We start from the raw sequence: 110498 nt of genomic DNA, 5'->3' as shown, positions 1-110498 counted from the left end.
CATCCGCAGCGCCCATGATGTCGGCTGGATCCGCAATCTGACGGTCGACAAGCTGATGCGCTCGGACGTCAAAACGGCCAAGGCCAGCATCACGATTGATGAATTCAAGAAGGCCTTCCCGATCGGATCGAGGCAGCGCGTCATACTCGTCGACGACTCCGACAAATATGCCGGCATCGTGCTCGTTCCGGAAATCTACGCGAGCCCGGTCGACACCGACGACGAGGGCAAGGATCTGAAGGACTTCATTCGCTACCGGAACGACTTCCTGCAGCCGCAGATGAACGCAAAGCAGGCGGCGGCGATCTTCGACAAGACGAAGAGCGAAGCACTCGCCGTACTCAACAATCTGATCGAGCGCCGCGTCGTCGGCCAGCTCAGCGAAAGCTATACGCTTCGCCGCTACAGCGAAGAGCTCGACCGCAGACGCCGCGAGGTCTCCGGCGAAATCTAGCCAAGAAATCCGGCCAGCCAGCCTTTGTCGAGATGGGTTTCGAGTTCGTCCGCGACCTCGTCGAGCGCCTGATCGACGCTTTGACGGTAGCTCCGCCGTTCGCCGGATAGGCCGAAGCTCTCGAGGAGCTTGCCGCGATAGGCATCGCTGCCGAAAAGGCCGTGCAGATAGGTGCCCATGATCCGGCCGCCAGCAGATACCGCGCCATCGGCCACACCGTCGATCACCGCTGATGGCCTAGCGCAGTCCGGCCCGGTCGTGACACCCAGATGGATCTGGTAGCCGGCAAGCGGAACGCCGTGTTCGGCCGAGACCGCCAGGCTGTTCCGCACGGTCTTTTCCGGCGCCATTTCGGTCTCGACATCAAGCAATCCGAGACCCGGTGTCGCAGTGCTCGTCCCCTCGATGCCGAGCGGATCGCGAACCGTGCGCCCGAGCATCTGATACCCGCCGCAGATGCCTATGACCCGCCCGCCACGCCGAACGTGCGTCTCCAGATCGCGATCCCAGCCGGCAGCGCGCAGATCACGCAGGTCGGAAATCGTCGATTTCGACCCGGGCAGGATCACCAACGCTGCATCGCCCGGCAGCCGGTCTCCCGGCTTCACGAAGACGAGCTCGACATCCGGCTCGGCACGCAGAGGATCGAGGTCGTCGAAATTGGCAATGCGCGGCAGAACCGGAACGGCGATCTTCAACGCACCGGGGGCGCCCCGGGCGAGTCGCTCCAGCACAACGGCATCCTCCGCCGGCAAGCGGGCGGCCGCCTTCAGCCAGGGCACCACGCCGAAACACGGCCATCCGGTGAAACGATTGATAGCTGCATTGCCGTCATCGAAGAGCGAAACATCGCCGCGGAACTTGTTGATGATATAGCCGGAAATCATCGCGCGGTCGTCATCTGAAAGGATCGCGTGCGTGCCGGCAAGAGAGGCGATCACGCCGCCACGATCGATATCGCCGACAAGCACGACAGGCACCTTGGCGCGGGTGGCAAAGCCCATATTGGCGATATCGCCGAGACGCAGGTTGATTTCGGCCGGCGAGCCCGCACCCTCGACGATGACGACATCGGCGCCTTCCGAGACGATCGCAAAGCTCTGCAGCACATGCTCAAGAAGCAGCGGCTTTAACCTCTGGTAGTCACGGGCTTTCGCCTGCCCGAAGACCTTGCCCTGTACGATGACCTGGCTGCCGTTTTCAGATTGCGGCTTGAGGAGAACCGGATTCATGTGTATCGACGAGGACGTGCGCGCCGCAAGCGACTGCAGCCACTGCGCCCGGCCGATCTCCCCGCCGTCATCGGCGACAGCCGCGTTGTTCGACATATTTTGAGGCTTGAAAGGCTTCACCTTGAGGCCGCGATTGGCCGCAAGCCGGCAAAGCCCTGCAACGAGTACCGTCTTGCCGACATCCGAGCCGGTTCCCTGCAACATGATCGACTTGGTCATGCGATGAGGCCTACAACGCGGCATGATCCGCGGTCAATCGTCTGTCCGAAATGCGAAAACCGCGCGGGCTGGCGGGCGCGCGCGGTTTGCCGAAAACTCTGGCGTATTCGCCAATACACGGCGAAACTCGTATTCTCCGGGACGCACTACCTGATCCGGAGAAAGCGGCGGTTGTCCCCCGCCGTGATTCAACTGATAACGTGACATTCTTACCGGAGTGTTATTGCGGAACTCGGCAATCGCGGATTTCGACTTTTTTTGACATTTTGCCGGTTCTCGATCTGCATGCAGTTCATTGAGGGCGTTTTGCCTCAAGCTCGGATGCAAGTTTTCGCTTGCGGATCAGCGGGAATATTAGATCATTGAAATCAGTCATTTAGCTCAAAAATTTTCGGCCACAAGCGGATTTCAATTGCCGTGTCAAGGGCGTAGGCTGGGAAGTAATCGGAATGTTCCAGGCCGCGGTCGCGATGGACAAAAAAGCATTGCACCTGAAATTGCGACGGCAAAACGACTGCATTTCATTCATTGAACGAACGCATTGCGCGGTTAGTATTACATCCAAAAGCTGCATGTCAGCATCAAAAACTGGGGAACAAGCGAATGAAGATCATCCTGGCTTCGCTGTTTATTGCCGTAGGTTTCGTGGCCGGCGGCCGCGCCGCGCGGGCTGATTGCGGTAATGTTGCGATCGCGGAGATGAGTTGGGCCTCGGCGGCGATTGCCGCCAACTTCGACAGCTTCATTCTTAAAAACGGCTATGGATGCAATGTCAGGACCGTGGCGGGCGATACAGTACCCACTTTTGCTTCGATGGATCAGAGCGGCGAACCCGATATCGCACCGGAACTCTGGACCGCGTCTGTCAGGACTCAACTCGAGACGGCAGTGAAGAGCGGGCGCCTGATCCAGGCCTCCGAGATTTTGTCGGATGGCGCAATCGAAGGCTGGTGGATCCCGAAATTCATCGCCGATGCAAATCCCGACATCCGCTCCGTGCAGGATGCCCTGAAAAGACCAGACCTCTTTCCCGCGCCGAAGAATGCCTCCAAGGGCGCCGTCCACAATTGTCCGCCGGGCTGGAGCTGCCGGATTTCGACAGCCAATCTCTTCAGAGCCTTAAACGGCGAGAAGGCCGGTTTCGAGCTGATCGACAGCGAAAGCCCGCAAAGCCTGGACGATTCGATCGGTGCGGCCTTCGACGCCAAAGTCGGCTGGCTCGGCTATTACTGGGCACCAACAGCGATCCTCGGCAAATACGACATGACACTGCTCAGTATGGGTGTCAGCCACGACAAGGCGGAATGGCTGGCCTGCACCTCGGTCGAAGGCTGCGCGCGTCCGCAGCTTAACGCCTATCCCGTCTCCCAGGCCTTTACCGTCGTCACCAAGGCCTTTGCCGACCGTGCCGGTCCGGAAGTCGACTACTTGCGTTCCCGCACCTGGGACAACAACACCATAAACGACATTCTGGCGTGGCAGGACGAAAACCGGGAAAGCAGCGAGAACGCCGCGCTCTATTTTCTGCGTAACTACCCCGAACTCTGGACGCGGTGGATGCCGGCTGCCGTGGCTGAAAAAGTGAAGGCCGCTCTTTGAGCAATTCAGCCTCGCGTAGGCTATCGCTCCTAGGCTGATGGCTCTTCAAACGACTGCCGGGCCATGGCAGCAACGCAATGGATGACCGATGACGCCAGCCGCTTCCTTTCCCGATCGCGAGACTGTTGCCAGCAAATTTGCAGGCGCTTCCGAAGCGGACAGGTTGTATCTTGCGCTGCTCATGGAAAATGCAGCGCAAGACGACAGCCTGGTCGACGGCTTGCATCGGTATCTGGATCTTGCCGCGGCTGCGCCTTTTCTTAATTCTCTGAAACTGGAAAATACCGGAATGTGGATTGGTGAAGCCGCACCGGCGCGGCTTCAGATCCGTTTGACGGAAGCGGCGAAATCAAGCCAGCATCCTGCCTATCTTGCTTTCCGCACTGGCCTTAACCGATCGGGCGGCCTCGAACGCGCCTACCCTGCCGCAACGATCTGAAAAGATTTTAGCGGCGTGCGGCGCGGTTGACCGAATGGCCGGCATCCTGTGTCGCATTGACGGCGTTTGCCGTATCACGGCCCATGCCACGGATGGTATTGCCGCAGGAAGAAAGCGCCAGAAGCAGCATCAGCGCTGCGCCGATTTTGACCGTTATCGTCATTTTGGAAATCCTCTTTCGCAAACTAGAAATCGCGCGACCTAAGCAGCCTGCGCTGCTCCGGCCGTTCAACGCGCCAAAATCCAATAAAGTTCCTCGCCGTCCGGATCAAGCAGCGGCGGCCTTTGCCTTTTCCGCGAAAGCAAAGCGGATGCTGTCGGCAACCGCCTCCATTGGGCCCGAGAGCTGCGAGGCCGTCAGCAGCCGGATGTCGAACGAGCCGAGTTCAGGCAGGCCTTCCTGCGCACCGAGCATCACCATGCCATCCGCCACATAGGAGCGCGGCAGGGGCGCGATCGCAAGGTCGGAAAGCACGGCGGCGCGCTGCGCCATCGTATGGCCGCTGAGATAGGCGACGCGGTAAGGCCGCTTGTTACGCTCAAGCTGCGCCAGTGCCTCCTGGCGCCAGATGCAGCCATCCTCCCAGATCGAGATCGGCAGGGGATCGCGCCTGTGGGCAGTACCGCATTTGGCGCCTGCCCAGACAAGGCGCTCACGAAACACGATCTCCCCGCCGGTCGGGAATGGCCGCGTGGCGCAATTGATCAGCGCCAGATCCAACCTCTGCTCTTCCATGCGCTTCTTGAGGCCGAGGCTCATGTCGATCGTCACGTCGACCATGATGCCCGGATAGCTCTCCGCGAAGCTCTTCAGGATACTTGGCAGCAGCCGCTCGCCGATATCCTCCGGCGCACCGAGCCGCACGACGCCGCTGAGTTCGGGCATGATGAAGCGAGAGACCGCCTCGTTGGAGAGCGCCAAGATATTGCGAGCGTAGGTCAGCAAGAGCTCGCCGTGCTGCGTCAGCGTCACCGAACGCGCATCACGCATGAAGAGCGTCGCGCCGAGCTGTTCCTCGAGCTTCTTGATCTGCATGGAAACCGCCGACGGCGTGCGGAACACAGCTTCGGCTGCAGTTGAAAAATTACCTGTTTCCGCAATGGCGACAAAGGTTCTTAGAACATCATTGTCGAGCAAGGGGATCGGGCGGCGAAAGGGCATAGTCATCGTCGCATCTTTCAATTTTTCTGATATTAAGCACCATATCATTTCGTTTGTTTGAAAGTCAACGCAAAGCTATTTTAGCATCATGGCTCGATAAACAAAGGAGGCTATAATGACCGAGGCTGCACACAGCATTCTGGACATCTTCTTTGCGTTCAGGGCAAGGCAACTGCAGCGCACCACCTGGGAAAACACTATGCGGCAGATGACCGCGCTACCCAGCCACTTGATCGCTGATGTCGACCCATATGCGCTCAACAATACCCGAGAAGGGGTCACGCACCCTTCCGCTTCTCAACAGAGTTCTGCACGCTTGGCGATACAAACGCTGCATGAAATGCGGTTCACGCCCGGCTCGTCCGCCGCCAGCTATCATCGCAAAGTTTAGCTGGCTCCCAGGTGGCAAGTGTGGATTTTGCCTCCCACCGAACCATTGTGCCGCCAGACTTTCAACGCTGAAATCAGGAGGATCATTTTAAGCGTTGGACGTACTGACTTGGTCGGGCTTCCATGGCAAACGAGCGATTGCGTCACGGCCGCCCAGTCCGAAATGAAACTGACCTCAAAAGACCTCACGGCCGGCAAGCCCCAGGCCGACGCCAGGTCTTCAAAGGATTTGGCTGCGGGTGGCAACGTCTCCCAGACCCTTCCTGGTCCGGAGCGGCGGCCCGCACCAAGAGCTTCGCCATCATGGCTTATGATCTGGATGCTCCGACCGGTTCCGGCTGGTGGCACTGGACGATGTCCACCCTGCCCTCCACCGCCTCCGAACTCCACCGGGCGGGCAGCGATAGCAAGCTTCCTGAAGGCGCTGTACATCCCCTCGATGAAAAAGCCCCGCCGCCACGGTCGGCCTCTTCGTCCGTGCCGGTACGCTGGATCAGGCGAGTATCGAGGTCACGTACCAGCCCTGATCCCACCGTCGCGGGGCAAATGATCGTGACAAAGCCGCAGCTTTCGCGCCACTTGCGGCATCCTTTGAACAATCAGCCAGTTTCCGCGTTCATTTGAAGGGCGGAGGAGCTCGTGATGTCATACGGATCGCCGAGTGCTTTTGGTGACACCTGGTGCCGGTACAGCCCGGACACCGAGACCCTGGAGGCCGCTCATGACCTGGTGGACCAGTACCTCGTGTTCGCCGAGGAAGCCCAAGTGGGAAATGACATCATCGACGAGATCGAGCTGCCAGTCCCAAAGCCTGTCTTGATCAAGTCGTTTGGCCTCGTCATCGCTGCCGAGCACCGTCCGCAGATAAGAACTCTGCTGATCAAGGCCGGCATGACGCTTGCCCAGTATCGCGACGACGTCGGACCACGGATTCGGTTAAAGCCTACGACACCGCATGGCAGGCCGCGGACGGCCCGATCGCGGGAATGCGAGCGCCGTCTGGAAAAGAAGCTTGTGGCGGTCGCTGCAGAACGGATCAACCTCGGCGCGTTCTATCGCCGTGCTTTTATGGAGGCCATACATTGACGCCAAGTGCGGTCGCATCTTGCCTTGGCCGCGGCGTTCAGATCGCCGCCTGCATCAGGTAGAGGGATCGTTCCGGAGGAAGCTGTGCAACCATCTTCATCATGATCTTGGGATCGACATGGGGAACCGATCGCAATTGGCCGTCCCGGTAGATGATCGTCAAGACGCGCGTCTCTTCGTCATAATCGAGTTCAGCGATCGTTTTCGTGTACACCAGGAACCGCATGCCGTTACACCTCGCCGGTCAATAGAACATCACCAAGGTGATAGTGCCAACCATGACCCACCCGGAGACGATAATCAGGGACATTCTCAACAACGCCGTCTTGATCGTCATGGAATACTCCAAATCGCTTCAACCAAATAGCTGTAGCCTGGGACGAGCGTGGCCTATCGGGCCCGACGCCTCATCCCGGCTTGGATTATATGGGTGACGCCCTTAGGCGAGCATGGCAGCCGAAGGCGAATCACCTCCAGCGCGACTAAGCACACCCTAATATAGGCAGTCGCGTGAAATCGACGTGACACACGCATTGCGAGAACACAGTATCGCGCACCTCAATCTGCGCGCACAGCGATGGGATAGGATCGGAACCTGATCCAGATCAGAAGTCGCCCAGTGCGTAGCCGGCGCCACGCACCGTCCGGATCACCTTGTCGGTCTTGCCGAAACTGATGCCCTTCCGGAGACGCCCTATGTGCACGTCGACAGCGCGCTCATCGACACTGGCATCGTTACCCCACAGCGATGCCCTCAATTCCGATCGGGAGTGGACGCGGCCGGGGGACTTCATCAGAAACTCGAGCAGCCTGAACTCGGTGGGACCGAGCTTGACCTCTTTCTTCTGCCTGTGAACCCGGCGAGCGTTCTTATCGAGCGTCAGATCCCCGACCTTCAGCGTGCTCTCCAGCAGCGCTGGATTGAGACGCCGCAGGAGGTTCCGCAAGCGGATGAGGAGTTCCACGGGAGAGACTGCCTTAATGAGGCAGTCGTCGGCTCCGGCGGACAGGACGGCCAACCGGTCCTGCTCGAAGGCCGAGTCCAGGAGCACTACGATCGGAAGGCGGGCGGTCGCTTCAGTCGTCCGGAACTGGCGGCATGTCGAGATTGCCATCGAGCCAGGAGCCGGCGCACCGAATATTACCGCATCAGGCAGCCGCAACGCCACGAGCTCGACCAACGACGCATGCGGTTGAAGACAGTTCACCGAATATCCTTCTGTCTCCAGAGCATGCTTCAGTGTCGTGAGCAGATCTTCGTCCTGCTCGACAACAAGTATCCGCACCGACATTTCTCTGGTCTCCCTGCTATGCTTCCATCGAATATCCTGCGCCGCGGACGGTGCGGATGACGTCCTGCATGTTGGAGAAGTTCAGCGCCTTGCGCAGGCGGCCGACATGGACGTCCACGGTGCGCTCGTCGACATAAATGTCGTGGCCCCAGACACCGTCCAGAAGCTGCGAACGCGAGAAGACGCGGCCGGGCGACGACATCAGGAATTCCAGGAGACGGAATTCGGTCGGGCCGAGACGAACTTCGCGGCTCTTGCGGTGAACACGATGCGTTTCGCGGTCGAGTTCGATATCGCCGCATTTCAGCACCGTAGAGAGCACCTCGGGCTTGGCGCGGCGCAGCATCGCCTTGACGCGGGCAACGAGCTCGGGCGTAGAGAACGGCTTGACCACGTAGTCGTCGGCGCCGGTGGAAAGGCCGCGCACACGCTCGCTTTCCTCGCCGCGCGCCGTCAGCATGATGATCGGCAGGCGCTCCGTTTCCGGACGCATGCGCAGGCGGCGGCAAAGCTCTATGCCCGACACACCCGGCAGCATCCAATCGAGGATCAGAATGTCCGGCGTTCGCTCCTGAAGCCTTATTTCGGCCTCGTCGCCGCGCAGGATGGTGTCGACCTCGAAACCTTCGGCCTCAAGGTTATAGCGAAGAAGCACGCTCAGTGCTTCTTCGTCTTCAACGACTGCAACTCTCGGGATCATTCGGTTCTGTCTCCTGAGGGCCGGTTCGGAATTGTCATTCCGTGACCGCGCCGACGGTGTTGGCAGTGTCGTCCTTCGGACGTTCGCCTTCCGGCTGTGCGCCGGTCGCCATGTAATAGATCGTTTCGGCAATGTTGGTTGCGTGATCGCCGATGCGCTCGATGTTCTTCGCGCAGAAGAGAAGATGCGTGCAGCTCGTGATGTTGCGCGGATCTTCCATCATGTAGGTCAGCATCTCGCGGAACAGCGAGGTGTACATCGCGTCGATCTCCTCGTCGCGCTCGCGGATCGACTTCGCCTTGTCGGCTGAACGCGATGCATAGACGTCGAGTACTTCCTTGAGCTGGACCAGCGCCAGTTCGGAAAGATGCTCGAGACCGCGGGCGAGCTTGCGCGGAACGCCGGTGCTCTGCACCGCGATGACACGCTTGGCGGTGTTCTTGCCGAGATCGCCGACGCGCTCGAGATCGGCCGCGATGCGGATCGAACCCATGATCTCGCGAAGGTCGGAGGCCACCGGCTGGCGGCGGGCGATCGTGACGACCGCCTTGTCGCCGATCTCGCGCTCCGCATGATCCATGATCACGTCGTCGGAGATGACCTTCTGAGCCAGGCCCGCATCGCCGTGGACCAGCGCGCGGACGGCGTCCGACACCATCTGCTCGGCAAGCCCGCCCATTTCCGAGATGCGGCGGGACAAGAACTTCAGATCGTCGTCGTAGGCGGAATAGATATGGGTCGATGCCATGAGGAACGTCCTTGATTGTCTCTACGGTTTCCGACGCCAAAGATCAGCCGAAGCGGCCCATGATGTAATCCTGAGTGCGCGGGTCGTCCGGATTGGTGAACATCTTGTCGGTGTCATTCTCCTCGACGAGATTGCCGAGGTGGAACATGGCGGTGCGTTGCGAAACGCGGGCCGCCTGCTGCATCGAGTGCGTCACGATCACGATGCTGAAGTTCTCGCGCAACTCATGGATCAGCTCCTCGACCTTGGCGGTCGCGATCGGATCGAGCGCCGAGCACGGTTCGTCCATCAGGATGACTTCCGGGCTGACGGCGACTGCGCGTGCGATGCACAGGCGCTGCTGCTGGCCGCCCGACAGACCGGTGCCGGATTCTTGCAGGCGGTCCTTGACCTCGTTCCAGAGGCCGGCCTTGTGAAGGCTGCTTTCGACGATCTGATCAAGGTCAGCCTTCGACCTCGCAATTCCATGGATGCGGGGTCCGTAAGAAACGTTCTCGTAGATAGACTTCGGGAACGGGTTCGGCTTCTGGAAGACCATGCCGACGCGAGCGCGCAGTTCCACGACGTCGATGTCCGGATCGTAGATATCCGCGTCGTCCAGCTTGATTTCGCCCGTGACGCGGCAATTGTCGATCGTATCGTTCATACGGTTCAAGCACCGCAGGAAGGTAGACTTGCCGCAGCCCGACGGACCGATGAGTGCGGTAACGGTGTTTTCGCGGACGTTCAGGTTCACGTCGAAAAGCGCACGCTTCTCGCCGTAGTAAACAGACACCGTCTTGCCGACCATCTTGTAGGCGGTCGCGTTCATTTTCTGCTCCAGAGCCTTCTCAACTGCTGTCTCGGTCAACATGTTCATAATCCTTACTCCGTTACCAGCGGCGCTCAAAGCGCTGTCTGAGGAAGATGGCGATTGCATTCATCAATATGAGGAAGCCCAGAAGCACGAGGATTGCGGCGGAGGTTCTCGAGACGAAACCGCGCTCCGGGCTGTCCGCCCACATGTAGATCTGGCTCGGAAGGGCCGTCGAGGCGGCGAAGATACCATCTGGCGGGCTCGTGATGAAGGCATTCATGCCGATGAGCAGCAGCGGTGCCGTTTCGCCAAGAGCTCGCGCGAGCGAGATGATCGCGCCGGTCATGACGGTCGGCATGGCGAGCGACAGCACGTGGTGGAAGATCATCTCGTGCTTGGAGGCGCCGACCCCGAGGGCCGCCTCGCGGATCGAGGAAGGCACCGCCTTCAGCGAGACGCGTGTGACGATAATGAGCGTCGGCAGCGTCATCAGCGAGAGAACAAGGCCGCCGACGAGCGGAGACGACCGCGGCAGGCCGAAGCCGTTCAGGAAGACGGCGAGCCCGAGGAGACCGAAGACCACCGAAGGGACCGCCGCAAGGTTGTTGATGTTGATCTCGATGAGGTCGGTGAAACGGTTCTTGGGAGCGAACTCTTCCAGGTAGATCGCCGCCGCGATGCCGATCGGGAAGCTGATCGCGAAGCAGACCAGCAGCGACCAGAACGATCCGGAAATTGCGCCGGCCAGACCGGCCAGTTCCGGGAAGCGGCTGTCGGCATTGAGGAAGAGCGCCCAGTTGAACGGGCTGGAGATCACGCCCTTGGATACGAGCTGGTCCAGCATGCCGATCTGCTCGTCGCTGATGCGCCGCTGGCTCTCGGGCGTGTCCCGGCTGATCTCGCCTTTGACGAACTGGTCGGCCTGGTCGGACAGCGGAATGACGATGGTGCTCGGACCCTTGAGGCGCGCGGGATCCTTGATGACTGCATCGCGGACGAGGAACGGTGCCGACGATGTGAACAGATCGAAGTAGGCCTTCTCCTGTCTGCGAGGCAGGTCCCCAATCTGGGTGCGCAACGCGTCGCGCACGGCGCCGCGCCAGTCGGCCTTCATCAGGTCGCTCGTATCGAGTTCCGCCTTGCTGAGGTCGATGCTGACGGTGGCGACGGTCTGGGTGAACGCCTTGTACCCGGTGAATGTCAGCGAGCCAACGAGGAAGGCGAGGAAGCCGAGCGCGAAGACGATGGCGATCAGCCCATAGGCCCGGAGACGGCGTTCGGCTGCATAGCGGGCCTTTCGGCGCGCCTTCATTTCATCCGAATGCCAGTTGAAGCGCGTTCCGGCGACTGCGGTCGTGGACATCAGTATTTCTCCCGGTACTTGCGCACGGTGCGCAGCGCAATGAGGTTGAGACCGAGCGTGATTAGGAAGAGAACGAGGCCAAGGGCGAAGGCTGCCAACGTCTTCGGGTTGTCGAACTCGGAGTCGCCGATCAGCAGCGTGACGATCTGGACGGTCACGGTGGTGACCGCGTCGAATGGGTTGAGAGTGATCTTCGCGATCAGACCGGCCGCCATGACGACGATCATCGTTTCGCCGACCGCGCGGCTAAGCGCAAGAAGAACGCCGCCGATAATGCCCGGCAAAGCAGCCGGCAGCAGGACCTTGCGGATCGTTTCTCCCTTCGTTGCGCCAAGGGCCAGCGAACCGTCGCGCATGGCACGGGGCACTGCGGCGAAGGCGTCGTCCGAAAGTGAGGAGATGAACGGGATGATCATCACGCCCATGACAAGGCCGGTGGCAAGCGCGCTGTTCGGCGACGAGGGTATCCCGACGGACGCGCCCAGAGCCCTGATAGCGGGGGCGACCGTCAGCACGGCGAAGAAGCCATAGACGACCGTCGGTACGCCTGCGAGAATTTCGAGAAGCGGCTTCACGACCGCGCGGAAGCGCGGATGGGCGTATTCCGTCAGATAGATAGCCGACAAGATGCCCGTCGGAACCGCAACCAGCATGGCAATCGCCGAGATGACGAACGTCCCGAAGATGACTGGAAGGACGCCAAACGCGCCCTGCCCCGCCACCTGGTCCGCGCGCATCGCGATCTGAGGCTCCCAACGCAGGCCGAAGAGGAATTCGGTCACGGGAACCTTGGCGAAGAAGTGCAGTGCTTCGAAGACGAGCGAGCCGACGATGCCAAGCGTAATGATGATCGCCATGAGCGAGGAGAACATCATGAACCCCGTCACCGCCGTTTCGACACTGTGGCGGGCGCGATACCGTGGGCTGATCACCTTCATGCCAAGGAACGCACCCACGGCGACGATGCACAGGCTGATGGCCGTCATCAGAGAGGTGGAATAGGTCTGGAGCGACCGAAGATGTTCGGCCGCGGCAGCGACTTCAGGCGACGGCTGGCGGAACAGATTTCCGGCGGCAACCTGGCGGATTTCCCCGATCAGCAGCGACTGTGCGGCACCGTCCATAGCTTCGGAGCCCGGATACGACGCGAGCACAAGCTGATTGATGACGCTGGACTGGAAGGCGAGCCAGAGAAGAAGAAAGATGAAAGCGGGGACAGCGGTCCAAATCGCGGCATTGAGACCGTGGTAAATCGGCCGGGAATGCGCCTTGATGCGGCTCGTTCCTGCCGTCGTCGCGACGGCGAGGGCGCGCGAGCCTCCGAAGTAGGCCGCGATCACGGCCGCGGCAACCAATACGAGGAAGAGATAACCGGACATGTTGCCCCCATGTGAGAAGAAGCCGCCCGCGGGGTTCGCGGGCGGCCGGTGAAGTTCGATATTACGAGCCGATCTTCTTGGCTTCCATGACAGCCTTCTCGACTTCCGCACGCTTGGATTCGTCGAGAGGCGTCAGGCCGCGTTCGGCAAGGTAGCCGTCCTCGCCCATCGAAGACTTGGAAGTATATTCTTCCAGGAACTCCTTCAGGCCAGGAATGACGTCGCGATGCGCATTCTTGACGTAGATGAAGAGCGGGCGGGATACCGGATAGGAGCCGTCCTTGATGGTCTCGAAGCTTGCCTCGACGCCTTCGATCTTGATGTCCTTGAGCTTGTCTTCGTTCTCATAGAGGAACGAATAGCCGAAGATGCCAACGGAATTCGGATCGGATTCAAGACGCTGAACGATGAGGTTGTCGTTTTCGCCGGCTTCGATGAACGGACCGTCCTGGCGCATGCGCGAGCAGGCTTCCGTGTATTTCTTCTCGTCGGCCTTCTTGAGGTCAGCCATGCCTGCGGTCTTCTCGCAGCCCGGATGCATGACCAGTTCGACGAAGGCGTCGCGGGTGCCGGATGTCGGCGGCGGGCCGAAGGCTACGATATTGACGTCCGGAAGGGACTTGTCGATGTCGGACCACTTCTTGTTCGGGTTGGCGACGAGGCCGCCCTTGCCGTCGGGAAGCTGGGCAGCGAGTGCCTGGAAGATCTGAGCTTTGGTCAAGTTCCAGTCACCCGTGTTGGAGCGGGAGACGGCGACCGAGAGGCCGTCATAGCCGATCAGCGCTTCGGTGATGTCGGTCACGCCGTTGCCGGCGCAGAGCTTGACTTCCGATTCCTTGATCGCGCGGGAAGCACCCGTGATATCAGCGAAGTCTTCGCCGACGCCGCCGCAGAAGGCCTTGAAGCCGCCGCCGGTGCCGGTGGACTCAACGACGGGAGCGGGCTTGCCCGTCTTGTTGGCAAACTCTTCAGCGACGGCCTGTGTGTAAGGAAACACGGTGGAGGAGCCGACGATCTTGATTTGATCGCGAGCCGATGCGACGCCTGCGGTTGCCAGCAAAATAGCGGCGACTGCGCAGCTTCCGAGATATTTCTTCATGGATACTCTCCCGTAGAATTTAACGATGACGCTTCGGCGTCGGCTCCCGTCTATAGGCACCACGTAACAGTTTTGTGACAGTTTTGTTTCAATTCATTGTCCGGGAAAGAAGGCATCAGCGATGCGCGCCGGCTGCCTCAGAGGGGCCGGCTTTTAGGTATCGGACCAAAATCAAATTAGACAAACAGAGTCAATGCCTTCCCGACACTTGCCCAGTCTGATTTTAAGCTTAGCCAGCAGGTTCTGGCGTCCGGGCAGAAAAGGGCTGGCCAACACATCCATTGTCCGTCGCACAGCAAAGGGAAAATCGGCAACATTATAAAAGTGACATAAAACCGACATTACACCGTTAAGAACGCGGAATATGTCCCCTCAGACGCAATGACGAGGGACGCGCGATGCTGGAAATAACGGATTTGACCCGGCGGTTCGGTGGCAAGACAGCGGTCGACCAGACGACCTTGAGAATACCGCAGGGTCAAATGGTCGGCATCATCGGCCGCTCGGGCGCCGGCAAATCCACGTTTCTTCGCATGATCAACCGCCTGCAGGAGCCGACTTCCGGCTCCATCCGATTCAGCGGCGTCGAAGTCTCTGCTCTACGCGGCGAAGCCCTGCGCAACTGGCAGCGCGATTGCGCGATGATCTTCCAGCAGTTCAATCTCGTCCCTCGCCTCGACGTTTTGACCAATGTCATGCTCGGCCGCCTCAATCATCGCCCAACCATGCTGAGCCTCCTCAACATCTTCAGCCGCGACGAGCGCATTCATGCAATTGCGGCTCTGGAGCGCCTCGGCATCGAACAGACGGCGCTGCAGACCGCCGGCACGCTGTCCGGCGGCCAACAGCAGCGCGTGGCGATCGCGCGCGCCCTGATGCAGAACCCGAAGATGGTGCTCGCCGACGAGCCGATCGCCTCGCTCGACCCGCTGAACGCCAAAATCGTCATGGATGCGCTGCGCGACATCAACGAGCGCGAGGGCATCACCGTCATCACCAACCTGCATACGCTCGATACGGCGCGCAACTATTGCGAACGCATCGTCGGCATGGCTGCAGGCCGCGTCGTTTTCGACGGCAAGCCTTCGGAGCTGACCGCGGCTGCGGTCAAGGAAATCTACGGCACTGACAGGGATGGCGCCGGCATCGACGAGACCATGACGTCTACCTCGATCAACGTGCCTGCGCCAGCCACGGCTCAAGCGTCCGCCGGCCTGCAACCGGTTGCCCTGGCAGGCCTCTGAGGGGGGCCGCGATCGACCGCCCGCGTCAAGGGCACACTTCTTCTAACAGCAAGACCACCGGGGAACCGGTCAATCAGGAGAGAACCATGTTGAAGAAAGCACTCTTCGCCGCGACAGCGCTTCTAGCGCTTGCCGGCGCTGCCGCAGCCGAAGATCTCAAGGAATTCCGCGTCGGCATTCTCGGCGGCGAAAACGAGGCTGACCGCCTGCGCAATTTCCAATGCCTGTCGGAAAAGCTTCCCGCCGCGATCGGCGTCGAGAAGGTCTCCTTCTTCCCGGCAGCCGACTACGACGGCGTCGTCCAGGGCCTGCTCGGCGGCACGCTCGACTACGCAGAACTTGGCGCCTCCGCCTATGCCAAGGTCTATCTCGCCAATTCCAAGGCCGTCGAACCGATCCTCACGACCGTCCAGACCGACGGCGCAACCGGCTACTACTCAGTCATGGTCGCCCGCAAGGACAGCGGCATCAAGAAGCTTGAAGACATGAAGGGCAAGAAGCTCGGCTTTGCCGATCCTGACTCAACCTCCGGCTACCTCGTTCCCCTCGTCACGCTGCCTGAAGCCATTGGCGCTCCGGTCAAGGAATACTTCTCTTCCACCAGCTTTGGCGGCGGCCACGAGAACCTCGTCTTGGAAGTCGTAAAGGGCAACTTCGACGCGGGCACCACCTTTGCGTCGGGCGTGGGCGAGTTCAAGGATGGCTACAGCTCCGGTAACCTTCGCAAGATGGTCGACAAGGGCATTTTGAACATGGACGACCTCGTCGAACTGTGGAAGTCGCCGCTCATCCCGAATGGTCCGGTCGTCGTGCGTTCCTCGCTGAACGACGACATGAAGGCCAAGTTCAAGGCATTCATGATGGACCTGCCGAAGTCCGATCCGGCCTGCTTCTCGGCAATCCAGGGGGGCGACTTCAAGGGCTTTACCGAAGTCAACGTAGACTTCTACAAGCCGATCATCGACGTCCGCAAGGCAGCCATTGGCGGCTGATGCCGTTTCCTCTCGCAAAGCCGCCGGATCCTCCGGCGGCTTTGCCATACCCCACACGACAGGCTGAAGATGAGCGACACTGCGCTGCGCCACCCCCCGAGTGAAACCACAAGCTTGATCGAACGGCATTGGCACGAGCTTGCCTCCCGGCGCCGCGGCCAGACGTTCCTTGCCCTCGTTCTCGTCGCTACCTTCACGGCCGGCTCACTGTGGTTCGCCAACGAGACCAACGCGGGCAAGTTCTGGGACCGCCTACCCTACCTTGCCGACTTCGTCGGCGACCTCGTCCCCCGCGACGCGTGGGAGCCGGTGCGCGCCCTGTTCGATCTCCCCTCCCCCTATTACGACGGCAGCCAGAAGTACGACTACCCCGAGGGCCGGTTCTACGTCACGCAAACCCTCTACGTTCCGCAATATGTCGAAAAGATCGTCGAGACGGTGAACATCGCCATCTTCTCCACGGGCGTCGGCTTCTGCCTGGGATTTGCACTCTGCTTCTTCGCGGCGAGGAACATGATGCCGAATACCTATGTCCGGGGGGCGGTGCGCCGTTTCATGGAGATCCTGCGAGCGTTTCCCGAGGTCGTCATCGCGGGATTTTGCCTCGCGATCCTCTCGCTCGGACCGGTCCCGGCGATCATCGCACTATCCGTCCACACCACCGGAGCGCTGGGAAAGATGTTCTTCGAGGTGGTGGAGAATGCCGACATGCGCCCTGACGAAGGCCTGCGGGCCGTCGGCGCGACCTGGCTCGAACGGGTCTGGTTCGGAATGGTGCCGCAGGTCATGCCCAACTTCGTGAGCTATTTCCTCCTGAGGCTCGAGATCAACGTGCGGGCGTCCACGATCATCGGTGCGGTCGGCGGCGGCGGCATCGGCGAACTTCTCAGGCTTTCGATCGGACAGGGTCATCCGGCAAAGACTCTTGCAATCGTATTCCTCCTTTTCTGCACCATCATTGCCGTCGACCAGTTCTCCGCATGGCTGCGCAGAAAGCTGGTCGGCGAGCAGTCGTTCCGCGCCGTCGCATGAGGTTGCATCGATGAACACGCTTTCGCCCGTCCAAAAGGCCGACATCGCCGCGCGCCACCCTCAGCTCGTCGACACGACCTCGCTGCGCCGCTACCGCGCACCTCTTCTCGTCATTCTCGCTGCCGGCTATGTGGCGTTCTCGTTCTGGTTCTTTGCGTTCGCAAAGGTTTTCTCCCAGGCCGACTACTCGATCGCCGGCACCTATCTTGCCGACTGGATCTCCTTCGAGGTCCGTCCCGAGATCGACATGGCAGCCGACGGGACCATGAAGATTTCCTATTCGCGGTTCGATCCGCTCGGCGAACATCCAAGCCCCGAGTGGGTGCAGACCGAAAAATCCGTCGTCACCCATCAGACCGGTAGGGCCACACCGACGGCCAGCCCGTCCGAGCTGCAGACGAAGCCGAAAAGCAGCATATCACTGATGGCTCCCGGTGCGGCTATGGGATCGTCCACATCTAATGGGTCCGGCTCGTCCGCGCAGGCCCCGGCGGCGACCGCTCCGGCAACCGTCACCGAGGAGGTTGTCACACGGGCGCAGATCGCCATGAGCAGCAGTTCCTCAATCGAAATGACTGCCAATAAGGCGGTGTTGACGAGAGGCGAAGAAACGGTCGTCGTGCCGATGGGCAGACCCGACATCCGCGTTGACGCTCCCCTTCCGGACTGGGCGTCGCAGAGGCGGCCGGGCGAGAAGATCATCGCCAGCTTCGGATTCGCCGGCTGGGCGGAAGTCACGACCAACGACGTCAAGGTCCACAAGCGGTTTCTCGGGTGGGCGAATTTCCTGTTCGACACGCGGTCTCCCTTCTTCGGGAAGTCATATTCCGAGATTGCGAGCCTCATCCTCAGCGGTCCACGCATCGACCCGGAGCGAAGCAACCTCGCTCTCGCCTGGGACAACATCCTCTACAACAGCGAATGGCAGCACCTCGACGTCTGGACCAAGCTCCTGCAGACCATCGTGATGGCGTTCGTCGGCACGCTGTTCGCCTCGCTCGTCGCTTTCCCCCTGGCATTCGTGGCGGCACGCAACATCACGCGCAACCGCCCTGCGAACCAGGTGACGAAACGGTTCTTCGATTTCCTTCGATCCGTCGACATGCTGATCTGGGCGCTTTTCTTCACACGCGGCTTCGGGCCTGGGCCTTTGGCCGGCATCTCGGCGATCTTCTTCACGGACACCGGGACGCTGGGCAAACTGTATTCGGAATCGCTTGAGAACATCGACGAGAAGCAGCGCGAAGGCGTCCGCTCCGTCGGAGCGTCGCCGATTGCGGTGCAGCGGTTCGGTGTCCTGCCGCAGGTGCTTCCTGTCTTCGCGTCCCAGGCCCTCTACTTCTGGGAGTCCAACACGCGCTCCGCGACGATCATCGGCGCCGTCGGCGCGGGAGGAATCGGCCTCAAACTCTGGGAGGCGATGCGCACCAACCAGGACTGGGAGAACGTCGGCTACATGGTGCTCCTGATTCTGATTGTCGTGTTTGCCTTCGATGCCATCTCGAATGCGATCCGGTCACGTCTGATGGGGCGCCGCTGAACGCTTGGCAGCAGGCGTTTGGTTCTTGTGTCAGCTCGCTGAATGACCATCTACGATAAGTGCTCTTAAAGAGAATGATCGAGGTTTTCTCCTCGAATGCGTCTTTTGCTCATCGCTCAATATGAGTGAAATTGACCATCGCGGAATTCAACCTCCTGATCGCATTCCTCAAAGCGCCGCAAAAGCGGCTAAGGCTCGTCGGCGATCGGTCCCAAGCAGCCAGCGGCTAGTCATCGCGAAATGCAGCGTTTTATCGTAGCCGGCCCGCCGACGCTGGAGGTCGTCCTCGCGCAATAGGCGGAGTGCCGCCGCCTTCATCTGTGCAGCGCACGGGAACTGTGGCATAACTTGGCCATGGCGAAACATGTCTTGGCGGTCCATCGCGACACGGTCGGGACGGAAAAGGCGGCGGGCGGTTCGCTTGCAGCCGCCTATTCCGTGGGGGTTTTCTGCTGGCTGCTGTCGGCCGGCGTCTATATCGCCGCGAAATGGGTCTCTTCGGAAATGCCGCCCTGGGCGCTTTGCTTCTGGCGCGTGCTGATCGCCTGGGCGATCCTGATGCCGATCGTGTACCAGCATTTCGGCGCCATGGTCGCGCTCGTGCGGGCTCGCGGCCTCGAGTTGCTCGCCATCGGCGGTATGGGACTTGCGATCTGCCAGGGACTGATTTTTGTCGGCCTCGAACATGCCGATGCCACTACCGCCGGCATCATCATCGCCCTGATCCCGATCATCACCATGATTCTTGCCCGTCTCGTTCTGGCTGAGCCGATGGGACGCTGGCAGGTGATCGGATCGATCCTCGCCTTTCTCGGGATCGTGGTCATCATCGTCAAGGGCAGCCCGGCTGCGCTCTTACGTCTCGACCTCAATCCCGGAGAGCTGTGGATCGTCGTTGGCGCGTTCTGTTTCAGCCTCTATACCGTCCTGCTCCGCCGAGCGAAATTCGATGTGAATCGCCTCGCGCTCCTGGTACTCCTTCTCGGTGCGGCGGTGCTGACGGCCCTGCCTTTCTACTTGTTTGAGCTTGTCTCCGACGAGCGCTCGACGCTGAATACTAGCGGCCTTATCGCGCTCGGCTATGTCGCGATCCCGGGCGGCGCGGTTATGTATTATCTCTTCAATCGCAGCATCGAGGCCCTGGGGGCGGCGCGGGCGGGCGTGCTGCTTTACATCCAGACGATCTTTATCGCCGTGCTCGCCTACCTGTTCCTCGGCGAACAGTTGCAACGCTATCATCTCGAAGGCGCGGCACTTATAGTCGCCGGCTTGCTTCTCATCATCCTGCTGAAGCCAACGACCAGAGCGGAGGCGACCAAAGCCTGAGGACGAACGCAATGGCTTTCCTAGTGACCGCTTCTGGATAAAATCAACTGCGGAGATGTCGAGATGGGCTCGATTTTAATCGGCGGGACCGTGTTCGTGTGCCTTGTCGGGGCGGCGCTGCTTGCTATGTTTCTTCGCGAACGCATACCGAGTCATCATCTCGATTCCGACTCCAAGGACGTGATTCGGCTGGCGACGGCTATCGTCGGAACGCTGTCGGCGCTCGCCCTCGGTCTTCTCATCGCGTCGGCGAAGAACGACTACGACACCACGGACGCCGAACTTCGAAGCTCGGTCGCGCAAGTGTTACTGCTTGACCGCGTCATGGCCCAGTACGGAACCGAGACCGCGATGGCTCGCGCCCGACTACGCGATCTCATCGAGGCCAGACTGAGGCATGGGTGGGGCGATGCAAACCCGGACGAGCCCGTCGTCGATCCCTACGACGTGTCGCAGACCATCGAGCCCATTCAGGCCGAACTTCGCGCGCTGGTTCCAAAGGACGACGCTCATCGCATGATCCAGACGCGCGCCCTCGAGGTGAGTGGCAATCTTGCAGAAGCGCACTGGATGGCGGTCGAGACCGACGCCGAGGGACTGCCGACCGCGTTTCTCGTAATCCTGGTGTTCTGGCTCGCATGGCTGTTCGCGACGTTTGGACTTCAGGCCCCCGCAAATCCCACCGTGGTAGGCGTGATCCTGGTATGCTCGTTGTCGGTGGCCGCGGCAGTTTTTCTTGTGGTCGACATGGCGCACCCGTACATCGGGGTTATCCACGTCTCAGACGCGCCGTTGAGGTCCGCCCTCGCCCATGTCGGTAATCGGTAGCGTGGCTTTTCGGGGTCGCCCGCCGACGATGGCGAACCCAAACCAGATCGATTTCAAACGTGGCATAAAGAGATCGTCGTCTTCAAGCTGTCCGCGCGCCTCGTGCAACAGCGGCCGTTAGTCGCACAACCACCCGCCAGCGGCCAGGCCTGAGCGTCGCGCCAGCCCAGTCGATGTTCCAGTCGGCTCGTCGCAGCCGCAGTCGTAGATTTCGGTCCGGTTCGTGCCCTCTAGCGCGGTGTTGAACATCGTCATGCTGGCCCAGACGTCGGGGCGCGCCCTGTTCAGGTAGAGCATGGGGTTCGTCGCCAGGCGGCCCAGGTGCCACAGGCTGGCGCTCGCCGCGAGGTCGCGGTCTCGAATCGCCCCCGGCCACGTCGAAGCCTTCGGGAACGATGAACGAGAACGAGCTGCCGAAACGCCGCTCCGAGGTCGACCGCATCAAATGCGGATGCAGAGTACCGATTGATTGGTGCCGACACATCAGTGGCTGCGTCGGCAAACGGGAACAGCCCCGATAGGTTCAACAAATCTGATCGTATCCATAAAATCTATTCGTTTGTTTGATGAATGGCGAGGGAGCATATTAGGCACCAAGCGCAAACCCCATGAGAAAGGAAACGATGATGACTACGATCGGTTACAGGGATGGCAAGAGCTCATCCTCCGACGCGCACTTTGATGTAGCAAGCCTCGCCCGCAGGCTCGCACATTCCTGGCACCAGTGGCAGAACGCGCGGGAAATCGAATCCATGCCTTTCGACATTCGCAAGGATATTGGTTGGCCGTCTGCAGACGACGCGGATGAACGCAAGGTTATGTAATGAATGCGACATACCTCCCCGCTTGAAGGCGGCGCCAGCCCACCGGCAGCGCCGCCTTCATCGTTTCAGCGCGCCGCAGATTTAATCTTGAATTCTAGAGGCATATATTTTCAGACAGGCCGACGCGGCGACTTTTGCCGACTATCTTCGTCATTTGACGACGATCAAATTCGCCAATGTCGCAAAATAGCTCTTCACGGCCGCATTTTTCCATGCGAATGTCGCTTTCGAGACATCGGAACGACGCATTCCACGCAACGAATAGGCAATCGCCCCTCGAGCATGGATTTTTCTCATGAACAAGATGCTGACCAAGAAGCGTTCTCTCGTCTTCTTTATGGTTCCCCAGTTCACCATGCTGCCCTTTTCGGCGGCGATCGACACGCTGCGCATCGCCAACCGCATGCTCGGCTATCAGGCTTATACCTGGCGGCTGACCTCGGTCGACGGCAACAAGGTCTATTCCTCCTGCGGCATCGGCGTCGAGGCAAATTCGTCGCTTGCCGAAGAGCGCCGGCATCTCGGCGGTGAAAACCGCCCGAACATGGTGCTGGTCTGTTCGGGCATCGATGTCGAGGATTTCAACAACAAGTCCGTCAATGCCTGGCTTCGCGAATCCTACAATCGCGGCGTGGCCGTCGGCAGTCTCTGTACGGGCGCGCACGTGCTTGCTCAGGCCGGGCTCTTGAACGGCAAGCGCTGCGCGATCCACTGGGAAAACCTGCCGGGCTTCTCCGAAGCCTTTCCGCAGGCGGAGGTCTATGCCGACCTCTACGAAGTGGACAGCAATCTCTACACCTGCGCCGGCGGCACCGCTTCGCTCGACATGATGCTGAATCTCATCGGCCAGGATTTCGGCGAAGCGCTCGTCAACCGTGTCTGCGAGCAGCATCTGACCGATCGCGTCCGCAGTCCGCACGACCGTCAGCGCCTGCCGCTGCGCGCCCGCCTCGGCGTCCAGAATTCCAAGGTTCTGTCTATCATCGAACTTATGGAAGGCAATCTCGCCGAACCCCTGTCGTTGCTTGAGATCGCCGATGGCGCCGGCCTGTCCCGCCGTCAGATCGAGCGGCTTTTCCGGCAGGAAATGGGTCGGTCTCCCGCCCGCTACTATCTGGAGATCCGGCTCGATCGCGCCCGCCACCTGCTGGTGCAGTCTTCGATGCCGGTCGTCGAAGTCGCCGTCGCTTGCGGCTTCGTCTCCGCATCGCATTTCTCGAAGTGTTATCGCGAACTTTACAACCGTTCACCGCAGCAGGAGCGCGCGGAGCGGAAGCTGACGATGGCAACGGCTCGCCAAGCGATCGCAGCATAACAAACGATGGCGGCGCACTACTGCGCCGCTTCCTCCGTCATCCTGGCGTCGGAATAGACCTGGTTGCGGCCCTTGTGTTTGGCCATGTAGAGAAACTGGTCAGCGGCGTTGAGGTAATTCTCGAAGGTTTCGTAGCCCGAGATTTCCGCAACGCCGATCGAGATGGTGACCGACAGCTCCTCGTCGTCGGCAGCCACCTTCAGCCGTGAAATATCCGAGCGGATTTCGTCGCAGAGCTTCGTTGCTGCAGCCGAATCCACCATCGGGAAGAGGATCGCGAACTCCTCGCCGCCGAGGCGCGAGAGCAGATTGTCGCTGCCTTCGAAGATTGCAGCAAGCCGGCTTGCAACCGCCTTCAGCACCTCGTCGCCGATCTCGTGGCCATAGGTGTCGTTGAGCCGTTTAAAATGATCGATGTCGAGGATAGCGACTGAACTCGGCGATTTCTGCCTCAGGCACTCGTTCACGACCTTCGGCCCGTAATCGTAGAAATAGCGGCGGTTATAAAGGCCGGTCAGATAATCGCACGCGGCGGCGGATCGCAATTGCGTCATCTGCGTCAGCGTCTCGACATTGTTGGCAATGCGGCACTGAAGCTCCTCGGCCACGAAGGGCCTGTAAACGAAGTCGCTGGCGCCGGCCTTCAGGAAGCTTGCCGACAGCATCCGGTCGTTGGACGAGGAGATGCCAATGACCCGCATCCTGTCGGAACCGAAGCGATGACGGATGCGCCGCGTCAGCTGATAGCCCGTCATGTCCGGCATGTGATGGTCGGTCACCACGAGTTCAATGTCGCTATAGGCCTCAAGCGCGGCCAGAGCTTCGAGCCCCGATGTTGCCTCGACGACCATGTACTGCTGCGCCTTCAAGAGATCGACGAGAACTTGGCGAGCAGACGGAACGTCATCGACAACGAGGACGCGCGTCTTGCGGTTCAGCATTGCGCGGCGCACGGTCGCGACCAGATTGTCGAGCGCGAATTCATTGTCCTTGAGGACGTAATCGATGACGTTGCGTTCCAGTATCCGGTTGCGCGTCGCGGTATCGAAGGTCGCGGTAAAAACGATCGTCGGTACGTTGTGCTCGATCGTGCAATCAAGCGCCTCGCCATAGGGCGAATCCGGCAGGTTCAGATCGACGACGGCCATCGTGAAGCCCTGACCGTCCTGCGCCAGAGCCTCTTGCAGCGCCCTCAGCGAAGAACAGGCTCTGACATTGAGGCCGAGTTCAGCCTGAAACCGATGGCAGAGCACGGCGGAAAACATCCGAGAATCTTCAACCAGAAGTAACTTCTGGGTTCCGAAGCGTGGGCCTGAGCCCTCCCGACTGAAATCCGCCTGAAATGCCATGCCGCTTACTCTCCCAAGTGCAATGAAAACCCGATTCGGCCTTCATTGCGGCGGCAGGGACGATAGCCGAGAGGCCGAAAGGGTTGAAGGGGTAGAACGGCTACAAAGTAACCTGTAATTGCAAACGTTGGAGATATTTTAACAACGGCAGGGGTCTCCTTATTCATCCGGGGCCCCTCCTGATACCGCGTTCGATCCTCGAATCAGGCAACGGCCCTCTCCTTTTTCATCGTCTGGATCTGCAGCAGCGTGTCGAGGTTCTGGTTGACGCGGCAATAGAACTCCTCGTCGATGAACGGGCGCAGCATGAAATCGTTGCCACCCGCCTTGAGAAAGCGCGCCGAAAGCAGCCGGTTGGAGGAAGATGAGACGCCGATGATGCGCAGTTGATGCGAGCCGATATTGGCGCGGATGCGACGCGTAAGCTCGAAGCCGTCGATATCGGGCATGTTGTAGTCGGTGACCATGAGGCCAATGTCGCGATTGGCCTTCAGGATCTCGAGTGCCTTGGCGCCACTCTCGGCGACGCTGACGCGGAAGTTATAGCGCCTCAGGCGGCTGGAGAGCAGCGCGCGCGCTGTGGCGCTGTCGTCGACGATCAGCACGTGATGGCGCTTGTTGGTCAGGAAGCGGCAGATCGCTTCTGCGAGCAGATCGACCGCGAAGATGTTGTCCTTGAGGATGTAGTCGACGATATCCTTCGACATCAATTCGTCACGCAGGCCTTCGTTGAAGGTCCCGGTAAAGACGATGGTCGGAATGCTGAGATCGACTAGATATTCCAGCGCCTCGCCTTTCTCAGCGCCGGGAAGGTTGATGTTGGAGATCGCGAGCATGATCGGCTCGGATGACTTGTCGTAAGCAAGCTGCAACTCCTCGAAATTGCGGCAGATCTCGACATCGATATCGAAAAGCTCTTTGAGCCGTTTGCTGATCATCGACGTAAAGACATTGGAATCTTCAGCGAGAATAATACGCGCACCAGCAAACATCTCTCCGGAATACTGCATTCCCGAAATGCCTAAAAATGACATAGCAAACCTTTTGATGGAAATTCTGTCTCCGGCCGAACCGATACATCATTTCGTTTGAGTATTTGTTAATCGACGTAGCGCGAAGCCAAGGCAGTCCGCAAGACCGGCGTCTATTTCTCGACTTATGCTTAAGAGACTATGCGCGAAGGGCTGTGCGGCGAACGTTTACTTGATGATCGCCGAGCCTTTGACGATCTCGATGGTTTCGCCGCCGCCGAGGCCGATTCGGTCGCCGTCCGGCGTCGTCATGAAGCAGCCTGCGGCGCAGAGCGTCTCTGATGCGCCGGCATCGACGACGACCTCGACGCGGTTGCCGCCTTCGGTGACGACAACGACGACCGGTGCCGGATCAGTGTTGGTGATTGTCGCCGCTTCAGCGCCCCCGGCGATAAGAAGCGAAAGAAACATGACCGTGGCAAACCTTGCCATTCAGCGCGGCGCAGCGATGCGCCCTCCCCTGGAGCGTCTCGGCGCTGCTGCCCCAGCAGCGAAATCCCGATTGCCCAGGCTTTATAAGCGAAAGCCTCTGAACGATCCCTGAATAAAATCCTTAGCCTTTGCGATTGCCGTCGGCCGCTTTGCTGCGCAGCTGGCGCACGGCTCCACTGTCCATGTCGCCCGTATCGTCGACCGGCTGATCGTCTGCTGGTGTCGAGGAAGGTTCCAGCGCAGGAGCAGGCACGTGGTCGCGGTGAAAAATGACATCGCTCTGCGGCAGCGGGATTTCGATCCCTTCTTCCTTGAAGCGTTTGAGGATGGCGATACGCAGGTTGTTCCTGACGTTCATGCCCTCGCCCATGTCTGCCAACATGAAGCGCAACTCGAAGTCCAGCGAATAGGCGCCGAAACGCAGGAACTCGACATGCGGCTCCGGATTGCGCAGCACGAATGGGGCCTCGTTGACCAGCTCGAGAAGGATATCCATGACCTTCTGCGGATCGGTGTCGTAGCTGACGGAAATGGGGATCTCCGAGCGGCCGACCTTGTTGCGGTGTGTCCAGTTTCCGACCGCAGCATTGATGAGTTCAGAGTTCGGCACGATGATCGACTGCTTGCGGAAAGTCTCGATCTCCGTCGCACGCACGGAAATGCGGGTCACGATGCCTTCTGCTGTGCCCGAGACGACATGGTCACCAACCTTGAAGGGCCGTTCCACAAGTAGGATCAGGCCCGAAACGAAATTCGAGACAATGTTCTGCAGGCCGAAACCGATACCAACCGAAAGCGCCGAAGCAACAAGTGCCAGATTCGAAAGGTCGATACCTGCCGCCGAAACGCCGATGATCGCTGCAACGGCGACGCCAAGATAGCCGATGCCGGTCTTGACGGAATTGCGCACGCCGAGATCGACATGGCTTCGCGCCATGACGTTGCTATCGAGCCATCGCTGAACCCAGCGGGTCAAGAAATAACCGCCGGCGAAAAGCAGAATACCGGTAAAGATGCCGAGCAGCGAAATGCTGATCCCGCCGAGGCGGACCTCTGTGAAAAGACGGTAGGCGATCAGCTGAAGATCTTGGATATGGAAGCCCCAGAGCAGTAGGATCAGCGGAATGCCGGTCATGAGCGCAACGGCATAGATCGCAAGTCCCACGCCAAGGCCGACCTGATCGATCGCCACCGGCCCCATATTGAAGCGACTCTTCAGGAAGCGGCCGATGAAGGTGTCGCCGAAGCTCTCCTGCTTGGAAATCGCCTTGCCCGAGAGCAGGCCGATATAGGTGGTCACGATGATCGCGCCGGTGATGATGAACTGCGTGGCGACGAAGCGGGCAAGGCCGACATAGCCGGTAAGCGCGGTCACGATGAGACCTAGGCCGAGCAGGCGAAGTATGATCGCCATTCCGCGCGGCCAGTGGCGGCCTGGTGCATCGGGATCGCCGTCGTGCGCCAGCATCGGACGCCCGAAGGAGGCCGCGATCAGGATGAGACCTATAATCAGCGCCGCAATCAGGCTTCTGACGACGGTCAGAACTAGCGGTGAGCCCATCGCTTCGCTGACGCTGCCGAACAGGTAGTCGAGCGCATTGACGATCGCCATCGCCAGCAGGCAGGCGCCGATCGATTGCGCGCCGCGGTTGGAAAGGCGCACGAGGCGCCACTGCGGCTCCCGGGGAGCAAAGACGGCATTGCTGAAGCGGCCGACGAAATAGATTAGCCCGATCGCAGCGAAAAGAGCGGCGACAACAGGCGCAATATCGGGCCTCAATACGTTGAAACCGTTGAGGAAGATATATGAGGTCACCAGCACTGCGGCAAGCGCGAAGGTACGTATCAGGGTCGACCAAAAAGCAATCGAGAGCCGGCTGATATAGGAGGGATTCTCGACGCCATCGTCCCGCGTCAGGTAGCGGCCGAACATACGATAGCCGCCTGAAAGCATGACCAGGCCTGTCGCGAGCGACATGAAGATCGCGGCGAACATCGCGAATCGCTTGAACTTCCACACGAAACTCAGCCAGCTTGAAAGTGCCTGCCGGAACTCGCCAACCTCCTCGACAAAGGCCTTGGCCGCATCGTCGAGCACCGAAACCGAAACCTCGGTGCGCCTCAGCAAAGTTGCAGCAAAAAGCCGCCGGCGCGTTTCAACCACTTCGTTCATCAGCTTGTTGATGGCAAGCGAGAGGTTTTCGGCATCGCCGGTCACGGCATTGATCTGCGCGCGCTCTGCCGTCAGCGCGTTTCGCTCGTCGGTAACGATCTGCGCTTCCGGCGGCTGTCCCTCCTTCGGCGGATCGCCGAGTTCGGTGAGACGACTCTTGATCTGATCGAAACGCGGGCGGAGATTGACGGAGGTCGTGAGAATGTGGCGTCCCAGTTCATCCACCTGCGTGGACAGGCTGACGAGGGCGTCGTCATTGTCGGCGCTCTGCTTGACGCCGTCCTGCAGGGACGCGAGCTTTGCCTTGGCCTTTTCAATCTCCTTGACTGCTTGATCGAGCCCCGCATCGGCAAGGGGAGCCGGTGCCTCCGACTGCGCCTGCGGTTGCGGCGGCTCCTGCGCAGCCGCAAAGCTGCCAGGCAGGCCGGCAGCCGATACTGCAAGCATCAAGCAAAGAAACGTCCGGAGCAGAATGATTGTCAGCCGCAAAATGTCCCCGCAAGAATTGTCTTCATCAGTGAGGCCTGCTTCTTATAGCAAAGAAAGGCGACAGAAAGGCGGAAGTTGTTTTCGCCGCTCAGAAACCGGCGCCGGGCCTGGCAAGATAGTCCAGTTCGGCCGCCGTCGAAACTCGTCCGATGATGGCGTTGCGGTGCGGAAACCGGCCGTAGGCAGCGATCACGTCGCGATGGCGAATGGCATAATCGAGATATTCCGCATCGCCAAGAGCCTGAAACAGCATCACCGACCGCTCCTGCTCGGCCATGTCCTCGGCATGCTCGAAAGGCAGGTAAAAGAATGTCCTGCATTCTTTTTCGACGATCTGATCGGCACCGGCTTCGAGCGCCAGTTTCGCCTCGCGAAGCGCCAATCCGTCCGTCGCAAACGCAAGCGGCGTGTTCCGATAGATATTCCGCGGAAACTGATCGAGCACGATGACCGCGGCGAGCCGGTTCTGCGGGCTCGCATGCCAGGCACCGATCACGCCGCCCGCCAGTGCCAGGTGCGTATCCCCGAAACGGTGCCGAATTTCCTCATCGAGTGAGAGCGTCCTTTCGAACCACTGCTCGCGGCTGCATTCCTCGAACCAGAAGGAATACACCTCCTCCGGCGTGCAAATCTCGGCCACCGCGCTCCCCTCCTGCGCCAGTCAGTCGATGGAAAAGACCAGTACGGCCCGGGTGCCGCGATGGGCCGGGTCGTAGGTCAGCTCCGATTTGAGGCTTGCCGCCATCGCGGTCAATATCTTCGTGCCGAGACCCGTGCCCTTTGCGGGGCGGGAATGGTCGAAACCGGCGCCATCGTCCTCCACGACGAGACGCAACTGCTCGCCCGCTTGCTCGACGATGACCCTGATCTCACCTTCAACACCTTCGTTATAGGCGTATTTGAAAGCGTTGGTGACGAGTTCGCTGACGATGAGGCCAAGCGTGACGACCTTGTCCGTCGGAACATCCATCGGTTGGGCGGTCAGAACGATCCGGTGCGGCCGCTTGTCGTCGCGAATGGAAGCCTCGAGTTCGCTCAAAAGGTTCTCGACATATTCGTCAAGCTGCACGGTGCCGATCTGGCGGCTGTTGTAGAGGCGGCGGTGGACGCTCGCGATGGCGTTGATGCGCATCTGCGTTTCGTGCAGCGCGTCGATCGCCACCTGGTCCGTCGTCATCGACGACTGCATGCGAATCAGCGCTCCGACAAGGCCGAGGCTGTTTGCGATACGATGATTGACTTCGGCAAGCAGCATCTCGGCGCGGTCCCTTTGCTGGCAAATCACTTCTTGTGCATCAGCCGTCTCGCGCCGGAAGCTCGCACGTTCCAGCGCTTGCTCCAGCGTCGCCGCAAGCAGATCGAAATAGTCGGGGGAACTACCTTTGAGAACGTAGTCGTCGGCGCCCGCCTTCAATGCCGCAACGGCAATGCCAGTGTCGTCGGAAGCAGTCGCATAGATCACCGGCGGATGATCCGGCAGCGCCATCAATTGCGGCAGGACATCGAGTCCGGTTTCCGATTGCAGGAGATGGTCGATCACGACAGCATCGATGCCGCCTTCGGCAACCCGCTTCAATCCAGCCGCGCCGTCTCGCGCCCATTCCACCGCGAAACCATGGCGGGCGAGGTTCTCCTTCAGCCTAAGCGCGAGCGTCTCTTCGTCATTCATGCAAAGGATGCGGATTTCGAGATCCGCATCATCAGCGGATTCAAGCATTGGGCCTCCGGACTTTGCCAAGCAGCAACGCAACTGCCCAGCGGCCGGGTCGCCTGCATTCGAATGTCTTATTGTATCGGCCATTGCGCGTAAACAGCGGCAAAGCCTCTGCCCCCCTACAGACCTTCAATCGAAGGAAGTTCGCATTTGAAAACATGCCGACAATATGACCCCGCCCGCTGAAGACTCCGCGGGATAAAAAGATACTGCGAACGCAGAAAGATGCGCAAACCCGAAACTAAACGCAGCCGGAGCGAAATGGTTCCATCGCCTTCACTTTTCTTGAAAGCGCTTGTGCTTGGAGACTTCCGCGCCTGCATCTACAGGTAAACTGAAAAAGCGTAAGGACGACACGATCCCCACAAGGCCGACCGCCAAAAAGGCCCAGCGGAAATCGACAAGCGCAGGCTCTGGCGCCGCGCGGAGCGCGGTCGAGATATTAAGCAGGGCCGCTGCAACAGCGACGCCGAGCAGCATGGCGGCCTGCTGGAGCATGCTCGATAATGTCGAGGCAGAGCTGCGCTGTGCCGGGCTGATATCGGCGAAGGCAAGCGTGTTCAGCGCGGTGAATTCCATCGAGCGTGAAAGACCGGCCGCAAGCAGTATCGCGTAGATCACCGCCAGCGGGGTGTCCGGCGCGAAAAAGCCGCAGGCAATGATGCATAAAGCCGCAATCAGCCCATTGACGCAAAGAACATTGCGGAATCCGAACTGCGCAAGCAGCGGCGTCGTCACTGCTTTCATGCCGAGATTGCCGAGAAAATAAACCAGCAGGTATGTGCCCGCGGCAATCGAGTTCAAACCGAAACCGAGCTGAAACAACAGCGGCAGCAGGAAGGGCGTGGCGTTGATTGCTACCCGGCATGCCGTGCCCGCAGAGAGCGTCGAAATCGAAAAGGTCTGGATCTTGAACGCAGAGAGGTCGAGGAGCGGATTTTCGACCTTCAGGAAATGCCGCGCAGCCATGAAGGAAAGCACGATGCCGGTAGCAAGCATGGCAAGGACCAGAAGCAGGCTGCCTTCCCGCTTTACGGAGAGTTCGAGCGCGGCTAGCACGAATGTCATTCCGGCACCGCTCAGAATGAAGCCCAGCACATCGAGACGGCCCGGGTTCTCTTCGCGCCGCTCCGGCACGAACCGCAGCACGAGCGCCATGCCGAGAAGGCCGATTGGAATATTGATCAGGAAGTTCCAGTGCCAGCTTGCATAGGTTGTGATGAAGCCGCCGAGCACCGGTCCGATGACAGGCGCCGTCAGCGCCGGCCAGGTGATGAGCGCGATCGCATTCACCAATTCAGACTTCGGCGCACTCTTTAGAACGATGATGCGCCCGACCGGCGTCATCAGCGCACTTCCGGCACCCTGGATCGCACGCGCGACGATGAATTCCGTAAGACTGCCGGAAAGGCCGCAGAAGAGCGAGGCTCCGGTGAAGACTCCAATCGACGCCAGGAATATCCGCCGCGCACCGAAACGGTCGCCAAGCCAGCCGGAAAGCGGGATGAAAGCCGACATCGTCAGCATATAGACGGTGATGCCGATGCTCATCGAGACCGGCTGCACGCCGAAGCTCGCCGCCATCTGCGGCAGCGAGGTCGCGACGATCGTGCCGTCGAGGATTTGCATGAAGAACGATACGGCGACGACCAGCGCCACGATCTTCGCCTGCCCTGCGCTCGGCGCTTCGTCCGTTTTTTCACTCGTCTGTACTGTTGTCATCGATATGCCATTGCGCATTGCGGGGAGACGTGCGTAACGCCGGTGGGAACCGGGAGGCAGGAATTCGGCACCCTGAATACGCTCCTTGCGCGGCCGGGAAAAGTCAAAACGGTCCATGCCGCTTACAATTTCCGGTTTCCTACCCGATCCTTGACGCATCAACGGCACAAATTGGCTTCACAAACGTTTGATGATGACCGGGGTGGCAGATTTCGCCGCGCCGGAATTCAACCGAGGATATTTCGATGACGCCGGAAGACCGCCGCGCCGTTTTCAGCCATCGCAAGATTGCAGCCATCGTCAAGGGAATGACACAGGAAGACGGAACTGACCTACCCATCACCGGCAAGTCGCTTGGCGAGGCGATCCTCTTCGTCTCCGAACAAGCGGCAACCGATGCGTCGAACGTGCATATCATCTACGGTGAGCACGGTTCGCTGAGCTACACGGATTGCCTGAGCATCTACCGTGAATACGGAGCAGAGCTCCGCAGCGAATTGACGTAGACGGAAAGAACAGTGCCCGTACGCATGGCAGCTATTCGCAACCGCACCTGCTCTCCGCAAGGTTTTTTTCGTATTTGGGAGACAACCTCCTCAAGTTCGATTCGAGAACATGTCCCGCACCCATTCACCGCTCCGCGGTGTCCTTGTCGCGTTCGCTGCCTATGCAGTCTTCGCTTTCAGCGATGCCTCTATCAAGATCCTTCACGGTGCCATCCCGTCTTACCAGGTGGCCTTCATCGGCTCGATCTTCGGCCTGGTCGTTTTGCCGGTGATCAAAGCGCACGATGATTCGTGGCTCGATATCGTCCAGACATCAAACCGCATACTGTGGGCCCTCCGCTTCGTTTGCGGAGCGATCGGCGCGATCGCCTCGATCATCTCCTTCACGAAGCTGCCGATGGCGGAGGCCTTTTCTCTCCTCTTCCTGCTGCCCTCCTTCGTGACGATTCTCTCGGTCGTCTTTCTTAAGGAGGACGTGCGCTGGCAGCGCTGGACGGCCGTCGCCGTCGGTTTCCTCGGCGTGCTGATCGTGTTAAGGCCCGGCTTTCGTGAATTGTCGGCGGGCCATCTGGCGGCCGCAATCGGCGGCTTGAGCGCAGCCATTTCGATCGTCATCCTCCGGGCAATGGGGCCTGCCGAAAAGCGCATTTCGCTCTATGGCGCCGGGCTTGTCGGAACGCTGATCGTCAGCGGCCTTCTGATGCTCTCGGATATTGCCGTTCCAACGCCACGCGAGTGGCTCTTCATGGCGAGCTATGGCATTCTTGGGGCGATCGGCAACGTGCTTCTCATGACGGCGGCCCGCTTCGCCCCCGCAAACCTGGTCGCCCCACCTCAGTACAGCCAGATGATCTGGGCAATCGTCTTCGGCTATCTCATCTTTGATGATACCATCGATCTCCCGATGGCCGCCGGCATCGTTTTGATCATCTGCTCGGGCCTGCTCACGCTCGCCCGCGAACGCACGCGCGGCACGCCGCTTCCGGCCGCCGTAGTCTCGGTGGACAATCAGGCCCCCGTCTCTGCAACGGCGGAGCTCGCCCAAGCCAGCTTCGACGGCGTGGAACATCCTGCCGAATAGGCCCGCGGTGGCCATAGTCCGGCCCTCGCTCGCTGCTATTCGAAAGCCGGGACAGTCTCTAGCTCCTTCGGCAACGGAACAATCCGGAGAGGCGCTTGTTCCAGATAAAAGAGGGAGTTTTCATGACTGATGAACGCAAGGAACGCGGTGTGCCCGTCCCGCCGTCGCCCGCCGAAGAAGAAACGCGCCTGCTGGCGGAGGAGCGCCGGAGCTGGCTGATCTGGACCTTCGGGATCGGCGGAGCGATCGCCGTTGTCATCATCATTGGCAGCATTGCCATTTCACCCGGTCCTGATCAGGCAACGACCGGCTCTACACGACCCCCGCCCCAGGTCGAAGCACCGGCACCTTGAATGGGCTGGTGCCGCTGTATGAAAGCATTCTGGCTTTCATGTGCAGCCTTTCAGCTGTATGACGCGACGAAAGAATGAAAAGGAAGCCGATGGCCGCACGAGACCGTTTTTCGAAAAAGCTGACCTGCCCGCAATGCGGCAATACCGGTTTCGCCGAGGCCTCGGAGGACGACCACCCTTCGCGCAAGCACCCCGCATTTCGTATCGATCAACTGCCCAAAGGCTTCTTCGAGCAAAAATCCTCGAACTTCCAGGAAACCTACATTATCCGCTGCGAATGCAGCCGCAAGTTTCCATTCCGCGCACTGACGGAAAAGATCGCCTGAACCGGCTCAGGCAAGACCCAGCGGGATTACCGCAACCTTGCGGCTCGGACTATAATCACGTTCATGCGACGAAGGATAGCGGTCATTACGGCGAGCGCTGAAATCGATGCGGTTCGATTCGAAGATACCGTCAGGATAGGTGCCGGTGTCGTCGGTTTCGACTTCGGATTTGGCGGTGACAATTTTAAAGATCATGGGCTCCTCCAGTTCGCCGCCTTAACGGCCGGCGGCACACTTCCGTTCCGTCATATCCCGAGATAGTTAAAAAATTAACCATACTTCACGGACAGAAGACGAAATCAGGGGCCGCCTTTGCTAAGCAAAGAGCCGCTGCTGCGAGGAGAGCAGCGCGTCTCTCTCTGCAAGAGGTGTGGATTTACTTTCACCTTCTGCATTTTCCCACCCGCAAGGAAATGGTATTCTTTACACGCTTGGAACACAGGGGGAACAAATGCCGCGCGTTGCAGAACTTTACTTTAAGACGGCAATCGTCTTCTTCATTATCGGGATCGCCATCGGTTTGAACATGGCCATTTCTCACGATCATACAGTCATCGGCGCCCATGCCCACTGTAATCTCTTGGGCTGGGTCAGCATGGCGATATTCGGAGGGTATCATGCACTGAACCCTAAGAAAGCGGAACGCCGCATCGCTATGGTCCAGTATTACATCTACACGGCGGGCCTTACGGTATTGGTCCCGGCGCTCTACATGATGCTCCGGGGGAATGCGGCCATGGAGCCGGTCGTCGCTGTTTCGTCACTGATCATCTTCGCCGGCGCTCTGCTCTTCGCCTTCATCATCTTCTCGCCGAAGGAACCGGCAATCACTCCGTCAGCAGCATCGCTGCGGTAGAATCAAGAGTGAAACGCGAAAGCGAGGGACAGGCAGATGCTGTCCTCTCGCTTAGCCCAACATCTACCTCTTTTTCGACCCAGCGGACAGCACGCGATGCGACGCGTCATCCATCGCGCGGCTCGCTTCCTGGCCGTCACGCTTCAGGCCCCAGGCCGTATTTCCGCAAGACGAAAGCAGCAGTGCCGCGAGGCAGGCGAAGGCAAGCATGGATTTCGGCATCGATTTCCCCTGATAGGAATTGGCAATGCCGTGAACATGTTACACAAAACGGCAAAATCAATGGCGTGAGTCGAACAACTCCGGTCTTCATCATGAAGACGAAGATTACCGTACGACGCGAAGACCTCACCGGCGCAGCCACTTGAATGATGAATATCAGAAATTACTTATATTAATAGGCGTGCAGTGCACGCGGGAATGATGCTTTGTTAGGCATCATGCTGGGAGGTTGTTATGCCATACACACTGATGGAAGGAAGAAGGATACAGGATTGGGTCAACCTGGTCCTGGCGGTATGCTTGTTCATCTCGCCATGGGTTGTCGGCTTTGCGGCTGAAGCCGCGCCGACCTGGAACGCATGGATCGTCGGCATCATTCTCGGCGCCCTGGCGATCACGGCGCTTTCGGCTTTCGCCGAATGGGAGGAATGGGCAAACCTCGTCGTCGGCCTATGGTTGATTGCCTCGCCGTGGGCGCTCGGCTTTGCGGCCAGCGCAGCAGCGATGTGGACGGCCGTCATCATGGGAGTGCTCGTCGCTGCGATATCGCTATGGGCAGTCTGGGATGTTCATCATCCTCACGCTCACGCCTAGGCGCGGGTAACAGCAGTCCGACTGGCTGGATAGCATGCATTAAGGCAGTGAGGCGGCGTAGAGCAAAACAGCCGCCTCACGAAACGTTAGTTCGTTCTTACGGTTCTACTGAAAGCCCTGCATTATAGGGAAAATGGTGGGTGATGTAGGGCTCGAACCTTCGACCCGCTGATTAAGAGTCAGAGGGACTGGACGAGCGCTTCCCACGAATACTCTGCGGTTGACCAAGATGGGGAAGGTTCGGCTCGAGCGGTCCGTCCCAGCTGACGTGCCCGACTTGGTTCGCTGCTTGCGCGAGTTTGGCGAACCGGTCCATCAGGTAGGGCGAAGCTGGCACGCTCACTCAACATCTGGCCATATGGATTACGGAGGCAGGTTTCGATGTGGTGTGCATCGAGGCTCGCCAGGTCAATGGCGCACTTTCGGCTATGCGGAATAAAACCGACAAACACGACGCTCGCGGCATCGCCCAACTGCTGCGATTAGGTTGGTACAGTCGGGTGCATGTTAAGAGCGTCGAAATTACATCCGTGCGCCGCTCACGAGCCGCAAGGTCATGCAGCGGAAATGCATCGACCTTGAAAACGAAATCCGCGGACTTCTGAAGGTCTTCGGCGTTAAATTTGCCGGCGTACCGGCAAAACCATGCATCTTCTCAACTCATCATTATTTGACGAGCATTTCGCAGAACAGTTTTGGTGACAATGCCGAAATGAAACAAGAGGCTTCGTTTTCTCCAACTTTAAGGTTTTACCCCTCACACAGGTGCTTAGTGTTCGCGCATGAGAGTGTTTCCTGCTTAATTAAAGGGGCAGGAACAAAACCCTGTTTCTGGCACACGGGCCTAAGGATTGTCTGGTGTTGCTGGAGAAGTTCACCTCGAACCTCGTCGACGACGACCGGTTGGCGTTCCACAAGGCCGATGGAGACGGCGCACTTTCTTTTGCTATCCCGCCACTGGTGTCGACAGCAGCCATAAGCCGAAGACCGTGTAGAAGACCATCCCTGCGGCAAGAAAAAGTTGGCTGCGGACGGCGCCCTTCGTTGTACCGAACTGCTCGATTGCGACCATGTGGGCGAGCGTGATGCCGGCGATATGTCCCGCCACCACGATGACGGTCTGCACCGTCCAGAGGATCGAAACCCTTTCCAGATTGGTGAGAAAAGATGTCGTCGGATGCAGATGCGCCGTCCCGAACAAATTCCATCCGAGCGAAAAGGGATCGGATATCGCGGCGGCAAAATACTGGCCATTGACGAGCAGCACCGTCAGGTAATGGGCAGCGTGAAAGGCGATCGAGATTGGAATGATGGAGACGACGAACAGCCCGGCCGAAGCCGCGAGCGCCGCCCGGTGGGGCCAAGCTGCAGCCCGGTTTCCCAGATATACGGCGAGATAGAAGACGACGACAAGCGCGGTAAATGCGGCCAGAAGCCCGAACATATTGACCGTCATCATCGCGCTGCGGCCGGGAAATTCGAGCGGATTGACGCCCATCGATCCGAGCCACGTGAAGGTCTTCGAAAACCCGTCGAAGGAGACAGTGGCAAGCGTCAGTAGCACAAATAGCGTGGCGCTGATGGAGAGCGGACCCCCGGTGACAGAGCGCCGGCCAGGCCATGTGAGCACGAGCCAACGGCGGCCCCGTCTTCGACGCCCCGAAAACGGAGCGACCATGCCGACAAAGCGGAAGAAGACCGACAGGGCCTCTCCTCGCCGCATCCATTCGCCTTGCCCGAAAACGATCATCGCAACGAGATTGAAAAGCCAGTAGATCGCAGCCGCGACGGCCAATTCCGGCGGATTGTCAGGCGCGAGGGAAACCAGTTCGTACCAAGCGATCAACAGAAACATCAGCGATGCCGGCAGGTGGCCTGCGGTCTTGGGCAAGGTGACGAGCGCCGTCCGTGCGAGATGGCTGCCTGTCATGGTCCTTAGCGCCGCAAGCGGCCCCGTCCAGGGATTGAGCCACGGCCACAGATTGCCGAAAAGCGCCTGCAGAAGCGTGAATCCGACCCAGAAGACCGTCCAGATCGTCAGCGGCAGGAGGTTTTCGAGCGGATCCGGCGTGGCGAAAAGGCCGGCGGCAAATAGGACCGCGAGCAGCGCGAAACTGAAGAGACTGGCGCCATTCCGGGGTACACAAGGCAGCCGCGCACAGGTCAGTTCAACGCGCGTGAGCGCTTTGAACCAGGCCGCGGGTACGATGGCGAGCGTCACGAAGGAGGCAGCGACCGCCAGCGCCCCGCCCGTTCGGTAATAGCCGGTCGGCAGCAGCATGACGAAACCGCGTTCGCTGCCATGGGCAAAAGCGGGGCATGCAAATGAGACGGCTATGGCCACACTGCCGCTGGCAAGAGCCGCGCCTTTTTGCAAAACCGGAAGGATCGACGGAATGCCCCCACGCGCGGCGGAAAATCCAGTGTACCAAGGAACGCTGATCCTCATCCCTGCCCCCGCAGATTATTGTTTGCATACGAACACAAATAAGGGGGGAATGTCCATGCCGACCCGCGAAAATGCCGCATGCGGCAGGGCCAGCCAATCAGCCCGCTCGTCATCGACATCCACCCTGGCGGAAATCTTGCCGTAGCGGATGGCGACGAGGTTGCCTTCAAGCTCGAAGAGCTGGTAGCGTCATGCCAAAGCTGTCCTTACCGAGGAGAGGCAGCCTGCGAGCGATTTGTTATGCCAGCAGCCACGACGGTGGCGCCTGCCTCATGATAGCAACGCCTTATCACGGCAGACGCCGGATCTTTGCGTCCCTTGACTGCGCGACAACTCACGGCGGGCACGCCTGACAAGAAGACAAATCGTGATCCGCAAGGGCTTATGCGCATAGTCGGCAGCCATTCCGCCTTCTTCCAAAACGACCGCGAAGCCCTGATTGGGTATGGCGGTTCTCTTTGCCGAACGCGGTATCCCGCAAAGCCCATGTTGTCCAAGCTTGCGACTGATTTCGGGTTGCCCGATGCCGCCTGTACGGGCTTGCAAGCCAGCGTCATTCCGCCGGCTTTTCGGGGGCAGCCTCTGCGGCTCGGGCGACTGCCAACTGGCAGCTATGCGCGAGGAGGACGTAACGATCGTCGAGAGCCTGAAGTGAGCGATGGGAACGGGCTCTTCAACCTCCATGAAGGATCGCAGACGCCTGACCCTTGTCAATTACATTTTCTCGTGATTTGTTGGCAAACGAACGATCTGACACGGTATAAACAGACGGCAGACGTCCGCTTTCAGCACAGGGGAACCAACAATGTCCAACAGCATTATCAAGCCCCAAAAGGGCATCTCCAGACGTTCGGTCTTGCAGGGAATGGGTGCTGCCGCCGGTGCGGGCCTGGCCTCACAGGCGATGCCCGGCTTTGTCCGCTACAGTCAGGCGGGCACGTCAGAGCCGGTGAAGATCGGCCTCCAGCTCCACCGTACCGGCATCGGCGCCTCCTACGGGCGCTGGTACGAGCGCGTGACGGCGGCCGCCGTGAAGGTCATCAATGACGGCGGCGGCATCAACGGCCGGCCGGTCGAGGTCATCATCGAGGACGACGGCACCGATCCGAAGCGCGGCGCCGAAGTCGTTGAGAAATTCGCGACCCAGCACAAGGTCGACGTGGCTTACGGCACCCTCTTTTCGCATGTGGTCATCGGATCTGCGCCGCGCGCCGGCGAACTGAAGATGCCCTATGTCGTCGTCTCGGAGGGCCACCACGTGGCCTCCGGCAAGCTCAATCGCTATGTCTTCCAGCCGGGCATTACCGATGTGCGTTCGCAGGTCATCGCGATGGCGCCGTGGATCTCCAAGAATCTCGGCAAGAAGGTTGCAATGATCTTCCCTGACTTTGCCTTCGGCCACGATCACCGCGATTATTTCTCCGAGGCGATCAAGGCGCAGGGCGGCGAGGTCGCGGGGCTCATCGCCATCCCGCCGACGGAATCCTCCTTCACCCGCTATCTGCCGCAGATCCCCTCCTCTACCGAAGTGCTTTACCACGTCATGGTCGGCCCGGCGGTACTCACCTTCGTCAAGGAGCTCGGTCAGTTCTTTGGCTCCAGCCGGCCGCAGATCTTCGGCTTCATCGACAGCCTCGAGGCGGTTGACCTTGCGACGCCGCAGCTCGAATTCCTGGAAGACACCTATTTCTGGGAAGGCAATCCGCGCTACGCCCAGAAGAATCAGACAGAGTACGACAAGTTCTACCGCGAGATGGTCGGCGTGGACGCCAATGGCGCCAGCACCTCGGATCCCAAGGACATCTCGACCTATTCCCACATGTTCGGCTGCTGGGAGTCGCTCTTTGCCATCAAGCAGGCGATGGAAGCCAGCGGCTATGATGGCCAGACGCCCAAGGACAAGCAGGGCTTCATCGAGGCCATGGAGGCGATCCAGAAATTCGATGAGGGCCGCGAACATCCGCAGGGCGACAAGACCTTCAACGGCAAGAACCACCAGTGCTACGGTCACCAGAATATTTCCAAGGTGACCGGCGGGCGCCTCGAAGTCGTCCACAGGACGGCAATCGAGGACGGCCTCTACGAGGTCAGTGCCGACTACACGAAAATGTCCCTCTAGCCTAAAAAGGGCTAAAGAGCCGCGGCAGCTTAAGAGCAATCCCGTCGCGGCCAATTGTGCTCGGGTCCGGTCCGGCCGCAACGCGACCGGGACGGCCACACGTGCGGCGTTGCGCGGGGTGCCGGATTTGTGCATTCCTGTGCGAGGCGCTGGCATAACCCCTTGCAGAGGACATTGTCGTGGATCTCGGCCCTTTTTTGCTGCTGGCAACACTCGAAGGCCTGCTACAGGCAGCGGTGCTGACGCTGACGGCTCTCGGCTTGAGCCTGGTTTTCGGCGTCATGCGCATCGTCAACGTCGCGCATGGCGAATTCTACATGCTCGGCGCCGTCATCGCCTGGTGGACCGCATCGCTCCTATCGTCCAATCCGGCTGCGGGGTTCTTTTTGGCTCTGGTCATCAGCCCGCTTTTGGTGGGCGCAATCGCCTATGCCTGCGAGCGACTGATCCTAAAGCGGCTGGAATATGATCCGGAAGCGACGATCGTGGCCACCATCGGCATGCTCTATGTAATCCAGCAGACGGTGCTGATCTTCTATGGCCCGGATGCGCGCCCGGTCGAGGCGCCCTTCTTCTTCCGCGTCCAGTTCCCGTGGTTTGGCTATTCCGGCTACAATCTCTTTGTCATTGCCGCTGCCATCGCGCTGCTTTGCCTCTGCTGGTATATCCTTACGAAAACGCGCCTTGGCCTCATCATGCGGGCGACCCAGTTCGATCGCGAAACGGCGCAGGCCTTCGGGATCCCGATCGGCAAGGTCTACGGCTATGTCTTCGCTGCCGGCGCCATGCTCGCGGCGATTGCGGCCGTGCTGATCGTACCGATCCGGCAGGCGCATTACCTGATGGGGCTCGATCCGCTGCTGCTGTCCTTCATCGTCGTCATCATCGGCGGCCTCGGGAGCCTGCGCGGCACGGTCATCGCCGCGCTGATCATCGGCCTTAGCGACGGCATCATCTCCGTCTTCTTCTCGCCGACGCTCGCCAAGATGATCTCGACGCTGCTGGTCGCGCTTGTTCTCGTCTTCAAACCCGAAGGCCTTTTCGGAGCGAAGGCACGATGACAGCGCCAAGCTTCACCAAGGCCGCCGGGCTCCATCTGCTCGTCATCGTGTCGCTCTTTGTTCTGCAGTTCGTCCTGCCAGCTTACCACCACTTGGCGATCACCCGTATAATGGTGCTTTCAGTCTTTGCCATGGGCTATAACCTGCTCTTCGGCTATGCGGGGCTGCTCAGCCTCGGTCATGCGCTGTTCTTCGCTGCCGGGCTCTACGGTGCGGGGCTGACGGCCTATCATCTCGGATGGAGCGTACCGACGGCCTTCGTTGCCGGCACCGGCTCGGGTTTTCTCGCGTCGCTCTTGATCGGGCTGATCTCGCTGAGAACGAGCGGCGTCGCCTTCATGATCGTCACCATGATGTTCGCGCAGGTCGCCTATCTCGCAAGCCTTTATTTTACCACCTATACCCGCGGCGACGAGGGCCTGGTGATGCCGGAAGCGGCCCGCCGCTTCGAGCTTTTCGGCGCAAGCTTCGATCTCACCGATCCGACAGTTCGTTACAATATCGCGCTGGCGCTGCTGACGCTGACGACCGCCGTCATATTCTCCATTGTTCGCGGAACGACCGGCCGCACATTGGTCGCGATCCGCGAAAACGAGCCGCGCACGCTGATGCTCGGCTACGACACGTTCCGGATCAAGCTGAAGGCGCTGGTAATCTCCGGCACGCTGTCTGCGATGGCAGGCTCGGCCTATGCACTCCTCTTTGCCTATGTCGGCTCGTCCTTCGCCTCGATCCAATATTCGATCGACGCGTTGCTCTTCACCTTGCTCGGCGGCGCAGGCACGGTTCTCGGGCCGCTGCTCGGCACCATCACCATGTTCTACATGATCGATATCGCCAGCGAATACACCGCCGCCTACCTGCTGATAACCGGTCTGGCGCTTATCGCACTCGTGCTGTTCTTCCCGAAGGGCATTATCGGGACCATCCGCGAAAGGTGGGTATCATGGCTGCCGTGACGCTACTCAGCACCAAGGGCCTGTCTCGCAATTTCGGGGGTCTGAAAGCAGTCCAGAATGTCGATTTCGAGCTGGAGGCCGGCGAGATCCGCGCGATCATCGGCCCGAACGGGGCCGGCAAGACGACCTTCGTCTCGCTGCTTTCCGGCCGCATCGCCCCAAGCAGAGGCAGCGTCGAATTCCTCGGCCGCGACATCACGCGCGAGCCCGCCTTCAAGCGCGTACGCCAGGGTATCGCCTATACGTTTCAGATCACCAGCGTCTATTCGAAACTCAGTGCTTACGAAAACGTCGCGCTCTCTGCCCAAAGTGCCCTCAGCCGCACGAAGGAGCCGTTCGCCCCGCTGCACCGCGAACAGATTTCAGAGCGGGTCCATTTCGCGCTGCGACGCGTCGGACTTCAGGATCGTGCAGCCGCTAGGGCCGGCGAACTTTCCTACGGCCATCAACGGCTCCTGGAGGTCGCGATGGGCCTTGCCCTCGAACCGAAACTGCTGATACTCGACGAGCCTACCCAAGGGCTCTCCGACGGCGAGATCGAGAATTTCTGCGCCCTCGTCCGCGAGATCGCAGAAACTGCGACGATCCTTCTGATCGAGCACAACATGCCCGTCGTCATGCAGCTTGCCAATACGATCACCGTGCTCAACGCCGGCGAAATCCTCGCCAGCGGCACGCCGGAAGTCATCCGTGCCAATCCCGCCGTGCAGGCGGCCTATCTGGGATCCTGAGCCATGCTGAGTGTTTCCGGGCTGAACGTCTATCATGGCACCAGCCAGACGCTGAAGGATTTCTCGCTATCGGTCGGTGCCGGCGAGGTGCTTTGCCTGCTCGGCCGCAACGGCGCCGGCAAGACGACCGCGCTGAAGGCGATCATGGGTCTCCTGCCGGCGCGTTCCGGCAGCATCAGGCTTGCGGGTGCGGAACTGACTGCCCTTCCCGCTCATGAAGTGCCAAGGCACGGCATCGGCTACGTGCCGCAGGGCCGGCGGCTGTTTTCGGAGCTTACCGTCCGGGACAATCTCGAGATCGGGCTGATGACGCGCAACACCTCGCGCGATATTCTCGAGCAGGTACTGACCCTCTTTCCCCGCTTGCGCGAGCGACTCAATCAGGTCTCGGGAACGCTTTCCGGTGGCGAGCAGCAGATGCTGGCCACCGCACGCGCCCTTTGCATCGATCCGTCTGTAATCATGCTGGACGAGCCGACCGAGGGACTGATGCCCTCGATGATCGCCGCCATCCGCGATGTGGTGCTCAGACTGCGCGACCAGGGCAAGGCGATCCTGCTGGTCGAGCAACGCGTCGATGCCGTGCTGTCGGTCGCCGATCGCGTGTCCTTCGTGGAGAACGGCCGGGTTCAGGCGACGGTTCCGGTCGATGAGCTTCGCGGTAATCCGCATCTGCTCGACAGATATGTCGGGATCTGATGATCTCAGCAGATCTTGCGCAACAGCTCCAGCAGCATCAGCCGCTCGCCCGCCGTAAGCGGGCTCAGCGTCTGTTCCGAAACCGAAAGCGCTGCGACGACATTGTGCGAGATCGCTTCGAGCCCATCTTCGGTCAGCGACAGGACGAGCCGGCGCGCGTCGTTGCTGTCCGGCAGGGTGCTGACGAAGCCGCGCTTGACCAGCCTGTCGACAACGCCCTTGATGGTCGCCGCGTCCATCGCCGTTTCCCGCCCAAGCCTGTTTTGCGAGCAGGGCTGGATTTCCTTGAGCTTCGTCAGCGCCGCCCATTGGGTCGTCGTCAGCTTGTCGTTGATAAGGCTCGCGAAGATCGCCACGTGGCGCTGGTTCGCCTGGCGAAGAAAGAAACCGATCTGTTCGTGCAGCACGTAGTCGCGCGGCGCCTCTGGTCCGATCGACGCTGCTTTCTTCTCTCTCTTCTCCGCCACGGCTCGGTCTTCTCGCATTTTCTCTGAAATTTTGCCTGTATACAAATGAACTGCGGACAGCATTCGATGCGATTGACCGTCTCGTCGGCACCTGATTTTTTGAGTTTCGCCGAATTGCCCGTTTAGACTTTATGCGACAACGTGGTGACAAAGGAAAGCCCCATCGGGAAGTCCGCTGTAACCCGGGGCGTAAATCATTGTAGTAACGCCCATATTCGTGCCGGTAAGCTTGCGGGCACCACTCCAAAAGCTCGCTTGACAGCGTAGGGATGTCATCCGATACTTATTCGTATACAAATAAAAAAATTGGGAACAGAGATGCGCTATTACACTCCGCGGAGCTGCGAGGAGGCCATCGCGATCCTCGCATCCGGCCCGCATGACGTGCTGGCCGGCGGCACCGACTATTACCCTGCCCTTCGCGACCGCCCGGCGACGCGCGATGTGATCGATATTTCCCGTATTGACGAGCTTCGCACAATTCGAAGGGAGGGCGATGGCTGGCGCCTCGGCGCGGCCACCACCTGGAGCGATGTGGCGCGCGCAAACCCTCCCCCACTCTTTTATGGCCTGCAGGCCGCCGCCCGCGAAGTGGGTGCGCTGCAGGTTCAAAACGCCGGTACGATCGCCGGCAATATCTGCAACGCTTCGCCGGCCGCCGATGGCGTGCCGCCGCTTTTGACGCTCGACGCCGAGGTCGAAATTGCCTCATGCGAGGGGCGCCGCACCGTTCCACTGTCTGCCTTCATAACCGGCGTTCGCAGGACTGTTCTGCGCCCCGGCGAACTGGTGACTGCCATCCTCGTGCCGCACCGGGACGCCGCTTCCGCCTTCCTGAAGCTCGGCGCCCGCAGATATCTGGTGATCTCCATCGCCATGGTTGCCGTTCTGCTCGAAACCGACGGCTCGGGCCGCGTCGCCCGGGCGAGAATCGCCGTCGGCGCCTGCTCGCCGGTCGCCCGCCGCATAGAGGCACTGGAGGGCGAGCTTGCGGGCCAGCCGATGGACGGCGAGATCCTGGCGTCTGTCGTCGAACTGCGCCACCTTTCCGTCCTTTCGCCGATCGACGACGTGCGCGCGGATCGCGCCTATCGGCTCGAAGCCGCAACAGAGCTGCTCCGCCGTGCCTTGCGCGCAGCGCTTGCGACAGCCGGGGAGCTTGCGGCATGAACCGGATCGCTGAAGCCAAGATCGCGGCGAATGCCGTTGCAGTCAACTTCATCCTCGACGGCAAAGCCGTCGCTGCCCATGTGCATCCCGCACGCCGGCTTTCCGAAACGCTGCGAGAGGAATTCGGCTGCAAGGACGTCAAGGTCGGCTGCAATGCCGGCGACTGCGGCGCCTGCACCATACTCCTCGACGGCGAGCCCGTCTGCTCGTGCACCACAGCGTCGGCGCAGGCCAATGGCCGTGCGGTCGAGACGCTGCGCGGGCTTGTCGACACGGACGCGGTCGCAAAAGGTCTCGCCGAAGCCTTCCAGCGCCATGGCGCGGCCCAGTGCGGCATCTGCACGCCGGGCGTGATCGTCACGGCGACCGCGCTGCTGCGCTCCTGTGGGCCGCTGGACGAGACCGTCGTTCAAGATGCGCTCGGCGGCGTGCTATGCCGCTGCACCGGTTACCGCAAGATCATCGACGCGATCCTCGATGCCGGCGGCGCGCACGAAAGACCCGCAATGCTAACCGACGGCGGCGTTGGCGCGGCCATTGTCCGCGTCGACGGGCTTGCAAAGGTCACGGGCCGCGAGGCCTTCGGCGATGATGTTGCGCCCGATGATGCGCTGGCGCTTCGCGTCGTCCGCTCGCCTTATCCGCATGCGGCTTTCGCCTTCGGCGATCTTATGGCCTGGCGCAGGGCCAATTCCGGCGTCGAGCTGGTGCTGACGGCCAAGGACATTCCCGGCAAGAACTGCTTCGGCGTCATCCCGCCCTTTGCCGACCAGCCGGTCTTTGCCGAGGGTGTCGCGCGCTTCCGGGGCGAGGCCGTCGCGGCCGTCGTCGGTGAGGCGAACGCGATTGCCGCACTCGATCTCGATCGTTTCCCGATCGCCTGGGAAGAGCGCAAGCCGGCAATGACTGTCGCAGACGCGCTCTCGCCGGACGCAGCCCTCCTCCACGGGAACCGCCCGGGCAACGTGATGTGCGGCGGTTTCGTCAAGCGCGGGGATGTCGAAGCCGGCTTCGCCGCCGCCGACATCGTCGTTGAGGGCGATTTTTCAACCGGTTTCGTCGAGCACGCCTACATCGAGCCGGAAGCCGGCTATGCCGTTCGCAATGCCAATCGGCTGGAAATTTATGGCTGCACGCAGGCACCATTCATGGACCGCGACAGCTTGGCCGAGATCATGGGGCTGTCGCCGGAGGCCGTGCGCGTGGTGCCTTCGGCCTGCGGCGGCGGCTTCGGCTCCAAGCTCGATCTTTCCATGCAGCCCTATATCGGTCTTGCCGCCTGGCTCACCAACCGGCCGGTGCGCATGGCCTATTCCCGCACGGAATCCATGCAGTCCACTACAAAGCGCCACCCCAGCGAGATCACGATCCGCATCGGTGCGAGGCGAGACGGAAAGATTGTTGCCCTTGATTTCAACGGCGATTTCAACACCGGCGCCTATGCCTCCTGGGGGCCGACGGTCGCCAACCGCGTGCCGGTACATGCCTCCGGCCCCTACTTCATCGAGAACTATCGCGCGCAAAGCAGGGCGATCCACACGCACTGTCCGCCATCCGGTGCCTTCCGCGGATTCGGCGTGCCGCAGGCGGCCGTGGCCCAGGAGTCCCTGCTTGACGAACTGGCGCTGAAGCTCGGCATGGACCGCCTGGAAGTTCGCCGGCTAAACGCGCTCGACAACGGCCAGCCGACGGTAACGGGCCAGGTCTTCGACAAGGGCGTCGGCATCGGCGCCTGTCTGGAGGCCCTGCAACCGGCCTGGGATCGCGCCAGCGCGCAGGCAAAGGATCTCAACGCCGAGGCCGCGCGTTCCGGCAGTCCGCTGCGCTGGGGCATCGGCGTCGCGTCCGGCTGGTACGGCTGCGGCAACACCTCGCTGCCCAACCCCTCGATCATCAAGGCGGGCATCCGCGCCGATGGCACCGTCGTACTGCACCAGGGCGCAACCGATATCGGCCAGGGTTCGAACACCGTCATCGCCCAGATTTTCGCGACCGCGCTGGGCGTGCCCGTCTCTGCCTGCAGGCTCGTCGGTCCGGATACCTCCCTGACGCCCGATGCCGGCAAGACCTCCGCCTCCCGCCAGACCTATGTTTCCGGCAATGCCGCCAAGCTTTGTGGCGAAGCGCTGAGAAAGCAGATCCTGCGGCTCGGCAATGTCTCGGACGATGCCGAGATTAAGATCGGGGCCGGTGTCATCCGCCTCGCCGACGGCGAGGTGCGCCGGACGGTCCATCTTGCCGAAGCCCTGCCTGCCAACGCGGATGGCTACGTCATCATGGCCGAGGAAAGCTACGACCCGCCGACAAAACCGCTCGACGCGAACGGCCAGGGGCATCCGTACGCGGTCTTCGGCTATGCTGCGCATCTGGTCGAACTCAGTGTCGACATGGCGCTCGGCACCGTCAAGCTGCGGCAGTTCACCGCCGCCCATGACGTCGGCCGGGCGATCAACCCGCTGCTGATCGAGGGGCAGGTCCAAGGCGGCATCGCCCAGGGTGTGGGGTTTGCGCTGATGGAGGAATTCGTTCCGGGACGCACTGAGAACCTGCACGATTACCTCATCCCGACCTTCGGCGACATTCCGCCGGTCGAGACCCTGATCGTCGAGGTCGAGGACGGCCATGGGCCCTACGGCGCCAAGGGGCTCGGGGAGCATGTGCTGATCCCGACTGCGCCGGCGATCCTTAACGCAATCCGCGATGCTGCGGGCGTGCGCATCCACCACTTGCCAGCGACGCCGGCGAAGGTGATGGCGGAGATCCGCGCCGCGACGAAGAACTGACGGGAAATCCCAATGGTCAAACAAACGATCGAAAGCACACTAGACGGCAAGATCCGCTGCGATGCTTGCCCCGTGATGTGCTACATTTCAGAGGGCAGATCCGGCGCCTGCGACCGCTACGCCAATGTCGGCGGCGACCTCATTCGCGTCGATCCCCTGACGATCATCGAGAACCGGAAGGACAATGGCGGCCAGCTCGTTTCCTTCCTGCCGGGCGCCGAAGACAAGGACTGGGACGGCGATCTTGTGCAGGCGAAGCGCTCCTTCGTCACCGCCGTCGGCGCCGGCACCACCTATCCGGACTACAAGCCCGCCCCTTTCATCGTCTCGCAGCAGGAACGCGGCATCGACATGGTGACCGTCGTTACCGAAGGCATCTTCAGCTATTGCGGCGCCAAGGTGAAGATCGACACCGACCGCTATCTCGGCCCCGAAACTTCTGCCGTGCGCGTCGAAGGCGAGCCGGTTGGCCATGTCACGACCGGCGAGTATGGCTCGCAGATGCTCTCGCTCGGCGGTGTCCATCACCTGACCGGCGGAACCAAGAAGGAAGGCCGCGTCACCTGCGACGCACTTCTGCGGCTCTGCAACGGCGAGGCCGTGGAGATGACGATCGACGGCGGCGCGGGGATCGTGGTCAAGGCGGGTACGGCACCGATCATCAACGGTGTCGAGGAACAGCGAATGCGCGTTGGCTGCGGCTCGGCGACCATCGGCATGTTCGCCAAGCAATGGGCCCAGCACGTGGACGAGGTCGTCGTGGTCGACGACCACATCACCGGCGTTCTTTCCGAACACCAGGCGGGCCGCGTGCTAAACGTCCCGGCAACCGGCATCAGGATCAAGGGCCGCCGTTCAACCCCTGGTCGCTATTTCCAGGTGGCAGAGCCCGGCACCGGCTGGGGCGGCACCAACATTTCCGATCCGCTCTCGATCCTCGGCGCGTTTGACCCCAAGACCGCCTATCCCGGCCTGCGCCTTTTGATGGTATCCACTACAGGCGAGCAATGCGGCTACTACATTCTCGACGAAAACCTCACGCCCGTGCTCCAGACGAACCTGCCGGAGGATATCCGCTTGTCGGTCGAGCAGATCGCCGAAAATTGCGAGCCGGCCGTCTGCTCGGTGCTGTTCATGGGCGGCGCCGGAGGCAGCCTGCGCGCAGGGGTCACGCGCAATCCGGTGCAGCTCACCCGCTCGGTCAAGGAGGCGCTGACCTACGTATCCTGCGGCGGCGCGCCGGCCTATGTCTGGCCCGGCGGCGGCATTACGGTGATGGCAGACGTGACGCAGATGCCGGCGAATTCCTTCGGCTACGTGCCGACCCCCGCACTCGTCGCGCCGATCGAATTCACGATGCGCCTTGACGACTACCGTGCGCTCGGCGGCCACATGGAAGCGGTCGTACCAATCGAGGAGGCGCTGAAGGTGGCGGAACGCAAGGTCGCCCAGCGCCAGGACGTACCCTGGCCGACCGAAAGCCAGAACTTCAAGTGGCAGGCATGACACGGATAGCGACGGAGTGACGACCTTGGGTCCTCAGGCGAGATACTTGCCGGATCAGGACGGATCGGGTGGCAGGCTGCATCTGCAGCACGGCCCGATCGACCTCGTCATCGGCGCCGATGACGGCGGTCGCCTGCGTTGCGACGCGGCAGAAATGCGCGCCCGTGCCTTCGACGCCGCAAAGGCGAGGTTCGAAACGGTGCTCGAGGAGCTGACGTCGGAGCTGCCGCTGCTGCGCGCCGAAGCGGATCCGGACATGTCCAATCCGCGCGGAAGCGTTGCCAGACGGATGGTCGCGGCGGTGAAGCTGCTTTCGCGATACCGCTTCATCACCGCGATGGCCGCCGTTGCCGGCGCCGTCGCGGAGGAAATTCTAGATTCAATGGTTGCGGCTTTCTCACCGGTCGAAAGACCGGCCCGGATCTACGTCAACAATGGCGGCGACATCGCTGTCCATCTCTGCGGTGACGCCTCCTTTCGCGTCCGCATCGCGCGGCTAGACAACGTTTCGCTTGGCCATTTCGAGCTGAAGGCCGCCTGCCAGAGCCGCGGTATCGCCACCAGCGGAAGGGGGGGCCGCAGCCTCTCGCTCGGCATTGCCGAATCCGTCACCGTCATCGCCCGCACCGCGGCCGGGGCGGATGCCGCCGCCACGCTCATCGCCAATGCCGTCGATCTCCCCGGCCATCCAGCAATCGAACGCGTCCGCGCCGTCGATGTCTGCGACGATAGCGATCTCGGAACAAGGCTCGTCGTGCGCAATTGCGGCAGGCTTTCATCCAACGAGGTCGAGGAAGCCCTGTCACGCGGCGTCGCGGAAGCTGAACGCTTCATAGCGCTCGGTTTCATCGAAAGAGCCGCGCTTTTTCTTCAAGATCGGGGGCGCCTGGCAATGGCGAGCGATCAGGATTCCACCGGAATCACAATCAACGCAACGGAGCACGTCAGCCATGGCCGAACCAAGGATCAGGAAAATCCTTACAGCGGTGGAGGAAATCCGCCATGAAGGCGGCACGCCACGGGCAAAGCCGCTGAAGCGCGGCGCCGTGCTTGCCGTTATCGAAAATCCGTTCGCAGGCGCCTATCATGAGGATATTCAAGGCTTCATGAAGGATCTGGAGCCTCTCGGCCTCGACATGGCGAGGCGGCTGATAGAAGCGCTCGGCGGTGACGCGGACGCGATCGAGGGCTATGGCAAGGGCGCGATTGTCGGTCAGGCCGGCGAACTGGAGCATGGCGCCCTGTGGCATGTGCCGGGCGGCTATGCCATGCGCGAGGCATTGGGCAACGCTAAGGCGATCGTGCCCTCGACGAAGAAAGTCGGCGGCGCCGGCACGCGGCTCGACGTTCCGGTAACCCACATCAACGCGTCGTATGTCCGCAGCCATTTCGATGCCATGGAGGTCGGCCTTGCCGACGCGCCGCGCGCTAACGAGATCGTGCTCGCGCTGGTAATGACCACCGGCGGGCGCATTCACGCCCGCGTCGGTGGACTGAAAGCAGAAGACATCAAGGGAGAGGATGGACTGAGATGAAAGCCGAAATCCGTAAACTCGCCGTTTTTCTCGAGGAAACCCATTCTGAAATGGGCCGGACGGTTTCGCCGCCGACCCGCAAGGCGGCCGCGGTCGCGGTTATCCGCAACCCCTTTGCCGGACGCTATGTCGAGGACCTGACGCCGCTGATCGATATCGGCGCCGAACTCGGCGGTCTGCTGGGGGAAAAATGTGTTGCGGCACTGGGCATTGAGCCCTCCAAGACCCAGAGCTACGGCAAGGCAGCCATGGTCGGCGAGAACGGCGAGCTGGAACATGCCGCCGCCCTGCTGCATCCCGCCATGGGCAAGCCGCTTCGCGCCGCCGTCGAGAAAGGCGCGGCCCTGGTCCCGTCTTCGAAGAAGCGTGGCGGCCCCGGCCAGGCCCTCGACATTCCCCTCGGCCACAAGGATGCAGCCTTCGTCCGCTCGCATTTCGACGGCATGGAGGTAAGCCTCAATGATTCCCCGCGCGCCGACGAGATCATGGTCGCCGTCGCCGTCACAGACAGCGGCCGGCCTTTTGCCCGCGTCGGCGGCCTGAAGGCGGACGAGATCGAAGGCAAGGACGGACTGCGCTAGATCATGGTGATTTTGGTCCAATCTGCCCAAAATCATGAATGTAAACGATTTTAAAAAGTTAAGGTTCGGTGCAGGCGGAAACCCGCCTATCCAGCTCTAGACCAGAGAGCCTCGACAGGCTGGCCAACTTGGACGTGTCTGCCCGGATTGCTGAAGGCAAGTCACCTACTTTCAATAACCAAGCGCCGGTTCAAAGCGTTACAACCATCTAAGTACGCCCGGATGGCGCGGCAAGAGCTGCGTCAGCCCCCATACCGGGCATACCGGCCGAAGACGATCTCTGGCAGCGCCGTGGCCGGCGGCGTGTTGCGGCTTCGCTGCGTCCGGATCACGCCGTCGATGACCGTCATGCCGATCCCCGGCAGATTGCCGAGCTTCACGGACTCGAGGAGGGTCGCGCCCGGCGCATGCTGGGCCCGGTCCATGATGACGAAGTCGGCCGTCCTGCCGGGCTCGATGATGCCGCAGTCGAGATTGCGCTGGCGGGCCGTATTGCCGGTGGCAAAACAGAAGGCTACCTCCGCCGGCGTGTCAGAAAGACTGGCGACCAGCGACACCATGCGTAGGATGCCGAGCGGCTGCACGCCGGAACCCGCTGGTCCATCCGTGCCGAGAATGACCTGATCGAGCTTCTTGAGTTCACGCGCCGTGTTGACCGTTAGCAGCGCCGCACGCTCGTTGCCATTGTGAACGATCTCGAGACCCCGCATGCAGCGCTCGCAGATGCAGACGATCTGGTCGTCCGGCAGCGCCGTATGCCCGCCGTTCAGATGGCCGACCACGTCGGTGTCCGCCTCCAGCACCACATCCTTGTCGATCAGACCCGAGCCGGGAATCGAAGGACCGCCGGTGTGGATTGTGCTCTGGATGCCGTATTTGCGGGCCCAGGCCACCATCTGCTTGGCATTGGCCGCGTCCTTGACGCTGCCAAGACCGACTTCGCCGAGCAGCTTGACGCCGGCCTCCGCCAGATCCTTGAAATCCTGCTCGACCATGCCCGTCTCGATCACCGGCGCACCGGCATGGACCTTGACCCCCGAGGGGCGGAAATTTTCGTAGAACCGCTGCGAGGCAATCGCATGCGCTTTGAGGCCGACGATGTCGCGCGGACGGCCGGGCGCGTGCACTTCGCCAGCCGAGATCATCGTCGTCACGCCGCCGTTGAGCGTCGAGTCGATCCAGTTCAGTTGCTGCTGGCGCGGTGTGTAGTCGCCGATCACCGGATGGACGTGGCTGTCGATGAGCCCCGGGGCGACCGTCGTCGCCCTGGCGTCGACGATCGTCTTGGCGCCTTCCGTGTCGATGTCCTTCTCATAACCTACAGCGGTGATAATCCCGTCGTCGCAAACGATGCAGTCGCCGTCGAGGATCGGCTGCTCGATCTTGCCGGAGAGGATCAGGCCGATATTCTTGATGACTAGCCTGCCAGCTTTTTCGTTTCCGCCCGCTACATCAGCCATTTTCGTCCCCTTCCCTTATTTATTGCACGCCGGATCCGGGCGGATTTTATCTGCGGCACGGTTCGGCGATCCAATTTGCACACGAATGTTAACTTCGCCGGAAATTTCTGTCGAGCCCAAATCCTTTATTGACAAAAGCGCAGTTTCGGATTTCCATTTCATTCGTACACAAACAAATTATTGCCGAGATGGAATGGGAAAACGGGATGATCACGCAATCAACCGGCAAAACGGGTGCGGGAGAGAAGCAGGACGCCGATAGGCTGAAGTTTCCAACCCCGGCAGACGTCTTTGCACAGACCGTGACGGCGGTGAAGCACTATACCGACCGGCTGTTCCATTTCCGCATCACCAGGCCCGCGAGCTTTCGCTTCCGATCTGGCGAATTCGTCATGATCGGCCTCCCGAATGTGCCAAAGCCGATGTTCCGCGCATATTCGATGGCCAGCCCCTCTTGGGACGAGGAGATCGAATTCCTTTCGATCAAAGTGCGGGGCGGGCCGTTCACCGAACACCTGCAGAACATCATCCCCGGGGACACGGTGCTGATGCGCAAGAAACCGACCGGCACGCTGGTGCTTGACGCCCTGCTGCCGGGCAAGCGGCTCTACCTCTTCTCGACCGGAACCGGCGTCGCGCCATTCGCGAGCCTTATCCGCGATCCGGAAACCTATGAGAAATTCGAGGAAGTGATCCTCGTGCAGACCTGCCGAGAAGTCGCCGAACTCACCTACATCACCGAACTGGTGGACGGGCTTAAGCACGATCCGCTGATTGGCGAAGCAGCAAGCGGGAAACTACGCCTCCACACGACGACGACACGCGAAGCCTTCCCCCGCATGGGCCGCGTCACCGATCTCATCCGCAGCGGAGCTTTCTTTAGCGAAACCGGCCTGCCGCTCTTCGATCCGCGACAGGACCGCGCCATGATCTGCGGCTCGATGGAGATGCTGAAGGACAGCAAGACGGTTCTTGAATCCTTCGGCCTCGTCGAAGGCGCCAACCATGCGCCGGCCACTTATGTCGTCGAACGGGCGTTCGTCGGTTGACGGAATTGAACTACGCCATTGGGTTGGTCGCGGGCCACCACCTGATCGGGTTCGTCTTCATTGAATTCACAGTCGAAACATTGCAGGCGTCGCCGTTCCTGAAGGACGTATCCCGACGACAGGACAATGCCGCGTGTTCGAAGATGGCAGCGGCCGAGCGCACATTCAAATCGCCGGTTAACGGTGTCGCGCCGAAATTGGCCTTTCACGCTTTACTGCGCAAATTTTGAAGCGGTCCGCACGGCGCAACTGATACCCTTCGAGGAGACGCTTGGAGCGACGTTGCCGAAACTCGACTGCCCCGTGCTGCGGCCGGGTGAAATCCGGATCGCGCAGACGGTCGAAATCTCCCGCCCAATTTTTCCAGCACCTTATTCGATTCAACTGTGGCTCCAACTGTGGTTCAAACGCTCTCCCTTAAAATCAGTTGGTGTCAAACCGGGAAGAAATCCCGCGTTTTCCAACCGAATAAGGGAGAAACACCATGAACCTGCAGACCAGGGCGCCGCGTCCACCACTCAGCGGCGTCGACACGCCGACCCTCTTCAGCACCATCAACTTCGTTGTGGGCCAGCCGGACTTGGCCACATTCCAGTTCCGTGCCCGCAACGACTGGATCGAGGGCACCCACAACCGCAGTGAAATGCAAGGCTTTTTCGGTGCCGGCGCCGAGCAAGCATATCAAGTCTTATGCCGCCGATGGCGATCATCCGACGGTGCTCTGCGGCGCCGATAGCGGCCCGACGCCCGTCGAATGGCTGCTCCACGCGCTCGCCACCTGCCTGACCGCTGGCATAGCCAATATCGCGGCGACCCGTGGCGTGAAGCTTACGAAGGTGCGCTCCTACGCTGCCGGTGGCATCGATCTGCGCGGCATACTCGGCATATCGGACGAGGTCCGCAACGGCTACCAGAACATTGCGATCCGCTTCGAGATCGAAGGCGACGCGCCCGCAGAAAAGATGCAGCTGATCCTGGATCAGGCGCAGGCGCGGTCGGCGGTATTCGACGTCCTGGCCAACGGCGTTCCCGTCTCGGTCGGCATGGCCCCGGTGCAGTAGCGCTCGTTATTCCTCATGCGATCCGGCCGCCCAACGCCGGATCGCCCTCACCAAGGAGGACGAACATGTATGCGACCGATGTCGCTATCTCGGCGGTGGCCAGGCTGGGCTTGCAATGAGCCGTTGCCTTTTCAACTGCGGTATAGAGCATCTTGTCTTCGAACGCGGCACGATCGGCGGTCGTTGGCAAAGCCATGCCCGGGATTCGCTGCGGCTGCTCACGCCAAACTGGATGAACCTGCTGCCTGATGCTCCCTATGAAGGCGACGACCTTGATGGGTTCATGCTGCGGGACGACCACGTCGCGCGCTTGCGCGACTATGCCGCTGCCTTCGGCGCGCCGGTGATGGAGCAGACTGCCGTCACTTCGCTAACGCATGGAGCAGCCGGATTCCGGATAGAAGCCGATCGAGGCATTTGGCGCGCAGGTCGTTGTCGTGGCAACCGGTCAGTGCGATCTGCCCAATCTTCCGGACATCGCCCGTGCCATCAATCCGCTTGTGACAAACTTGCATTCCAGTGCTTATCGTTCGCCGCGCGCCATAGCCGACGGGGGCGTACTCGTGGTCGGTGCGTCGTCCTCCGGCGTTCAGATCGCCGATCAACATCGACGCAGCGGGCATGACGTGACCCTGGCGGTCGGCCGACATACGCGGCTGCCACGCACCTGACGCGGGCGCGATATTTTCTGGTGGCTTGATCGAATGGGCGTGCTCGCAGAGCGAACCCGCGACCTGGCGAATCCGGAGGCTAGCAGACGTCAACCGTCGCTGCAGCTAACCGGCCGTGCGGATCGTGCCGACATAGATCTGGCAACCCTGCAGGGCCATCGGCAGCGGTCAAAGGGAACGCTATTACATTCGCGGATGATCTCGCTTCCAGCGTCGCGTCAGCCGAAGTCAAGCAGCGAGACCTTCTCGCAAGGATTGATGCCTTTGCCGGTCTCGACCGCCGGGCTTCCCATGCCTTTATCGAGCCGGTCGATCTGTCGCGGGCCGGGTCGCGCCGACTGTCTCTGGCGGCCGGCAATATCAACACCATCGTGTGGGCGACAGGCTATCGACGAACCTATCCCTGGCTGAAGCTCGCGGCGCTCGGCCCCGATGGCGAAATCGCCCATTGGGACGGTGTGACAGCTATTCCCGGCCTTTACGCCCTGGGGTTTCGCCTGCTGCGCAAGAGCGATTCTAATTTCATCGGCGGCGTCGCATCGGACGCCCTCGAGCTTTCAAAATGCATTTGCGCATTTCTCGACCAGCGCGGCCAAGGGACGCATGAGGGGTAATCATGCTGCACGTTCCGGCATTCAAACCGTACTATGATGTCATCATCGTCGGCGCGCGCTGCGCCGGCGCGGCTGCGGCCCTGCTGTTTGCCAAGGACGGCATGCGCGTGCTTGCGGTCGACCGTCAGGGTTATGGCAGCGACACGCTCTCGACCCACGCATTGATGAGGCCCGCAGTCATGCAACTATCGCGCTGGGGTCTGCTCGAGCCGTTGATCGACGGCGGAGCTCCCGTGATCACCTCCACCACCTTCCATTACGGCGAAGAAGAGGTTGCGATCGCCATCCGGCCGGATCAGAGGATTCCAGGGCTGATCGCTCCGCGCCGCACAGTGCTCGATCGCGTGCTCGTGGATGCGGCTCATGACGCTGGCGCAACGATCCTTCATGATGTTGCCGTACAAGATCTGAACGTCGACGCCGACGGGCGGGTGCGTGGCGTCGTCTTGAAGGATGCGGACGACCGCATCAGGACGCTTGCAGCCGGCCACATGGTTGGCGCCGACGGCCTCGGCTCGATGGTCGCTCGCAAAGTTCAGGCTGCAACCCTCATGCGCGGTCGGGCGCAGCGCGCTTCTTCGGAGCAGACATTCGCACCGAAGTTGCCGCCGATCGTCGACTTGCCGCAGTGCCATGAGCGCGATTTCGAGGTTGGCCACTTGAACGAAGACGCGTTCAAGCGTTTCCGCGAGAGCAGCATCGTCTTCCACGGATTGCACAAGAACGCAGTGATCAACCTCCTGGAGGTGGGCTGCACCCCAGGTCGGGGCGATCTGCAACATGTCTGCGCAGATGGTTCAGCATTACGGGAGGGAGGTCGCTCTGAGGAGTTTGGCGAAGGACACCATGAAGCTGATGGAGGCCCGATGGAGCGAGATCGAGCCGGCCGCTTTCAAGAACAGGAACGGAACGTGAATTGGAACCGTTTTCAATTTGTTGGAAATCAGTTCCTCCGGAAACGCCGGACAATTGTGAATTTATCAACGATTTCAAGAGGTTTTTGGTGGGTGATGTAGGGCTCGAACCTACGACCCGCTGATTAAGAGTCAGCTGCTCTACCAACTGAGCTAATCACCCGTTCGCGCTTGGCTGCGCGGTGTGACGGGGCGTATAAACAGGATCTCAGGCCTTGTCCAGCACCCTGCGGAAAATTCTTTGATTAATTTCGAAGATTTTTCTGCATGGCTGAAATGGGAATGAAATCAAAGGTCGAGCGTACCCGTGGCAAGGCGCACCGCCTGCCCGCCGATCCGGGCATTGGAGATGGTGCCGGCCTCGACGTCGACATGCAGGTGGATGAAGGATGGCCGCCCCATCTCCACCCCCTGTTCAATCGTGATCGGATGATGACCATCCGGCAGCCGGTCGAAATGGTGGATCGCCCCTGAAAGCGCCGCGACGGCGGAGCCGGTTGCAGGATCCTCGGACATCCCCATGTCGCTTGCAAACATGCGCGCGTGGAACTTCGCCGAATGGTTCACGCCGGCGCGGCAGTAAATATAGGCCGAGGCCAGCGAACCGTCGACGAAGGGCACGGTCTGTTCAAAGAGCTGCGGATCGAATTCCAGCCGTTTTGCAACCCCGACATCGTGGACCGGCACCAGCAGGAACGGAACGCCGGCGCTCCAGATCGAGGGCACGTGATTCTCAAAACCAATCTCCGTCACCTTAAGCGACAGCGCATTGGCGATGCCGAGCTTTTCGAGCGGCATATTGATCTGCTGCGATTTCCGCGGAAGATCGAATTCGGCAAAGCTTACCTCGCCCTTCCGCAGCCGGACCGCGCAGCGCACCGGCCCGACATTTTCCTCCAATACGGAGACGAGATCGAGCGTCATCTCACGGCCGTGCGCCTCTTCGGCAAGGGCAATCGCCGTGCCGACGGTCGGGTGGCCGGCGAAGGGCAGTTCGCGGCCTGGCGTGAAAATCCGGAGCTTGGCTGTATAGGCTGGATTTGCCGAGGGGCGTACAAAGACTGTCTCGGAGAGATTAATCTCGCGGGCTATCGATTGCATAGCCTCCTCGCTCAGATCGTCGCCGTCGAAGATGACGGCCAACGGATTTCCGGCGAGTTTGCGGTCGGTGAACACGTCATAGACGCTGTAGCTGCGCGCCACATCGGCCTCCTTAATCAGTCATAGAACGTGCAACCTGCCCGACCGGCGAAACGAGTGCAAGATATTAGCCTTCGTTTGTATTAGCGAAATACCAATCGATGATCGGAAGCATGGCGACGTTATAGGGATGGGCGGAGTGATCGGCAGAACGGATCGCAACCGCTCCAGCAATTTCCTTGTCCTCGGCAACGAGCATATGAGCCGCGATCCGCTCAATCATTTCGTCCGCAGCGAGGCCGAAACGAAACAGCCGGAACACCGTGACCGTGCGGCGGAAATGGCTGGCGTAGTAGGTCGTATCCGGTGTTGCATCGCGAAGTTCCATGCCTGTCTCCTCGAGCACTTCGCGCCGCATATTGCTCTCTACATCGCAACGGTCGCCGGCGATATCGTCAAGGTCCAACGAGCCGGCGGCGCAATAGACCTGACCGGCATTTGCCGTGTGTGCGCCCATGCGCACGGCGATGATCGCGCCATCTGACGAGACCATGATGCCGAAGGCAAAAAGGTGGATGCCGCCGCGGCGCTCGGCCTGCTTGCGCCACCACAGAAAGGTGGAGAAGGGAATGATGTGGCCCCTGCCCGCTATACCGCCATCGTTCAAGGCAAGCTGATGCTGAAACACCATACGACCATCGAAAAGCTCCGGTTTGGCCGATATCTCGCGCTTCCAGTTCTCGCCCGCGAGTACCGCATTTTGCAGATGATAAGGATGCTCGCCCGCCAGCACGCGAAGGTCGATCGAGGCGACAGGAAAAACAGTCTTCTCCGGCGGCCAGCCGGTAAGATCATCTGAAAATGCAAGACTCATGTCAAATCCAGTGTCATGACGACGGGGCAATGGTCGGAGGCTTTCGGCCGATCCCAGCCGGTGCGCGGATAGCGCTCGACTTCCTGGCCGGGCGGAAAGATCGTGCGGAAGGGCTGACCGTTGCGGATGATCTCCGGCACTTTGCCGGCGTTCGCTTTCGCAAGCGCCGGCGAGAGCCAGAGATAGTCGAGCTGGCAAAGCCACTGCTCTTGCGGTCCCCGCGCGTGATAGAGCGTCCAGCGGTCGAGCGGATCGCGGCGGCGCGCGACATTTTCGGCAAAACCGTCATGGCTGAACACGTCGAGCGCGCTTTCGGTCTCGTCGGTGTGTTCGAAACGGTATCCGCTGCGACGCACACCGATGACGTTGACACGCTCCTGGTAGTCGTTCATGTCGCCGCAGATCACGAAATTCTTTCTGGCGGTATGTCCGGCGCCGAAACGGCTCTCGACAATCCGGCGCACGGCCAGCGTCTCCGCCCGACGGACGGGCATGGTTGCCTGCCGGCTGCTGACGCCGTTGGTGCGCGGCCCATCCATCGACTTGAAATGCACGACATAAAGGGTCAGCGGCACACCGCCGATCGCGAGATCGAGTTCCAGGCAGTCGCGCTTGAAGATCTTGTCGTCGATGCGATTGGTGAGCGCCAATTGATCGTTGAACAGATCGAGATCGCGATAGGTGAGCATCGCGTGGCTCTTGATCTCCTTCAGTTCGATCTTCTGGCCGTCGTGCGTTTCCTCGCGCATGAGGACTGCGACATCGATGCCCCGGCTGTCATTACCCTTGACCAGATACTTCTGCCGGTAGCCGGTTCCCACCATCCGGAAAAGATATCCGTACTCGAAGGCCTGCAGCGCCCCCATGCTGTCGATTTCCTGCAGGCAGAGAATGTCCGCATCGGCATCGGCGATCGCAAGCGCCGTCATCTGACGTGTATCGTCGGTCGAGGCGACGACCCGCGCTTGCTCGAGCTGCTGATAGACGCCTTCGCTCTGTATCTCAAAAAGCTTGATGACGCGGTCCTGGCGCAGTTGGTTGCGAAAACCGGTGAAATCGAAACGCGTCATCAGATTTTCGACGTTGAATGTGGCAATGCGAAGCGACATCGAACATTTCCGGTTGGCGTTACGTCATTTGTAGAGACGAAAGAGGCATTCGGGAAGGCAGCGAGACGGAAATCAGAGCCGCCATGCCGAACGGATCGCAATCTTCGGCGCATCGCCCGCCTGCACCGCCGTGCGGCTGAAGGCGCGCAGCATCTGGCCGTCCGCCAGGGCGAGTTTCAGCGCATAACGCTCGCCTTCATAGAGAACCGATTCCACAATGGCTGGAATGCCCTCGCCGCCGAGCAGGACGTCTTCCGGGCGCACGAGCATATCGATCTGCGGCCCCTCGTCCGATTGATCTAAAATGATTGCCTGCAGGGCATTCCAATCGAAATTTCGCTTATCACCGCCAGGCGACCGCAGAGTCAGGATCGCCCCTCGCCCGATCAGTCCGCCGACCATCCGGCCTTCCGGGCGTGCATATATCTCGGCAGGCGGCGCGATCTGCAGCAGGTGGCCCTCCGACATCACCGCGACGTCCGTTGCAAGCGCCATGGCCTCACTCTGGTCATGCGTCACATAGATCATGGTGGCGCCGGAACGCAGGTGAAACTCGCGGAAACTCTCTTCCATCTCCTGCTTCAGGTGCCGGTCGAGATTGGCGAGCGGCTCGTCGAGCAGAACCACATCTGGCGATGTCACCAGGCAGCGCGCCAGCGCCACGCGCTGGCGCTGGCCGCCGGAGAGGTCGGCTGGACGCCGCTCGGCATATTCCGCAAGCCGCACCGTCGAAAGGGCGTCCCGCACCTTCCGGCGATAGGCTTCGCCCGCAATGCCGCGTACCTTCAGCGGATAACCGACATTGTCGGCGACATTCATATGCGGCCAGAGCGCGTAGGACTGGAAGACCATCGCCATGTTGCGGCGCTCGGGCGGCAAGGATTGCGCCGCGTCGGCAAGCAGCCGCTCGCCGAGATGGATCGAGCCGTCGGTCGGCGTCTCGAAACCTGCAATCATTCGCAGCACCGTCGTCTTGCCGCAGCCGGAGGGACCAAGCAGCGCCAGGAATCCACCTTCGCGCACATCGAGCGAAAGCGCGCTCACCGCTGGTTTTCCAGTGCCAAAATCCTTACCGACATGATTGAGGATCAGCTTCGCCATGGCACCACTCCCTTGGGCAGCTGCTTTGCCAGCAATTCCAGAAGCAGCATCATGACGATGACCATCAGGACGATAAGCACGGAAAGCGCAGACGCCAGATCCGAACTGCCGCTGTCATCGAGATTGTAGATCGCCACGCCAAGCGTCTGGGTGCCCGCAGACCAGAGCAGCGCCGAAATCGTCAGTTCGTTGCAGGCAATTAGAAAGACGAGGATGACGGAAGCGCCAGCCGCAGGCGCAATCAGCGGCACGATGATATCCCTCAGCCGGCGGAAGAAGCCCGCGCCGGAAAGCCGCGCCGCCTCCTCCAGCGCCGGATCGAGCTGATGGAATGCGCTGACGACCGGCTTCAAGCTGACAGCAAAGAAGCTGGAGAGGTAAGCGATCAGGATGATCCAGATCGTGCCGTAGAGCGTGACGTTGAGAACCGGCAGCGGCGCGGCGAAGACGAGGATGAAGCAAACGGCGATGACGATGCCCGGCAGCGAATAGGGTATCTCGATCAAACTTGATACGGCGTGCGAAATCGCATCTCTGCGCCGCGTCAACGCATAGGCCGACAGAACAGTCACCAGCAGGAGACACGTAGCCGTTCCGGCCGCAAGAAAAAGCGAATTGACGAAGGCCGTGCGCGTCACCGCCTGGCGAAAGACGATTTCATGAAAAGCGTTGAAGGACATGGTCTTGAAGGTCAGCGGCACGCCATAGGCCGGCACTAACGCGCCGGCGAGCAGCGCGAAGAACGGTGCTGCCAGCATGAAGAACAAGATGACCCAAAGCAGCGGCGCAAGCAGATATTTCCAGTCGCCGAGATCGAAGGTGGCAGTCGCACCCGAAAGGCCAAGCACGCGATAGTCTCTGCCGCGCAAGGTCCGATCCTGGATCGCAAGCCCGGCGACGGAGATAATCGCGATGATGGCCGACAGCAGTGCGACTTCGCCGAATGTGCGGCTGGTGAAGGCCGAGAACTTCGAGAAGATCAGCGTCGGTAAGGTGTAGATCGAGGCAGGAATGCCGAGGATCGCCGGGATGCCGAAATTGCCGGTGCAGGAGACAAACGAGATCGCCGCACCCGCAACGACACCGGGCAGTGACAGTGGCAGGACGATATCGCGAAAGACACGAAAGCTGGATGCGCCGGAAAGCCGCGCGGCCTCGACGCCGTCGCGCGGCAGCGCCATCAGCCCGGCCCTCAGCGCCAGGTAGACGAGGGGCGCGTGCTGGACGCCATAGAGCAGCGCAATACCGCCGTGCGAATAAAGCGGCTGCGGGGAGCCGAGGGGCGGCGCGATATGCAGCGCTTTGAGAAGTGGACTCGACGGGCCGGACATCTGCACCCAGGCAAGAGCCGTCACTTGCGGCGGGATCATCATCGGCAGCACGAAGAGGAAGCTCAACAGCCCCTTCCCGCGGATGTCCGTCAGTGTCAGGAGAAATGCGAAAACGCAGCCGATGACGAGTGAAATCACAGTGCCGAGAATGGCGGTGACGATCGTGTAATAGGTGGCCGACCAGAGTGCGGGATCGGCAAGCACGGCAGACACGCCGCCATTTGCCAACGCGGCAATGCCTGCAACGGCAAGCCGCGCCAACGGCAGCACGCTGAGGATCAGAACCACCACAATAATGAAGGGAAACAGCCAGGCCGGCTGGCTGCTTCCCGCACGAACATATCCCCGCATCGGGTATCCGGTTGTGATCAGTTCGAACCGTAGATGCCCGAGAAGGTCCTCAGATCCTGATCGGTATTCTTCAGCGCTTCGCCAGCCTTGATCGGCAGCAACTTGATGCCGTCGCGTGCCGGGAAGCCTTCCGGCAGCTTCATACCGTTGCGAGCCGGAATATAGCCGAGCTTCAGGAAGCCTTCCTGACCTTTTTCGGAAAGCACGTAATCGACGAAATTTTTCGCCGCTTCTGCGTTCTTGGTGCTTGCCAGAATGCCGACCGGCTCGGTCACGGCCGAAACACCCTCTTTCGGGAAGACGAACTCGACGGGTGCACCCTTTGCCTTCTCGCGGATCGGCATATAGTCGACGACCATGCCATAGGCCTTTTCGCCCGAGGCGACCGACTTCAGGACAGCGCCGTTGCCGCCGGCAGCTATGGCGCCGTTTGCGGCAAGCGCCTTGTAGTAGTCCCAGCCGAGGACCTCGACTGCAGCCAGCGTCTGGGCGTGGATGAGCGCGGCACCCGAGGTCAGCGGGCTCGGCATGGCAACGAGGCCTTTGGCTTCAGGCTTCGTCAGGTCCTTCCAGCTCGCCGGCTTCATCGAGGCCGAGGTATTGTACATGATGCCGGTGGTGATCAGCTTCGTTGAATAGTAGTAGCCGTCAGCATCATAGAGAGCGGCGTCGTAGTTTGCGGCTTCCGGCGACTTGTAGGCGAGCAGCTTGCCGGCTTCCTTGAGACGCTCCAGCGTCACCGTATCGGCGATCAAAAGCACGTCGGCAGCCGGGTGGCCGGCTTCGATCTCGGCCTGCAACTTCGCCATGATCTTCGGCGTGCCGTCGCGCACCCAGTCGACCTTGACGTCCGGATTTGCTGCCATGAAGCCATCGACCGTCGCCTGGGCGTCCTCGTTCGGCTGGCTGGTATAAAGCACGAGATTGGCAGCCTCAGCCGAAACGGAACCGAGACCGGCAGCCAGCAATGCGGCAAAGATGGAGAACTTCTTCATGGCAATTCCCTCATGATGAACATGACGATTCCATAGAGAGGCCGAATAACATGATTGTGACAGTCGGCTATGGACCTCCGCGAATACTGGCGCGAGCCGCACTTGACCGTGACGGTACCCCGCTATTTTCTCACCCGCGTTTCTTTTTTTGATTTTGAATTTGGGAGATGAGCAATGGAATATCGTCTGCTTGGCCGCTCGGGCCTCAAGATTTCGACCGTGACCATGGGCACGATGACCTTCGGCGGCATGGGCTGGGCGAAGATGGTCGGCGATCTCGGCGTTTCCGAAGCCCGCCGCCTTGTCGATCTGTGCCTCGATGCGGGCGTCAACCTGATCGACACCGCCGATGTCTATTCGGCCGGCGTCTCGGAGGAAATTCTTGGCGAAGTCCTCGGCGGCAAGCGCAAGAACGGCGTGCTGATCGCCACCAAGGCGCGCTTCCCGATGGGCGACGGCCCGAACGATGCGGGCTCCTCGCGCCAGCACCTGATCGCGGCCTGCGAGGCAAGCCTCAAGCGCATGAAGACCGATGTCATCGATCTCTATCAGCTTCACGAATGGGACGGACAGACGCCGCTCGAAGAAACGATGGAGGCCCTCGATACGCTCGTGCACCAGGGCAAGGTCCGCTATGTCGGCTGCTCGAACTTTTCAGGCTGGCACATCATGAAGGCGCTCGGCATTAGCGAAAAGGACAAGCGCCAGCGCTTCGTAAGCCAGCAGATCCACTACACGCTCGAAGCCCGCGACGCCGAATACGAGCTGCTGCCGGTCAGCATCGATCAGGGGCTTGGGGTTCTCGTCTGGAGCCCGCTGGCGGGTGGTCTCCTCTCCGGCAAGCATCGCCGCAATCAGGCCGCTCCGGAAGGCACCCGTCAGTTCGCCGGATGGACAGAACCACCGATCCGCGACGAAAACCGCCTCTGGAATATCGTCGAGACGCTGGTTGCGATCGCCGAGAACCGAGGCGTATCGGCCGCGCAGGTTGCGCTTGCCTGGCTGATCGGCCGCAAGGCCGTGACCTCCGTCATCATCGGCGGGCGCACCGAAGCGCAGTTCAAGGACAACCTCGCCGCTACCGAACTGAAGCTGACGGAGGAGGAGCGTGGGCGCCTCGACGACGTCAGCCTGCCGCCGATGATCTATCCCTATTGGCACCAGCTCAATACGGCGAGCGACCGTCTGAGTGAGGCGGACATGGAATTGTTCGCCCCGCACCTCAAGAAATAGGCTTCTAAGGGATCGGCGGTGCTCAGCCGCCGATTTCCGTTGCGATCAGCTTGCCGAGGCGGGCGATGCCTTCCTCGATCATGACGTCGTTGGCGCAGGAAAAACTGACGCGGATCGTGTTTTCGCCCGAGCCGTCGGCAAAGAAGGCCCTGCCGGGAACGAAGGCGACCTTGGCGGTCTCGATCGATTTGGCAAGCAGCGCCGCACCGTCCATGCCCTTCGGCAGCGTGATCCAGATGAACATGCCGCCTTCCGGCCTCGTCCAGGTGATACCGGCTGGCATATGCTTGGCAAGTGCGGTCAGCATCGCGTCGCGGCGGTGGCTGTAGGCCGCCTTGATTTTTGCGACCTGCGCATCGAAGCCGCGCTCGGCGACCTGGGTGATCGCCATCTGGTTGATCGTCGAGGAATGCAGGTCAGCAGCCTGCTTCATCAGCACCAGCTTGCGGATAACCGGCGCGTTGGCGACGACGAAACCTACGCGAAGACCGGGCGCCAGCGTCTTCGAGAAGCTGCCGCAATAGATCGTGCGTGTGTAGTCGATATGCCCCTTTCTGGCGATCTCCAGCGCCAGGATCGGCGGGATCGGCTCGCCGTCATAACGCAGCGACTGATAGGCGGCATCTTCGATAACGGCGATATCGAGTTCTTCCGCAAGTTCGAGTACCTTTTCACGGCCCGCGCGATCGACGGTCTCGCCAGTCGGGTTCGAGAAGTCTGCCGAGAGATAGGCGAACTTCACCTTGCCGCCGTTCTGGGCGGCGGTGGCGCGGTAGGAATCCGGTGTGCGGTTGCCATTCGGCGTCAACTGATCGTAAGACGGCTCGTATGCATTGAAGGCCTGCAACGCGCCGAGATAGGTCGGCCAGGTGACGAGCGCCGTATCCTTAGGCGACAGGAAGAGCTTGCCAAGATAATCGAGGCCCTGCTGCGAACCCGAAACGACGAAGACGTTGTCGAGCTCGCAGGGGATATCGAGCGCCGCCATCTGCTTCACCAGCCATTCACGCAGCGGCTTGTAACCTTCGCTCACCGAATACTGCAGCGCCGAACTGACTGCCGCACTATTGAAAATGTCGGCATAGGCCGCCTGGAATTCCTTGTCGGGAAACAGCGCCGGATCCGGAATGCCGCCGGCAAACGAAATAATGTCCGGCTGATCGAGAAGCTTCAGCAGCTCGCGGATTTCCGATGCACGCATACGCGACGATCGCGTCGCAAACATATTCTCCCAATTCAACATGGGCATTTCCTCATATTTTCTATAGTCGCAACCAGACCACGCAGCGACATTTATGTCAACAATGCTGACCTATTTTCTTGTCATGGTGACAAGTTTGAGGTCTTGTATTCGAAAGCTGCAAGCACAGGAATAGCGAGACAAAGGAAATCGAGCGGCTCTTGACACAAGACGGCCTGTTGCGGCAGTTCGCCGGTGTTGTGCGGCTGGTCTATAATCTGGCTGCAGCGCAGGGACTATGCGACGGCAGAGCTTCACGATGCCGATATTTTAACACTGGACGCTCACTTCAAAGATTTGGAGCGTACCGTTTATTTCGAGAAAGCTTGATGACGCGCTCATTCTATGACGAAAACGCCGACGTCTATGCCTCGCGGAACCGCAAGCTGCCGACGGCGCGACTCGACGCGTTTCTCTCCGCCCTACCTTCCGGCGCCCGCATCCTCGAACTCGGTTGCGGCGGCGGACAGGATAGTGCCTATATGCTCTCCAAAGGCTTCGACGTGATCGCAACGGATGGCTCGGTGGAACTGGCCAAGCAAGCTGAAAAACTGATCGGCAAGCCCGTGAAAGTGATGCGTTTCGAGGAGTTGGAAGCCAAAAACGAATTCGACGGCGTCTGGGCCGAGGCCAGCCTGCTGCATGTGCCGCGAAAGGACTTGCCCGCTGTGCTAGCCCGTATCCGCCGGGCGCTGAAGGACGGCGGCGCGCTCCATGCAAGCTTCAAGGCGGGAACGGCAGAGGGACACGACGGCTTCGGCCGGTATTACAACTACATTTCGGCAGCCAATCTGTCCGAATTGCTGATGGCCGGCGGCTGGCGGAACATCACCATCGATGAAGCCGATGGCAGCGGCTACGACCAAAGGCCGACGCGCTGGCTTCACCTGCGAGCACAATAATGAAAGGGCCGGAGCTTCCGCCCCGGCCCTTCCAATTCCAGCAGTCAGGACGCGCTTAGTTCACGCTCTTGTCGACCAGCTTGTTCTTGCCGATCCACGGCATCATGCCGCGAAGCTTCGCACCGACTTCTTCGATCTGGTGCGAGTCGTTGACGCGACGGATGCCCTTGAAGCGCGAGCCGCCGGCGCGGTATTCCTGCATCCATTCCGACGTGAACTTGCCGGTCTGGATGTCTTTCAGGACGCGCTTCATTTCGGCCTTGGTTTCTTCAGTGATGATGCGCGGGCCGGTGACATATTCGCCCCACTCGGCCGTGTTCGAGATCGAGTAGTTCATGTTGGCAATGCCGCCTTCATAGATCAGGTCGACGATCAGCTTCACTTCGTGCAGGCACTCGAAATAGGCCATTTCCGGAGCGTAGCCGGCTTCAACCAGCGTTTCGAAACCAGCGCGGATAAGCTCGACGAGACCGCCGCATAGAACGACCTGTTCGCCGAAGAGGTCGGTTTCGCACTCCTCGCGGAAGTTGGTCTCGATGATGCCCGAACGGCCGCCGCCGACGCCGCAGGCGTAGGAGAGAGCGAGTTCAAGCGCATTGCCGGACGCGTTCTGATGAACAGCAACGAGGCAGGGTACGCCGCCGCCCTTCTGGTATTCGCCGCGAACCGTGTGGCCCGGGCCCTTTGGCGCGATCATGACGACGTCAACAGAAGCCTTCGGCTCGATGAGGCCGAAGTGGACGTTGAGGCCGTGTGCGAAAGCGATCGCAGCGCCGTCGCGGATGTTGGCAGCGATTTCCGACTTGTAGATGTCGGCCTGCAGTTCGTCAGGCGTCGCCATCATCATCAGGTCGGCCCACTTGGCGGCTTCTGCAACCGTCATGACCTTGAACCCATCGGCTTCGGCCTTCTTGACGGTCGGCGAACCAGCCTTGAGCGCGATGACGACGTTGCCGGCGCCGCTGTCCTTTAGGTTCAGCGCGTGGGCGCGGCCCTGCGATCCGTAGCCGATAACGGCGACCTTCTTGGACTTGATGAGATTGAGATCGGCATCACGATCGTAATAGACGCGCATTTGAAGTTCCTTCCCTTTTGCTTGTCGTGTTGATGGTAGAACAGCGGAACTCAGCTCAGCGCCGGCATTTCCGCCAAAACCTTCTCCGTGGCGTAGAGCCGGAGGAAAGCAGTCACCGCCCTCTCCGCCTGCCGCGCGGTATCCTTGAGACCCGGCTCGCCGAGCAGCATGCGCACATGCAGGTCAGAGACGATCAGGCCGTAAAGCGTGTGATAGGCCTCGTCGGCATCATAAAAGCGCAGTAGCCCTGCCCGCTTGCCCGCATCGATCAGCGCCATGGCGCGGCGGTCGATCTGGCGGCGGCCGCGCTCCAGAAGGAGCTTGCCGAGCTTCGAGCCGTCGCGATGCGACTGGCCGATCGCCAGCCTGTTCAGCGCCAGCGAAACATCACCGGCCAGAACCTCCAGCAGGTCGCGTGCGAAGAGGACGACATGGTCATGTAGGCTCGCCGCCGTCAGCCGCTCACCATTGCGCTCGAACGTGCGCACCTTGCTGGCCTGGTAGGCGATCATCGCCGACAGCAGACCATCGCGGTCGCCGAACCATTTGTAGAGGCTTTCCTTGGAGCAGTTGGCAGCGCGTGCCACGCCCGACGTCGTCAGCGCCTTCTCCCCGCCATCGACAAGGAGCTGCAGCGCCTGCTCCAGAACGGCGTTCTGACGCGGCGAAAATTCGCTGGGCTCCAAGGTTTCGACAGACACGATATGCGCCCCCAAGTACGTACCGTACGGTACGGTTCGCGGATGCTTATGGCCCAGACGGCCTCACCCGTCAAGAGGGGACGAGAGGCGAAGCAAAGATTTTCTGCAGCGGGCCGCTTTATTCGGCAGCGGTCGCCAATCGCTCTGCGTCGACGTCACGCGCAGGCGAGATGCCGTAGAGACGGCTGTATTCCCGACTGAACTGCGATGGACTTTGATATCCGACGCGATGCCCGGCCATTCCGGCATCCAGCCGCTCGATCAGCATCAGGCGACGCGCCTCGTGCAGGCGGAGCTGTTTCTGGAACTGCACCGGCGTCAGCGCGGTGACCGATTTGAAATGATGATGGAACGAAGAGACGCTCATGCCAACAAGCTCGGCGAGCGCTTCAATCCTTAAAGGTCTCGCATAATTTTCCCTGAGCCATGCCACGGCGCGGGCAATCCTGTTGCTCTGGCTTTCTGCGAGCGCAATATTCAAGAGGTGCGGGCCGGCAGGCCCGGTCAGCACGCGATAGAGGATTTCCTGCTCGATCAGCGGTGCCATGGCAGCGATATCCTTTGGACGGTCAAGCAGGCGCACCAGTCGCACGGCCGCGTCCAGCAATTCCGGCGGCGCGGCGTTGACCGCCATGCCCCGCAGCCCGTCGGTATGCGCCGCCGGACGCGGGATATCGACACGGCGCAGGAGGGCAGCAACCCTTTCGGCATCGATTGCCATTGCGAAGCATAGATGGGGCGCCTCCGGGCTTGCCTCCGTCACGCGCCACGCTACCGGAAGGTCGAGTGACGTCAGAAGATAGTCGCCGGTGCCGTAGTTCAGCGTTTCCGTGCCGAGCCTGACGCTCTTTGCGCCCTGCAGCACCATAGCGACGCACGGGCGGTAGGCCGAGTGAAAGGGTCCCGCCGGCTTTGAACGGCGGCTCAGGAACAGGTTGCCGATGGCAGTCGCGAACTCGCCCTCTCCGGACGTATGGCGCGCTGCGATAGACGCGATTTCCTGATAAGGGTTGAAGGGCAATGTCATGGATAACTCGTTCTAAGATGGTACAGATCCACTTTATCTAAGCTTCATGACCGCATCCTACAAACCCGAAGTCGCATTATCAGGTCTCAGGAAAAAAGGAGAAGCCGCCATTGCGGGAATGGACCGCTGGGGCAGTTCGGCGTCGGGATCGGCACTTGCGGCATTCGCGAAACGTCATATTCTGCCAAGTTGCAAAAAGCCTCATGCGGACCTCGCGCTTTGGTCAATATCCTGCGGCAATGAATTTGAGCCTGTCGAGAGGAAAATGATGCGTTTCATCAATCCTATCCCTTTCGTTCGCGACATAAATCGCTCGAAGGAATTCTATAACAAGCTGCTCGGTCTGAAAATTATAGAGGACGCCGGAAATTTTGTCCTTTTCGAGTCCGGCTTTGCCATCCATGAGGGACGATCGCTTGAACAAACGGTCTGGCGCCAGACGCGTGACGGAGCCGAATCCTACGGGCGAAGAAACTGGATTTTGTATTTCGAACATGGCGATGTCGATGCCGCCTTTGAAAAGATCGCGCCGCATGTGGAGTTGATCCATCCCGTAGAAGAACAAGCGTGGGGACAGCGGGTCTTCCGTTTTTACGATCCGGATGGGCACGCAATAGAAATTGGCGAACCACAGAGCTGAAGGGGAATATTTGACTCCGTCATTGGATACTGCCGCATTTTCATTTGTGATGAGTGCATGCGGCGTGCAGCGATTGCATCGCGATAGCCGGCCATTGGATGGGGCAACAACGGAAAGATTGCTAGCTCTGCTCGGGCCGGTTAAAGAAACGGTTGAGGGGAAGAGCAACCAACTCCAATCGGTCGTGGAACCGCTTCGGTCGCGCCGGGTTCGTTGGAGGCGTTGCGCATCTTCCGACAATCTGCGTGGCAACGTTTTTCACACGTGAATGTCCGCTAATCATCTTCCTGCAGCGCGGCGCGCGCACTTGAATGACAGCGCCGAACCGGCAACTGCCGACAATAGCATTTTGTTAGCGGATAGCGGATTTGCAGGATCGTGCAAAAAGCTCGCAGGATCGCTCTAACGCCTCTTTGCAGTTTCGATGCATTGTCCGGCCGTCCAATTCCTCAAATCAAAAGGAAGATTCAGATGGCTATTGCAAAAGGCTATGCCGCCACTGACGCGTCAAAACCGCTGGCGCCCTTCACCTTCGAACGCCGTGAACCGAATGACGATGATGTCGTCATTTCCGTCCAGTATTGCGGCGTCTGCCATTCCGATATCCACCAGGCCCGCAACGAATGGGGCAATTCGCGTTACCCGATGGTGCCGGGCCACGAAGTCGCCGGTGTGGTTTCCGCTGTCGGCTCGAAGGTCACGAAGTTCAAGGTCGGCGACCGCGTCGGCGTCGGCTGCTTCGTCAATTCCTGCATCGGCTGTGCCACACGCGATCTCGATTACGAGCATTTCTTGCCAGGTCTCACCCAGACCTACAACGACGTCGAAGCAGACGGCGAAACGCCGACCTATGGTGGCTATTCCGACTCGATCGTCGTCAAGGAAGGCTATGTCCTTTCCTTCCCGGACAACATCCCGCTCGATGCCGGCGCGCCGCTGCTTTGCGCCGGCATCACGCTCTATTCGCCGCTTCGTCACTGGAAAGCCGGCCCCGGCAAGAAGGTCGCAATCGTCGGCATGGGCGGTCTCGGCCATATGGGCGTCAAGCTCGGCGCCGCCATGGGCGCGGACATCACCGTGCTCAGCCAGACGCTGTCGAAGAAGGAAGACGGCCTGAAGCTCGGCGCCAAGGACTATTACGCTACCAACGATCCCGAGACCTTCAAGAAGCTCGCCGGCACCTTCGACCTGATCATAAACACGGTCGGCACGGCGATCGACTGGAACGCCTACCTCAACCTCCTGAAGTTCGACGGTTCCATGGTGCTTGTCGGCGTTCCGGAACATGCCGTTCCTGTCCACGCCTTCTCCGTCATCGCCGGCCGCAAGAGCCTTTCGGGTTCAATGATCGGCTCGATCAAGGAAACGCAGGAAATGCTCGATTTCTGCGGCGCGCATAACATCGTCTCCGAAATCGAGAAGATCGCCATCCAGGACATCAACGAAGCCTACGAGCGCGTCATCAAGAGCGACGTGCGCTACCGCTTCGTCATCGATATCGCCTCGCTGGCGGCCTGACAACGCAAAGGCGGCTCACCCGAGCCGCCTTTGCCCTAATTCTCTTCTCGCATGGTTTCCTTCTGGGTGATCAGCCGCGCGCTGTGCTGACCGCTGAGATAGATCCACAGCCAGCTCCAGGCAACGGCAAAGCGCGAGCGCGTCCCGATCAGGAAGTAGATATGGGCAATGCCCCATATCCACCAGGCGATCCACCCCTTCAGCTTGATCTTGCCGAAATCGATGATGGCAGCGCTTTTACCGATCGTCGCAAGGCTTCCCTGATGCCAGTAGTGGAAAGGTCCTGGCGCCGGCTTTGTCTGCAGGCGCGCGCGGATGACCTTTGCGACGTAAGCGCCCTGCTGCTTGGCGGCAGGCGCGATCCCGGGCACTGGCTTGCCGTTGTCCTGAACGACGGAAGCCGTATCGCCGATGACGAAGACATCCGGAAATCCGGGTGCGCTCAGGTCTTTTTCGACAATTGCCCGCCCTGCCCGATCGGCTGGAATATCTAGCCACTTTGCCGCAGGCGAGGCCTCAACGCCAGCCGCCCAGACGACCGTCTTGCTGGGAATGAACTTCTCGCCGACCTTCACGCCGGCGGCCGTGCAGTCCGTTACGAATTCGCCCAGATGAACCTCGACGCCGAGCTTTTCGAGCGCCTGCTGCGCATAGGCCGAAAGCTCCTCGGCGAAGCTTGAAAGCACCCGCGGCCCCGCCTCGATCAGCACGACCTTCGCCTTGCGCGTATCGATGTTGCGGAATTCCCGCGGCAGCGTCTTGCGCGCCAGCTCGGCGATGATGCCCGCAAGTTCGACTCCGGTCGGTCCTGCGCCGACGATTGCGAAGGTGAGAAGCGCATCACGCGCGACCGGATCGGTTTCTGTCTCCGCACGCTCGAAGGCGAGCAGCACGCGCCGGCGGATCGTCGTGGCGTCCTCCAGCGTTTTCAGCCCTGGTGCGACGGCCGCCCACTCGTCGCGCCCGAAATAGGCATGCGTTGCGCCGGTGGCCAGAACGAGCGTATCATAACCTAACGTCAATCCGCCGCGTAACGTCACCTGCTTTGCCGCGGTGTCGACGCCGGTAACTTCGCCGAGCAGCGTCGTAACATCCGGCCTGTCGCTGTAGAGATGACGGATGGGCCAGGCGATTTCCGATGTCGATAGGATCGTCGTCGCGACCTGATAGAGCAGCGGCTGGAAGAGATGGTGGTTGCGACGGTCGACCAGTGTGATCCTTGCCCCCGTACCCTTGAGGCCGTTGACGACTTGTAGCCCGCCGAAACCGCCGCCGACAACGACGACCCGATGATCGCTCATGACATAGCCTTTTCGCTGTTTTGCTGACGCAAATGTCAGCCCTTTGCAGGCAGGTTTCAACGGTCGGTTCGGCATAGCTGCTGTGCGATCTTAATCGGCATAGCCGACCGGGATCGCGCTGCCGCTTTTCAATATCTCCATGGAAATCGAGGCCGAGACGTCGAACAGCTCGATCTTGCGGACGATCTGCTTGTAGATGACGTCGTAATGTTCGACACGCGGCAGCACGATCTTCAGAATGTAATCCTGATTGCCAGTCAGCCGATGGGCCTCGACGATCTCCGGAACGCCGCTGATCGCCCTGCGGAACGTCTCGATCCATTCGTCGGAATGATGCGCCGTCTTGATCAGCGCAAAGACCGTGGTCGGCACGCCCATCTTTTCGCGGTCGAGCACGACGATGCGTCGGGCGATGTGGCCGCTTTCCTCAAGCCGCTGGATGCGGCGTGAACAGGCCGAAACCGAAAGCGCGACGCGCTCGGCGAGATCGGTGACGGAAATGCCGGCATCGGCCTGGAGAAGGTCGAGAATCTTTCTATCGCGATCATCAAGCATTGCCATCTCTTTAACTGACGCCGATTTTTTGCACATTACTGGAATTTTGAGCAAACTCATAGCTCATTACTGCAATCAACGTCAAAGAATGCAAACATTCGGCGCAGCGACTGAGGCATCCTTTAGGCTTCGCAAATCAGAAAGCAGGAGCGTGGAAATGCAGACAATCGGCATGATCGGCGGCATGAGCTTTGAAAGCTCGGCGGTCTATTATCGTCTGGTGAACGAGATGGTGCGCGAACGCCTTGGCGGTCTCGCATCTGCCGAACTCGTCATGCACTCCGTCAATTTCGAAGAGATCGTCGCCATGCAGAAGGCCGGCGACTGGAACGGCGCTGCAGCACGCCTCGGCGATGCAGCGCTTCGCCTGCAGACCGCCGGCGTCCGCTGCGTTCTCATCTGCACCAATACCATGCACCTGATCGCCGAGCAGGTGGCATCGCGCCTCTCGGTTCCGCTGATCCATATCATCGACGAGACGGCGAAGTCGCTCAAGGCAGCCGGCCGCAAGCGTCCGCTGCTGCTTGCAACGCGCTACACGATGGAGCATGGCTTTTACGCGGACCGCATGAAAGGCCTGGGCGTCAACGTGACGGTCCCGGATGCAGCCGACCGCACCATCGTCCACGACATCATCTTCAACGAGCTTTGCGCCGGAAAGGTGCTCGACAGTTCGCGGACGAAGCTGATGGAAATCATCGAACGTGAACGCGCCAAAGGCGCCGACAGCATCATTCTCGGCTGCACCGAGATCTGCCTCATCCTTGACCCCGACAAGCTGCCTCTGCCCGGCTTCGACACCACGGCGATCCATGCAAAGGCGGCCGTTGATTTTTCAATCGGCAAGGAACGGAGCGAGGAAACAGAGGCTGCATAGCCTGTAGTTTACTTGACTGAGTCAATTAATTGCAGGACAAAGTCTCCTACCAGGAGATTTTGTCCATGCCAGATTCCTCTCTTATCGATGCCGCCCGCGACTTCAATCGCTTTTACACCAACTTCCTCGGCGTGCTGAACAAGGCCTATCTCGACTCGCCTTTCACCCTGACGGACGCACGGGTGCTCTTCGAGATTGGCTCGCACGACGGGATCAGCGCCGTCGCGCTCGTCCGAGACCTGCATCTCGATCCCGCCTATCTCAGCCGCATTCTGAAGCGCTTCCGCAGCGAGGGTCTCATCGAGACGAAGGCCGATCCCGCCGACTTGCGCAGCCAGATCATCACGGTCACCGGCAAGGGAGGCGAACAATTCCAGGAACTCGGCCGGCGCTCGAATGTGCAGATCGCCGAACGTTTCGATGCGCTTGCGCTTGGCGAGCCGCAAAGCGTCGTAAACGCGATGCAGACCATCCGCTCGCTGCTCGACCCCGGCGTCAAACCGTCCCCCCCGGTCATCCGCGCACATAGACCCGGCGATATCGGCTGGATCGTGCAGAGCCAGGGCAAGGCCTATGCCGAGGAATATGGCTGGGACATGCGCTTCGAGGGCCTGGTGGCCGAGGTCGCCGGCAAGTTCCTGGCGAGCTTCGATCCGGCGATGGAATATTGCTGGATCGCCGAGCGCAATGGCATCAACGTGGGGTCTATCCTTGTGACGAACGGCGGCGACGGCGTTGCCAAGCTCCGCCTCCTCTTTGTCGACGTGGCCGCGCGCGGTCTTGGTCTCGGCAAGACGCTGGTCGGCGAGTGCATTCGCTTCGCCCGGGCGAAAGGTTACCGCCAGATATCGCTCTGGACCAACGACGTTCTGCACGCTGCACGCAGCATCTATGTCAAAGCCGGTTTCCGTCTTGTCTCCGAAGAAAGACACCGCATGTTCGGGCCAGAGGAAAACGGCCAGACCTGGGTTCTCGACCTTTGATCTTGTCCTGTCGCAAAAGTTTCGCTTGATTTGGAAACGATCATTTCCTAATTAGGTGAGCCATGACGACGGCAACCCTCGATGACAAAAGCCGATCCCGCGGCAGGCCACGCGAATTCGACATGGACACAGCGCTCGACAAGGCGCTCTGCGTCTTTTCCGAGCGCGGCTACCATGCAGCCTCGATCAGCGAACTGACGGACGCGATGGAGCTTACCTCCGGCAGCGTCTACAAGGCCTTCAAGGACAAGCGCGGCATCTTTCTTGCCGCCTTTGATCGGTACCGCGCCGTGCGCCGCGGCCTGCTTGATGAGCGCCTGGACGGGGTCGAGACCGGCCGCGACAAAATCCGTGAAATCCTGCGCTTTTATGCTGCGTCATCGCACGGCGACATCGGCCGTCGCGGCTGCCTCGTCGTCGGCAGCGCCAACGAGCTTGCGATCTTCGACGAGGAAGCCGCAGAGCGCGTCGCCGCTGCTTTTGCCGCCAACGAGGACTTGCTGCTGGACCTCATCCGGCTCGGCCAGTCTGACGGCTCGATCCCGAAAACGCTGGAAGCTGTCACGGCCGCCCGCGCCCTGCTCTGCCTCACGAAGGGCATGCGCGTCGCCGGCAAGACCGGCCGCCGCGAGGACGACATGACCGCCGTGGCGGACGCCGCCATGAAACTTCTCGACTGACAGCGCTTTGCCCACAACAAGCGGGTGGCGCAGAACGACTTCAAGACCGATCCTCCTCCAGATCAGCATAGCGGAGTTTTTCATGAGCATTTCAACTGCAACGAACGAGACCGCTATACCGCGGGCGATCTCGCCTTTGATGACATTCCTTTTCGCGGCCGCCTGCGGCCTCGTCGCCGCCAATCTCTATTACGGCCAGCCGCTGGCCGGCCCGATCAGTTCCGATCTCGGCTTCACGCCGGCAGCCACGGGCCTGATCGTGACGCTGACGCAGATCGGCTACGGTCTTGGGCTGCTCCTCATCGTGCCGCTCGGCGACCTGCTCGAAAACCGCCGCCTCGTGCTGATGCTGATCCTGGTATCGGCAGTCGCGCTCATCGGCGCAGCACTCTCCTCAACGCCCGCTCTGTTCCTGCTGGCCTCGCTCTGCATCGGCCTCTCTTCGGTCGCGGTGCAGGTTCTGGTGCCTTTCGCCGCCCATATGGCGCCGGATGCGAGGCGCGGCCGTGTCGTTGGCAACGTCATGAGCGGCCTTCTCTGCGGCATCATGCTGGCCCGCCCGTTTGCGAGCTTCATCGCCGAAGCCTCGTCGTGGCACATGGTCTATTACATCACCGCGGTCGTCATGGTCGGGCTGGTCCTCATCCTGCGCGCAAATCTGCCGGTTCGAGTCCCCCACACGAAGGTCGGCTACGGCGCGCTGCTTGCCTCGATGCTGCACCTTGCAATGACCTCCCGCATCCTGCAGCGGCGCGCGCTCTATCAGGCCGGCATGTTCGGTGCCTTCAGCCTGTTCTGGACGACGACGCCGCTTCTGCTTGCAAGCCCGGCCTTCGGCCTGAGCCAGAACGGTATCGCGCTCTTCGCGCTTGCCGGCGCTGCCGGTGCCGTCGCCTCGCCGATTGCCGGACGCCTGGCCGATCGTGGGCTGACGCAGGTCGCTTCGGCCTTTGCGATGCTGCTCGGCATGGTGGCCTTCGTCATCGGCCATTTCGCAGCCGACGGCTCACTGACCGCGCTCATCCTTTTGACGGCAGCAGCGGTCCTTCTGGATTTCGGCGTGACGACCAACCTGGTCTGCGGCCAGCGCGCGATCTATGCGATCAGCGCCGACCATCGCAGCCGTCTGAACGGTCTCTACATGGCGACCTTCTTCGCCGGCGGCGCTCTCGGCTCCGCGCTCGGCGGCTGGGCTTATTCGGCCGGTGGATGGACGATGACAGCCTGGATCGGCTTCTGCTTTCCGGCTTTCGCCTTCCTGCTCTTCCTCACCGAGGAGCGCGGCGAGTAAGCCGCGCCTCAACCTTCAGCGGTATCGAAGCGGGCACGCGCGTCGCGAACGGCGTCATGATTTGCTTCTGCCCAGTTCAATAGCAGCGCCAGCGTGGCGTAAAGCGAGCGTCCGAGTTCGGTGACCCGGTATTCGACGCTCGGCGGCTTCGTCGGAAACACCTCCCGCTCGATATAGCCTTCGCGCTGCAGGTCGCGCAGGGTCTGCGTCAGCATCCTCTGCGAGATATCCGGTATCTTCCGCCGCAGCTCGCCGAAGCGGTAGGGCCGCGCGGCGAGCGCTTCCAAAAGCAGCGTCGACCACTTGCCGCCGATCTGCTGCATCATGTCCCGGACAGGACAATTGCTGAAATCGAGACTTCCGAGATCGATCTCCCGGCGGATGCCGGGGGCCGGCTTGCTCTTCAGATTGACGACAGCGCTCATAATGGGATGGTTCCCTTTTGGTAACGTAGAGCGGAAAAACTGCCTCCTTTACAGCTCGAAGTCAATTCCTATTTTAGAGCTGCTCTCTTTTTGAGACCACCATAGAGGAAGACCTATGAGCGAAACGATTCTCGTCACCGGCGCGGCCGGCCAGCTTGGCCGGCGCGTCATTCATCACCTGCTCGAAACCTACAAGCTTCCGGCACGAAGCATCATCGCCGCCACCCGCGACCCGGCAAAACTCGCGTCGCTCGCCGCCACGGGCGTAGCCATCCGCAAGGCCGATTTCGACGATACGGCAAGCCTCGACGCCGCTTTCAAGGACGTCGATCGCCTGCTGATTATCAGCACCGACGCGCTCGCCGTCCCCGGCCAGCGTCTGACGCAGCACAGGGCCGCCGTGGAGGCTGCGGCGAAAGCCGGCGTGAAGCACATCGCCTATACCTCGATGCCTTCGCCGGACAAGTCGCTCGTCACTTTCGCGCCGGACCACCTCGGCACCGAGAACGCCATCAAGGCTTCCGGCATTCCCTACACGATCATCCGCAACGCCTGGTATTTCGACAACTATCTCCATGGCATGCCGCATAACCTGCAGTCCGGCAGCTGGTACACGGCAAGCGGCGACGGCAAGGTTTCCAATATCTCCCGCGAAGACTGCGCATTGGCAATAGCCGCCGCCCTCGCCTCCGGAACGGGCGAGAGTGCGACCTACACGCTGACGGGCAGCCAATCGCTGACCGCCGACGAGATCGCCGCCGGCATCGCCACTGCTGTCGGAAAGCCTTTGCGGGCCGTCAAAGTCAGCGATGAGCAGCTCGGCCAGGGCATGCGCGGCGCAGGCCTTCCCGATTTCGTCGCCGACATGCTGGTTTCAGCTGACGCCAACATCCGCGCCGGCCACTTCGACCTCCTCACAGACGACTTCAGGGCGCTGACCGGCAAGCAGACGCAGAAGCTCGAGGACTTCTTCGTTGCAAACAAAGCGGCTCTGCTGACCTAAGCGTCGATTTCTGCCTTCATCAAGTCAGTTGATGGGGAGAGCAAGGCGGAATCTCCCGGCACTTCAATCGCAGGCAAGGGAGCGGCAAACAGGGCGCCGCTGCCTTGCCCTTCCCTCCCATTTCTCATTCATGGACCGTCACAGGTATCCAGCGCGCCCAAGTCGTTGGTCGCAGGGGCTCCCTTTCAAGGTAAATGATTCACTCCCCGGCGCGCCGGTGGCTGGATTTCTGTGACAATCCTCGGGTTTAACCCGAGGGCAGAGATTAGGGAGATGAGGCGTCGAAACCCTCTGGGGCCTCATTGCGCGCCCCTGGCCTGCGAAAGTAGAAGCGCTGCCCCTCAAATCTTCTGCCCGCACGCCCGGCAGAACCGCCGCACGGTTTCCGCCATGCCGTATTCCAGTGCATCCGCCGTCAGGCCGTGACCGATCGAAACTTCCGCAAGCTTGGGGATGCGCTTCACAAGCGGCGGCAGGTTGGCGACCGTCAGGTCGTGGCCGGCATTGACGCCGAGGTCGATTGCGAGTGCTGCGTCCGCCGTCTTGCCGAGCGCTTCGAGAATGGGGCCCGCCCGCTCCGGCGCATCGTAGCAGCCGCCGTAAGGGCCGGTATAAAGCTCGATCCGGTCCGCCCCCGTCGCCTTGGCGATCTTCACCGCCTCGGCATCGCCGTCGCCGTCGGCAAACAGCGAAACCCGGGTTCCCATCTTCTTCAGTTTTGCGACGACATCCGTGAGAAAAACCTGGTGCTTGCGGAAATCCCAACCATGGTCGGAGGTCGCCTGCGATGGATCATCAGGCACGAGGGTCACCTGCTCGGGTGCGGCACCTCTACAGAGATCGAGGAATTCCTCCGTCGGATAGCCCTCGATATTGAACTCGGCCTCCGGAAACTCGTCGTCGATCAGATTGCGGATCACCGGCAGGTCGGAGAAGCGTACGTGCCGCTGGTCCGGCCGCGGATGGACGGTCAGCCCGCTCGCCCCTGACTGCAAGGCGATGCGCCCCAGCGCCTCGACGCTCGGCCAGGGCAGATCGCGCCTGTTGCGCAGCATGGCGATGGCGTTGAGATTGACGGAAAGCGTCGTCGGCATGTCGATGATCCATTCAGTGCGATAAGCGTGAGCTGCTTTTTATGCCAAGGGGCCCGGCGACGCCAACGAGATTCGCATATGGCTGCATGCAAATCTGTGATGGACGCCCGCATGGTCGGAAAGGGCGTATCGCAGGAGTATTTCCCGTTTCGCCGCAAGAAATTCAGCCGCCGCGGGCACTCTCGCCGGCCAACCTTTACGTGGAATATCAAGTTTTCGGACGCTGCGTTGCTATCCTATTTAAAAGCGATTATTTTTAGCACTTACAAAAATGCCCGTTCACGCATAACGTGAGAATAAGTATCGAGTAAGTACGCCGCGTACTGCTTCTTCCCGACGACAAGAACGCCTCGAGGAAACACCACTCCGCAGCGCCTTCGAAGCAACTGGCAAAACCGCATGAGGTGCAACTTTTGCCCCAGGAGGGTTCATGCCAGACGGTACCAAACGTGCCGCCGCCGGTAAAGCTTCGGAGCGCCGGTCCAGATACCGGTTCCTGCCATCTGCCGCACTGCCGCCGGATTTGCCCGAGGGACCGGTGCCTATCGCCGAGATGGCGAACGCATTCGGGGTCACGCACAGGACGCTGCATTTCTACGAAGAAAAAGGACTGCTGTCAGCCAACCGTATCGGCCTGATGCGCGTTTACGGCGAGGACGACGTGATGCGCATGGCTGTCATCAACGTCTGCCGCGAGACCGGGATGCCGATCGCGGTCATCCAGGAGCTGATGGAAGAATTGCGCCGTGCCTCCTCGCAGGAGGAAGCAGAGGCAACCTTCCAGGAGGCGCTCGCCGTGCGCAAGCGCGAGCTGACGGCGGAAATGTCGACGCTGCACCGTCAGCTGCAGCAGGTCAGCGATCTGCTCGACCCCGACGCCAGCAGCGAGATACCGCCGCTGAACGACAACGAAGATCAATCCGCGCTTTCGGATGAGGAACTGCGCTGCCTCTCGTTGATGGCCGAAGGCTTCTCGACACAGCGCATCGCCCGCGCGCTTGACCTGAAGCATGACGAAGCACAGGCGCTCGAAGCTGACATCATCCTGAAGTTCAGGGCAAACAACCGCTTCCAGGCGATCACCAAGGCAGTGCTTCTCGGCATCGTCAAGGTATGACGTTCCCGCAAGGGCCGCCAACGTTTCCGCAGCTTCACCGCACGATCGTCAGCGTCTCCGCCGCGCGGGTGATCGCCGTGTAAAGCCAGCGTTCGCGCGTATCGCGGAAGGCCCAGCTTTCGTCGAAAAGCACGACATTGTTCCACTGCGAGCCTTGCGCCTTGTGCACGGTTAGCGCATAGCCGTAATCGAATTCGTCGTAGCGCTTGCGCGTATTCCACGGAATTTCGCCTTCGACATCCTCGAAAACCTGCTTCAGCAGCTTGATCTTGGCCGCGCCGCGATCCATGTCGTCGTCTTCCGGCCGCACGAGCAGGTTGATGCCGGGCTTCGTCGTCTCCTTCGATGACGTCATCACCTGCCAGAGCGAACCGTTGAGCAGCCCCTTGGCGGGGTCGTTGCGCAGGCAGACGAGCTTGTCGCCCGTCTGCGGATAATCCGCCGTGAAGCCCTTCAACTCGCGCAGGCGCTGGTTATAGCGCCGCCGCGTGCGGTTGGTGCCGACAAGCACCTGATCGGCATCGAGCACCAAGGCCTGGTTGACTTCGTTCTTGGAGATCACCTGGGCGGTGCCGTAGTCGCCATAGATGATCTCGTTGCCTTCGCGCACCTGCATCGCAAGCTTGATGATCGGATTGTCGCGCGCCTGGCGGTGAATGTCCGTCAGCAGGTAATCCGGCTCCTGATTGGTAAAGAAGCCGCCGCCCGAAACCGGCGGCAGCTGGCCGGGATCGCCGAGCACCAGGATCGGCGTGCCGAAGCTCATCAGGTCCTTTCCAAGCGCCTCGTCGACCATCGAGCATTCGTCGACGATGATCAGTGCCGCCTTGGCGACCGGGCTCTGCCGGTTGATGGTGAACATCGGCGTCATCGAGGTCTTGCCGGTTTCCTCGTCCTCGACAGCCTCTTCCCCACGCGGGCGGTAGATCAGCGAATGGATGGTCTTGGCATTGCTGGCACCGCGCGAGCGCAACACCTGCGCCGCCTTGCCGGTGAAGGCGGCAAACAACACGTCGCCATCGACGTTCTCCGCAAAATGCTTGGCAAGCGTCGTCTTGCCCGTTCCGGCATAGCCGAACAGACGGAAGAGCGGCGACCGGCCCTCCTTCAGCCATTTCGAGACGGCCTTCAGGGCTTCGTCCTGTTGCGGAGCAAATTGCATGGGAGCGACTTGGCAGGATTCGCGGCCGCGAAGCAAGGTGGAAAAGTGCGCCCGCAGGTCGCCGCCGCGCGGTTGCCTGCTTTCAGCTGCTTGAACCCAGCTTTTGCGCCCTTTAGTGTCGCCCCATTGCTTGAGGGATTCACGTGAGAAGAAGCATTCAATTCTGCCTGATGATGGCGGCCCTGCCGATACCTGCTGGCGCCCACGCGCAATGGCAGGCCGTCGAACAGGTCAAGCCCTATACAATCACTGGCAAATCCGGCGCAGAGCTCTACGCCTCGATCGGCGAACACGGCCCGGAGGCTGGCATCGGGCGCGTCATCGCGCACACGACCTTCAAACTCACCTGGACCAGGAAATACGAGCCGCAGGCGGACAGGTCCTGCAGGCTGACGGTGGCGCGTCCGAAACTGATCATCACTTACACTCTACCTAAGCCTGCGACACCGCTGCCACCTGCAACCAAGGCAAGCTGGGACAGCTTCATTACTGGCGTCGAGACCCACGAGCGCTGGCACGGGGAAACCATAAAGCATATGGTCAAGGCGATTGAAGCCTACAGCCTCGGCCTCACCGCCGCTGAAGACCCGGACTGCAGCAAGATCCGCGTCGTGCTGACAAAACGCCTCGGCGAACTCTCCGGCTACCAGCGCCAGCAAGGCCGCGACTTCGACAAGGTCGAAATGGGCCAAGGCGGCAACATACAGCAGCTCATCCTCAAGCTGGTAAACGGCCCGTAGGCAACTCCAGCCTGCGCGTAATCCCAATGCCTTCCAGGAAGACTTCGTCGTGACTGACGACCAGCAGCGCGCCGTCATAGGCACGCAATCCGCTCTCGACCGCGGCAATCGAATCGATATCCAGATGATTCGTCGGCTCGTCCAGGATCAGGAGCGAAGGCGGTTCCGGTCCGCCCAGAACGCATGCCAGACCGGCCCGCAAAAGCTGGCCGCCGCTGAGCGTCGATACAGTCAGGAGCGCCGCATCGGCCCTGAACATGAACCGGGCGAGCGCCGCCCGACAGGCATTTTCGACCGCCCGCGGGTTTATCCGCAGGAAGTTGTCGCGGATCGAAATCGACGGATCGAGAAGACTCACCTGCTGATCGAGCATTGCGAACTTGGTCATGACTGAGACCGTCCCGGTCCAGGGCTTCAACTGCGCGGTGACAAGCGCCAGCAATGTCGTCTTGCCCGAACCGTTCCGGCCGGTGACGGCGACGCGCTCCGGTCCAACGATGCCGAAGGAAAGATCGCTCAGGACCGGCTTGGAAGGCAGATAGCCCGCCGTCACCGAATCCATCTTCAGGACGACCTTGTTGGCAGGCAGTCCGGCCGGCGGAAGCGTCACCGAAAGGGGCTGCAGGATTTCGATTTTCTCGCGCACGGCGCCTGCGTCTTTGAGCGCCTTGGTACGCCGGCGTTCAGCAAGCCGGGCGTTATCGCCGCCTGCTGCTTCGCTGCGCTCCTTCAAGCCGCCGGCGACGATACGCGGCATGTCGCCTCTGGCAGCTTTCTTCCGGCCGATACGATCCCTGCGAGCTTGCCGTTCGGCCGTTGCTTGGGCGCTTCGGGCAACCTCGGCCACACGCCTCTCGGCATCGGCGAGATCATGACGCGCGGCGGCCAATTCTAAAGCCTTGCGCTCCTGATACTGGCTCCAGTTGCCGCCGTAACGCGTGGCCCCAAGCGAAGTCAGTTCGACGATGGCGTCTATGGTTTCGAGCAATTCCCGGTCATGGCTGACGACGATTGCCCCCGTCCGCCAGTTTGCAATGAGGTCGATGACGGACTGGCGGCCATCGCGGTCGAGATTGTTGGTCGGCTCGTCCAAGATGAGAAAATCGGACTCGGCGAAGATCAGCGCGGCAAGCCCTGCCCGCGTGCGTTCTCCACCCGACAGTGCCACAAGACGCGTTTCGGGCTCAGCGTGGATCCCCGCGCGATCGAGAGCCGAAGCAATCCGGGATTCCAGCATCCAATCGGCCGATGCAAGCTCATCAGCCGTCGCCTCGCCCGCCTCGGCACGCCGAAGGACGGCGAGCGCCTCGGTCACGCCGAAGAGATCACCAACCGTTTCTTCGGCTTCCACCTGGACGCTTTGGCGCAGCACGCCCAGGCGGCCGCCTAATGCAATCGTCCCGGACTGAGGCTGGAGTTCGCCGGAGATCAGCTTGAGAAGCATGGTCTTGCCAACGCCGTTGCGGCCGACCAGACCCGTTCGGTCCGCGCCGAAGCTTAGATCGAGACTTGAGAAAAGCGGCCGGCCGTCAGGCGTGGACCACGACAGATTGGAGAGTGTGATGATTGCAGGCATGGACATAGGGTTCCCCGGTGGCAAGGCGAATTGGCGTTGCGATCGGGTTGAAATCCATTGCTGCACATATCCTGTTGAAACGAACGATGGCCGGTAACCTAAGTGACGAGTGTTTGTGGTTCAAGCAGAATCAACCCCGGCACGGCACCAAACGCGGCATACATTCAAAAAATCTCTCACACCGCATGGAATAAAATCGCTGCTCCCGGTGTCTTACCTCCGGTAAGCAAAAAAGCTGCCTAACGTGAGGAGACCCACATGAAATCCGTAAAAATCGTGATCGCTTTCGCCGTCGCATCTGCTGCGGCAACGGCTGCATTCGCGGCAGCGCCGGTCATGACCGTCGAATCCGCCAAGGGCAAGGTGCTCGCCGGCGAAAACGGCATGACGCTCTATACCTTCAAGAAGGACACGAAGGGCGTTTCCAATTGCTACGACCAATGCGCCAAGAACTGGCCGCCGCTGATGGCCGCTGGCGATGCGAAGGCCGATGGTGCATATTCGATCATCGACCGCAAGGACGGCACGAAGCAATGGGCCAAGGACGGCATGCCGCTCTATTTCTGGGTGAAGGATACCAAGAAGGGCGATATCACCGGCGATGGCGTGGGAGGCAACTGGGACCTTGCCAAACCCTGAGTGGACCGGCGTGAAGACACCCACACCCGAAACATTCGAGGGCCAGATCCTGGCCCTCCTTCCCTCGCTCCGGCGCTATTCGCGAAGCCTCACCCGCTCCGACGCCGACGGCGAGGATCTGCTGCAGGACTGTGTCGAGAAAGTACTTGCCCGCCGTTCGCAGTGGCGTGGCCTGAACCTGCGCGGCTGGGCGCTGACTATCATGACCAATCTCTACCGCAACACCCGCCGCCAGAGCCCGCCCAGCATGATGGTCGAGCTTGACAGCGCCGAAGACCTGCCCTCGTCCGAGACGACCGCCGATCCCTTAGAGCGCTTGCGGCTGGAAGACGCGCTGAACAGCCTGTCGGAGGAAGGCCGCGCCGTGCTGATGCTCGTTGTCATCGAAGGCTATACCTACAGCGAGGTAGCCGCCGCGCTCGACATACCGGTCGGCACCGTCATGTCGCGCCTGTCGCGCGCGCGCCAGCGGCTTGGAGACCGAATGAAGGCCGACAATGTGATTACGCTTCGGAGACCAAAATGAACGAGACCAACTCGACGGTGCCCGAAGCGGACCTCCACGCCTATGCCGACGGGCAACTGCCCGAAAGCGCCCGCGCCCGTGTCGAGGCTTGGCTGCAGGACAATCCCGAGGACGCTGCCAAGGTGACGGCATGGCAGGCGCAGAATGCTGCGATCGGTTCAATGTTCGCGCCTTACGAAAAATCCAAGGAAAGCGACATCCTGCTGGTCGAGCCGGAAAATAGCGCTTCCGTTTGGCCGAGACGTTCGGCCATTGCCGCAGCCGCCGTCGCTCTCTTCGCGCTTGGCGCCCTTGCCGGCCATTACGGCCCTCCGCTCGTCCAGAAACCCGAACTGCAGCTTGCCGCTTCCGAGACACTGCCGGCGGAGGCGCAGAATGCCTTCCTGGTCTATGTAGGCGAGGTCCGCCATCCTGTTGAAGTCTTTGCCAATGAGGAAGCGCATCTGGCGACCTGGCTCGGCAAGCGGCTTTCTATTCCGAACCTGAAGGTGCCGGATCTACAGTCCCTTGGCTTCCGGCTCGTCGGCGGACGGCTGCTGCCGGTGGATGGAAAGCCGGGCGCAATGTTCATGTACGAGAATCAGGCTGGCGAGCGCCTGACCGCACTCATCGGCCGCAACAAGGCAAACCGGACGACGAGCTTCCGTTTCACCTCCGCCGGCGATGTCGAGACATTCTATTGGATTGACGGCGAGCTCGGCTATGCCGTCACCGGCGAGATTTCGCGCGATATGCTGCGGCAGGTGGCCGAGGAATGCTACAAGCAGTTCCCGTCGTGACGATCAGCGCAGCGGATCGTTGGAAAGCTCGATCGACTTTCCGTGCGGCGTGGCTTCCGCCGCACGCTGCCAGCTCTCCTGCAGCGAAAGGATGGCGCCGGCATCGGCGATGCCTTTGGTGACAAGGAGCAAGGATAGCGCAGCGACCCAGCAGTCGAAGTAGTCGCTGCCATCGACCGCCCGGCCCGGCTTGTGCAGTTCGGCCGAAAGCGTCTCCGCCCACTCGCTCCATGTGAAGAGACCGCGTTCGTGGAGGTGCACGGTCATTGCAAAAGCTGCAGCCGCCCAGGGCTCGGGAAAGACCGGCTCGCCATCGGCGGATTTCGGCAGTTGGGGCGATCGCGTCAGCGGCGATGCCATTTCATAAAGGCTCAAGGTAGCCCTCCCAGGCATCGATGGAAACCGTCAGCGATGGATCGGCGCCCTCGCCCCAGATTTCCCTGCCATCGAAAACGACGGTATAGACCCATTGTGGGTTCTCGCCCTTGCCATGCGCATTGTCGTCCGGGAACACGAAGGACCCCTGCACCGCCTCAACCACGCCGTTCTTGGCACGTGCGTAGCGCGGCAGCCTGGTATGCGTTTCCGGATTGAAATTCTTTGTCCGGACCTTCTCGCCGACGGCAAAGCGAGCAGCCGTTTCCACCGGACGATCGCAGGCGCCGCCACGCGCCAGAACGTTCGCAACCATATCCGCCTTCAGAACCCGTTTTGGCACTGCTCCGGCCGTTTGCTTGTGGCCGACATCGATCTCCGCAGCCGTCGCGAATCCGTGCCGATCGAGCAGCACTTCCAGCGCTCGCATCCAGATTTCGTAATAGCTTGCGGAGAGATAATCAGCTGGCGGAATATTCTCGCGCGCATGCCGGCTCTCGTCGATCGTCCAGGCACCGAAGGCACCACACGATAGCGTCAGTCCAAGCGCACGCTTCTCCCACTCTGCATGGAAATACGGCTCGCCTTTTTCAGGCGCGACCGGCCCGAACCCCATCTGTCCACCAAGATCGTGCGGTCCGTTCATGCGGCTGCTCCCGGAGCAGACGCAATTGCCGTCCCGATCATCGCATCGCGGCTGACGAGACTGGCAAGTTGCTGCTCACTCAAACCTTCCGTTCCCTCGGGGCGCTCGGGAATGACGAGATAGCGCAGCTCGGCCGTCGAATCCCAGACGCGGATTTTCTTTTCCGCGGGCAGCGTCACGCCGAATTCGGCAAGCACGCCGCGCGGATCGATCACCGCCCGCGAGCGATAGGCCGGCGCCTTGTACCAGACCGGTGGCAGGCCGAGCACCGACCAGGTAGCAGGAGCAAAGCGTGCAGACGACGAGGTTATGGGTCTTGGGCGTATTGAAGACGGCACGCATGTGCTCGCCCTGTCGCCCGGTATAGCCGAGGCTCGCAATTGCCGCCGTCGCATCGCTTTTCAGCCATTCGGCGAATGCCGGATCGCTCCAGGCCTTTGCCACGACATGGGCGCCGTTGCGCGGGCCGATCTTCGTCTCATAGGTCTCGACGATCGCATCGATCGCCGCCGGATCGATCAGCCCCTTCTCCGTCAACACCGTCTCCAGCGCCTTCACCCGCGCCTGCATGTCCGAATAGCGGTTGTCGTGATGATGATGGTGATCATGATCAGGATGATCGTGCAAGACGAGGCCCTCCGCGCATAGAATATTATCTTAGGCGCTTGAATGCAGCCCGCCAAGCTAATCTATGCGCCATGCGGTTTTTCGATAATCTCGGCCGTATGAACATTCTGATTCTCGGCGCGACAGGTTTCATCGGCTCCGCCGTCGCCGCCCGTCTGGTGGCCGATGGCCATGCCGTGAGCGGCCTGGGCCGCACTCCCGTCCGGGCTCGAATCAAATGGCCCGATGTCCGCTGGCTGCGTGCCGATCTCGCTCACATGACCACAGCTGCCGATTGGCAAGAGACACTGAAAGACCAGCATGTGGTCGTCAATTGCGCAGGCGCCTTGCAGGACGGCTTCTCCGACGACCTTGCCGCATCGCAGGCAGATGCGATGCTGGCGCTCTATATCGCGGCCAAAACGTCGGACGTCCGCCTCGTCGTCCAGATATCAGCAAACACGGATGCTCCAGTTGCCCATCTGCCGTTCCTCGCCACAAAACGCCGCGCCGACGACGCCCTTGCGTCAAGTGGTTTACCTTACGTCATTTTGCGTCCGGCACTCGTTGTCGGCCGCAATTCCCATGGCGGCTCAGCGCTCTTGCGGGCGCTCGCATCAATGCCTTTTGCGTTGCCGCTTATCCATTCCCAAAGCCCGGTTGAGACGATCGATATCAAAGATGTCGCTGCAGCCGTCAGCGCAGCAGTCTGCGGCGAAATTGCCAGCGGAAAAGATATTGCACTCGCATCCAGCGAGACGCTCATGCTCTCCGAACTCGTGAAACTGCATCGCCAATGGCTAGGCCTTCCGCCCGCTCCCATCATCCCCATCCCGGCAGCGCTGGTAAAACCCGTGACTTGGCTCGCCGATATTGCCGGGCGCCTCGGCTGGCGTTCGCCCTTGCGTTCGACCGCCATGGCCATCATGTCCAAGGGCGTCACAAGCAATGGAACGGTTCCAGCCATCCGCAGCGGCTCAGTCGCGGCCACGCTGGCAGCCAACCCGTCGGGCATTCAGGATCTGTGGTCGGCGCGCCTCTATCTGCTGAAGCCGCTGATGGCCGTCGGCCTCGCTCTGTACTGGTTGCTGTCCGGCATCATTCCGCTTCTGTCGCCACAAGCGGCAAGTCAGCATCTTTTACCATTCATGCCGCCCGCCGCTGCAATGGCGCTCACGCTTTTCATGTGCGCCGTCGACATCGCGCTCGGTGCCGCACTCCTTTTCCGGCCGATCGCCCGCAAAGTCCTTCTCGCCATGCTCGCCGTCTCCTTCGCCTATCTCGCAGGCGCAACCCTGCTCGAACCTTCACTCTGGCACGATCCACTGGGACCTCTCGTCAAGGTCCTGCCGTCGCTTCTGCTGACGCTCGTTACCCTTGCCATCCTGGATGAACGCTGATGCTTGCAGAATTTCTACTGCTTGCCCACGTGATCGGCGCGACCTTGCTCTTTGGGACCGGTGCAGGGATCGCTTTTTTCATGGCAATGGCGCACAGGACGCAAGCGCCGGAGCTGATTGCGCATGTCGCGGGAACCGTTGTGATCGCCGACACGATTTTCACCGCAACGGCTGTCATTCTCCAACCAGTGACAGGTTATCTGCTTGCCACCATCATCGGCTGGCCGCTCGGCGAAGGCTGGATCGCCCTCTCGCTCATCCTCTACGTCGTTACCGGCCTTTTCTGGCTGCCGGTCGTCTGGATACAGGTCAGGCTCCGCGATCTTGCACGCGCAGCCGCCACTGCTGGCGAACCGCTGCCGCCGGAGTATTTCACGCTCTACCACATCTGGTTCGCCTGCGGGGTTCCGGCCTTCTTGGCAGTGATCGGCATCCTCTGGCTGATGGTCAGCAAACCTTCGATCACCCTATTTTAGCATCGGTCAAGTTAGCCAGCGTCCCAAGGGCTAATCCCATTGCACCCGAGGTCCAATCCGGTTTGCGTGATATTCTCCGTCATCTCGCAAGTAGGGGAAAGGTATTGCGATGAACAGGATCACTCTTCCCGCAGCAGCGCTCGGCGCTGTATTCGCTTCCTGGGCAAGCGCGGACGACTATCGCGATCTGAAAAAGGGCGAGTATCAGATCCCCGGGCATCCCTATAAATCCGCGGAGAACTGTCAGCGCACCGCGCCGGTCGGCAAGTTTGACCGCCGTTGCGACATTCCGCTCTTGGGCTTCCGCAACTTTACCGACCCGACGATCATCGTTCAGTCTGGCGGCATCGGCGGGTTCGGCATCTAAGCGCTTCTGCGGCAGGTCGCCCTCCGCGTTTCTCTATTTTAACATCGGCCAGAGGCTCAGCACCAAGAGCACCGCCATGGTGACGTTGAACCATTTGAGCCGTACCGTGTCGGACAGCCATTCGCGCAAGGCGGAACCGAAGCCGGCCCAGGTCGAAATGCTTGGAATGTTGACCGCGGCAAAGGCAAGGCCGACGATCAGTACGCTGGCGAGATAGAGGTCCGGATTTGTGTAGGTCGCCATGGCCGTTACCGCCATGACCCAAGCCTTTGGATTGACCCACTGGAAGGCGGCGGCAGCAAAGAATGACATTGGCTTGACGCTGTCATTGCCTCCGCTCAGCGCCCGCGACGTCGCGATCTTCCACGCGATCCAGACGAGATAGATGCCGCCCGCAAACTTCAGCGCCGTGTAAAGCGCCGGCACCGTATGCAGCAACGCGCCGAGCCCAAGGCCGACGCCGAGAAGCAGTGAGAAAAAGCCGGCACCGATGCCCAACATATGCGGGATCGTCCGGCGAAAGCCGAAATTCACCCCGGATGCAAAGAGCATCATGTTGTTCGGTCCCGGCGTGATCGATGTCGTGAAGGCAAAGAGAACGAGAGCCAGAAACGTATCCAGCGGCATGGAACCTCCCGTAGATCGTCAACCCACGACGATCTCTATCGATTGAAATCCGCTAACCCGCCTGCGTTTCCTAAGCCAGATAATCATTGTCATGGTGACAGGATTGCTTGAAAGATGACGCGTCTGCGCAATCTTTGAAAGAAAAATGAAAGATTCGGCCATGCTAGACGACCCTATCCCCGCGATCACTTTCCCGAACGGCATCGAAGTCCCCGCTCTCGGCCAGGGCACCTGGAACATGGGAGAAAGGGCGTCGGAAGCCGAGCGCGAAATCGCAAGTCTCAAAGCCGGCATAGAGCTTGGGATGACGCTGATCGATACGGCCGAAATGTACGGCGAAGGCGATTCCGAGCGCATCGTCGGCCGCGCCATCAAGGGCCGGCGCGACGGCCTGTTCATCGTCACCAAGGTCTATCCGTGGAATGCCAGCCGCAGGGGCACGATCGAAGCCTGCGAGCGGAGCCTTTCACGTCTCGGCATCGACCAGATCGACCTCTACCTGCTGCATTGGCGGGGCGAGCATCCGCTGGCCGATACGGTCGAAGCCTTCGAGGACCTGAAGGACGCCGGGAAGATCGGCGCCTGGGGCGTTTCGAACTTCGATATCGGCGACATCGAGGAACTGCTTGCCGTTCCGGGCGGCCGGCACGTCGCTGCCAACCAGGTTCTCTACAATCTCGCGCGCCGCGGCATCGAATATGATCTTCTGCCCTGGTGCCAGGAGCACGGTGTCCCGGTCATGGCCTATTCGCCGATCGAACAGGGCCGCATCCTGCACAATCCCGAGCTCATCCGTATCGCCAAGGCCAATCAGGCAACCCCGGCTCAGATCGCCCTCGCCTTCCTTCTCGAACGCGACGGCGTGATCGCCATTCCGAAGACGTCGAATGCCGACCGCGCCGCTGAAAACCGCGATTGCGTCTCGCTCGATATCAGCGACGAGGACTGGGTGGCGCTCGACGCCGCTTTCCCGCCGCCGACCCGCAAATCGGCGCTCGAAATGCTCTGAGACTTCAGGCTGCCGCGCGCTGCCAGACGCCGGTTCACATTCCCTGCGGACCGCGGTTCATGGCGGCAATGCCAGTGCGGCAGACTTCGATCAAGCCGAGCGGCTTCATGATCGCCACGAACTGATCGATTTTCGAGGACTTGCCGGTGATCTCCAGAATGAAATGCTCGACAGTCGCGTCGACCACCTTGGCGTGGAAGGCATCGGCAAGGCGCAGCGTCTCGGCCCGGGTTTCGCCGGTCCCGATCACTTTGACGAGCGCCACTTCCCGTTCGATCGGACGCTCCTGCCCGAGTTCGCGAGCGCGCACCGTCAAGTCCACGACGCGGTGCACCGGCACGATGCGCTCGAGCTGGGCCTTGATCTGCTCCAGCACATGCGGCGTGCCGCGTGTCACGATGGTAATGCGCGACAGATGCGCCTGATGCTCGGTTTCGGAGACCGTGAGGCTTTCGATGTTGTAGCCCCGGCCGGAGAACAGGCCGATGACGCGGGCAAGGACGCCCGGCTCGTTATCGACGAGGATCGAGAGCGTATGGTTCTCGGCGGCTGCGGTGTCCGGCGAGATGAAGTAGGCCGAGCCTGTCGGCTGTAGATGTGCGTTCATTGTCTTGGCTTCCTCACCTTCGGTATCAAACGAGCTGACGGCCCTTGGCGTCGATCGCATTGGCGACCGCTTCGTCCGTGGCTTCGTCCGGCAGCAGCATCTCGTTATGGGCCTTGCCCGATGGGATCATCGGGAAGCAGTTGGCGAGATTGGCAACGCGGCAATCGAGGATGACCGGCTTCTTCACGTCAATCATCTCCTGGATCGTACCGTCGAGATCATCCGGCTTTTCGCAGCGCAGCCCGACGGCGCCATAGGCTTCCGCCAGCTTCACGAAATCCGGCATCGCCTCCGTATAGGAATTGGATAGCCGGTTGCCATGCAGCAACTGCTGCCACTGGCGCACCATGCCCATGTACTGGTTGTTCATGATGAAGATCTTGATGGGCGCATCGTGCTGGATCGCCGCCGACATTTCCTGGATGCACATCTGGATCGAAGCATCGCCGGCAATATCGATGACGAGGCTATCAGGATGGGCGATCTGCACGCCAAGCGCTGCCGGCAGGCCGTAACCCATCGTGCCGAGGCCGCCTGAAGTCATCCAGCGGTTCGGCTGTTCGAAACCGAAGAACTGCGCCGCCCACATCTGATGCTGGCCGACTTCGGTCGTGATGTAGGTATCGCGGTCCTTTGTCAATTCGTACAGCCGCTCAAGCGCATATTGCGGCATGATGACCTCGTTGCTCTTCGTGTAGGCGAAAGAGTTGCGCGCACGCCAGCGGGCGATATTCGTCCACCAGTCGGAAAGCTGGCCCTTCTCCGGCCTCTTCGCCAGAGCACGCCACAGGCGGACCATGTCTTCCAGAACGTGGGCGACATCGCCGCGGATCGGGATGTCGACGCGAACATTCTTGTTGATCGAGGACGGGTCGATGTCGATGTGGATCTTCTTGGAATTCGGCGAGAAGGCATTGATGCGGCCGGTAATACGGTCGTCGAAACGGGCGCCAATGCAGACCATGACGTCGCAATCGTGCATCGCCATGTTGGCCTCGTAGGAACCGTGCATGCCGAGCATCTTCAGCCAGTTCTTGCCGGAGGCCGGATAGGCGCCGAGCCCCATCAGCGTCGAGGTAATCGGGAAGTCGGTGAGTTCGACTAGCTCGCGCAGCAGCTTGCAGGCTTCCGGACCGGAATTGACGACGCCGCCGCCGGAATAGATGACGGGACGGCGCGCACTGGCCATCAGCTCGATTGCCGCATGAATCTGGTTGAGATCGCCCTGGAGTTTCGGCTGATAGCTCTTCTGGATCGCATGATCGGCCGGCGGCGTATAGGTGCCGGTCGCGAACTGGATGTCCTTCGGAATATCGACGACGACCGGGCCGGGGCGGCCGGACTGCGCGATTCGGAAAGCTTCATGGATGATGGCAGCGAGCTCGTTGACGTCCTTGACCAGCCAGTTGTGCTTGGTGCAGGGCCGCGTGATGCCGACGGTATCGCATTCCTGGAAGGCATCGGAACCGATGAGCGAGGTCGGTACCTGGCCAGTGAGGCAAACCAGCGGAATGGAGTCCATGAGCGCGTCCTGCAGCGGCGTGACGGCATTGGTTGCGCCCGGACCGGAGGTGACCAGCATAACACCAACCTTGCCGGTCGATCGGGCATAGCCTTCGGCCGCATGGCCGGCGCCCTGCTCGTGGCGGACGAGGATATGCTTGATCTCCTCCTGCTGGAATATCTCGTCATAGATCGGCAGCACCGCACCGCCCGGATAGCCGAAGAGATGTTCGACGCCGTTGTCCTTCAGCGCCCGCAGAACGATCTCCGCTCCTGTCATCCGATTGTCTGGTGTCTGGTTGTCCGTGCCCGTCATTTTTTCTGTTCCGTTTTGGCTGCTGGAATTGAGGTCTTCGGTGCGGAGCCTGGATTTCAGGCATAAAAAAAGGCCCCAGAGGGAGCCTGTCAACTAGCGCATGGGTGGCTGTCGCCGGATGGTTACACCATCCTGCCCATGCGCTTTCCCACCACAATAAGAGCTGCTGCTATTTTCATGGGCGCAATTGATAGACAGAAAATTTCACAGCGTCAACGCTCCCCGAAATAAAAAATCGGCGGGCGCTAAAAGATGTAGCGCCGGTTATCGCGTTAAAAAACAAGAGGCCCGAAGGGTTTTGTTAAAGGATAAGTCATATGATCGCCTGCTAACGCAGGGAGTAGGCCGTTGCTCAACAACGACTTGCAAACGTCAGGCAATGCCAGCGAGCAGGATCGCCGCGACAATTTAACCCCCGGGAATCGCTTCCTCGGCCGCGTCGTCGCGTGCAGCGGCTCACGCGCGACTATCGCCGCCGTCGCAGAGGCCGGCGGCACCGATCTCACCGAACTCTGGTCCGTCGGCCGCCTGATTTCGATCAGCGTCGGCCGGAACCGCGTCGTCGCCCTCGTTTACGCCATGAACACCGGCACGCATGCCTGGGGCGAGGGCGAGGACAACTATTTCAGGATCGAGACCGAACTGCTCGGCGAAGTCCGCGTCGAGGAAGACGGCCGCGAGGAGTTCTCCACCGGCATTTCACGCTATCCCCATCTCGGCGCCATTGCGCACCGCATCCGCGCCGCCGATCTGATGCGCATCTACGACGCAGGCACCGGGACGACTGCGGTCATCGGCAACCTCACCCAGGACGAAAGCATCGATGCGGCGATCCACATCCCCTCGATGCTTTCCAAGCATTTCGCGATCGTCGGTTCCACGGGCGTCGGCAAATCCACGGCCGTATCGCTGCTTTTGCACAAGGCGATCAAAGCCGATCCGAAGTTGCGCGTCCTGATCCTCGATCCGCACAACGAGTTCGCAGCCGCTTTCCCGAAGCATTCGATCGTCATTGATACCGACACGCTCGACCTGCCCTTCTGGCTGATGCGGCTTGAAGAATTCGCAGAAGTCGTCTTCCGCGGCCGCGCGCCAGTGCCCGAAGAACTCGACATGCTTCGCGACATCATGCCGGACGCCAAGCGCGCCTTTCGCGGCAGCGACAATTCGCTCGTCCGGCGCACCACCGAGAAGAGTTCGATCACCGCAGATACGCCGGTCCCCTACCGCATGGCCGACCTGCTGGCGCTTATCGACGAGCGCATCGGCCGTCTCGAAGGCCGCGCCGAGAAGCCCTTCCTGCGCTCATTGAAGATGCGCATCATCGCGGCGATCAACGATCCGCGCTACCATTTCATGTTCTCCAACAACACGATCAGCGACACGATCATGGACACCGTGGCGCAGATATTCCGCATTCCCGGCGACGACCGGCCGATCTGCACGTTCCAGCTTTCCGGTATCCCGTCGGAAGTGGTGAATTCGGTCGCCTCCGTCCTGTGCCGCATGGCCTTCGAAATCGGGCTCTGGAGCGACGGCGCCGTGCATATGCTCGTCGTCTGCGAAGAAGCGCACCGCTATGTTCCGGCCGATCCGAACCTCGGCTTCATCCCGACGCGCCAGGCCATCGCCCGCATCGCCAAGGAAGGGCGCAAATACGGCGTCTCGCTCGGCATCATCACGCAGCGCCCGGGCGAACTCGATCAGACGATCCTCTCACAGTGCTCAACGCTGTTTGCCATGCGCCTTGCCAACGATCGCGACCAGGACATCATCCGCTCGGCAATCCCGAATTCGTCGATCTCCACGACGAGCTTCATTTCCTCGATCGGCAACGGTGAAGCGATCGCCTTCGGCGAGGCGATCAGCGTCCCGATGCGCATGCGCTTTTCGCGCGTCGAGCAGCATCTGCTGCCGAAGGCGAACGGGGCGACCGCCAAGCATTCCGACGAGGATCCTGATACGGTCGATCTGCGCAAGATCGTGACGCGCATGCGCGCCGTCAGCGGCGGGCCGGATATTTCGTCTTTCCAGCAAAGCTACAGTGCCGCGCAGAGCGACATGCTGTTCGACGACGAAGAGCCGTCGGAGGATGCTCCCTATCCGGCATCCTTCTCTGCGCCGCCGCTGGCGCCGACCGATTCCTACAGGCCGGACATGCTGCCGCGCAGCCATGCGCCGCGCGAGCCGCAAACCGCACCGCCCCAGACATCTTTGGACAGCCGCCTGGAAGCTCTCCGGCGAGAGATGCGCCGCGAGGAAACAACGTCCCAGCGGCCGGTGTTCTCTCAAGACCCGGCTGCCAGCCCGCATCGCGAACCCGGCATGTCGCTCCGCGAGAGCATTCTCAAGAAGCCGCTCAGGAGCCTCCATAACAAGGATTGAGGCTCATTGCCCCTGAGATTGCCTGGCCGCAGAGGCAATGACACTCAGGTGGCGCTCTATCAGCGTCAGAAAGGCGATCGTTCCGCAGACCAGGGCGGCAACCACGATGCCGGCGATCGCGCCGAAAATCGCTCCGATCACGAACATTCCGGACCCGGCTTGAGCCGCGGCGGCGGTTGCGCCGGACAGTGTGAAGAAGGCCAGAATGACGATTGCAATCAGGGCATTGATGGAAGCAAGCGTCTTTGCGAGAAAATTGTTCATGACATCTCCTGGCCGATGGTTTGCATTCGCAATAATGATAACGACTGACAGAAGCTTACGCGCTGATCACGGCTGCGGCGACGTCAGGCGCTTCCAGCTTTCGTCCATCTGATTGCGAAACCAGGTCATCTGACGCTTGGCGTATTGCCGTGTCGCAGCAGCACCCTTCTCGATCACTTCGCTGCGCGTCATCTCGCCCTTCAGCATGGCTGCAATCTGCGAAACGCCGATCGCCTTCATTGCCGGCATTTCCGATGAAAGGTCCAGTGCCAGCAGCGACTTGACCTCATCTTCCGCACCCTGCTCCAGCATTTTCTCGAAGCGCCTGTTGATGCGCTGGTGGAGCACGGCGCGTTCCGGCAGGACGATGATCTTTTCCGCCCTCGCCGGATCGACGATCACCGGCCCCGCCTGCCCTTGGAAGCGCAGGATCGATTGCCCCGTTGCTTCCACCACCTCCAAGGCACGCACGATGCGTTGCCCGTCCTGGATGCTGAGCCTGCCGGCAGCGGCTCGGTCGAGCTTGGCAAGTTCGGCATACAGCGCTTCGGCGCCGTCATCCAGCAGGCGCGCCCGTAGCCGGTTGCGGATGTCTTCCGGTATCGCCGGCATATCCGACAGGCCGCCCGTCAGCGCCTTGAAATAAAGCCCCGTCCCTCCGACAAACACTGGCAACTGTCCCTTGGCACGCAGATTGGGCAGCAATGCCGTGACATCGCGCAGCCAGGTCCCCGTCGAATAGGCAGCGCTTGCCGGCACATGGCCGTACAGATGATGTGGCACACCCTGCATCTCCGCCTCGGACGGCCGCGCCGTAAGGACGCGCAGCGTGCCGTAGACCTGCATGCTGTCGGCGTTGATGACAGCGCCGCCGTGGCGTTTCGCCAGTTCCACGGCAAGCGCGGACTTGCCGCTGGCGGTCGGCCCGGTTATCAGGATCGCACTTGTTGCGCTTAGAAGGTTTTCCATATGGCTCTCGTTGCCACGCTTGTTGCCAATCCGTCAAATCCCGTTCTCACGCCGAATCTCGCCGAACAGGCCGCCGAAACCGTGAAGGCATCGGGGCTCTACTGGCTGGCAGACGGCATCGCCTGCGATATCGCCCTTCGCGACGGCACCGATACGCAAGCGGCGGAGGCCAATATCCTCGCGGCCATCGCCAGCGCACCGATCGATCTGGTTGTCCAGGAGGCCGAAACGCGCCGCAAGAAACTGCTGATCGCCGACATGGATTCGACGATGATCGGACAGGAGTGCATTGACGAGCTTGCCGCCGAAGTCGGCCTCAAGGACAAGGTCGCCGCGATCACCGCCCGCGCTATGAACGGCGAAATCGCTTTCGAACCCGCACTGCGCGAACGCGTTGCACTCCTGAAGGGCCTGCCGGTTTCAGTCATCGATGAGGTTATCGCCAAGCGCATCACGCTGACGCCCGGCGGTCCGGAATTGATCGCCACGATGAAATCGAAGGGCTATTATACCGCCCTCGTCTCCGGCGGCTTCACCGTCTTCACCAGCCGGATCGCCGCAACTCTCGGCTTCGACGAAAACCGCGCCAACATTCTTCTTGAAGAGGGAGCCTTGCTCTCCGGCTTCGTTGCCGAGCCGATCCTCGGCAAGCAGGCGAAGGTGGATGCACTCAACGAAATCTCCGCAAGACTTGGTATCTCCACCGAAGACGCAATCGCCGTCGGCGACGGCGCAAACGATCTCGGCATGATCCACCTCGCCGGCTCCGGCGTCGCCCTGCACGCCAAGCCCACCGTCGCCGCCGAAGCGAAAATGCGCATCAACTACGGCGATCTGACCGCACTGCTTTATATCCAGGGCTACCGAAAGACGGATTTTGTGAGCCCATGACAGTGATCGCGACGACGAACCGCCTGCTTTTGCGCAATTGGACAGATGCGGACCGGCCGCTTTTCCACGAGATCAATTCCGATCCTGAAGTGATGGAATTCTTCGCCTTTCGCCGCGACCGCGCCGAAGCAGATTCGATGCTGGATAGTATCCGCGATGCCATCGCCAAGGCGGGGCTTGGTTTCTATGCCATGGCACTTAGGGAGACCGATGAGCCGATCGGCTTTTGCGGCCTCTGGAAGCCCGAACTCGAACCGTTCCTCCCGGCAGGCACCATCGAAATCGGCTGGCGTCTTGCGAAACGGCATTGGGGCAAGGGATACGTGACGGAAGCGGGACAAGCGTCACTTCGCCATGGTTTCACCCAGTTCGATCCTCCCGAAATCGTCTCTTTCGCGGTAGCGGACAATCATCGTTCCACCGCCGTCATGCGCCGACTTGGCCTGCATCACGATCCTGACCGCGATTTCGATCATCCCCGCGTTCCCGACACGCATCCGCATCTGAAACGCCACGTGCTCTATGCGATCAGCCGTCAGCAGTGGGAACGAAAGATCGGCTGACACCGGTTGCCCATGCGCGACAGAGACAGGAGAATGTCGTGCTGTTGTCGTCGCAGACACCAGCGCGGAGCGGTTCAGCAGTTCCTGAAAGGATTTGTTATTCCATTGGTACTGCGATGAACCGCAGATCGCCATTTGCCGAGGCGATCATCAGCTGCGCGTTACGGCGGCCTTCCTGCTTCAACGACTGCACCTTCGCAGCCACGGCATCCGGCGACTTCATGAATTCCTGGGCGACCTCGACAATCACGTCGCCGGCCTTCAGGCCCTTTTCGGCGGCCGCCGAGCCGGGCGCCACCTCCGTCACCACGACGCCGTCCACACTTTCCGCAATGCCGAAAGTCTTGCGGATCTCGGGGCTGAGCTGCGACAGCGATAGGCCGAGCACATCCTTCGGCGTCCTGGCATCGGGCGTCACAGGCGCCTGCTGATCGGTCTGGCCCTTGCCGTCGGGTGCCGGCTGGACCTGATCCTGATCGGGATTCGGCTCGTCCATGTCGTCGTTCTCCTCCGGATCAGGATTGATCACACCATCCGGAGAGGTATCAGCGTCGTTGGAAGCGGCCTGATCGCTGTCCTCCAGACGACCGAGCGTCACCTTGACAGTCTGCTCCTTGCCGTCGCGCAGCACGACGACGTCAACTTCCTTGCCGACTGGGCTTTCGGCCACGACGCGCGGTAGGTCGCGCATCTCATTGACCGGCTTGCCGTCGAATTTCAGGATGACGTCGCCCGCCTTGATCGAACCGTTGTCGACCGGCCCGCCCTTGATGACGCCGGCGACGAGCGCACCCTTGGCGGTATCGAGACCCAGGCTGTCGGCTACGTCGTCGGTCACCGGCTGAATGCGCACGCCGAGCCAGCCGCGGCGCGTTTCTCCGAATTCGCGAAGCTGGTTGACCACGCCCGCAGCAAGCTCCGAAGGCACCGAAAAGCCGATACCGATCGAGCCGCCGCTCGGCGAAATGATCGCCGTGTTGATACCGATCACCTCGCCCTTCATGTTAAAGAGCGGACCGCCGGAATTGCCCTTGTTGATCGCCGCATCGGTCTGGATGAAGTTGTCGTACGGGCCTGCGTTGATATTGCGGCCGCGGCCGGAAATGATGCCGACGGTCACCGACCCGCCGAAACCAAACGGATTGCCGATCGCCATGACCCAGTCGCCGATGCGCATGTCGCTGGAATCACCAAACTTCACGGCCGTCAGCGGCGTCCTCGGTTCGACCTTCAGCACCGAAAGATCGGTCTTCGTGTCCGTTCCGATGAGCTTGGCTTTCAGCTTGGTGCCATTGGCGAAATTGACCTCGATGTCGTCAGCGCCCTCGATCACGTGATTGTTGGTGACGATATAACCCGATGGATCGATGACGAAGCCGGAGCCGAGCGAGCTGACATTGTGGTTGCCGCCCTGGCCGCCCTGCTGCTTATTGAAGAAGTCGTTGAAAAATTCCTGGAACGGCGAGCCGTCCGGTGCGCGCGGCGCCGGGCCGGCACCTTCATCGCCCTTGATGTTCTGCGAGGTGGATATGTTTACCACCGCGTCGAGAAGCCCTTCAGCAAGATCGGCAACCGAGGCCGGACCATTCAACGGAGGCGTGCTCTGCGCTTCAGCGGCGCCGGTAAGACCGATATTTGCCAGAAGTGCAACCCCGGCCAGGAGAGCGAGCGATCGTCTGAAGGTCGGGCGTGTCGTGGGGGCCATCAAGCTTCCTCTTATGGGTCAAAGCGGCAGTCTGACCATCAACATAGGGCGGAATGATGGAGCGTGAAATCACCTTTTCGCGAAATCCCGTGCAATCTGCGTCAGCGTCTGACGAACCAGACAAGCACGACACCGAGCACGACGGCGCCAAGGCCGAAGATGCGTAGCTGGCGCTCCGGAACCGTTGGAAGCAGCCGGGCCATCTCGACGAGAAAACGAGGGGCCAGTGCGTAGACCAGCCCCTCGATGATGAGAAAGAATGCGATTCCTGTCAGGAAATCCTGCATCCGGATGCGTCAGTTTGATGGGACCGCAGGTGCCGGGGCTTGAGGTGGAGCCGGAGGCGTCCTGCCGTTGGAATTGTCGAAATACCGGAAGAATTCCGTATTGGGCGACAGCACCAGCGTCGTATCCTGGGACGAAAGCGCGGAGGAATAGGCCGCCATCGAACGATAGAACTCGAAGAACGACGGATCCTTGCCGAAGGAGTCTGCGAAGATGCGGTTGCGCTCCGCATCACCCTGACCGCGGATGATTTCCGCGTCGCGCTGGGCTTCCGCCGTGATCTCGACCACCTGGCGATCGGCGATAGCCCGGCGACGCTGGCCCTCTTCGGTGCCTTGCGCGCGCAGCAGCTCGGCCTCGGCGAGACGCTCGGCCCGCATGCGGCCATAAGTCTGCGGCGCCACCTGTTGAGTGAGGTCGGTCCGGCGGATACGCACATCCTGGATATTGATGCCGAGATTTTCGGCGTCGCCATGCAGGTCGTCGCGCACTTCGAGCATCATCGCCACGCGCTCGTCCGAAAGGGCGGCATCAAAGTCGCGCAGACCGTAGACACGGCGGAGCGACGAATCGAGCTGGGTGCGAAGTCGCGCTTCGGCGGCCTCGCGGTCGCCCGATACCGTCTCGCGGAACTTGCGCACGTCCTTGATGTCGTAGATCACGAAAGCATCGACGTCGAACGTCGAACCGCCCCGAACCTGGACGCGAATATTGTCAAGGTCGAAGCGCAGCGCCTGCTTCTCGACGATCTGGACGCGATCGGCATCCATGAAGGCGAGAGGCAGTTTGAAGTAGATGCCCGGCTCCGTCTTCACCGACTGGATCTGGCCGAAGCGCACGACGATTGCCTGCTCGCGCGCATTGACCACGAAAACCGAGGAATAAGCGATGACCAGCACAACGGCGAGCAGGATGATGATGACGGGAAGTCTGTTCGATGTCATGGCTCAACCTCCCTGCTGTGCCGGTTTGCCGATCTCGTTGAGCGGCAGATAGGGAACGATCCCCTGCTTCTCATCGATCACGACCTTTTTGGAATTCTTCAGCACCTGTTCCATCGTCTCGAGGAATAGTCGCTTGCGGGTCACTTCGGGAGCCTTCGAATATTCTTCGTTGATGGCGGTGAAGCGCTGCGCCTCACCGTCCGCTTCCTTGACGACACGGTCCTTGTAAGCAGCCGCTGCTTCGCGAATCTGGGCCGCGTCGCCTCGTGCCTGGCCGAGCTTCTGGTTGGCATACTGGTTCGCTTCTTCGACGAGGCGCTGCTTGTCCTGTTCGGCACGCTGCACCTCTTCGAAGGCATCGGCGACATCTCGCGGCGGCGCCACGTCCTGAATGGTGACCGCGGTTACCGCAATACCCGCATTGTAACGGTCCATCGTGCCCTGCACGATGGCGGCAACCTCCGTTTCGATCGGCTGGCGGTTGTTGCGGAAGGCATCCTGCGCAGGGCGCCGGCCAATGATTTCGCGCATAGCGCTTTCAGCCACCTGCTGCAGCGTTTCGGCCGGATTTTCGACGTTGAAGAGATAGGCCTTGGGATCGATCACGGTAAAGAAGACCGAGAACTCGACGTTCAGGATATTCTGGTCGCCCGACAGCATGAGACCTGTCGAAGACGAGGCCGACGTCGCGCCGATATTCTGCTGCTGCACCGTCACCTTGACGATCTCGACGGTTTCCATCGGCCAGAGGTGGAAATGCAGCCCCGGCGTCGAAATCTCTTCCTTCGGCTGGCCAAAGCGAAGCTCGACACCACGCTCGTCCGGCTGGACGATGTAGATGCATTGGAAGAGCCAGAAGATGACGAGAACGGCGGCAATAATCACCGCCACGCCGCCGTTGAAACCGCCGGGTACGATGTTGCGGAGCTGATCCTGGCCGCGCCGGATGATATCTTCCAGATCGGGCGGCCCACCCCGGCCGCCGCGCGGGCGGTTCGGCCCCTGCCCCCACGGTCCCTGATTATTACCGCCGCCGCCGCCCCATGGGCCGCCGCCGCCATTCTGATTGCTCCAGGGCATCAAAACCTCGTTGTTCGTTAAACTCCCAATCGCATCGTGCCCGCGGGGGCGGCAGGCTTTAAGCGATTGTGACCGTTATAGGTATCGGCGCAGCTGCTTTCAACGCGGCATGAAGAACTTGGCGATATTTATTGATAAATATTTCGTTTTCAGGCGCTGCGGCGCTCATAGATGGCGAAGCGCGTCGGATAATTGTCCTTTTCGCCTGCCGGTACATCGATTTCTTCAACTACCATCCAGTCGGCAGGGTCGATCGAAGGGAAGGATGTGTCGCCCGCAACATGGGTCTGCACATGCGTGACGCACATCCGGTCTGCAAGCGCCATTGCCTGCGCATAGATTTCTCCGCCGCCGGCGATGATGATCTCGGTCTGGCCAGTATCGCGCGCCAGCCTTTCGGCAATGCCGATCGCCTCGGGAAAAGAACGCGCCATTGTCACATCCGATTGCTCGATCGTCGCGTGCCGGGAAATCACCACATGCGGACGTCCGGGCAGCGGCTTGCCAAAACTCTCATATGTCTTGCGCCCGACCACGAGCGGCTTGCCGAGCGTCATCGCCTTGAAGCGCTTGAGATCGGTCGAAAGCCGCCAGGGCATGTCGCCGTCCCGTCCAATGACGCCATTCTCGGCCACGGCAACGACGATGGTCTTTCTGATGTCGGACATGAATTTCCTGAGTTTGAAGTGACGGCTTGGCCGGCCGGATCTACCGCCGGGCGGGCCAACAAGCAAGTGATGCTCGATGAAATCCCCTCCCCGCCTGCGGGCACGTTCGAATGCGAGATATCGCAACGCAGCATAAGCAATTCGTAAACCACGCCGTATGTTTCAATTTTACTCCGGAAAATGCTACGTTAAGTTGAGTTTCATGGGAGACAGATCCGCGCAAAACAATCGGCCGAGCCGCATCGACCTCGTCATCGTCGCCATGGCGGCGGGGCTTTTCGCATGGGTTATCACAGGCGGCAAGGCCGGTTCTCCGGTAACGACAGGCCTGGGCACGGCATTTGCCTGGCATTTTTTGGGCTTCCCGATTATCCCGGTAAAACGCAAGGAACGCATGCTCGGTAGGGTCGGAAAGCGTCTGTTAACGGCTGTCGGCCTAATCCGGAAAGATAACGGAAGGCTGATGTGAATGATGAATGCGATGCCTCGATTTGACGTGATCTGCGACCCTATGAATCAATGGATCGTCTGGGACCACGTCACGGAGTCGCCTGCGTCGTTCGGCGGACAGATCCTCGACGGGCTGGACGAGCAGGAGGCAGGCCGGCTCGCGGAAGTCATGAACGAGCTTCACAGAAGTCAGCAAGCACTTGCCGATCGCAACGGCAAACGCTCGGTCCGCTAGGGCAATCTCCCGTCAAACGGCGACCGGGGCATCGATCCGATCGTGCGACTGATATCCTACGACCTCGAAATCGTCGATCCGATAACCGTCGATCTCGTCGGGCTCGCGCGTCAGTACCAGCTTGGGAAAGGGCATGGGCTTGCGCGCAAGCTGCTCTTTGGCCTGATCGAGGTGGTTCAGGTAGAGATGCGTATCGCCTCCGACCCAGATGAGTTCACCCCGATCCATCTGCACCTGCTGGGCGACCATCGCAAGCAATGCTGCCTGCTGGCATATATTGAAGGGCGCGCCGAGGAAAATATCGCACGAGCGCTGGTTCACGAGCATGGAAAGCTGCGGCCTGCCGCTGCCGCGCTGCAGTCCGGAAACGTGAAACTGATAGGTCATATGGCACGGAGGAAGCGCCATCTGATCAATCTCGCCCACATTCCAGGCGTGGAACAGCATGCGCCGGCTCGTCGGATTGGTCTTGAGGCTATGGATGAGCGCGCCGATCTGATCGTGCTCCACGCCGTTCCGGTCAAGCCACCGCCTCCACTGCTTGCCATAGACCGGTCCGAGATCGCCCCATTTCGCCGCGAAAGCGTCGTCTTCGAGAACGCGCTTTTCGAACATGTCCTGGGATATCTCCTCGCCCGTCGCCTTGCGGTATGCAGCAAGAGGCCAGTCCGTCCATATCTTGACGTTTTCCTTAAGCAGCGACTGGATGTTCGTCTGCCCGGTCAAAAACCAGAGCATCTCCTTCACCGCCGTCTTCCAGAAGACCTTCTTGGTCGTGAACGCAGGGAAGCTGCCGTCCGAAAGATCGAAGCGCATCATCGCGCCGAACGTCGAAAGCGTGCCCTCGCCGGTGCGATCCATCCGCCGATCGCCCTTCTCCAGCAGATGGCCCATGATGTCTAGATATTGATATTCAGGATGACGCAGCATCCGTGTCTCCCCGTGTGCAATCACATGGTCGCGGCCGATTCCGTTACCCAATTTAGGCGGTTCTGTCGCTGAAACCAACTGTGCGGAGGCTTATCCCTGCAATTCTCATGCAGCCTGCACGGTTTTGTGACATATCCCCTTTCCATGCGCTTCGGAAAACACTATATCAGCCTTGCCGGTTTTCGGACCGGCTATGGCGATAAATGAGCGGTGTAATAAACCTATTGGACCCGGGGGCGGTACCCGGCGCCTCCACCAAAAACAGCCGGTCCACGACTGCTTTTGATGGGGGCGAAACAGGATCGACAAGGGTGTAAAGATCGACTTTTTGCTCGGCATGATACCGCCGTTATCGGGTCACAAGTGTAGTTGCAAACGACAACAACGCTAAGGAATATGCTCTCGCTGCCTAACGGCGGTGCGGGAATTCCGCTCTAAGTCCTTTTGGTTAGCACCTTAAGGCGGGGTCCGAAGGCACCTGGCAACAGAAGCCTTCACCTTCTCCCTGCCGTCCAAATCATGTATTGTTTGTGAAGCTGACTCGGACACTAGCCTTTCCCAAGGCCGCCGGACATGGCATATACCCTTGTGAAAAGACTTCCGAACCAAAGAAAGACAGGAAAAGTATGGGGCAGGACCACATCCGCTACGACATTCTGGCACAGGACGCGCTACGTGGCGTGATCCGCAAGGTCTTGTCCGAAGTCGCAACGACGGGCCGCTTGCCCGGCGACCATCATTTCTTCATTACGTTTCTGACCGGCGCACCTGGCGTCCGCATCTCGCAGCATCTGAAATCCAAGTATCCGGAGCAGATGACCATCGTGATCCAGCACCAGTTCTGGGATCTTAAGATCACCGAATCGCTGTTCGAGATCGGCCTCTCCTTCTCCGACGTGCCCGAAAAGCTGGTCATCCCCTTCAATGCCATCCGCGGCTTCTATGACCCTTCGGTCAATTTCGAACTTGAGTTCGACGTGCCGCTGACGGACGGCGAGGAAGTTCCCGCGGCCGAAATCACCGCCTATCCAGTCGCACCCGAAAAAGGCGAGGAACCGCCCGCGGCAAAACCCGCCGAGGGTGACGAGAAGAAGCCGGGATCCGTCGTATCGCTCGACGCCTTCCGCAAGAAGCAGTAGATACCAAGGGAAGCAGACGCTTCCCTTTTTCATGTGCCCTTTTCCAGCCGGACCGAGGCAAGCCATGAGCGCAGAAATCGTTAATCTCCGCCAGTTCAAGAAGAAGCAGGCCCGTTCCGAAAAGGAAAAACAGGCCGAGCAGAATCGTATCCATTTCGGCCGCACCAAGACCGAGAAGCAGCTGACCAAAGCGCTGAACGAGAAGGCCGAAAAAGCACACCGACAGGGCCGGATCGAAAAGGACGAAGGCGGCGAATGACGGCGCAGAAGGGCCGAAAAGAATCCGCAGTCAATCGCTTGGCGGTATTTCCTCCCCCAATCTGTCAACTCCGCGAAAAAGGCTTGCGGAAAGCCCGATGATCCGCAAGCATTCGGCCAGCCTGCATGGACACCGCACCAGCTTCTCGCTGGAAGACGAATTCTGGGCCGAGCTGAAAGCGATCGCCACAGCCCGCGCCATTCCGCTTGCGGCCCTCATCTCCGAAATCGACGACCGGCGAGAGCCGCAAAGCAACCTCTCCTCCGCGCTGCGGATCCATGTCTTGAGCTGGTTGAAAAACCGCAGCTAGAGCGAGCCCTACTGCGGCAACGGCACGCCCGGCAAGGCATCGAAATTCAGCCGGTTGCCGGTTATCGGTGGCGGCTGGTTGAGCTGCTGCGCGCGTCGCGCTGCCTCCTCAGCAGCGGCGTTCGCCTCGGCCTCCGCCTTCGCTTTTGCTTCAGCCTCCGCTTTGGCCTTAGCCTCCGCCTCGGCCTTTTGCCGCGCAGCTTCCGCGGCAAGCGCGCGCAGGCGCTCCTCTTCGGCCTTGCGCTGGGCCTCGATCGCCGCGGCTCTTGCGCGTTGCGCATCATTAAACTTGTAGAGCGCCACCTCGCGCCGCAACCGCTGCTTTTCCAAAACGTTCGACTGCAGCCGCTCGACACGGCGGCGTTCGCGTTCGAATGCACGAAGCGACAGATATCCGGCGAGATCGGTTACATCCATCGTCCGCCCGGGCGATGCGAGCAATCCGGAATAGTTGAGCCGCAGCGCGGGCTCGGCGCCTGCAAGCGCCTCCTCGCCCGGATTGAGAGTGATGTTCAGGGATGCGTTGATGCGTTCCTGCGGCAGGCTGAGTTGCGCATTGCCGGTGACCTTGGCGAGTTCGTTGGCAACGGTGACGTTTTGCACGCGAAGCACGCCGTCGGTGATGTTGAACGGAATGCCCGTCGGCGGAAGTTTCGCCTCTCCATTGTTGAGCAGCGTTTCTACGATGGGATGTATCTTTCCGGCGTTGAGCTGGTCCTGCATCGGATCCGTTGCAGCAAGTAACGGCGGCAGGATCGCAAGGTTCAGCCCGCGCACGGCGGTCTCGCCAAGCCGCAGCTCGCCGGAACCCGTAAGCGAGCTCACGAGGTCCGTCATCGTCTTGCCGGAGGCTTCCATACCGAGAGAAAGCCCGAACTTGCCGTTCGCAACCGGCGCGCCGTCGCGCAGCCAGACGACGCCGGCAAGATCGGAATCGGACAGTGAAAGCTTGGTTTGGAAGAAGCCGGTGCCCTCGGCATTGGTGAAAAGCAGGTTGCCGGAAAGCTGGCCGCCGTCCCAGCCGCCCTTCACGTCGTTGAGCTGCAGTTCGTCGCCCTTATAAACAGCATTGGTAGTAAAGCCGGTTACCGCTGCCGACCATCCTGGCCAGAATTCCTTGGCCGAAAACTTCAGGTTGACATCCATATCCTTGAACACCGGCTGCCCAAGTACTGCGGTCGAGAAGTTGCCCGTCGCACCATCTATCATCGGGCCGTAGACGGCTTCGCCCAGCCAGGTCGCATCGGCGCGATCAAGCGCAAGTTCGCCGCTCGCTGTCGTCCTGTCTGTCTTGCGATCGACCGTCAGCGCACCCGAAAAATGATTATCGGCGGCATGTCCCTTGAGGTCCGAGAAGACGATCTTGTCGCCATCGATGGTTGCCGTTGTTTGCAGCCCGAAAGGCAGCCCGGTTCCCATCTGCGGCAGCGCAATGCCGTTCATCACGAGATATGGATCGAGATCGGCGCTCTCGAGCGAGACGCCAATCTGGCCGTTCATGAAATTCCCGGGACGGACATCGACTTTGCCATTCGCAGTAAAGGACGTCCGGTCTGTCGCTAAGGTCAGCGATGCATCGGCCGGATCGGTACCGCTTGCCTGGACTTTCAGGGCGAGCCGGCCGTTGGCATCGGCTTCGACCGGAAGCGGATCGAGGCCCGCCTGCCCGAACAGGATCGAGGTCGTTCTGTTTTCGAGCGTCGCCTCCAGATTGGTCGTGCCCTTGCCCGTCAGCGCCAACAGATCCGACATGCGGTAGTCGAGGTTCA

The 110498-nt window shown here is 60.6% G+C and carries 117 protein-coding genes, 1 tRNA gene, 1 other RNA gene and 3 pseudogenes (2 of these 122 running past the window's edge); 66 read left to right on the top strand and 56 right to left on the bottom strand.

All coding sequences use genetic code 11. The features are described from left to right. Positions 1 to 454 carry the 3' end of a chloride channel protein gene (locus BLP23_RS13670; RefSeq protein ID WP_092585358.1) on the top strand. Its footprint begins 1337 nt before the window's first position, so only the last 454 of its 1791 coding nucleotides appear in the window; the start codon falls outside the window, past its left edge; its stop codon occupies positions 452 to 454. Here BLP23_RS13670 and BLP23_RS13665 read toward each other — a convergent pair. Further along, entirely contained in the window at positions 451 to 1905 is a 1455-nt protein-coding gene (locus BLP23_RS13665; protein ID WP_092585357.1) for a cobyric acid synthase, read from the bottom strand. The genes BLP23_RS13670 and BLP23_RS13665 overlap by 4 nt on opposite strands. A 603-nt stretch (positions 1906 to 2508) precedes the next feature. On the opposite strand from BLP23_RS13665, the gene BLP23_RS13660 reads away from it, so the two are divergent. Next, entirely contained in the window at positions 2509 to 3504 is a 996-nt protein-coding gene (locus BLP23_RS13660; protein WP_092585356.1) for a glycine betaine ABC transporter substrate-binding protein, read from the top strand. Positions 3505 to 3592: 88 nt separating this feature from the next. Beyond that, entirely contained in the window at positions 3593 to 3943 is a 351-nt protein-coding gene (locus BLP23_RS13655; protein ID WP_092585355.1) for a hypothetical protein, read from the top strand. A 7-nt stretch (positions 3944 to 3950) separates the two neighbouring features. On the opposite strand, the gene BLP23_RS13650 is transcribed toward BLP23_RS13655, so the two are convergent. Then, complete coding sequence (locus BLP23_RS13650) at positions 3951 to 4106, bottom strand: entericidin domain-containing protein (protein ID WP_028739602.1); 156 nt, start codon at positions 4104 to 4106, stop codon at positions 3951 to 3953. 105 nt (positions 4107 to 4211) lie between these two features. Next, the gene (locus BLP23_RS13645; RefSeq protein WP_208603149.1) at positions 4212 to 5153 is read right to left on the bottom strand and encodes a LysR family transcriptional regulator; all 942 of its coding nucleotides are present in this window, start codon (positions 5151 to 5153) and stop codon (positions 4212 to 4214) included. Positions 5154 to 5220: 67 nt separating this feature from the next. On the opposite strand from BLP23_RS13645, the gene BLP23_RS13640 reads away from it, so the two are divergent. From BLP23_RS13640 to BLP23_RS13630, 3 genes and pseudogenes are all read left to right on the top strand, one after another. After that, positions 5221 to 5496, top strand: coding sequence for a hypothetical protein (locus tag BLP23_RS13640; RefSeq protein ID WP_092585353.1), 276 nt, complete (start codon positions 5221 to 5223; stop codon positions 5494 to 5496). 108 nt (positions 5497 to 5604) lie between these two features. Further along, positions 5605 to 6022, top strand: a pseudogene (locus tag BLP23_RS13635) (phosphatidylethanolamine-binding protein). Between the two features lie 115 nt (positions 6023 to 6137). After that, positions 6138 to 6581, top strand: a complete 444-nt coding sequence (locus BLP23_RS13630; RefSeq protein WP_092585352.1) for a hypothetical protein — start codon at positions 6138 to 6140, stop codon at positions 6579 to 6581. Positions 6582 to 6618: 37 nt separating this feature from the next. Here BLP23_RS13630 and BLP23_RS13625 read toward each other — a convergent pair whose 3' ends face one another. The 8 genes from BLP23_RS13625 to BLP23_RS13590 all read right to left on the bottom strand — a co-directional run bounded on the left by BLP23_RS13625 (position 6619) and on the right by BLP23_RS13590 (position 13958). Further along, complete coding sequence (locus BLP23_RS13625; protein ID WP_074068664.1) at positions 6619 to 6807, bottom strand: hypothetical protein; 189 nt, start codon at positions 6805 to 6807, stop codon at positions 6619 to 6621. A 379-nt stretch (positions 6808 to 7186) separates the two neighbouring features. Beyond that, positions 7187 to 7873 (bottom strand): winged helix-turn-helix domain-containing protein, encoded by a 687-nt coding sequence (locus tag BLP23_RS13620; protein ID WP_092585351.1) that lies wholly within the window; start codon positions 7871 to 7873, stop codon positions 7187 to 7189. A 16-nt stretch (positions 7874 to 7889) separates the two neighbouring features. Next, positions 7890 to 8573 carry a phosphate regulon transcriptional regulator PhoB gene (gene phoB, locus BLP23_RS13615; RefSeq protein WP_022714998.1) on the bottom strand — a complete coding sequence of 228 codons (684 nt, stop codon included), beginning with the start codon at positions 8571 to 8573 and terminating at the stop codon, positions 7890 to 7892. A 34-nt stretch (positions 8574 to 8607) separates the two neighbouring features. Further along, on the bottom strand, positions 8608 to 9321 hold the full coding sequence (gene phoU, locus BLP23_RS13610) for a phosphate signaling complex protein PhoU (RefSeq protein ID WP_092585350.1): 714 nt from the start codon (positions 9319 to 9321) through the stop codon (positions 8608 to 8610). A gap of 43 nt (positions 9322 to 9364) precedes the next feature. Continuing rightward, positions 9365 to 10180: a phosphate ABC transporter ATP-binding protein PstB gene (gene pstB / locus BLP23_RS13605; protein ID WP_092585349.1), complete on the bottom strand. Its 816-nt coding sequence runs from the start codon at positions 10178 to 10180 to the stop codon at positions 9365 to 9367. 13 nt (positions 10181 to 10193) lie between these two features. Beyond that, positions 10194 to 11480 carry a phosphate ABC transporter permease PstA gene (gene pstA, locus BLP23_RS13600; protein ID WP_092585348.1) on the bottom strand — a complete coding sequence of 429 codons (1287 nt, stop codon included), beginning with the start codon at positions 11478 to 11480 and terminating at the stop codon, positions 10194 to 10196. Beyond that, a complete protein-coding gene (gene pstC, locus BLP23_RS13595; protein WP_092585347.1) occupies positions 11480 to 12859 on the bottom strand; it encodes a phosphate ABC transporter permease subunit PstC in 1380 nt (459 codons plus the stop codon). Before pstC ends, pstA begins: the two co-directional genes overlap by 1 nt. Before the next feature lie 61 nt (positions 12860 to 12920). Next, the gene (locus tag BLP23_RS13590; protein ID WP_092585346.1) at positions 12921 to 13958 is read right to left on the bottom strand and encodes a PstS family phosphate ABC transporter substrate-binding protein; all 1038 of its coding nucleotides are present in this window, start codon (positions 13956 to 13958) and stop codon (positions 12921 to 12923) included. 398 nt (positions 13959 to 14356) lie between these two features. On the opposite strand from BLP23_RS13590, the gene phnC reads away from it, so the two are divergent. From phnC to BLP23_RS35280, 8 genes are all read left to right on the top strand, one after another. Further along, the gene (phnC, locus tag BLP23_RS13585; RefSeq protein ID WP_092585345.1) at positions 14357 to 15202 is read left to right on the top strand and encodes a phosphonate ABC transporter ATP-binding protein; all 846 of its coding nucleotides are present in this window, start codon (positions 14357 to 14359) and stop codon (positions 15200 to 15202) included. Positions 15203 to 15288: 86 nt separating this feature from the next. Then, positions 15289 to 16194, top strand: coding sequence for a phosphonate ABC transporter substrate-binding protein (phnD, locus tag BLP23_RS13580; RefSeq protein WP_092585344.1), 906 nt, complete (start codon positions 15289 to 15291; stop codon positions 16192 to 16194). Between the two features lie 69 nt (positions 16195 to 16263). Beyond that, a complete protein-coding gene (gene phnE, locus BLP23_RS13575; protein ID WP_092585343.1) occupies positions 16264 to 17226 on the top strand; it encodes a phosphonate ABC transporter, permease protein PhnE in 963 nt (320 codons plus the stop codon). A gap of 10 nt (positions 17227 to 17236) precedes the next feature. Continuing rightward, positions 17237 to 18766, top strand: a complete 1530-nt coding sequence (gene phnE, locus BLP23_RS13570) for a phosphonate ABC transporter, permease protein PhnE (RefSeq protein ID WP_092585342.1) — start codon at positions 17237 to 17239, stop codon at positions 18764 to 18766. A gap of 354 nt (positions 18767 to 19120) precedes the next feature. After that, complete coding sequence (locus tag BLP23_RS13565; RefSeq protein ID WP_092585341.1) at positions 19121 to 20092, top strand: DMT family transporter; 972 nt, start codon at positions 19121 to 19123, stop codon at positions 20090 to 20092. A gap of 63 nt (positions 20093 to 20155) precedes the next feature. Beyond that, entirely contained in the window at positions 20156 to 20920 is a 765-nt protein-coding gene (locus tag BLP23_RS13560) for a bestrophin-like domain (protein ID WP_092585340.1), read from the top strand. Between the two features lie 626 nt (positions 20921 to 21546). Further along, positions 21547 to 21744: a hypothetical protein gene (locus tag BLP23_RS13550; RefSeq protein ID WP_028739595.1), complete on the top strand. Its 198-nt coding sequence runs from the start codon at positions 21547 to 21549 to the stop codon at positions 21742 to 21744. 295 nt (positions 21745 to 22039) lie between these two features. Further along, on the top strand, positions 22040 to 23059 hold the full coding sequence (locus BLP23_RS35280) for a GlxA family transcriptional regulator (RefSeq protein WP_039845252.1): 1020 nt from the start codon (positions 22040 to 22042) through the stop codon (positions 23057 to 23059). A 17-nt stretch (positions 23060 to 23076) separates the two neighbouring features. Here the strand turns inward: BLP23_RS35280 and BLP23_RS13540 are convergent, their stop codons facing one another. The 7 genes from BLP23_RS13540 to BLP23_RS13510 form a co-directional block, all read right to left on the bottom strand. Continuing rightward, positions 23077 to 24408: a diguanylate cyclase gene (locus tag BLP23_RS13540; protein WP_092585338.1), complete on the bottom strand. Its 1332-nt coding sequence runs from the start codon at positions 24406 to 24408 to the stop codon at positions 23077 to 23079. 203 nt (positions 24409 to 24611) lie between these two features. Further along, positions 24612 to 25442, bottom strand: coding sequence for a response regulator (locus tag BLP23_RS13535; protein WP_092585337.1), 831 nt, complete (start codon positions 25440 to 25442; stop codon positions 24612 to 24614). 165 nt (positions 25443 to 25607) lie between these two features. Beyond that, the gene (locus tag BLP23_RS13530) at positions 25608 to 25871 is read right to left on the bottom strand and encodes a hypothetical protein (protein ID WP_022714925.1); all 264 of its coding nucleotides are present in this window, start codon (positions 25869 to 25871) and stop codon (positions 25608 to 25610) included. A gap of 121 nt (positions 25872 to 25992) precedes the next feature. Next, positions 25993 to 28533 carry a mechanosensitive ion channel family protein gene (locus BLP23_RS13525; RefSeq protein ID WP_092585336.1) on the bottom strand — a complete coding sequence of 847 codons (2541 nt, stop codon included), beginning with the start codon at positions 28531 to 28533 and terminating at the stop codon, positions 25993 to 25995. Positions 28534 to 28621: 88 nt separating this feature from the next. Next, on the bottom strand, positions 28622 to 29173 hold the full coding sequence (locus BLP23_RS13520) for a DUF924 family protein (protein ID WP_092585335.1): 552 nt from the start codon (positions 29171 to 29173) through the stop codon (positions 28622 to 28624). Between the two features lie 21 nt (positions 29174 to 29194). Beyond that, positions 29195 to 30250 (bottom strand): sensor histidine kinase, encoded by a 1056-nt coding sequence (locus BLP23_RS13515; RefSeq protein WP_092585334.1) that lies wholly within the window; start codon positions 30248 to 30250, stop codon positions 29195 to 29197. A 273-nt stretch (positions 30251 to 30523) separates the two neighbouring features. Then, positions 30524 to 31969, bottom strand: a complete 1446-nt coding sequence (locus BLP23_RS13510; protein ID WP_092585580.1) for an MFS transporter — start codon at positions 31967 to 31969, stop codon at positions 30524 to 30526. A gap of 245 nt (positions 31970 to 32214) precedes the next feature. Between BLP23_RS13510 and BLP23_RS13505 the strand changes: the two genes are divergently transcribed. From BLP23_RS13505 to BLP23_RS13490, 4 genes are all read left to right on the top strand, one after another. Next, entirely contained in the window at positions 32215 to 32475 is a 261-nt protein-coding gene (locus BLP23_RS13505; RefSeq protein ID WP_022714920.1) for a hypothetical protein, read from the top strand. Between the two features lie 109 nt (positions 32476 to 32584). Beyond that, positions 32585 to 33556: a DMT family transporter gene (locus tag BLP23_RS13500; protein WP_092585333.1), complete on the top strand. Its 972-nt coding sequence runs from the start codon at positions 32585 to 32587 to the stop codon at positions 33554 to 33556. A 122-nt stretch (positions 33557 to 33678) separates the two neighbouring features. Then, positions 33679 to 33909 (top strand): hypothetical protein, encoded by a 231-nt coding sequence (locus BLP23_RS13495; protein WP_139187059.1) that lies wholly within the window; start codon positions 33679 to 33681, stop codon positions 33907 to 33909. A gap of 89 nt (positions 33910 to 33998) precedes the next feature. Further along, positions 33999 to 34235, top strand: coding sequence for a hypothetical protein (locus BLP23_RS13490; protein ID WP_092585331.1), 237 nt, complete (start codon positions 33999 to 34001; stop codon positions 34233 to 34235). A 6-nt stretch (positions 34236 to 34241) separates the two neighbouring features. On the opposite strand, the gene BLP23_RS13485 is transcribed toward BLP23_RS13490, so the two are convergent. Next, on the bottom strand, positions 34242 to 34430 hold the full coding sequence (locus tag BLP23_RS13485) for a hypothetical protein (protein ID WP_092585330.1): 189 nt from the start codon (positions 34428 to 34430) through the stop codon (positions 34242 to 34244). Positions 34431 to 34686: 256 nt separating this feature from the next. Here BLP23_RS13485 and BLP23_RS13480 point away from each other — a divergent pair, with 256 nt between their 5' ends. Continuing rightward, complete coding sequence (locus tag BLP23_RS13480; RefSeq protein WP_092585329.1) at positions 34687 to 35091, top strand: hypothetical protein; 405 nt, start codon at positions 34687 to 34689, stop codon at positions 35089 to 35091. A gap of 63 nt (positions 35092 to 35154) precedes the next feature. On the opposite strand, the gene BLP23_RS13475 is transcribed toward BLP23_RS13480, so the two are convergent. Then, positions 35155 to 35313: a hypothetical protein gene (locus BLP23_RS13475; RefSeq protein ID WP_039845264.1), complete on the bottom strand. Its 159-nt coding sequence runs from the start codon at positions 35311 to 35313 to the stop codon at positions 35155 to 35157. A gap of 234 nt (positions 35314 to 35547) precedes the next feature. Here BLP23_RS13475 and BLP23_RS13470 point away from each other — a divergent pair, with 234 nt between their 5' ends. Both BLP23_RS13470 and BLP23_RS35275 read left to right on the top strand, forming a co-directional pair. After that, positions 35548 to 35907 carry an SPW repeat protein gene (locus tag BLP23_RS13470; RefSeq protein WP_092585328.1) on the top strand — a complete coding sequence of 120 codons (360 nt, stop codon included), beginning with the start codon at positions 35548 to 35550 and terminating at the stop codon, positions 35905 to 35907. A gap of 350 nt (positions 35908 to 36257) precedes the next feature. Beyond that, entirely contained in the window at positions 36258 to 36512 is a 255-nt protein-coding gene (locus tag BLP23_RS35275; protein ID WP_208603153.1) for a transposase, read from the top strand. Positions 36513 to 36853: 341 nt separating this feature from the next. Here BLP23_RS35275 and BLP23_RS13460 read toward each other — a convergent pair whose 3' ends face one another. Next, positions 36854 to 38356, bottom strand: coding sequence for a hypothetical protein (locus tag BLP23_RS13460; RefSeq protein ID WP_233426694.1), 1503 nt, complete (start codon positions 38354 to 38356; stop codon positions 36854 to 36856). An 805-nt stretch (positions 38357 to 39161) separates the two neighbouring features. On the opposite strand from BLP23_RS13460, the gene BLP23_RS13450 reads away from it, so the two are divergent. The 5 genes from BLP23_RS13450 (at position 39162) to BLP23_RS13430 (ending at position 43925) form a co-directional block, all read left to right on the top strand. Continuing rightward, entirely contained in the window at positions 39162 to 40475 is a 1314-nt protein-coding gene (locus tag BLP23_RS13450; protein WP_092585326.1) for an ABC transporter substrate-binding protein, read from the top strand. A 179-nt stretch (positions 40476 to 40654) separates the two neighbouring features. Then, positions 40655 to 41536, top strand: a complete 882-nt coding sequence (locus BLP23_RS13445; RefSeq protein WP_092585325.1) for a branched-chain amino acid ABC transporter permease — start codon at positions 40655 to 40657, stop codon at positions 41534 to 41536. Further along, the gene (locus BLP23_RS13440) at positions 41533 to 42495 is read left to right on the top strand and encodes a branched-chain amino acid ABC transporter permease (RefSeq protein WP_092585324.1); all 963 of its coding nucleotides are present in this window, start codon (positions 41533 to 41535) and stop codon (positions 42493 to 42495) included. Before BLP23_RS13445 ends, BLP23_RS13440 begins: the two co-directional genes overlap by 4 nt. After that, a complete protein-coding gene (locus tag BLP23_RS13435; RefSeq protein ID WP_092585323.1) occupies positions 42483 to 43226 on the top strand; it encodes an ABC transporter ATP-binding protein in 744 nt (247 codons plus the stop codon). Before BLP23_RS13440 ends, BLP23_RS13435 begins: the two co-directional genes overlap by 13 nt. Before the next feature lie 3 nt (positions 43227 to 43229). Further along, complete coding sequence (locus BLP23_RS13430; RefSeq protein WP_092585322.1) at positions 43230 to 43925, top strand: ABC transporter ATP-binding protein; 696 nt, start codon at positions 43230 to 43232, stop codon at positions 43923 to 43925. Between the two features lie 5 nt (positions 43926 to 43930). Here the strand turns inward: BLP23_RS13430 and BLP23_RS13425 are convergent, their stop codons facing one another. Continuing rightward, positions 43931 to 44410: a MarR family winged helix-turn-helix transcriptional regulator gene (locus BLP23_RS13425; protein WP_092585321.1), complete on the bottom strand. Its 480-nt coding sequence runs from the start codon at positions 44408 to 44410 to the stop codon at positions 43931 to 43933. Positions 44411 to 44710: 300 nt separating this feature from the next. On the opposite strand from BLP23_RS13425, the gene BLP23_RS13420 reads away from it, so the two are divergent. The 6 genes from BLP23_RS13420 to BLP23_RS13395 are packed head-to-tail and all read left to right on the top strand — an operon-like array spanning position 44711 to position 51967. Beyond that, entirely contained in the window at positions 44711 to 45562 is an 852-nt protein-coding gene (locus BLP23_RS13420) for an FAD binding domain-containing protein (protein ID WP_092585320.1), read from the top strand. Beyond that, on the top strand, positions 45559 to 48345 hold the full coding sequence (locus BLP23_RS13415) for a molybdopterin-dependent oxidoreductase (RefSeq protein WP_092585319.1): 2787 nt from the start codon (positions 45559 to 45561) through the stop codon (positions 48343 to 48345). The genes BLP23_RS13420 and BLP23_RS13415 overlap by 4 nt, the downstream gene beginning before the upstream one ends. A gap of 12 nt (positions 48346 to 48357) precedes the next feature. After that, positions 48358 to 49851 carry a 6-hydroxynicotinate reductase gene (locus tag BLP23_RS13410; protein WP_092585318.1) on the top strand — a complete coding sequence of 498 codons (1494 nt, stop codon included), beginning with the start codon at positions 48358 to 48360 and terminating at the stop codon, positions 49849 to 49851. A gap of 46 nt (positions 49852 to 49897) precedes the next feature. Next, positions 49898 to 50857 carry a UPF0280 family protein gene (locus BLP23_RS13405; protein WP_167363883.1) on the top strand — a complete coding sequence of 320 codons (960 nt, stop codon included), beginning with the start codon at positions 49898 to 49900 and terminating at the stop codon, positions 50855 to 50857. After that, complete coding sequence (locus BLP23_RS13400; protein ID WP_092585316.1) at positions 50802 to 51386, top strand: amino acid synthesis family protein; 585 nt, start codon at positions 50802 to 50804, stop codon at positions 51384 to 51386. The genes BLP23_RS13405 and BLP23_RS13400 overlap by 56 nt, the downstream gene beginning before the upstream one ends. Continuing rightward, positions 51383 to 51967 (top strand): amino acid synthesis family protein, encoded by a 585-nt coding sequence (locus BLP23_RS13395; protein WP_092585315.1) that lies wholly within the window; start codon positions 51383 to 51385, stop codon positions 51965 to 51967. Before BLP23_RS13400 ends, BLP23_RS13395 begins: the two co-directional genes overlap by 4 nt. Positions 51968 to 52209: 242 nt before the next feature. Here the strand turns inward: BLP23_RS13395 and BLP23_RS13390 are convergent, their stop codons facing one another. Next, a complete protein-coding gene (locus tag BLP23_RS13390) occupies positions 52210 to 53427 on the bottom strand; it encodes an amidohydrolase family protein (RefSeq protein WP_092585314.1) in 1218 nt (405 codons plus the stop codon). A gap of 206 nt (positions 53428 to 53633) precedes the next feature. Here BLP23_RS13390 and BLP23_RS13385 point away from each other — a divergent pair, with 206 nt between their 5' ends. From BLP23_RS13385 to BLP23_RS13375, 3 genes are all read left to right on the top strand, one after another. Next, on the top strand, positions 53634 to 54476 hold the full coding sequence (locus tag BLP23_RS13385; protein ID WP_092585313.1) for a ferredoxin--NADP reductase: 843 nt from the start codon (positions 53634 to 53636) through the stop codon (positions 54474 to 54476). Next, positions 54473 to 54706: a hypothetical protein gene (locus BLP23_RS33680; protein WP_092585312.1), complete on the top strand. Its 234-nt coding sequence runs from the start codon at positions 54473 to 54475 to the stop codon at positions 54704 to 54706. The genes BLP23_RS13385 and BLP23_RS33680 overlap by 4 nt, the downstream gene beginning before the upstream one ends. Positions 54707 to 55135: 429 nt before the next feature. Next, complete coding sequence (locus tag BLP23_RS13375; protein ID WP_208603148.1) at positions 55136 to 55537, top strand: OsmC family protein; 402 nt, start codon at positions 55136 to 55138, stop codon at positions 55535 to 55537. A 13-nt stretch (positions 55538 to 55550) separates the two neighbouring features. Here BLP23_RS13375 and BLP23_RS33125 read toward each other — a convergent pair whose 3' ends face one another. Further along, positions 55551 to 55733 (bottom strand): hypothetical protein, encoded by a 183-nt coding sequence (locus BLP23_RS33125; protein WP_139187058.1) that lies wholly within the window; start codon positions 55731 to 55733, stop codon positions 55551 to 55553. A gap of 241 nt (positions 55734 to 55974) precedes the next feature. On the opposite strand from BLP23_RS33125, the gene BLP23_RS35270 reads away from it, so the two are divergent. The 3 genes from BLP23_RS35270 (at position 55975) to BLP23_RS33115 (ending at position 57838) form a co-directional block, all read left to right on the top strand. Then, positions 55975 to 56208, top strand: coding sequence for an NAD(P)-binding domain-containing protein (locus BLP23_RS35270; RefSeq protein WP_167363882.1), 234 nt, complete (start codon positions 55975 to 55977; stop codon positions 56206 to 56208). 371 nt (positions 56209 to 56579) lie between these two features. Continuing rightward, positions 56580 to 56822: a hypothetical protein gene (locus tag BLP23_RS33120; protein WP_139187057.1), complete on the top strand. Its 243-nt coding sequence runs from the start codon at positions 56580 to 56582 to the stop codon at positions 56820 to 56822. Positions 56823 to 56824: 2 nt separating this feature from the next. Then, positions 56825 to 57838, top strand: coding sequence for an NAD(P)/FAD-dependent oxidoreductase (locus BLP23_RS33115; protein WP_208603147.1), 1014 nt, complete (start codon positions 56825 to 56827; stop codon positions 57836 to 57838). Here BLP23_RS33115 and BLP23_RS13345 read toward each other — a convergent pair. The 7 genes from BLP23_RS13345 to BLP23_RS13315 form a co-directional block, all read right to left on the bottom strand. Further along, a tRNA-Lys gene (locus BLP23_RS13345) sits at positions 57824 to 57899 on the bottom strand. The two genes, BLP23_RS33115 and BLP23_RS13345, sit on opposite strands and share 15 nt — an antisense overlap. A gap of 125 nt (positions 57900 to 58024) precedes the next feature. Then, complete coding sequence (locus BLP23_RS13340; protein WP_092585308.1) at positions 58025 to 58939, bottom strand: PhzF family phenazine biosynthesis protein; 915 nt, start codon at positions 58937 to 58939, stop codon at positions 58025 to 58027. Positions 58940 to 59003: 64 nt separating this feature from the next. Beyond that, complete coding sequence (locus BLP23_RS13335) at positions 59004 to 59750, bottom strand: NUDIX hydrolase (protein ID WP_092585307.1); 747 nt, start codon at positions 59748 to 59750, stop codon at positions 59004 to 59006. Next, on the bottom strand, positions 59747 to 60859 hold the full coding sequence (locus BLP23_RS13330) for an endonuclease/exonuclease/phosphatase family protein (protein WP_092585306.1): 1113 nt from the start codon (positions 60857 to 60859) through the stop codon (positions 59747 to 59749). Before BLP23_RS13330 ends, BLP23_RS13335 begins: the two co-directional genes overlap by 4 nt. Positions 60860 to 60931: 72 nt before the next feature. After that, positions 60932 to 61960, bottom strand: a complete 1029-nt coding sequence (locus BLP23_RS13325) for an ABC transporter ATP-binding protein (RefSeq protein WP_092585305.1) — start codon at positions 61958 to 61960, stop codon at positions 60932 to 60934. Beyond that, entirely contained in the window at positions 61948 to 63642 is a 1695-nt protein-coding gene (locus BLP23_RS13320) for an ABC transporter permease (RefSeq protein WP_092585304.1), read from the bottom strand. The genes BLP23_RS13325 and BLP23_RS13320 overlap by 13 nt, the downstream gene beginning before the upstream one ends. A gap of 17 nt (positions 63643 to 63659) precedes the next feature. Then, entirely contained in the window at positions 63660 to 64637 is a 978-nt protein-coding gene (locus tag BLP23_RS13315) for an ABC transporter substrate-binding protein (protein WP_092585303.1), read from the bottom strand. A gap of 174 nt (positions 64638 to 64811) precedes the next feature. On the opposite strand from BLP23_RS13315, the gene BLP23_RS13310 reads away from it, so the two are divergent. Then, positions 64812 to 65870 (top strand): aldo/keto reductase, encoded by a 1059-nt coding sequence (locus BLP23_RS13310; protein WP_092585302.1) that lies wholly within the window; start codon positions 64812 to 64814, stop codon positions 65868 to 65870. 22 nt (positions 65871 to 65892) lie between these two features. Here BLP23_RS13310 and BLP23_RS13305 read toward each other — a convergent pair whose 3' ends face one another. Next, positions 65893 to 67113, bottom strand: a complete 1221-nt coding sequence (locus BLP23_RS13305) for an aminotransferase-like domain-containing protein (RefSeq protein ID WP_092585301.1) — start codon at positions 67111 to 67113, stop codon at positions 65893 to 65895. Positions 67114 to 67347: 234 nt separating this feature from the next. On the opposite strand from BLP23_RS13305, the pseudogene BLP23_RS35105 reads away from it, so the two are divergent. Together BLP23_RS35105 and BLP23_RS13295 are read left to right on the top strand one after the other, a co-directional pair. After that, positions 67348 to 67440: pseudogene (locus tag BLP23_RS35105) on the top strand (type II toxin-antitoxin system VapC family toxin); the annotation flags it as partial. After that, a complete protein-coding gene (locus BLP23_RS13295) occupies positions 67440 to 68012 on the top strand; it encodes a class I SAM-dependent methyltransferase (RefSeq protein ID WP_092585300.1) in 573 nt (190 codons plus the stop codon). The pseudogene BLP23_RS35105 and the gene BLP23_RS13295, both read left to right, overlap by 1 nt. 55 nt (positions 68013 to 68067) lie before the next feature. On the opposite strand, the gene ilvC is transcribed toward BLP23_RS13295, so the two are convergent. The 3 genes from ilvC to BLP23_RS13280 form a co-directional block, all read right to left on the bottom strand. After that, a complete protein-coding gene (gene ilvC / locus BLP23_RS13290; RefSeq protein ID WP_022714456.1) occupies positions 68068 to 69087 on the bottom strand; it encodes a ketol-acid reductoisomerase in 1020 nt (339 codons plus the stop codon). A gap of 50 nt (positions 69088 to 69137) precedes the next feature. Next, a complete protein-coding gene (locus BLP23_RS13285) occupies positions 69138 to 69803 on the bottom strand; it encodes a TetR/AcrR family transcriptional regulator (protein ID WP_208603146.1) in 666 nt (221 codons plus the stop codon). 103 nt (positions 69804 to 69906) lie between these two features. Next, positions 69907 to 70815, bottom strand: a complete 909-nt coding sequence (locus tag BLP23_RS13280) for an AraC family transcriptional regulator (protein ID WP_092585298.1) — start codon at positions 70813 to 70815, stop codon at positions 69907 to 69909. A 268-nt stretch (positions 70816 to 71083) separates the two neighbouring features. Between BLP23_RS13280 and BLP23_RS13275 the strand changes: the two genes are divergently transcribed. Both BLP23_RS13275 and BLP23_RS13270 read left to right on the top strand, forming a co-directional pair. Next, the gene (locus BLP23_RS13275) at positions 71084 to 71455 is read left to right on the top strand and encodes a VOC family protein (RefSeq protein ID WP_092585578.1); all 372 of its coding nucleotides are present in this window, start codon (positions 71084 to 71086) and stop codon (positions 71453 to 71455) included. A gap of 471 nt (positions 71456 to 71926) precedes the next feature. Beyond that, the gene (locus BLP23_RS13270; protein WP_092585297.1) at positions 71927 to 72973 is read left to right on the top strand and encodes an NAD(P)-dependent alcohol dehydrogenase; all 1047 of its coding nucleotides are present in this window, start codon (positions 71927 to 71929) and stop codon (positions 72971 to 72973) included. Between the two features lie 35 nt (positions 72974 to 73008). Here the strand turns inward: BLP23_RS13270 and BLP23_RS13265 are convergent, their stop codons facing one another. Then, the gene (locus tag BLP23_RS13265) at positions 73009 to 74274 is read right to left on the bottom strand and encodes an NAD(P)/FAD-dependent oxidoreductase (RefSeq protein WP_092585296.1); all 1266 of its coding nucleotides are present in this window, start codon (positions 74272 to 74274) and stop codon (positions 73009 to 73011) included. Between the two features lie 90 nt (positions 74275 to 74364). Next, positions 74365 to 74829: an Lrp/AsnC family transcriptional regulator gene (locus BLP23_RS13260; protein WP_092585577.1), complete on the bottom strand. Its 465-nt coding sequence runs from the start codon at positions 74827 to 74829 to the stop codon at positions 74365 to 74367. 157 nt (positions 74830 to 74986) lie between these two features. Between BLP23_RS13260 and BLP23_RS13255 the strand changes: the two genes are divergently transcribed. From BLP23_RS13255 to BLP23_RS13240, 4 genes are all read left to right on the top strand, one after another. Continuing rightward, positions 74987 to 75706 (top strand): aspartate/glutamate racemase family protein, encoded by a 720-nt coding sequence (locus BLP23_RS13255; RefSeq protein WP_092585295.1) that lies wholly within the window; start codon positions 74987 to 74989, stop codon positions 75704 to 75706. 65 nt (positions 75707 to 75771) lie between these two features. Then, positions 75772 to 76689, top strand: a complete 918-nt coding sequence (locus BLP23_RS13250) for a bifunctional helix-turn-helix transcriptional regulator/GNAT family N-acetyltransferase (RefSeq protein ID WP_092585294.1) — start codon at positions 75772 to 75774, stop codon at positions 76687 to 76689. Positions 76690 to 76751: 62 nt separating this feature from the next. Continuing rightward, positions 76752 to 77369, top strand: coding sequence for a TetR/AcrR family transcriptional regulator (locus BLP23_RS13245; protein ID WP_092585293.1), 618 nt, complete (start codon positions 76752 to 76754; stop codon positions 77367 to 77369). A gap of 82 nt (positions 77370 to 77451) precedes the next feature. Further along, complete coding sequence (locus tag BLP23_RS13240) at positions 77452 to 78660, top strand: MFS transporter (RefSeq protein WP_092585292.1); 1209 nt, start codon at positions 77452 to 77454, stop codon at positions 78658 to 78660. 8 nt (positions 78661 to 78668) lie between these two features. On the opposite strand, the gene BLP23_RS13235 is transcribed toward BLP23_RS13240, so the two are convergent. Next, positions 78669 to 79088, bottom strand: a complete 420-nt coding sequence (locus BLP23_RS13235; RefSeq protein WP_092585291.1) for a winged helix-turn-helix transcriptional regulator — start codon at positions 79086 to 79088, stop codon at positions 78669 to 78671. A 112-nt stretch (positions 79089 to 79200) separates the two neighbouring features. On the opposite strand from BLP23_RS13235, the gene BLP23_RS13230 reads away from it, so the two are divergent. After that, positions 79201 to 80088: an SDR family oxidoreductase gene (locus BLP23_RS13230; protein WP_092585290.1), complete on the top strand. Its 888-nt coding sequence runs from the start codon at positions 79201 to 79203 to the stop codon at positions 80086 to 80088. Positions 80089 to 80429: 341 nt separating this feature from the next. Here BLP23_RS13230 and BLP23_RS13225 read toward each other — a convergent pair whose 3' ends face one another. Further along, entirely contained in the window at positions 80430 to 81182 is a 753-nt protein-coding gene (locus BLP23_RS13225) for a pyridoxine 5'-phosphate synthase (RefSeq protein WP_092585289.1), read from the bottom strand. A 430-nt stretch (positions 81183 to 81612) separates the two neighbouring features. Between BLP23_RS13225 and BLP23_RS13220 the strand changes: the two genes are divergently transcribed. Beyond that, a complete protein-coding gene (locus BLP23_RS13220) occupies positions 81613 to 82299 on the top strand; it encodes a MerR family transcriptional regulator (protein ID WP_092585288.1) in 687 nt (228 codons plus the stop codon). A gap of 34 nt (positions 82300 to 82333) precedes the next feature. Here BLP23_RS13220 and BLP23_RS13215 read toward each other — a convergent pair whose 3' ends face one another. Beyond that, a complete protein-coding gene (locus BLP23_RS13215; protein WP_092585287.1) occupies positions 82334 to 83461 on the bottom strand; it encodes an ATP-dependent DNA helicase in 1128 nt (375 codons plus the stop codon). Between the two features lie 170 nt (positions 83462 to 83631). Between BLP23_RS13215 and BLP23_RS13210 the strand changes: the two genes are divergently transcribed. Further along, positions 83632 to 84201, top strand: coding sequence for a DUF922 domain-containing Zn-dependent protease (locus BLP23_RS13210; RefSeq protein WP_233426701.1), 570 nt, complete (start codon positions 83632 to 83634; stop codon positions 84199 to 84201). On the opposite strand, the gene BLP23_RS13205 is transcribed toward BLP23_RS13210, so the two are convergent. Continuing rightward, positions 84179 to 85777, bottom strand: a complete 1599-nt coding sequence (locus BLP23_RS13205) for an ABC-F family ATP-binding cassette domain-containing protein (protein ID WP_092585575.1) — start codon at positions 85775 to 85777, stop codon at positions 84179 to 84181. The two genes, BLP23_RS13210 and BLP23_RS13205, sit on opposite strands and share 23 nt — an antisense overlap. A gap of 258 nt (positions 85778 to 86035) precedes the next feature. Here BLP23_RS13205 and BLP23_RS13200 point away from each other — a divergent pair, with 258 nt between their 5' ends. The 3 genes from BLP23_RS13200 to BLP23_RS13190 are packed head-to-tail and all read left to right on the top strand — an operon-like array spanning position 86036 to position 87721. Further along, positions 86036 to 86416, top strand: coding sequence for a COG4315 family predicted lipoprotein (locus tag BLP23_RS13200; RefSeq protein ID WP_092585286.1), 381 nt, complete (start codon positions 86036 to 86038; stop codon positions 86414 to 86416). A 10-nt stretch (positions 86417 to 86426) separates the two neighbouring features. Next, positions 86427 to 86942, top strand: a complete 516-nt coding sequence (locus BLP23_RS13195; protein WP_092585285.1) for an RNA polymerase sigma factor — start codon at positions 86427 to 86429, stop codon at positions 86940 to 86942. Next, complete coding sequence (locus BLP23_RS13190; RefSeq protein WP_092585284.1) at positions 86939 to 87721, top strand: anti-sigma factor family protein; 783 nt, start codon at positions 86939 to 86941, stop codon at positions 87719 to 87721. The genes BLP23_RS13195 and BLP23_RS13190 overlap by 4 nt, the downstream gene beginning before the upstream one ends. A 3-nt stretch (positions 87722 to 87724) precedes the next feature. On the opposite strand, the gene BLP23_RS13185 is transcribed toward BLP23_RS13190, so the two are convergent. The 3 genes and pseudogenes from BLP23_RS13185 to nthA form a co-directional block, all read right to left on the bottom strand. Continuing rightward, a complete protein-coding gene (locus BLP23_RS13185) occupies positions 87725 to 88081 on the bottom strand; it encodes a nitrile hydratase accessory protein (RefSeq protein WP_092585283.1) in 357 nt (118 codons plus the stop codon). 1 nt (position 88082) lies between these two features. Then, entirely contained in the window at positions 88083 to 88742 is a 660-nt protein-coding gene (nthB, locus tag BLP23_RS13180) for a nitrile hydratase subunit beta (RefSeq protein ID WP_092585282.1), read from the bottom strand. Further along, positions 88739 to 89312 (bottom strand): annotated as a pseudogene (nthA, locus tag BLP23_RS13175) (nitrile hydratase subunit alpha). Before nthA ends, nthB begins: the two are co-directional and overlap by 4 nt. A gap of 155 nt (positions 89313 to 89467) precedes the next feature. Here nthA and BLP23_RS13170 point away from each other — a divergent pair. The 3 genes from BLP23_RS13170 to BLP23_RS13160 all read left to right on the top strand — a co-directional run bounded on the left by BLP23_RS13170 (position 89468) and on the right by BLP23_RS13160 (position 91591). Continuing rightward, positions 89468 to 90748: an SDR family oxidoreductase gene (locus tag BLP23_RS13170; RefSeq protein ID WP_092585574.1), complete on the top strand. Its 1281-nt coding sequence runs from the start codon at positions 89468 to 89470 to the stop codon at positions 90746 to 90748. Next, a complete protein-coding gene (locus tag BLP23_RS13165; RefSeq protein WP_092585281.1) occupies positions 90748 to 91224 on the top strand; it encodes a DUF2269 family protein in 477 nt (158 codons plus the stop codon). Before BLP23_RS13170 ends, BLP23_RS13165 begins: the two co-directional genes overlap by 1 nt. 109 nt (positions 91225 to 91333) lie before the next feature. After that, positions 91334 to 91591, top strand: a complete 258-nt coding sequence (locus tag BLP23_RS13160) for a hypothetical protein (RefSeq protein ID WP_233426691.1) — start codon at positions 91334 to 91336, stop codon at positions 91589 to 91591. Between the two features lie 33 nt (positions 91592 to 91624). Here the strand turns inward: BLP23_RS13160 and BLP23_RS13155 are convergent, their stop codons facing one another. Continuing rightward, on the bottom strand, positions 91625 to 92218 hold the full coding sequence (locus BLP23_RS13155) for a LysE family translocator (protein WP_092585280.1): 594 nt from the start codon (positions 92216 to 92218) through the stop codon (positions 91625 to 91627). Positions 92219 to 92378: 160 nt separating this feature from the next. Here BLP23_RS13155 and BLP23_RS13150 point away from each other — a divergent pair, with 160 nt between their 5' ends. Beyond that, positions 92379 to 93227, top strand: coding sequence for an aldo/keto reductase (locus BLP23_RS13150; RefSeq protein WP_092585573.1), 849 nt, complete (start codon positions 92379 to 92381; stop codon positions 93225 to 93227). A gap of 34 nt (positions 93228 to 93261) precedes the next feature. Here the strand turns inward: BLP23_RS13150 and ilvN are convergent, their stop codons facing one another. Continuing rightward, complete coding sequence (ilvN, locus tag BLP23_RS13145) at positions 93262 to 93834, bottom strand: acetolactate synthase small subunit (RefSeq protein ID WP_092585572.1); 573 nt, start codon at positions 93832 to 93834, stop codon at positions 93262 to 93264. A 25-nt stretch (positions 93835 to 93859) separates the two neighbouring features. Then, entirely contained in the window at positions 93860 to 95653 is a 1794-nt protein-coding gene (locus BLP23_RS13140) for an acetolactate synthase 3 large subunit (protein ID WP_092585279.1), read from the bottom strand. Positions 95654 to 96001: 348 nt separating this feature from the next. Here BLP23_RS13140 and BLP23_RS13135 point away from each other — a divergent pair, with 348 nt between their 5' ends. Continuing rightward, positions 96002 to 98038, top strand: a complete 2037-nt coding sequence (locus BLP23_RS13135) for an ATP-binding protein (RefSeq protein WP_092585278.1) — start codon at positions 96002 to 96004, stop codon at positions 98036 to 98038. A 3-nt stretch (positions 98039 to 98041) separates the two neighbouring features. On the opposite strand, the gene BLP23_RS13130 is transcribed toward BLP23_RS13135, so the two are convergent. Together BLP23_RS13130 and miaA are read right to left on the bottom strand one after the other, a co-directional pair. Continuing rightward, a complete protein-coding gene (locus BLP23_RS13130) occupies positions 98042 to 98302 on the bottom strand; it encodes a hypothetical protein (RefSeq protein ID WP_092585277.1) in 261 nt (86 codons plus the stop codon). Positions 98303 to 98368: 66 nt separating this feature from the next. Continuing rightward, complete coding sequence (gene miaA, locus BLP23_RS13125) at positions 98369 to 99271, bottom strand: tRNA (adenosine(37)-N6)-dimethylallyltransferase MiaA (protein ID WP_092585276.1); 903 nt, start codon at positions 99269 to 99271, stop codon at positions 98369 to 98371. Here miaA and serB point away from each other — a divergent pair, their 5' ends adjacent. Together serB and BLP23_RS13115 are read left to right on the top strand one after the other, a co-directional pair. Then, complete coding sequence (serB, locus tag BLP23_RS13120; RefSeq protein ID WP_092585275.1) at positions 99272 to 100162, top strand: phosphoserine phosphatase SerB; 891 nt, start codon at positions 99272 to 99274, stop codon at positions 100160 to 100162. It begins immediately after the preceding gene. Next, positions 100159 to 100725 carry a GNAT family N-acetyltransferase gene (locus BLP23_RS13115; protein WP_092585274.1) on the top strand — a complete coding sequence of 189 codons (567 nt, stop codon included), beginning with the start codon at positions 100159 to 100161 and terminating at the stop codon, positions 100723 to 100725. Before serB ends, BLP23_RS13115 begins: the two co-directional genes overlap by 4 nt. 97 nt (positions 100726 to 100822) lie before the next feature. Here the strand turns inward: BLP23_RS13115 and BLP23_RS13110 are convergent, their stop codons facing one another. From BLP23_RS13110 to BLP23_RS13090, 5 genes are all read right to left on the bottom strand, one after another. After that, complete coding sequence (locus BLP23_RS13110) at positions 100823 to 102430, bottom strand: DegQ family serine endoprotease (RefSeq protein WP_074068893.1); 1608 nt, start codon at positions 102428 to 102430, stop codon at positions 100823 to 100825. 101 nt (positions 102431 to 102531) lie between these two features. Then, positions 102532 to 102717 (bottom strand): DUF2065 domain-containing protein, encoded by a 186-nt coding sequence (locus BLP23_RS13105; protein WP_022714421.1) that lies wholly within the window; start codon positions 102715 to 102717, stop codon positions 102532 to 102534. Positions 102718 to 102726: 9 nt separating this feature from the next. Next, on the bottom strand, positions 102727 to 103659 hold the full coding sequence (hflC, locus tag BLP23_RS13100; RefSeq protein WP_092585273.1) for a protease modulator HflC: 933 nt from the start codon (positions 103657 to 103659) through the stop codon (positions 102727 to 102729). Between the two features lie 3 nt (positions 103660 to 103662). Beyond that, positions 103663 to 104739 (bottom strand): FtsH protease activity modulator HflK, encoded by a 1077-nt coding sequence (gene hflK / locus BLP23_RS13095; protein ID WP_092585272.1) that lies wholly within the window; start codon positions 104737 to 104739, stop codon positions 103663 to 103665. Between the two features lie 149 nt (positions 104740 to 104888). After that, entirely contained in the window at positions 104889 to 105407 is a 519-nt protein-coding gene (locus tag BLP23_RS13090; RefSeq protein WP_092585271.1) for a dihydrofolate reductase, read from the bottom strand. 202 nt (positions 105408 to 105609) lie between these two features. On the opposite strand from BLP23_RS13090, the gene BLP23_RS13085 reads away from it, so the two are divergent. Further along, the gene (locus tag BLP23_RS13085) at positions 105610 to 105876 is read left to right on the top strand and encodes a hypothetical protein (RefSeq protein WP_092585270.1); all 267 of its coding nucleotides are present in this window, start codon (positions 105610 to 105612) and stop codon (positions 105874 to 105876) included. After that, positions 105877 to 106092: a hypothetical protein gene (locus BLP23_RS13080; protein WP_092585269.1), complete on the top strand. Its 216-nt coding sequence runs from the start codon at positions 105877 to 105879 to the stop codon at positions 106090 to 106092. 12 nt (positions 106093 to 106104) lie between these two features. On the opposite strand, the gene BLP23_RS13075 is transcribed toward BLP23_RS13080, so the two are convergent. Continuing rightward, positions 106105 to 107022 carry a thymidylate synthase gene (locus tag BLP23_RS13075; RefSeq protein ID WP_092585268.1) on the bottom strand — a complete coding sequence of 306 codons (918 nt, stop codon included), beginning with the start codon at positions 107020 to 107022 and terminating at the stop codon, positions 106105 to 106107. 135 nt (positions 107023 to 107157) lie between these two features. On the opposite strand from BLP23_RS13075, the gene ssrA reads away from it, so the two are divergent. From ssrA to BLP23_RS13055, 4 genes are all read left to right on the top strand, one after another. Next, positions 107158 to 107521, top strand: a transfer-messenger RNA (tmRNA) gene (gene ssrA / locus BLP23_RS13070). 127 nt (positions 107522 to 107648) lie between these two features. Further along, complete coding sequence (locus BLP23_RS13065; RefSeq protein ID WP_074068899.1) at positions 107649 to 108161, top strand: SspB family protein; 513 nt, start codon at positions 107649 to 107651, stop codon at positions 108159 to 108161. A 64-nt stretch (positions 108162 to 108225) separates the two neighbouring features. After that, a complete protein-coding gene (locus BLP23_RS13060) occupies positions 108226 to 108420 on the top strand; it encodes a DUF4169 family protein (RefSeq protein ID WP_092585267.1) in 195 nt (64 codons plus the stop codon). 97 nt (positions 108421 to 108517) lie between these two features. Beyond that, positions 108518 to 108730 carry a ribbon-helix-helix domain-containing protein gene (locus BLP23_RS13055; protein WP_092585266.1) on the top strand — a complete coding sequence of 71 codons (213 nt, stop codon included), beginning with the start codon at positions 108518 to 108520 and terminating at the stop codon, positions 108728 to 108730. Positions 108731 to 108738: 8 nt separating this feature from the next. On the opposite strand, the gene BLP23_RS13050 is transcribed toward BLP23_RS13055, so the two are convergent. Further along, positions 108739 to 110498, bottom strand: the 3' end of a protein-coding gene (locus tag BLP23_RS13050) for an AsmA family protein (RefSeq protein WP_092585265.1). The gene runs 1966 nt beyond the window's last position; 1760 of the gene's 3726 nt are visible here — the last part of the coding sequence; its start codon lies off the right edge, out of view — the gene reads right to left on this strand; the stop codon is at positions 108739 to 108741.

Source organism: Rhizobium mongolense subsp. loessense, assembly GCF_900099775.1.
In the GTDB taxonomy this organism is placed as follows: domain Bacteria; phylum Pseudomonadota; class Alphaproteobacteria; order Rhizobiales; family Rhizobiaceae; genus Rhizobium; species Rhizobium loessense.
Note: the sequence above shows the minus strand (reverse complement) of the source record. Positions and strands in the feature narration are given on the sequence as shown.

Excerpts from the sequence above, each read along its gene's own strand:
- BLP23_RS13665 (WP_092585357.1), bottom strand. The coding sequence starts at position 1,905 with ATGACCAAGTCGATCATGTTGCAGGGAACCGGCTCGGATGTCGGCAAG.
- BLP23_RS13660 (WP_092585356.1), top strand. The coding sequence starts at position 2,509 with ATGAAGATCATCCTGGCTTCGCTGTTTATTGCCGTAGGTTTCGTGGCC.
- BLP23_RS13655 (WP_092585355.1), top strand. The coding sequence starts at position 3,593 with ATGACGCCAGCCGCTTCCTTTCCCGATCGCGAGACTGTTGCCAGCAAA.
- BLP23_RS13650 (WP_028739602.1), bottom strand. The coding sequence starts at position 4,106 with ATGACGATAACGGTCAAAATCGGCGCAGCGCTGATGCTGCTTCTGGCG.
- BLP23_RS13645 (WP_208603149.1), bottom strand. The coding sequence starts at position 5,153 with ATGATATGGTGCTTAATATCAGAAAAATTGAAAGATGCGACGATGACT.
- BLP23_RS13640 (WP_092585353.1), top strand. The coding sequence starts at position 5,221 with ATGACCGAGGCTGCACACAGCATTCTGGACATCTTCTTTGCGTTCAGG.
- BLP23_RS13630 (WP_092585352.1), top strand. The coding sequence starts at position 6,138 with ATGTCATACGGATCGCCGAGTGCTTTTGGTGACACCTGGTGCCGGTAC.
- BLP23_RS13625 (WP_074068664.1), bottom strand. The coding sequence starts at position 6,807 with ATGCGGTTCCTGGTGTACACGAAAACGATCGCTGAACTCGATTATGAC.
- BLP23_RS13620 (WP_092585351.1), bottom strand. The coding sequence starts at position 7,873 with ATGTCGGTGCGGATACTTGTTGTCGAGCAGGACGAAGATCTGCTCACG.
- phoB (WP_022714998.1), bottom strand. The coding sequence starts at position 8,573 with ATGATCCCGAGAGTTGCAGTCGTTGAAGACGAAGAAGCACTGAGCGTG.
- phoU (WP_092585350.1), bottom strand. The coding sequence starts at position 9,321 with ATGGCATCGACCCATATCTATTCCGCCTACGACGACGATCTGAAGTTC.
- pstB (WP_092585349.1), bottom strand. The coding sequence starts at position 10,180 with ATGAACATGTTGACCGAGACAGCAGTTGAGAAGGCTCTGGAGCAGAAA.
- pstA (WP_092585348.1), bottom strand. The coding sequence starts at position 11,480 with ATGTCCACGACCGCAGTCGCCGGAACGCGCTTCAACTGGCATTCGGAT.
- pstC (WP_092585347.1), bottom strand. The coding sequence starts at position 12,859 with ATGTCCGGTTATCTCTTCCTCGTATTGGTTGCCGCGGCCGTGATCGCG.
- BLP23_RS13590 (WP_092585346.1), bottom strand. The coding sequence starts at position 13,958 with ATGAAGAAATATCTCGGAAGCTGCGCAGTCGCCGCTATTTTGCTGGCA.
- phnC (WP_092585345.1), top strand. The coding sequence starts at position 14,357 with ATGCTGGAAATAACGGATTTGACCCGGCGGTTCGGTGGCAAGACAGCG.
- phnD (WP_092585344.1), top strand. The coding sequence starts at position 15,289 with ATGTTGAAGAAAGCACTCTTCGCCGCGACAGCGCTTCTAGCGCTTGCC.
- phnE (WP_092585343.1), top strand. The coding sequence starts at position 16,264 with ATGAGCGACACTGCGCTGCGCCACCCCCCGAGTGAAACCACAAGCTTG.
- phnE (WP_092585342.1), top strand. The coding sequence starts at position 17,237 with ATGAACACGCTTTCGCCCGTCCAAAAGGCCGACATCGCCGCGCGCCAC.
- BLP23_RS13565 (WP_092585341.1), top strand. The coding sequence starts at position 19,121 with ATGGCGAAACATGTCTTGGCGGTCCATCGCGACACGGTCGGGACGGAA.
- BLP23_RS13560 (WP_092585340.1), top strand. The coding sequence starts at position 20,156 with ATGGGCTCGATTTTAATCGGCGGGACCGTGTTCGTGTGCCTTGTCGGG.
- BLP23_RS13550 (WP_028739595.1), top strand. The coding sequence starts at position 21,547 with ATGACTACGATCGGTTACAGGGATGGCAAGAGCTCATCCTCCGACGCG.
- BLP23_RS35280 (WP_039845252.1), top strand. The coding sequence starts at position 22,040 with ATGAACAAGATGCTGACCAAGAAGCGTTCTCTCGTCTTCTTTATGGTT.
- BLP23_RS13540 (WP_092585338.1), bottom strand. The coding sequence starts at position 24,408 with ATGGCATTTCAGGCGGATTTCAGTCGGGAGGGCTCAGGCCCACGCTTC.
- BLP23_RS13535 (WP_092585337.1), bottom strand. The coding sequence starts at position 25,442 with ATGTCATTTTTAGGCATTTCGGGAATGCAGTATTCCGGAGAGATGTTT.
- BLP23_RS13530 (WP_022714925.1), bottom strand. The coding sequence starts at position 25,871 with ATGGCAAGGTTTGCCACGGTCATGTTTCTTTCGCTTCTTATCGCCGGG.
- BLP23_RS13515 (WP_092585334.1), bottom strand. The coding sequence starts at position 30,250 with ATGCTTGAATCCGCTGATGATGCGGATCTCGAAATCCGCATCCTTTGC.
- BLP23_RS13510 (WP_092585580.1), bottom strand. The coding sequence starts at position 31,969 with ATGACAACAGTACAGACGAGTGAAAAAACGGACGAAGCGCCGAGCGCA.
- BLP23_RS13505 (WP_022714920.1), top strand. The coding sequence starts at position 32,215 with ATGACGCCGGAAGACCGCCGCGCCGTTTTCAGCCATCGCAAGATTGCA.
- BLP23_RS13500 (WP_092585333.1), top strand. The coding sequence starts at position 32,585 with ATGTCCCGCACCCATTCACCGCTCCGCGGTGTCCTTGTCGCGTTCGCT.
- BLP23_RS13495 (WP_139187059.1), top strand. The coding sequence starts at position 33,679 with ATGACTGATGAACGCAAGGAACGCGGTGTGCCCGTCCCGCCGTCGCCC.
- BLP23_RS13490 (WP_092585331.1), top strand. The coding sequence starts at position 33,999 with ATGGCCGCACGAGACCGTTTTTCGAAAAAGCTGACCTGCCCGCAATGC.
- BLP23_RS13485 (WP_092585330.1), bottom strand. The coding sequence starts at position 34,430 with ATGATCTTTAAAATTGTCACCGCCAAATCCGAAGTCGAAACCGACGAC.
- BLP23_RS13480 (WP_092585329.1), top strand. The coding sequence starts at position 34,687 with ATGCCGCGCGTTGCAGAACTTTACTTTAAGACGGCAATCGTCTTCTTC.
- BLP23_RS13475 (WP_039845264.1), bottom strand. The coding sequence starts at position 35,313 with ATGCCGAAATCCATGCTTGCCTTCGCCTGCCTCGCGGCACTGCTGCTT.
- BLP23_RS13470 (WP_092585328.1), top strand. The coding sequence starts at position 35,548 with ATGCCATACACACTGATGGAAGGAAGAAGGATACAGGATTGGGTCAAC.
- BLP23_RS13460 (WP_233426694.1), bottom strand. The coding sequence starts at position 38,356 with ATGAGGATCAGCGTTCCTTGGTACACTGGATTTTCCGCCGCGCGTGGG.
- BLP23_RS13450 (WP_092585326.1), top strand. The coding sequence starts at position 39,162 with ATGTCCAACAGCATTATCAAGCCCCAAAAGGGCATCTCCAGACGTTCG.
- BLP23_RS13440 (WP_092585324.1), top strand. The coding sequence starts at position 41,533 with ATGACAGCGCCAAGCTTCACCAAGGCCGCCGGGCTCCATCTGCTCGTC.
- BLP23_RS13435 (WP_092585323.1), top strand. The coding sequence starts at position 42,483 with ATGGCTGCCGTGACGCTACTCAGCACCAAGGGCCTGTCTCGCAATTTC.
- BLP23_RS13430 (WP_092585322.1), top strand. The coding sequence starts at position 43,230 with ATGCTGAGTGTTTCCGGGCTGAACGTCTATCATGGCACCAGCCAGACG.
- BLP23_RS13425 (WP_092585321.1), bottom strand. The coding sequence starts at position 44,410 with ATGCGAGAAGACCGAGCCGTGGCGGAGAAGAGAGAGAAGAAAGCAGCG.
- BLP23_RS13420 (WP_092585320.1), top strand. The coding sequence starts at position 44,711 with ATGCGCTATTACACTCCGCGGAGCTGCGAGGAGGCCATCGCGATCCTC.
- BLP23_RS13415 (WP_092585319.1), top strand. The coding sequence starts at position 45,559 with ATGAACCGGATCGCTGAAGCCAAGATCGCGGCGAATGCCGTTGCAGTC.
- BLP23_RS13410 (WP_092585318.1), top strand. The coding sequence starts at position 48,358 with ATGGTCAAACAAACGATCGAAAGCACACTAGACGGCAAGATCCGCTGC.
- BLP23_RS13400 (WP_092585316.1), top strand. The coding sequence starts at position 50,802 with ATGGCCGAACCAAGGATCAGGAAAATCCTTACAGCGGTGGAGGAAATC.
- BLP23_RS13395 (WP_092585315.1), top strand. The coding sequence starts at position 51,383 with ATGAAAGCCGAAATCCGTAAACTCGCCGTTTTTCTCGAGGAAACCCAT.
- BLP23_RS13390 (WP_092585314.1), bottom strand. The coding sequence starts at position 53,427 with ATGGCTGATGTAGCGGGCGGAAACGAAAAAGCTGGCAGGCTAGTCATC.
- BLP23_RS13385 (WP_092585313.1), top strand. The coding sequence starts at position 53,634 with ATGATCACGCAATCAACCGGCAAAACGGGTGCGGGAGAGAAGCAGGAC.
- BLP23_RS33125 (WP_139187058.1), bottom strand. The coding sequence starts at position 55,733 with ATGGCTTTGCCAACGACCGCCGATCGTGCCGCGTTCGAAGACAAGATG.
- BLP23_RS33115 (WP_208603147.1), top strand. The coding sequence starts at position 56,825 with ATGCTGCACGTTCCGGCATTCAAACCGTACTATGATGTCATCATCGTC.
- BLP23_RS13335 (WP_092585307.1), bottom strand. The coding sequence starts at position 59,750 with ATGAGTCTTGCATTTTCAGATGATCTTACCGGCTGGCCGCCGGAGAAG.
- BLP23_RS13330 (WP_092585306.1), bottom strand. The coding sequence starts at position 60,859 with ATGTCGCTTCGCATTGCCACATTCAACGTCGAAAATCTGATGACGCGT.
- BLP23_RS13325 (WP_092585305.1), bottom strand. The coding sequence starts at position 61,960 with ATGGCGAAGCTGATCCTCAATCATGTCGGTAAGGATTTTGGCACTGGA.
- BLP23_RS13320 (WP_092585304.1), bottom strand. The coding sequence starts at position 63,642 with ATGCGGGGATATGTTCGTGCGGGAAGCAGCCAGCCGGCCTGGCTGTTT.
- BLP23_RS13315 (WP_092585303.1), bottom strand. The coding sequence starts at position 64,637 with ATGAAGAAGTTCTCCATCTTTGCCGCATTGCTGGCTGCCGGTCTCGGT.
- BLP23_RS13310 (WP_092585302.1), top strand. The coding sequence starts at position 64,812 with ATGGAATATCGTCTGCTTGGCCGCTCGGGCCTCAAGATTTCGACCGTG.
- BLP23_RS13305 (WP_092585301.1), bottom strand. The coding sequence starts at position 67,113 with ATGTTGAATTGGGAGAATATGTTTGCGACGCGATCGTCGCGTATGCGT.
- BLP23_RS13295 (WP_092585300.1), top strand. The coding sequence starts at position 67,440 with ATGACGCGCTCATTCTATGACGAAAACGCCGACGTCTATGCCTCGCGG.
- ilvC (WP_022714456.1), bottom strand. The coding sequence starts at position 69,087 with ATGCGCGTCTATTACGATCGTGATGCCGATCTCAATCTCATCAAGTCC.
- BLP23_RS13280 (WP_092585298.1), bottom strand. The coding sequence starts at position 70,815 with ATGACATTGCCCTTCAACCCTTATCAGGAAATCGCGTCTATCGCAGCG.
- BLP23_RS13275 (WP_092585578.1), top strand. The coding sequence starts at position 71,084 with ATGCGTTTCATCAATCCTATCCCTTTCGTTCGCGACATAAATCGCTCG.
- BLP23_RS13270 (WP_092585297.1), top strand. The coding sequence starts at position 71,927 with ATGGCTATTGCAAAAGGCTATGCCGCCACTGACGCGTCAAAACCGCTG.
- BLP23_RS13265 (WP_092585296.1), bottom strand. The coding sequence starts at position 74,274 with ATGAGCGATCATCGGGTCGTCGTTGTCGGCGGCGGTTTCGGCGGGCTA.
- BLP23_RS13260 (WP_092585577.1), bottom strand. The coding sequence starts at position 74,829 with ATGCTTGATGATCGCGATAGAAAGATTCTCGACCTTCTCCAGGCCGAT.
- BLP23_RS13255 (WP_092585295.1), top strand. The coding sequence starts at position 74,987 with ATGCAGACAATCGGCATGATCGGCGGCATGAGCTTTGAAAGCTCGGCG.
- BLP23_RS13250 (WP_092585294.1), top strand. The coding sequence starts at position 75,772 with ATGCCAGATTCCTCTCTTATCGATGCCGCCCGCGACTTCAATCGCTTT.
- BLP23_RS13245 (WP_092585293.1), top strand. The coding sequence starts at position 76,752 with ATGACGACGGCAACCCTCGATGACAAAAGCCGATCCCGCGGCAGGCCA.
- BLP23_RS13240 (WP_092585292.1), top strand. The coding sequence starts at position 77,452 with ATGAGCATTTCAACTGCAACGAACGAGACCGCTATACCGCGGGCGATC.
- BLP23_RS13230 (WP_092585290.1), top strand. The coding sequence starts at position 79,201 with ATGAGCGAAACGATTCTCGTCACCGGCGCGGCCGGCCAGCTTGGCCGG.
- BLP23_RS13225 (WP_092585289.1), bottom strand. The coding sequence starts at position 81,182 with ATGCCGACGACGCTTTCCGTCAATCTCAACGCCATCGCCATGCTGCGC.
- BLP23_RS13220 (WP_092585288.1), top strand. The coding sequence starts at position 81,613 with ATGCCAGACGGTACCAAACGTGCCGCCGCCGGTAAAGCTTCGGAGCGC.
- BLP23_RS13215 (WP_092585287.1), bottom strand. The coding sequence starts at position 83,461 with ATGCAATTTGCTCCGCAACAGGACGAAGCCCTGAAGGCCGTCTCGAAA.
- BLP23_RS13210 (WP_233426701.1), top strand. The coding sequence starts at position 83,632 with ATGATGGCGGCCCTGCCGATACCTGCTGGCGCCCACGCGCAATGGCAG.
- BLP23_RS13205 (WP_092585575.1), bottom strand. The coding sequence starts at position 85,777 with ATGCCTGCAATCATCACACTCTCCAATCTGTCGTGGTCCACGCCTGAC.
- BLP23_RS13200 (WP_092585286.1), top strand. The coding sequence starts at position 86,036 with ATGAAATCCGTAAAAATCGTGATCGCTTTCGCCGTCGCATCTGCTGCG.
- BLP23_RS13190 (WP_092585284.1), top strand. The coding sequence starts at position 86,939 with ATGAACGAGACCAACTCGACGGTGCCCGAAGCGGACCTCCACGCCTAT.
- BLP23_RS13185 (WP_092585283.1), bottom strand. The coding sequence starts at position 88,081 with ATGGCATCGCCGCTGACGCGATCGCCCCAACTGCCGAAATCCGCCGAT.
- nthB (WP_092585282.1), bottom strand. The coding sequence starts at position 88,742 with ATGAACGGACCGCACGATCTTGGTGGACAGATGGGGTTCGGGCCGGTC.
- BLP23_RS13170 (WP_092585574.1), top strand. The coding sequence starts at position 89,468 with ATGAACATTCTGATTCTCGGCGCGACAGGTTTCATCGGCTCCGCCGTC.
- BLP23_RS13165 (WP_092585281.1), top strand. The coding sequence starts at position 90,748 with ATGCTTGCAGAATTTCTACTGCTTGCCCACGTGATCGGCGCGACCTTG.
- BLP23_RS13160 (WP_233426691.1), top strand. The coding sequence starts at position 91,334 with ATGAACAGGATCACTCTTCCCGCAGCAGCGCTCGGCGCTGTATTCGCT.
- BLP23_RS13155 (WP_092585280.1), bottom strand. The coding sequence starts at position 92,218 with ATGCCGCTGGATACGTTTCTGGCTCTCGTTCTCTTTGCCTTCACGACA.
- BLP23_RS13150 (WP_092585573.1), top strand. The coding sequence starts at position 92,379 with ATGCTAGACGACCCTATCCCCGCGATCACTTTCCCGAACGGCATCGAA.
- ilvN (WP_092585572.1), bottom strand. The coding sequence starts at position 93,834 with ATGAACGCACATCTACAGCCGACAGGCTCGGCCTACTTCATCTCGCCG.
- BLP23_RS13140 (WP_092585279.1), bottom strand. The coding sequence starts at position 95,653 with ATGACGGGCACGGACAACCAGACACCAGACAATCGGATGACAGGAGCG.
- BLP23_RS13130 (WP_092585277.1), bottom strand. The coding sequence starts at position 98,302 with ATGAACAATTTTCTCGCAAAGACGCTTGCTTCCATCAATGCCCTGATT.
- miaA (WP_092585276.1), bottom strand. The coding sequence starts at position 99,271 with ATGGAAAACCTTCTAAGCGCAACAAGTGCGATCCTGATAACCGGGCCG.
- serB (WP_092585275.1), top strand. The coding sequence starts at position 99,272 with ATGGCTCTCGTTGCCACGCTTGTTGCCAATCCGTCAAATCCCGTTCTC.
- BLP23_RS13115 (WP_092585274.1), top strand. The coding sequence starts at position 100,159 with ATGACAGTGATCGCGACGACGAACCGCCTGCTTTTGCGCAATTGGACA.
- BLP23_RS13110 (WP_074068893.1), bottom strand. The coding sequence starts at position 102,430 with ATGGCCCCCACGACACGCCCGACCTTCAGACGATCGCTCGCTCTCCTG.
- BLP23_RS13105 (WP_022714421.1), bottom strand. The coding sequence starts at position 102,717 with ATGCAGGATTTCCTGACAGGAATCGCATTCTTTCTCATCATCGAGGGG.
- hflC (WP_092585273.1), bottom strand. The coding sequence starts at position 103,659 with ATGACATCGAACAGACTTCCCGTCATCATCATCCTGCTCGCCGTTGTG.
- hflK (WP_092585272.1), bottom strand. The coding sequence starts at position 104,739 with ATGCCCTGGAGCAATCAGAATGGCGGCGGCGGCCCATGGGGCGGCGGC.
- BLP23_RS13090 (WP_092585271.1), bottom strand. The coding sequence starts at position 105,407 with ATGTCCGACATCAGAAAGACCATCGTCGTTGCCGTGGCCGAGAATGGC.
- BLP23_RS13085 (WP_092585270.1), top strand. The coding sequence starts at position 105,610 with ATGGGAGACAGATCCGCGCAAAACAATCGGCCGAGCCGCATCGACCTC.
- BLP23_RS13080 (WP_092585269.1), top strand. The coding sequence starts at position 105,877 with ATGATGAATGCGATGCCTCGATTTGACGTGATCTGCGACCCTATGAAT.
- BLP23_RS13075 (WP_092585268.1), bottom strand. The coding sequence starts at position 107,022 with ATGCTGCGTCATCCTGAATATCAATATCTAGACATCATGGGCCATCTG.
- BLP23_RS13065 (WP_074068899.1), top strand. The coding sequence starts at position 107,649 with ATGGGGCAGGACCACATCCGCTACGACATTCTGGCACAGGACGCGCTA.
- BLP23_RS13060 (WP_092585267.1), top strand. The coding sequence starts at position 108,226 with ATGAGCGCAGAAATCGTTAATCTCCGCCAGTTCAAGAAGAAGCAGGCC.
- BLP23_RS13055 (WP_092585266.1), top strand. The coding sequence starts at position 108,518 with ATGATCCGCAAGCATTCGGCCAGCCTGCATGGACACCGCACCAGCTTC.